Annotated in this window: 97 protein-coding genes, 2 rRNA genes and 1 riboswitch (1 of these 100 running past the window's edge); of the genes, 63 read left to right on the forward strand and 36 right to left on the reverse strand. The window is 60.7% G+C overall.

What is annotated here, in order from left to right; all coding sequences use genetic code 11:
* The 13 genes from ICL81_RS08670 to ICL81_RS08730 form a co-directional block, all read left to right on the forward strand.
* A 23S ribosomal RNA gene (locus ICL81_RS08670) occupies window positions 1-120 on the forward strand; the annotation flags it as partial.
* Between the two features lie 167 nt (window positions 121-287).
* Window positions 288-404 (forward strand): 5S ribosomal RNA (gene rrf, locus ICL81_RS08675).
* Between the two features lie 257 nt (window positions 405-661).
* The gene (locus ICL81_RS08680; RefSeq protein ID WP_188034510.1) at window positions 662-1,009 is read left to right on the forward strand and encodes a hypothetical protein; all 348 of its coding nucleotides are present in this window, start codon (window positions 662-664) and stop codon (window positions 1,007-1,009) included.
* Between the two features lie 176 nt (window positions 1,010-1,185).
* A complete protein-coding gene (gene rplK, locus ICL81_RS08685) occupies window positions 1,186-1,614 on the forward strand; it encodes a 50S ribosomal protein L11 (protein ID WP_188034511.1) in 429 nt (142 codons plus the stop codon).
* 11 nt (window positions 1,615-1,625) lie between these two features.
* Window positions 1,626-2,315 (forward strand): 50S ribosomal protein L1, encoded by a 690-nt coding sequence (gene rplA, locus ICL81_RS08690; protein ID WP_188023172.1) that lies wholly within the window; start codon window positions 1,626-1,628, stop codon window positions 2,313-2,315.
* Between the two features lie 136 nt (window positions 2,316-2,451).
* Complete coding sequence (locus tag ICL81_RS08695; protein ID WP_188034512.1) at window positions 2,452-3,573, forward strand: serine/threonine-protein kinase; 1,122 nt, start codon at window positions 2,452-2,454, stop codon at window positions 3,571-3,573.
* Window positions 3,574-3,576: 3 nt separating this feature from the next.
* Window positions 3,577-9,594 (forward strand): Ig-like domain-containing protein, encoded by a 6,018-nt coding sequence (locus tag ICL81_RS08700; RefSeq protein ID WP_188034513.1) that lies wholly within the window; start codon window positions 3,577-3,579, stop codon window positions 9,592-9,594.
* Between the two features lie 22 nt (window positions 9,595-9,616).
* Window positions 9,617-10,603: a MoxR family ATPase gene (locus ICL81_RS08705; protein WP_188034514.1), complete on the forward strand. Its 987-nt coding sequence runs from the start codon at window positions 9,617-9,619 to the stop codon at window positions 10,601-10,603.
* Complete coding sequence (locus ICL81_RS08710) at window positions 10,600-12,033, forward strand: DUF58 domain-containing protein (RefSeq protein WP_353055473.1); 1,434 nt, start codon at window positions 10,600-10,602, stop codon at window positions 12,031-12,033. The genes ICL81_RS08705 and ICL81_RS08710 overlap by 4 nt, the downstream gene beginning before the upstream one ends.
* Complete coding sequence (locus tag ICL81_RS08715) at window positions 12,030-14,555, forward strand: DUF3488 domain-containing protein (protein WP_188034515.1); 2,526 nt, start codon at window positions 12,030-12,032, stop codon at window positions 14,553-14,555. The genes ICL81_RS08710 and ICL81_RS08715 overlap by 4 nt, the downstream gene beginning before the upstream one ends.
* A complete protein-coding gene (locus ICL81_RS08720; protein ID WP_188034516.1) occupies window positions 14,555-15,403 on the forward strand; it encodes a PP2C family serine/threonine-protein phosphatase in 849 nt (282 codons plus the stop codon). Before ICL81_RS08715 ends, ICL81_RS08720 begins: the two co-directional genes overlap by 1 nt.
* Complete coding sequence (locus tag ICL81_RS08725) at window positions 15,400-15,912, forward strand: hypothetical protein (RefSeq protein ID WP_188034517.1); 513 nt, start codon at window positions 15,400-15,402, stop codon at window positions 15,910-15,912. The genes ICL81_RS08720 and ICL81_RS08725 overlap by 4 nt, the downstream gene beginning before the upstream one ends.
* Window positions 15,913-15,960: 48 nt before the next feature.
* Window positions 15,961-17,589, forward strand: coding sequence for a DUF5684 domain-containing protein (locus tag ICL81_RS08730; RefSeq protein ID WP_188034518.1), 1,629 nt, complete (start codon window positions 15,961-15,963; stop codon window positions 17,587-17,589).
* A 73-nt stretch (window positions 17,590-17,662) separates the two neighbouring features.
* Here the strand turns inward: ICL81_RS08730 and putP are convergent, their stop codons facing one another.
* Entirely contained in the window at window positions 17,663-19,171 is a 1,509-nt protein-coding gene (putP, locus tag ICL81_RS08735; protein ID WP_188034519.1) for a sodium/proline symporter PutP, read from the reverse strand.
* Between the two features lie 271 nt (window positions 19,172-19,442).
* On the opposite strand from putP, the gene ICL81_RS08740 reads away from it, so the two are divergent.
* Window positions 19,443-20,159, forward strand: coding sequence for an endonuclease/exonuclease/phosphatase family protein (locus tag ICL81_RS08740; RefSeq protein WP_188034520.1), 717 nt, complete (start codon window positions 19,443-19,445; stop codon window positions 20,157-20,159).
* A 104-nt stretch (window positions 20,160-20,263) separates the two neighbouring features.
* Here ICL81_RS08740 and ICL81_RS08745 read toward each other — a convergent pair whose 3' ends face one another.
* Both ICL81_RS08745 and ICL81_RS08750 read right to left on the reverse strand, forming a co-directional pair.
* Complete coding sequence (locus tag ICL81_RS08745) at window positions 20,264-20,986, reverse strand: phosphonatase-like hydrolase (RefSeq protein WP_188034521.1); 723 nt, start codon at window positions 20,984-20,986, stop codon at window positions 20,264-20,266.
* A 42-nt stretch (window positions 20,987-21,028) separates the two neighbouring features.
* On the reverse strand, window positions 21,029-21,778 hold the full coding sequence (locus tag ICL81_RS08750; protein ID WP_188034522.1) for a GntR family transcriptional regulator: 750 nt from the start codon (window positions 21,776-21,778) through the stop codon (window positions 21,029-21,031).
* 165 nt (window positions 21,779-21,943) lie between these two features.
* Between ICL81_RS08750 and ICL81_RS08755 the strand changes: the two genes are divergently transcribed.
* The 4 genes from ICL81_RS08755 to phnE all read left to right on the forward strand — a co-directional run bounded on the left by ICL81_RS08755 (window position 21,944) and on the right by phnE (window position 25,864).
* Window positions 21,944-23,089 (forward strand): TIGR03364 family FAD-dependent oxidoreductase, encoded by a 1,146-nt coding sequence (locus tag ICL81_RS08755; RefSeq protein WP_188034523.1) that lies wholly within the window; start codon window positions 21,944-21,946, stop codon window positions 23,087-23,089.
* Between the two features lie 93 nt (window positions 23,090-23,182).
* Window positions 23,183-24,094: a phosphate/phosphite/phosphonate ABC transporter substrate-binding protein gene (locus ICL81_RS08760; RefSeq protein WP_188023158.1), complete on the forward strand. Its 912-nt coding sequence runs from the start codon at window positions 23,183-23,185 to the stop codon at window positions 24,092-24,094.
* Window positions 24,095-24,097: 3 nt separating this feature from the next.
* Entirely contained in the window at window positions 24,098-24,943 is an 846-nt protein-coding gene (locus tag ICL81_RS08765) for an ATP-binding cassette domain-containing protein (protein WP_353055474.1), read from the forward strand.
* 9 nt (window positions 24,944-24,952) lie between these two features.
* A complete protein-coding gene (gene phnE, locus ICL81_RS08770) occupies window positions 24,953-25,864 on the forward strand; it encodes a phosphonate ABC transporter, permease protein PhnE (protein WP_353055475.1) in 912 nt (303 codons plus the stop codon).
* Here phnE and ICL81_RS08775 read toward each other — a convergent pair.
* A complete protein-coding gene (locus tag ICL81_RS08775) occupies window positions 25,803-27,068 on the reverse strand; it encodes a glutamyl-tRNA reductase (protein ID WP_188034524.1) in 1,266 nt (421 codons plus the stop codon). The two genes, phnE and ICL81_RS08775, sit on opposite strands and share 62 nt — an antisense overlap.
* A 108-nt stretch (window positions 27,069-27,176) precedes the next feature.
* Between ICL81_RS08775 and hemE the strand changes: the two genes are divergently transcribed.
* The 7 genes from hemE to ICL81_RS08810 all read left to right on the forward strand — a co-directional run bounded on the left by hemE (window position 27,177) and on the right by ICL81_RS08810 (window position 35,087).
* Window positions 27,177-28,256, forward strand: coding sequence for a uroporphyrinogen decarboxylase (gene hemE, locus ICL81_RS08780; protein WP_188034525.1), 1,080 nt, complete (start codon window positions 27,177-27,179; stop codon window positions 28,254-28,256).
* Window positions 28,240-29,709, forward strand: coding sequence for a protoporphyrinogen oxidase (hemG, locus tag ICL81_RS08785; protein WP_188034526.1), 1,470 nt, complete (start codon window positions 28,240-28,242; stop codon window positions 29,707-29,709). Before hemE ends, hemG begins: the two co-directional genes overlap by 17 nt.
* Before the next feature lie 5 nt (window positions 29,710-29,714).
* Window positions 29,715-30,767, forward strand: coding sequence for a hydroxymethylbilane synthase (gene hemC, locus ICL81_RS08790; RefSeq protein ID WP_188034612.1), 1,053 nt, complete (start codon window positions 29,715-29,717; stop codon window positions 30,765-30,767).
* Entirely contained in the window at window positions 30,764-31,594 is an 831-nt protein-coding gene (locus tag ICL81_RS08795; RefSeq protein WP_188034527.1) for a uroporphyrinogen-III synthase, read from the forward strand. Before hemC ends, ICL81_RS08795 begins: the two co-directional genes overlap by 4 nt.
* The gene (gene hemB, locus ICL81_RS08800) at window positions 31,591-32,577 is read left to right on the forward strand and encodes a porphobilinogen synthase (RefSeq protein ID WP_188034528.1); all 987 of its coding nucleotides are present in this window, start codon (window positions 31,591-31,593) and stop codon (window positions 32,575-32,577) included. Before ICL81_RS08795 ends, hemB begins: the two co-directional genes overlap by 4 nt.
* Window positions 32,574-33,920 (forward strand): glutamate-1-semialdehyde 2,1-aminomutase, encoded by a 1,347-nt coding sequence (locus tag ICL81_RS08805; RefSeq protein WP_188034613.1) that lies wholly within the window; start codon window positions 32,574-32,576, stop codon window positions 33,918-33,920. The genes hemB and ICL81_RS08805 overlap by 4 nt, the downstream gene beginning before the upstream one ends.
* A gap of 90 nt (window positions 33,921-34,010) precedes the next feature.
* Complete coding sequence (locus tag ICL81_RS08810) at window positions 34,011-35,087, forward strand: linear amide C-N hydrolase (RefSeq protein WP_188034529.1); 1,077 nt, start codon at window positions 34,011-34,013, stop codon at window positions 35,085-35,087.
* Between the two features lie 118 nt (window positions 35,088-35,205).
* On the opposite strand, the gene ICL81_RS08815 is transcribed toward ICL81_RS08810, so the two are convergent.
* From ICL81_RS08815 to ICL81_RS08840, 6 genes are all read right to left on the reverse strand, one after another.
* Entirely contained in the window at window positions 35,206-35,700 is a 495-nt protein-coding gene (locus tag ICL81_RS08815) for a MarR family winged helix-turn-helix transcriptional regulator (RefSeq protein ID WP_188034530.1), read from the reverse strand.
* On the reverse strand, window positions 35,697-37,313 hold the full coding sequence (locus ICL81_RS08820) for a DHA2 family efflux MFS transporter permease subunit (RefSeq protein ID WP_188034531.1): 1,617 nt from the start codon (window positions 37,311-37,313) through the stop codon (window positions 35,697-35,699). The genes ICL81_RS08815 and ICL81_RS08820 overlap by 4 nt, the downstream gene beginning before the upstream one ends.
* A gap of 516 nt (window positions 37,314-37,829) precedes the next feature.
* Window positions 37,830-38,639: an ABC transporter permease gene (locus tag ICL81_RS08825; RefSeq protein ID WP_188034532.1), complete on the reverse strand. Its 810-nt coding sequence runs from the start codon at window positions 38,637-38,639 to the stop codon at window positions 37,830-37,832.
* Between the two features lie 26 nt (window positions 38,640-38,665).
* Window positions 38,666-39,550, reverse strand: coding sequence for an ABC transporter permease (locus ICL81_RS08830; RefSeq protein WP_188034533.1), 885 nt, complete (start codon window positions 39,548-39,550; stop codon window positions 38,666-38,668).
* Window positions 39,551-39,701: 151 nt separating this feature from the next.
* A complete protein-coding gene (locus tag ICL81_RS08835; RefSeq protein WP_188034534.1) occupies window positions 39,702-40,892 on the reverse strand; it encodes an extracellular solute-binding protein in 1,191 nt (396 codons plus the stop codon).
* Between the two features lie 84 nt (window positions 40,893-40,976).
* Entirely contained in the window at window positions 40,977-42,065 is a 1,089-nt protein-coding gene (locus ICL81_RS08840; protein WP_188034535.1) for an ABC transporter ATP-binding protein, read from the reverse strand.
* 197 nt (window positions 42,066-42,262) lie between these two features.
* Here ICL81_RS08840 and ICL81_RS08845 point away from each other — a divergent pair, with 197 nt between their 5' ends.
* The 4 genes from ICL81_RS08845 to ICL81_RS08860 all read left to right on the forward strand — a co-directional run bounded on the left by ICL81_RS08845 (window position 42,263) and on the right by ICL81_RS08860 (window position 44,777).
* Window positions 42,263-43,132 carry a GntR family transcriptional regulator gene (locus ICL81_RS08845; protein ID WP_353055477.1) on the forward strand — a complete coding sequence of 290 codons (870 nt, stop codon included), beginning with the start codon at window positions 42,263-42,265 and terminating at the stop codon, window positions 43,130-43,132.
* 4 nt (window positions 43,133-43,136) lie between these two features.
* Window positions 43,137-43,829 carry a hypothetical protein gene (locus ICL81_RS08850; protein WP_353055478.1) on the forward strand — a complete coding sequence of 231 codons (693 nt, stop codon included), beginning with the start codon at window positions 43,137-43,139 and terminating at the stop codon, window positions 43,827-43,829.
* Window positions 43,830-44,159: 330 nt separating this feature from the next.
* Window positions 44,160-44,537 carry a hypothetical protein gene (locus tag ICL81_RS08855; protein ID WP_188034536.1) on the forward strand — a complete coding sequence of 126 codons (378 nt, stop codon included), beginning with the start codon at window positions 44,160-44,162 and terminating at the stop codon, window positions 44,535-44,537.
* Complete coding sequence (locus ICL81_RS08860; RefSeq protein WP_353055479.1) at window positions 44,538-44,777, forward strand: helix-turn-helix transcriptional regulator; 240 nt, start codon at window positions 44,538-44,540, stop codon at window positions 44,775-44,777. It abuts the gene before it with no gap.
* 16 nt (window positions 44,778-44,793) lie between these two features.
* On the opposite strand, the gene ICL81_RS08865 is transcribed toward ICL81_RS08860, so the two are convergent.
* Window positions 44,794-45,930, reverse strand: coding sequence for a mannose-1-phosphate guanylyltransferase (locus ICL81_RS08865; RefSeq protein ID WP_188034537.1), 1,137 nt, complete (start codon window positions 45,928-45,930; stop codon window positions 44,794-44,796).
* Window positions 45,931-46,162: 232 nt separating this feature from the next.
* Between ICL81_RS08865 and sdhC the strand changes: the two genes are divergently transcribed.
* The 6 genes from sdhC to ICL81_RS08895 are packed head-to-tail and all read left to right on the forward strand — an operon-like array spanning window position 46,163 to window position 52,384.
* Window positions 46,163-46,576, forward strand: a complete 414-nt coding sequence (gene sdhC, locus ICL81_RS08870; RefSeq protein ID WP_353055480.1) for a succinate dehydrogenase, cytochrome b556 subunit — start codon at window positions 46,163-46,165, stop codon at window positions 46,574-46,576.
* Between the two features lie 17 nt (window positions 46,577-46,593).
* Window positions 46,594-47,040, forward strand: coding sequence for a succinate dehydrogenase hydrophobic membrane anchor subunit (locus ICL81_RS08875; RefSeq protein ID WP_188034539.1), 447 nt, complete (start codon window positions 46,594-46,596; stop codon window positions 47,038-47,040).
* Between the two features lie 47 nt (window positions 47,041-47,087).
* The gene (gene sdhA / locus ICL81_RS08880) at window positions 47,088-48,899 is read left to right on the forward strand and encodes a succinate dehydrogenase flavoprotein subunit (RefSeq protein ID WP_188034540.1); all 1,812 of its coding nucleotides are present in this window, start codon (window positions 47,088-47,090) and stop codon (window positions 48,897-48,899) included.
* Between the two features lie 3 nt (window positions 48,900-48,902).
* A complete protein-coding gene (locus ICL81_RS08885) occupies window positions 48,903-49,670 on the forward strand; it encodes a succinate dehydrogenase iron-sulfur subunit (protein ID WP_188023139.1) in 768 nt (255 codons plus the stop codon).
* 42 nt (window positions 49,671-49,712) lie between these two features.
* Complete coding sequence (locus ICL81_RS08890; protein WP_188034541.1) at window positions 49,713-51,185, forward strand: YihY/virulence factor BrkB family protein; 1,473 nt, start codon at window positions 49,713-49,715, stop codon at window positions 51,183-51,185.
* 56 nt (window positions 51,186-51,241) lie between these two features.
* Window positions 51,242-52,384 (forward strand): 5-(carboxyamino)imidazole ribonucleotide synthase, encoded by a 1,143-nt coding sequence (locus tag ICL81_RS08895; protein WP_353055481.1) that lies wholly within the window; start codon window positions 51,242-51,244, stop codon window positions 52,382-52,384.
* Window positions 52,385-52,525: 141 nt separating this feature from the next.
* Here the strand turns inward: ICL81_RS08895 and ICL81_RS08900 are convergent, their stop codons facing one another.
* Window positions 52,526-53,824, reverse strand: coding sequence for an alpha/beta hydrolase (locus ICL81_RS08900; protein ID WP_188034542.1), 1,299 nt, complete (start codon window positions 53,822-53,824; stop codon window positions 52,526-52,528).
* 105 nt (window positions 53,825-53,929) lie between these two features.
* Window positions 53,930-54,625 carry an FHA domain-containing protein gene (locus ICL81_RS08905; RefSeq protein ID WP_188034543.1) on the reverse strand — a complete coding sequence of 232 codons (696 nt, stop codon included), beginning with the start codon at window positions 54,623-54,625 and terminating at the stop codon, window positions 53,930-53,932.
* A gap of 368 nt (window positions 54,626-54,993) precedes the next feature.
* On the opposite strand from ICL81_RS08905, the gene purE reads away from it, so the two are divergent.
* Entirely contained in the window at window positions 54,994-55,485 is a 492-nt protein-coding gene (gene purE / locus ICL81_RS08910) for a 5-(carboxyamino)imidazole ribonucleotide mutase (RefSeq protein ID WP_188034618.1), read from the forward strand.
* Window positions 55,486-55,631: 146 nt separating this feature from the next.
* Here purE and ICL81_RS08915 read toward each other — a convergent pair whose 3' ends face one another.
* Complete coding sequence (locus tag ICL81_RS08915) at window positions 55,632-56,819, reverse strand: mannosyltransferase (RefSeq protein ID WP_188034544.1); 1,188 nt, start codon at window positions 56,817-56,819, stop codon at window positions 55,632-55,634.
* Window positions 56,820-57,004: 185 nt separating this feature from the next.
* Here ICL81_RS08915 and galE point away from each other — a divergent pair, with 185 nt between their 5' ends.
* The 5 genes from galE to ICL81_RS08940 all read left to right on the forward strand — a co-directional run bounded on the left by galE (window position 57,005) and on the right by ICL81_RS08940 (window position 63,909).
* Window positions 57,005-58,018: a UDP-glucose 4-epimerase GalE gene (galE, locus tag ICL81_RS08920; RefSeq protein WP_188034545.1), complete on the forward strand. Its 1,014-nt coding sequence runs from the start codon at window positions 57,005-57,007 to the stop codon at window positions 58,016-58,018.
* Window positions 58,015-59,394 (forward strand): LCP family protein, encoded by a 1,380-nt coding sequence (locus tag ICL81_RS08925; RefSeq protein ID WP_188034546.1) that lies wholly within the window; start codon window positions 58,015-58,017, stop codon window positions 59,392-59,394. The genes galE and ICL81_RS08925 overlap by 4 nt, the downstream gene beginning before the upstream one ends.
* 195 nt (window positions 59,395-59,589) lie before the next feature.
* Window positions 59,590-60,609 (forward strand): glycosyltransferase, encoded by a 1,020-nt coding sequence (locus ICL81_RS08930; protein ID WP_188034547.1) that lies wholly within the window; start codon window positions 59,590-59,592, stop codon window positions 60,607-60,609.
* A gap of 9 nt (window positions 60,610-60,618) precedes the next feature.
* The gene (locus tag ICL81_RS08935; RefSeq protein WP_188034548.1) at window positions 60,619-61,482 is read left to right on the forward strand and encodes a glycosyltransferase; all 864 of its coding nucleotides are present in this window, start codon (window positions 60,619-60,621) and stop codon (window positions 61,480-61,482) included.
* A 24-nt stretch (window positions 61,483-61,506) separates the two neighbouring features.
* Window positions 61,507-63,909, forward strand: coding sequence for a CDP-glycerol glycerophosphotransferase family protein (locus ICL81_RS08940; protein WP_188034549.1), 2,403 nt, complete (start codon window positions 61,507-61,509; stop codon window positions 63,907-63,909).
* Window positions 63,910-64,007: 98 nt separating this feature from the next.
* On the opposite strand, the gene ICL81_RS08945 is transcribed toward ICL81_RS08940, so the two are convergent.
* From ICL81_RS08945 to ICL81_RS08975, 7 genes are all read right to left on the reverse strand, one after another.
* Window positions 64,008-65,126 carry an ATP-binding cassette domain-containing protein gene (locus ICL81_RS08945; protein ID WP_251382003.1) on the reverse strand — a complete coding sequence of 373 codons (1,119 nt, stop codon included), beginning with the start codon at window positions 65,124-65,126 and terminating at the stop codon, window positions 64,008-64,010.
* On the reverse strand, window positions 65,110-65,976 hold the full coding sequence (locus tag ICL81_RS08950) for an ABC transporter permease (protein WP_188034550.1): 867 nt from the start codon (window positions 65,974-65,976) through the stop codon (window positions 65,110-65,112). The genes ICL81_RS08945 and ICL81_RS08950 overlap by 17 nt, the downstream gene beginning before the upstream one ends.
* 56 nt (window positions 65,977-66,032) lie before the next feature.
* A complete protein-coding gene (locus ICL81_RS08955) occupies window positions 66,033-66,758 on the reverse strand; it encodes an acyl-ACP--UDP-N- acetylglucosamine O-acyltransferase (protein ID WP_188034551.1) in 726 nt (241 codons plus the stop codon).
* The gene (locus ICL81_RS08960) at window positions 66,755-67,756 is read right to left on the reverse strand and encodes a Gfo/Idh/MocA family protein (protein WP_188034552.1); all 1,002 of its coding nucleotides are present in this window, start codon (window positions 67,754-67,756) and stop codon (window positions 66,755-66,757) included. The genes ICL81_RS08955 and ICL81_RS08960 overlap by 4 nt, the downstream gene beginning before the upstream one ends.
* Before the next feature lie 81 nt (window positions 67,757-67,837).
* Window positions 67,838-69,841 carry a DUF6541 family protein gene (locus tag ICL81_RS08965; RefSeq protein WP_188034553.1) on the reverse strand — a complete coding sequence of 668 codons (2,004 nt, stop codon included), beginning with the start codon at window positions 69,839-69,841 and terminating at the stop codon, window positions 67,838-67,840.
* Window positions 69,841-70,230: a DUF2304 domain-containing protein gene (locus tag ICL81_RS08970; protein ID WP_188034554.1), complete on the reverse strand. Its 390-nt coding sequence runs from the start codon at window positions 70,228-70,230 to the stop codon at window positions 69,841-69,843. Before ICL81_RS08970 ends, ICL81_RS08965 begins: the two co-directional genes overlap by 1 nt.
* Before the next feature lie 9 nt (window positions 70,231-70,239).
* Window positions 70,240-70,938, reverse strand: coding sequence for a glycosyltransferase family 2 protein (locus ICL81_RS08975; RefSeq protein ID WP_188034555.1), 699 nt, complete (start codon window positions 70,936-70,938; stop codon window positions 70,240-70,242).
* A 466-nt stretch (window positions 70,939-71,404) separates the two neighbouring features.
* Here ICL81_RS08975 and ICL81_RS08980 point away from each other — a divergent pair, with 466 nt between their 5' ends.
* From ICL81_RS08980 to ICL81_RS08990, 3 genes are all read left to right on the forward strand, one after another.
* The gene (locus tag ICL81_RS08980; RefSeq protein WP_188034556.1) at window positions 71,405-73,111 is read left to right on the forward strand and encodes an LGFP repeat-containing protein; all 1,707 of its coding nucleotides are present in this window, start codon (window positions 71,405-71,407) and stop codon (window positions 73,109-73,111) included.
* An 83-nt stretch (window positions 73,112-73,194) separates the two neighbouring features.
* Window positions 73,195-74,313: a DegT/DnrJ/EryC1/StrS aminotransferase family protein gene (locus tag ICL81_RS08985; RefSeq protein WP_188034557.1), complete on the forward strand. Its 1,119-nt coding sequence runs from the start codon at window positions 73,195-73,197 to the stop codon at window positions 74,311-74,313.
* A gap of 37 nt (window positions 74,314-74,350) precedes the next feature.
* Window positions 74,351-75,529 carry a glycosyltransferase family 4 protein gene (locus ICL81_RS08990; protein ID WP_188034558.1) on the forward strand — a complete coding sequence of 393 codons (1,179 nt, stop codon included), beginning with the start codon at window positions 74,351-74,353 and terminating at the stop codon, window positions 75,527-75,529.
* 67 nt (window positions 75,530-75,596) lie between these two features.
* Here ICL81_RS08990 and ICL81_RS08995 read toward each other — a convergent pair whose 3' ends face one another.
* Complete coding sequence (locus ICL81_RS08995) at window positions 75,597-77,210, reverse strand: asparagine synthase C-terminal domain-containing protein (RefSeq protein ID WP_188034559.1); 1,614 nt, start codon at window positions 77,208-77,210, stop codon at window positions 75,597-75,599.
* An 84-nt stretch (window positions 77,211-77,294) separates the two neighbouring features.
* Between ICL81_RS08995 and ICL81_RS09000 the strand changes: the two genes are divergently transcribed.
* From ICL81_RS09000 to ICL81_RS09015, 4 genes are all read left to right on the forward strand, one after another.
* Window positions 77,295-78,581, forward strand: a complete 1,287-nt coding sequence (locus tag ICL81_RS09000) for an oligosaccharide flippase family protein (protein WP_188034560.1) — start codon at window positions 77,295-77,297, stop codon at window positions 78,579-78,581.
* A 138-nt stretch (window positions 78,582-78,719) separates the two neighbouring features.
* The gene (locus tag ICL81_RS09005; RefSeq protein ID WP_188034561.1) at window positions 78,720-79,871 is read left to right on the forward strand and encodes a glycosyltransferase; all 1,152 of its coding nucleotides are present in this window, start codon (window positions 78,720-78,722) and stop codon (window positions 79,869-79,871) included.
* Window positions 79,871-80,992 carry a glycosyltransferase gene (locus tag ICL81_RS09010; RefSeq protein ID WP_188034562.1) on the forward strand — a complete coding sequence of 374 codons (1,122 nt, stop codon included), beginning with the start codon at window positions 79,871-79,873 and terminating at the stop codon, window positions 80,990-80,992. Before ICL81_RS09005 ends, ICL81_RS09010 begins: the two co-directional genes overlap by 1 nt.
* Before the next feature lie 86 nt (window positions 80,993-81,078).
* On the forward strand, window positions 81,079-82,368 hold the full coding sequence (locus tag ICL81_RS09015; RefSeq protein ID WP_188034563.1) for a lipopolysaccharide biosynthesis protein: 1,290 nt from the start codon (window positions 81,079-81,081) through the stop codon (window positions 82,366-82,368).
* A gap of 108 nt (window positions 82,369-82,476) precedes the next feature.
* Here the strand turns inward: ICL81_RS09015 and wecB are convergent, their stop codons facing one another.
* Window positions 82,477-83,553, reverse strand: coding sequence for a non-hydrolyzing UDP-N-acetylglucosamine 2-epimerase (gene wecB / locus ICL81_RS09020; RefSeq protein ID WP_188034564.1), 1,077 nt, complete (start codon window positions 83,551-83,553; stop codon window positions 82,477-82,479).
* Window positions 83,554-83,665: 112 nt separating this feature from the next.
* On the opposite strand from wecB, the gene ICL81_RS09025 reads away from it, so the two are divergent.
* Window positions 83,666-84,904, forward strand: a complete 1,239-nt coding sequence (locus ICL81_RS09025) for a hypothetical protein (RefSeq protein WP_188034565.1) — start codon at window positions 83,666-83,668, stop codon at window positions 84,902-84,904.
* A 24-nt stretch (window positions 84,905-84,928) separates the two neighbouring features.
* Window positions 84,929-86,224, forward strand: coding sequence for a nucleotide sugar dehydrogenase (locus ICL81_RS09030; protein WP_188034566.1), 1,296 nt, complete (start codon window positions 84,929-84,931; stop codon window positions 86,222-86,224).
* A gap of 143 nt (window positions 86,225-86,367) precedes the next feature.
* On the opposite strand, the gene ICL81_RS09035 is transcribed toward ICL81_RS09030, so the two are convergent.
* Entirely contained in the window at window positions 86,368-88,149 is a 1,782-nt protein-coding gene (locus ICL81_RS09035; RefSeq protein ID WP_188034567.1) for a class I SAM-dependent methyltransferase, read from the reverse strand.
* Window positions 88,150-88,276: 127 nt separating this feature from the next.
* The gene (locus ICL81_RS09040) at window positions 88,277-90,181 is read right to left on the reverse strand and encodes a glycosyltransferase (RefSeq protein ID WP_188034568.1); all 1,905 of its coding nucleotides are present in this window, start codon (window positions 90,179-90,181) and stop codon (window positions 88,277-88,279) included.
* Between the two features lie 155 nt (window positions 90,182-90,336).
* On the opposite strand from ICL81_RS09040, the gene glf reads away from it, so the two are divergent.
* Both glf and ICL81_RS09050 read left to right on the forward strand, forming a co-directional pair.
* Window positions 90,337-91,494, forward strand: a complete 1,158-nt coding sequence (gene glf, locus ICL81_RS09045; protein ID WP_188034569.1) for a UDP-galactopyranose mutase — start codon at window positions 90,337-90,339, stop codon at window positions 91,492-91,494.
* Window positions 91,495-91,653: 159 nt separating this feature from the next.
* Window positions 91,654-92,040, forward strand: a complete 387-nt coding sequence (locus ICL81_RS09050; protein ID WP_215394781.1) for a hypothetical protein — start codon at window positions 91,654-91,656, stop codon at window positions 92,038-92,040.
* 164 nt (window positions 92,041-92,204) lie between these two features.
* Here the strand turns inward: ICL81_RS09050 and ICL81_RS09055 are convergent, their stop codons facing one another.
* Window positions 92,205-92,600 (reverse strand): hypothetical protein, encoded by a 396-nt coding sequence (locus ICL81_RS09055; protein WP_353055482.1) that lies wholly within the window; start codon window positions 92,598-92,600, stop codon window positions 92,205-92,207.
* Entirely contained in the window at window positions 92,597-94,051 is a 1,455-nt protein-coding gene (locus ICL81_RS09060; protein WP_188034571.1) for an O-antigen ligase, read from the reverse strand. The genes ICL81_RS09055 and ICL81_RS09060 overlap by 4 nt, the downstream gene beginning before the upstream one ends.
* A gap of 97 nt (window positions 94,052-94,148) precedes the next feature.
* Between ICL81_RS09060 and manA the strand changes: the two genes are divergently transcribed.
* The gene (gene manA, locus ICL81_RS09065; RefSeq protein ID WP_188034572.1) at window positions 94,149-95,507 is read left to right on the forward strand and encodes a mannose-6-phosphate isomerase, class I; all 1,359 of its coding nucleotides are present in this window, start codon (window positions 94,149-94,151) and stop codon (window positions 95,505-95,507) included.
* Window positions 95,508-95,646: 139 nt separating this feature from the next.
* Here manA and ICL81_RS09070 read toward each other — a convergent pair whose 3' ends face one another.
* Both ICL81_RS09070 and ICL81_RS09075 read right to left on the reverse strand, forming a co-directional pair.
* Complete coding sequence (locus ICL81_RS09070; protein ID WP_188034573.1) at window positions 95,647-97,080, reverse strand: APC family permease; 1,434 nt, start codon at window positions 97,078-97,080, stop codon at window positions 95,647-95,649.
* A 217-nt stretch (window positions 97,081-97,297) separates the two neighbouring features.
* Window positions 97,298-97,933: a TetR/AcrR family transcriptional regulator gene (locus ICL81_RS09075; RefSeq protein ID WP_188034574.1), complete on the reverse strand. Its 636-nt coding sequence runs from the start codon at window positions 97,931-97,933 to the stop codon at window positions 97,298-97,300.
* Window positions 97,934-98,110: 177 nt separating this feature from the next.
* On the opposite strand from ICL81_RS09075, the gene ICL81_RS09080 reads away from it, so the two are divergent.
* Window positions 98,111-100,198, forward strand: coding sequence for an ABC transporter permease (locus tag ICL81_RS09080; RefSeq protein WP_188034575.1), 2,088 nt, complete (start codon window positions 98,111-98,113; stop codon window positions 100,196-100,198).
* 176 nt (window positions 100,199-100,374) lie between these two features.
* Here the strand turns inward: ICL81_RS09080 and ICL81_RS09085 are convergent, their stop codons facing one another.
* Both ICL81_RS09085 and ICL81_RS09090 read right to left on the reverse strand, forming a co-directional pair.
* Window positions 100,375-101,769: an APC family permease gene (locus ICL81_RS09085; RefSeq protein WP_188034621.1), complete on the reverse strand. Its 1,395-nt coding sequence runs from the start codon at window positions 101,767-101,769 to the stop codon at window positions 100,375-100,377.
* Between the two features lie 164 nt (window positions 101,770-101,933).
* Window positions 101,934-103,556, reverse strand: a complete 1,623-nt coding sequence (locus tag ICL81_RS09090; protein WP_188034576.1) for an amidohydrolase — start codon at window positions 103,554-103,556, stop codon at window positions 101,934-101,936.
* Window positions 103,557-103,687: 131 nt separating this feature from the next.
* On the opposite strand from ICL81_RS09090, the gene ICL81_RS09095 reads away from it, so the two are divergent.
* Window positions 103,688-104,359, forward strand: coding sequence for a TetR/AcrR family transcriptional regulator C-terminal domain-containing protein (locus ICL81_RS09095; RefSeq protein WP_188034577.1), 672 nt, complete (start codon window positions 103,688-103,690; stop codon window positions 104,357-104,359).
* Between the two features lie 97 nt (window positions 104,360-104,456).
* Here ICL81_RS09095 and purU read toward each other — a convergent pair whose 3' ends face one another.
* Complete coding sequence (gene purU, locus ICL81_RS09100; RefSeq protein ID WP_188034578.1) at window positions 104,457-105,341, reverse strand: formyltetrahydrofolate deformylase; 885 nt, start codon at window positions 105,339-105,341, stop codon at window positions 104,457-104,459.
* Window positions 105,342-105,430: 89 nt separating this feature from the next.
* A riboswitch (ZMP/ZTP riboswitch) is annotated at window positions 105,431-105,515 on the forward strand.
* 74 nt (window positions 105,516-105,589) lie between these two features.
* Between purU and glyA the strand changes: the two genes are divergently transcribed.
* The 7 genes from glyA (at window position 105,590) to ICL81_RS09135 (ending at window position 112,250) form a co-directional block, all read left to right on the forward strand.
* The gene (glyA, locus tag ICL81_RS09105; protein WP_188034579.1) at window positions 105,590-106,873 is read left to right on the forward strand and encodes a serine hydroxymethyltransferase; all 1,284 of its coding nucleotides are present in this window, start codon (window positions 105,590-105,592) and stop codon (window positions 106,871-106,873) included.
* Between the two features lie 421 nt (window positions 106,874-107,294).
* Window positions 107,295-108,176, forward strand: a complete 882-nt coding sequence (locus ICL81_RS09110; protein ID WP_188034580.1) for a bifunctional methylenetetrahydrofolate dehydrogenase/methenyltetrahydrofolate cyclohydrolase — start codon at window positions 107,295-107,297, stop codon at window positions 108,174-108,176.
* A gap of 173 nt (window positions 108,177-108,349) precedes the next feature.
* The gene (locus tag ICL81_RS09115) at window positions 108,350-109,060 is read left to right on the forward strand and encodes a DedA family protein (RefSeq protein WP_188034622.1); all 711 of its coding nucleotides are present in this window, start codon (window positions 108,350-108,352) and stop codon (window positions 109,058-109,060) included.
* A 54-nt stretch (window positions 109,061-109,114) separates the two neighbouring features.
* Entirely contained in the window at window positions 109,115-109,528 is a 414-nt protein-coding gene (locus ICL81_RS09120; RefSeq protein WP_188034581.1) for a hypothetical protein, read from the forward strand.
* Window positions 109,529-109,678: 150 nt separating this feature from the next.
* Window positions 109,679-110,521: a c-type cytochrome biogenesis protein CcsB gene (ccsB, locus tag ICL81_RS09125; RefSeq protein ID WP_188034623.1), complete on the forward strand. Its 843-nt coding sequence runs from the start codon at window positions 109,679-109,681 to the stop codon at window positions 110,519-110,521.
* An 18-nt stretch (window positions 110,522-110,539) separates the two neighbouring features.
* Window positions 110,540-111,106, forward strand: a complete 567-nt coding sequence (locus tag ICL81_RS09130; RefSeq protein ID WP_188034582.1) for an HdeD family acid-resistance protein — start codon at window positions 110,540-110,542, stop codon at window positions 111,104-111,106.
* A gap of 1 nt (window position 111,107) precedes the next feature.
* On the forward strand, window positions 111,108-112,250 hold the full coding sequence (locus ICL81_RS09135) for a glycerate kinase (RefSeq protein ID WP_188034583.1): 1,143 nt from the start codon (window positions 111,108-111,110) through the stop codon (window positions 112,248-112,250).
* Here the strand turns inward: ICL81_RS09135 and ppk2 are convergent.
* From ppk2 to ICL81_RS09155, 4 genes are read right to left on the reverse strand one after another with little or no spacing between them, the layout of a single operon-like run.
* Window positions 112,234-113,157: a polyphosphate kinase 2 gene (gene ppk2 / locus ICL81_RS09140; RefSeq protein ID WP_188034584.1), complete on the reverse strand. Its 924-nt coding sequence runs from the start codon at window positions 113,155-113,157 to the stop codon at window positions 112,234-112,236. The genes ICL81_RS09135 and ppk2 overlap by 17 nt on opposite strands.
* Window positions 113,158-113,199: 42 nt before the next feature.
* Entirely contained in the window at window positions 113,200-113,487 is a 288-nt protein-coding gene (locus tag ICL81_RS09145) for a metal-sensitive transcriptional regulator (RefSeq protein ID WP_188023092.1), read from the reverse strand.
* 15 nt (window positions 113,488-113,502) lie between these two features.
* Window positions 113,503-114,429 carry an EamA family transporter RarD gene (rarD, locus tag ICL81_RS09150; RefSeq protein ID WP_188034585.1) on the reverse strand — a complete coding sequence of 309 codons (927 nt, stop codon included), beginning with the start codon at window positions 114,427-114,429 and terminating at the stop codon, window positions 113,503-113,505.
* Window positions 114,419-114,871 (reverse strand): GNAT family N-acetyltransferase, encoded by a 453-nt coding sequence (locus ICL81_RS09155; RefSeq protein ID WP_188034586.1) that lies wholly within the window; start codon window positions 114,869-114,871, stop codon window positions 114,419-114,421. Before ICL81_RS09155 ends, rarD begins: the two co-directional genes overlap by 11 nt.
* Window positions 114,872-115,112: 241 nt before the next feature.
* Between ICL81_RS09155 and ICL81_RS09160 the strand changes: the two genes are divergently transcribed.
* On the forward strand, window positions 115,113-115,343 hold the 5' end (the start) of the coding sequence (locus tag ICL81_RS09160) for an NADP-dependent isocitrate dehydrogenase (protein WP_188034587.1). Its footprint extends 984 nt past the window's final position; only the first 231 of its 1,215 coding nucleotides appear in the window; it begins with the start codon at window positions 115,113-115,115; the stop codon falls past the right edge of the window.

The raw sequence follows: 115,343 nt of genomic DNA on the forward strand, positions 1-115,343 counted from the left end.
GAGATCTCCGTAGACTTCGGTCTGTGAGGCTCCCAGTAGATGACTGGGTTGATAGGCCAGATGTGGAAGCGCGGTAACGTGTGGAGCTGACTGGTACTAATAAGCCGATGACTTGATATTCTCCCTCCCTTGGATGGGTGGGGCATGAGTATGGAAAATCTTAAACGATATTGTTCGCGTTCACTTTGTGGTTCTTGATGTACGAGAAGCCACGCCAGGCAGTATGTCTGATTCGCTCTTGAGTGGGTGGGTTGGGTATTCTGGTGTGGTTGATATGTGTATAGAGTTACGGTGGTTATAGCGTCAGGGAAACGCCCGGTTACATTCCGAACCCGGAAGCTAAGACTGACAGCGCCGATGGTACTGCACTCGGGAGGGTGTGGGAGAGTAGGTCACCGCCGGACACCTTTTGGTGGGTGAGAGGGGATAGCCTTTCAGCAATGATTGCTGGGGTTTTTCCCTTTCGCTATTTTGTAGGGGGGTTCGCTTCCTTTGGTTTCTTTCCTTTTTGGGGGAGGGGCTAGAGGGGCGGGCCCCCTTTTTTTGTACCCAAAACCGGGCACGCGTCCACTGCATTGAGCGCTTGATAGTAATGCTTACCCTCATCGGCAGCGCCATTGAGTGTATGGAGTCAGCATGCACACACGCGTACGCTGTACGTATGATCGACGAGAACGAGAATGAATCCGCAGCGGAGGATCTACAGCTCCTTGCAATGGCACAAGTGCGGGGCATTCGACTGGCCTCTCGCAGCCTGTACGGTGCGATGCACCATGCGTTTGGGGCTCCAGACGGCAGCGTTGAACGCGCAGCGGCCATGTTGTCGCTCGATGAGCAGATTGCTGATTTCCTCTCGCTTCCCGGCAACTCACCGAGCACTGCGATTCTCGCCGTTGGCCGCATCGCGGCAGAGGTTGCCGGCGAGCTTGGCGCGCGGACTGGGCTCAGCCAGGAACGCCTTGGCCGGCAGGTTGACCAGTACCTGCTGGCTACCGGATTCTCAGCATGACCCTGCGCAAGCGTCCACGATTTCTTGAGATCAACGTTCGCGTTCTCTGGAAAATTCGGTTAAACTTCTAGAGTTTGCGTTCGCTGTCATGGGCGATGCAAACGCACCGCCCTCCGGAATGGCTGGAGGGACGGGAGAGCTCGCGCGAAAGCGCGTGTTCGAAGAAAGGAACAATCATGGCAAAGGTAAAGAAGGTTACGGGTCTGATCAAGCTTCAGATCCCCGCCGGCGCTGCCAACCCCGCACCCCCCGTGGGTCCGGCTCTCGGCCAGCACGGCGTGAACATCATGGAATTCTGCAAGGCGTACAACGCTGCAACTGAATCCCAGCGTGGAAACATCGTTCCTGTGGAGATCACTGTCTACGAGGATCGTTCGTTCACGTTCGTTCTCAAGACTCCTCCCGCAGCAGAGCTCCTGAAGAAGGCTGCTGGCGTTCAGAAGGGTTCGGGTACCCCGCACACCGTTAAGGTTGCAAAGGTTACTGCTGAGCAGGTTCGCCAGATCGCCGAGCAGAAGAAGGCTGATCTGAACGCCAACGATCTCGATGCTGCATCGAAGATCATCGCGGGCACCGCTCGCTCCATGGGCATCACGGTCGAGTAAGGGGTATCGCAATGGCTCAGAAGTCGAAGGCGTACCGCGCCGCAGCTGCCAAGATTCAGGCAGACAAGTTCTACGCTCCCAGCGAGGCAGTTGCTCTCGCTAAGGAGACCGGTTCCGCAAAGACCAACTCGACCGTTGAGGTCGCGTTGAAGCTTGGTGTGGACCCCCGCAAGGCTGACCAGATGGTCCGCGGCACGGTCAACCTGCCTCACGGCACGGGTAAGACCGCACGCGTCATCGTGTTCGCAACCGGTGCAGCAGCAGAGGCAGCTATCGCTGCCGGCGCTGACGAGGTTGGCGGCGACGAGCTCATCGAGAAGGTAGCCGGCGGCTACACCTCGTTCGATGCAGCAGTGTCGACCCCCGAGCTCATGGGCAAGGTTGGTCGTCTTGGTAAGGTACTGGGCCCCCGTGGTCTCATGCCGAACCCCAAGACCGGCACCGTGACCCCCAACACCGCTAAGGCTGTTGAGGACATCAAGGGCGGCAAGATCGAGTTCCGCGTTGACAAGCACGCTAATGTTCACTTCATCGTGGGCAAGGCGTCGTTCACCGCTGAGCAGCTCGACGAGAACATCACTTCGGTACTCGAGGAAATCTCGCGTCTGAAGCCCTCGTCGTCGAAGGGCAAGTACGTCATCAAGGGCGCTGTCTCGACCACCTTCGGTCCTGGCATCCCCCTCGACGTTTCGGGTCTCTAAACCGAACGGTTATCAACAGGGCCTTTCCGCGTCATTGATGCGGGGAGGCCCTGTTGGGTATATATAGACTTATATCTGGCGCACACGAGCCAGACTTGGCCGTTTGGCCGATCCGCGAACTGACGATGGGAGCGTGATGGCGAGACCGCAGGCGCACGCCCCGCAGCTCACGGGCTATGCTCTCATCGGCTTGCTCGGTACCGGTGGGTACGCGCAAGTGTTTCAGTATGAGCAGAATCTCCCTCGCCGTTCAGTCGCGGTGAAGGTGCTTGAAGCCTCGCTTGAGGCACAGCATGATCGCTCAATGTTTGAGGCCGAGGCCAACGTCATGGGCCTGCTTTCGAACCACCCGTCAATCGTGACGATCTATTCGGCGAGCGTCGCTGCGGACGGTCGTCCATATATTGCAATGGAGTACTGCCCGGGATCCTTCCGCGCTGCTGCTAAGGGATCACCGATGACCCTTGACCGTGTGCTTGACGCCGGCGTGCGCATCGCGGGCGCACTTGAGTCGGCACACCGCTCAGGCGTTCTCCATCGTGACATTAAACCTGCCAACGTGCTGCTCGGACATGCAGAGCGACCGTTGCTCACAGATTTCGGCATCGCATCCCTCAGAGGAAGTATGCGCGGTGAACGCACCGAACTTGCAATGTCACCGCAGTGGGCAGCGCCTGAGGTATTGAGCCTGCAGACGAGCGGTACGGTTGCGAGTGAGGTTTGGTCACTCGGTGCCACGCTGTACGGCATTGCGGCAGGGCACCCGCCATTCGCGTCTCCTGACCCCGATCAGAACACGAGTACGAAGTTGCGCGAACGTGTGCAGCGTGCGGTGTACGTTCCTGTGCCTGGCGCTCAGGGCTATGAACCCTTTGACCGCGTGATCCAGCGGGCTTTGTCACGAGATCCACGAGAACGGTACGGCTCCATGCTCGAGTTCGGTGAGGCGCTCCGTGGCTTGCAACGTGTGTATGGCTACGATCTCACTGCCATGGACGTCGTCGATTTCGGTGCTGCACCAGAACCAGCTGGGGGAGCGCCTTTGCGACCCTCATCAGTTCGGGCGAAAACCCGTGCAGAGCGGCGCGACGAAATGCGATCCGCGCACACGAAATCATCAACCTCGCGTGAGGCGCTCGAGCGCCGACGCGGTGCGCGTGATTCGAAGCGGGGGCTGTCACCGCTCGCGAGCGCCTGCATTGGCGCCGTGATTGGCGCGGCTGCAGTTTTTGCCGCCAACCTGACAGGAATACTCTAGGTGATGGCTGCTCCGCGCGCGGTCAAACCAACCAAAGGCACTCCTGTGCGCAGACGGCGGTGGCTGAACTGGCTGAGTGCCGGAGTTGTGGTGGCGCTTGGCGTCACCGTTGCGGTGGTCTCGCAAGGTTTTGATGCACGTGAAACATCGCGTGACGAACCCTCGGTGTGGGCGATGCGAGCGAGCGGCCAGTATGCGCGTGTGAACACTGAAACCGCAGAGATTGATACTGTGCGGATCGCGGAGTCTGCGTCTGGAGTACTCCAGTCGGGCGCACGCACGCTCGTGCTGACGAATGGTGGGGGCCGAGCATGGGGAGTGAACCCGGCCGAGCCGCAGGACCTGCGGGAACAAGAAGAAGTTACGTCCAGCGAACAGGACCACACTGCAGCCCCTGAATCGTCTCACGATGGGGAGCGAGAAACGCCAGTACTTGATGGAGAAATCAGAGTACCTGCAGGGAATCGCGAGACCCTTATTGCCGGTGACTTTGTGCTCTTCCGCACGGAAGAAGGTGCGGCCTACCTCGGCACCTTGACCGGAGCCGCGAGTAGCAATGCTGGCACAGACACGGCCGCAAAAACGGCGACCTCGGTCCGCGGTGAGACCTTGCTCGATCCTTTCGCTGCGGAACGCACGGCAGCCCCTGCTGAAGGCAGCGCAGAGGCACCCGCTGATGACGAAGAGGGCAACGCGATTGCTTTCCCTGTGACTGCCGCGGCGCTCAATGACAGTGGTCGGGTCGCGCTGTATTCCGCGCACGCGCGTGAACTACGTTTCTATGAAGCGAGCGAAGGCCGGTTCGAGACCGATGTCGTCAAGCTCTCGGGTGACGTACCCGTTGAAGGTCTCGAGATGGCACTGCTCGGAAAGGACTGGGCACTGTATGCGCCAGACACCGGCACTCTGTGGACGTCCGCTGCGCCTGGTGGAGTGAAGGTGCCAGCGCGCGGCCAGAGTCACCTGCAGCAGACGGCCAGCGACGGCTCTGCCGAAGGCCTGCTCATCGCAGATGAGCAGGGACTGATCCGGGTGACTGATACCGACCGCGTCGCGCGCGTTGACGGGACGGGTACGGGAGTTCCCACACGACCACTCACGATTCGTGACGAGCGATACGCTGCGTGGATCGGCGCTGACTCCGGGACCCTGTGGCAGGAAGGCGCCAAGCTCTCGAAACTTGCTCTCGATGATCAGGTGGCACTGCCTGGCACGGTTACCCCCGTGCTACAGACGAACGGCACACGTGCGCTGCTCTCTGAGACACAGACTGGCATGATGTGGACTGTGCCAGAGGGCAAGCTCATTCCCGTTGAGCAGTGGACACTCACGGAGCCACCCAAACAGGAAGACGGCGCCGTCGTTGTCAACGATGCGACCGACCCAGAGCCCCCAGTGGCCGTGAACGATGTCTTTGGCGTTCGGGCGGGCGAACAAGCGCTGCTACCAGTCATGCTGAACGACTACGATCCGAACCGCAAAGACGTGTTGACGATCGTTCCCGAAAGCGTCGCTGACTCGACGCTCGGAGAATTTGGCAGCATAGAGATGCTTTCCAACTCCCAGATGCTCACGGCCCGGGTTGCCGAAGGTGCGACCGGTTCGGCCACCTTTACGTATCGCATTACTGACGGCGTATACGAATCTGAACCTGCAACGGTGACACTCACCGTCAAGGGAGATGAAGTCGAGAATCCGCCGGCATGGTGCCCGGTGGAAGGCTGTCAGCATGAGTGGCCATCTCCCGAGGTCTCGCCAGGTGGCACCCTCATATTGCCAATTCTCGAAGGGTACGTTGACCCCGAAGGTGACCCGATGCTGCTGCAAGCAGCGGAACTCATCGACCCGGCCTCTGCAGCTCGCGTACTCGTTTCGGCAGACGGACGACTCGCCTTTCGACATGACGACCCCAACGCCGCCGACGAAGACATCTCGGTCAAGGTGACGGTTTCCGATTCACGCGGTGCGTTGAACGTTCGTGAAATGCGGATCCGCGTGCGAGGCGATGCACAACCCAGCATGACGGCAATGGCCTTGACCGTGGCCGCGGGCGAGCCGGCGACCATTCGGCCCCTTGGCCGGGTAACGGGTGGCTCGGGCGCGTATGCGCTGCTCGATGCCTCTGTGACCAGCGGTGAGGCCACGGCAACGACGAATGCTGGTACCGGAGCGATCGAAGTCACCTCCTCGACACTTGGCGATTCGATATTGAGCGTGACGATCAGGGACACCATCTCCGGTGGCGAAACCGCCGGTGTGATCCGCGTCACGACCGTGGCGTCCCGGCCCAAACTCGCGGTGCCGCCTTTGCGTGCGTTCGTGCGACCACTTTCGGACGCGACGATCGAGGTGCTTGATGCGATCCCAGGCGCCAACCATCGAGGCCTTGTCGTTAGCGACGTTGAGGTGCGTGACGGACAGCTTACGGCCGATGTGCTCGAGCACGCCCGTGTTCGCGTTTCTGGCAGCACGGCAGACGGTGCAGCGGGGCGGATCGGGTCTGCCCGGGTCTACGTTTCTGAAGGTGGAACAACTGCATCAGGAGAACTCACGGTTTTCCAAGTGCCAGACGGGACGAATTCAAGTGCGATTGCCGTTGCAGACACGGCGACGGTGCGCGCGGGCAGCGTTGTCGACATCGCTGTTCTCGATAATGACCTTGCGCCTGCGGGTGAACGTCTCGTGCTGCATCCGCAGATTGCTGGCAGCGGCACCAAGGGAGAACTTGCATTCGCTTCGGGGAATACGCTTCGCTATCTTGCCCCGAGTGCGCCGGGTGACTACACGCTGTCGTACACGACGTATGGCTCGAGTACGCCGGAAAGCAGCGATACTGGCACCGTGCGCGTGACAGTGAAGGCTGCTGAGGGCAATCGCGATCCACAACCCTCTGCGCTGACCGTTCGGTTGTCAGCTGGCGAAAAGAACACGGTTCGCGTGCCTCTCTCGGGAGTTGATCCCGATGGCGACCGAGTGCGTCTGGTTGGCGTGCAGAGCACTGACGCTCAGATCACCGCCTCGGTTACGCCGCGTGCTGCCTCGATCGATGTTCAGGCGTCGAAACAGACCACTCCAGGCACGTACGAGCTCCAGTACGCCGTGCGCGACGGGAAGGGCGGCGAAGCCCTGGGCTTGCTGCGCGTGGTGGTGACCGCGGCCGAAGTAGCGAGCATCCCGATTGCATACACCGACCACGTGCGCGTTCAGCGCGACAGCTCTGAGCCGCTCGTCGTGCAGCCGCTCGACAACGATGTTGATCCCGCTGGCGGCACGCTCAGCATCATCGAGGTTGTGCCGAACGTGCCCGGGGGCAAAGAATCAGCAGAGTACGAAAAGCTCATGCAGCGGCTCGACCTTTCTGCGATGAAGAAGGGTCGTATTTCGGTAAGCGCTGGCGAACTCGGCACCGTTTCCTTCCGGTACCGCGTACGGTCATCTGAGACACAGAGCACCGCAGACGGCTTGATCGTTGTGCAGACTTCGGAGCGCATCGGGCAGCTGGCTCCGACGATTCGTGACACCCTGCTCACGACACGCGATCGCGTTGATCTTGCGCACGGCGGCGTTGACGTTGTGACGGATCGTGTCTTCTGGGCAGGCGGTGATGTCGACAACCTCCAGCTGTCGGTATGGGGGAAGTCTGCATCCCGGTTCAAGGCATCTGGCAAGCGGATCACGGGCGAGTACCGCGCTTCGGGTGACCTCGTGCCATTCAAGCTGAGCGGTAAGGACGCGAATGGGGCGGACATTGAGGCGTTTGGTTTCCTCGTGATTCCGCCGCTCGATGACCTGCGGCTGACGCTTCAGCCCGGCCTCACACCCCTGTCCGTGAAGGAAGGAAAGAACGTCTCCGCCACGCTGACGAGCCTGGTTGATATTGGTCGTGGAGATTCGGTCGAGATGGCTACCGGCAGTATGCCCGTCCAACGCTCGCAGGCAACTTGCACAAGCGATGGTTCATCGATCGTGTACCAAGCCGGGAAAAACGAACCCTGGTCAGACAGCTGCGTGATCCGCGTCAAACTGTCCGAGCAGACTCAGTGGACTGAGCTTGCAGTGCCCATCGCGATCGTGCCGAATGAGCCCGTTGTCACGCTCGAACCGCTGAGCCGAACGCTGAGCCCCGGAGAAACTGAAACGATCAATCTCGCTGACATGGTGCGGTGGGAAGGCAATCGAGCGGGTAAGTTCTCGAACCTCCGTTTCACGTTAAACGGTGGCGATGGCTCGTTCGAGATTACCCAGAATGGGAGCAAGCTGTCCGTGCTGGCTCCCGCAGACGCTGTCGTAGGAACCGAACGAGCGGTAAATGTATCGGTCAGCGGTGCTGGAGATAGCCAGTCAGTGCTCAACCTGCGCGTCGGTGTCGCGCCGAAGGATGCGCCAGTGGGCGGATCCGCACCTTTGACGTGCGTAGTCGGTTCCAGCTGTGCTGTCGCTGTCACAGCGCTGCCAGGCAGTTACGATCCGTTCCAAGACAAAAAGGGCGGCGGGCTTGAACTCATCTCGGTCGCTGACGGTGCCTGCGCTGTAGCCTCGTTTGCTGTCGATGGGGACCGGGTCGTGGTGAACTGGCCCAATGGCGCGGAAGGTTCGGGTGGCAAGTGCACCGCAACGTTTACCGTGCGTGATGCGCAAAAGCGCGTCGGAACTGGCGCGGTGGAGCTGGACGCACGAGGCGTTCCGCGAGCACCAGTGTCGATCGTGCCAAAGTCGGCCGACAGAAACAGCGTGTCGCTTACGGTGTCGCTGAGTCAGCAGGCCGCTCACCCGGCTGTCACTGGGGTGGAGCTCTTCGCCGACGGATCACGCGTTGGCGACTGCACCCTCAACGATGGCAGCGTTGCTGTTTGCTCGAACTCGGGTCTGACTCCCGGTGTGAAACATACGTACACTGCACGGGCGGTGAACGCCGTCGGCTCATCACAGGCGACCGCAAACGGTGTTGAGACATGGGCGTACGAAGCACCAAACGCCCCCACGGTGGCAGCTGCAGCGGTGAGCTGGCCTGAGAATGAGAGTTCGACACGTGGTCGTCTGCGGATCACCATCGGTGAGGCTGGCAATGCCGAACGCAGGCTCTGGATCGGTGGTGTTGAGACTCCGCTCAGCGCGAGCGGCATTTACGAAACTGCCGCGGGCACACAGAGCATTGCGGTCATGGCTGTAGACCCTGACTCGGCGCTGCCCCCTGCCTACGCGGGCGGCAGCGAGAGCCAGCAAAACCGCATCGATGCTGAAGCGTTCGGTGCTCCAACGCTGACGGCAAAGCTCGCGAACAAAGGTGACACCGGGTACATCTTCACGACGACCGCAGCTGGCAAGGGTGACATCACGCTGACCTATGGCCTGACACCAGGCAGGGGCGATGCCAAGTGCACTGGCGCGTCTGAGAGTGGGTCTGGGCTTACTGCGTTCACCTATTACGCGGGCGCCTCCTGCGCGTCATCGCAATACGGCAAGACGAGAGCGCAGGCTGGCTGGATCTTCACGAGTGGAGACGTACCCGCACTGACCGGTGGTCAATACCGGGTGAGTTCAAACCCAACTGTCAGACCAGGCGGCCTCGATATTGACGGTGTCGTTGCATACGGCGCGACAACTCCAGAGCTCGGCGGGAAGCTTGACGGCGCCCTCCTTGAATGGTCAACACCGATCTCTGAGCTGAACTCCCATAACACCGAAACGACCGTCACCCAGTGCGTGCGCAAGGAAGATGTGAACCGGTGTTCTGATCCGCTAACCGTGCGCCCTGTCGATCGTGTGACGCCGTTTGAAGTCTCCTACCTTGGGAACTGTGCGGCCAATGCGAGTGAACTCACGATCGGTGGTGTCTTCGGACTTTCGGGAACACCGGGTGTCACGCCCGTGTTCACAGAGATTCCGAATACACAGAACGTAGAGATGTCGTGGCCAGGTGGCGCCTACGGCAGTGCAACCTTCACGAACGTGATGTGCTCGCCGCCGACGGGGCAGACCGAACCGCCCGCCAACACGAGCCCCACCACGAACACCAACTAGTAAGTCGAGAGAACGAGTAGCAATGAGCGCATCGGATCTGAAGAACGTCGGACCCCTCACTGAAGAGCGTGCACTCTGGGCGCGCGACGCGGTCAGCACGGTGGCCTCTGCGATGGAGCAGGCGATTCACGGTAAGCGACGCATCATCGAGCTTGTCCTCACGACGATGATCGCCGAGGGACACGTGCTTCTGGAGGACGTTCCGGGTACTGGCAAGACGGCGCTCGCTCGATCGCTGGCGAAGGCAGTGCAGGGACAATCTGCACGTATCCAGTTCACGCCAGATCTCTTGCCCTCGGACGTGACTGGCACCACGGTGTACCACGAGCGTGAGCACCTGTTTGAGTTTCACAAGGGGCCGGTGTTCACCAATGTGCTCCTCGCAGATGAGATCAACCGTGCAAGCCCAAAGACGCAGTCGGCACTGCTCGAGGTGATGGAAGAACGCCAGGTAACCGCTGACGGGAAGACCCACGAGGTACCCGCGCCGTTCATCGTGATCGCGACACAGAACCCGGTAGAGCAAGCAGGCACGTACCGCCTGCCCGAGGCACAGCTTGACCGGTTCATGCTGAAGACATCAATCGGCTACCCAGACGAGGTGGCAATGCGCCGCATTCTCGAGCGCATTGAGGTCTCTGAAGTCCCCGAGGTGTTGAGCCTCGGCTCGCTGGTGCAGCTGCAGCAGTTCGCGAAGCTTGTGCGAGTGAGCCCGCTCCTCACCGAGTACATCACCCGCATTGTCGAGGCGACCCGTCGCTCACCAGAGGTTCGTCTTGGCGCAAGCGTCCGTGGTGCGCTCGCCCTCGTCCGCCTCGCAAGCGCGTGGGCCCTTCGCGATGGCCGAAACTACGTGGTTGCAGAAGATATTCGCGAGCTCGCTGTCGGAGTCCTCGCTCACCGTCTCGTGCTCGAGCCAGAGGCGGAGTTCGAGGGTGTCACAGCTGAGGCCGTGGTCGGTCAGGTCATCCTCGATACGCCGATCCCGCAGGAGAACGGCACCGCGTGACCCCCGACGATACCCTTCCTGGCGCGCGCGAGAGCAGGAGCGAGCCCGATTCGCGCCTGCGCAAGCCTGCGCAACGACGGGATGAAACCCGAACTGGCACGCGCACCAGGACGCGGACGCGCACCCGTACGCGCACCCGTACGGTGACAAGCATCGGTTCAACGCCTGTGGCGTTGACACGTCGTACTCGCGCGAAGCGCTGGGCACGTGGTGCACGTGAGGCAGCCGCTCAGTGGGGCGGATCCGCGCTCCGCGCAGTCACACCGCTTGGTTGGTTTGTCATTGTTTTGACCCTAGTCGGAATCATTCTCGGAGCGGCATATGGCTGGATCGAGGCGTGGTACCTCGCGTGTGCCGGCCTGGTGTTGTTGCTCATTGCGAGTCCGTTTCTCATCGGCAGTCGCGCGTATGAGGTGAGCATTCACCTCGATAAAGATCACGTTGTGGCTGGTGGCGTGATTGAGATCGGCGTGCGGGTGCACAACGATGGCGCTCGGCCAGCACTACCGACACTGGCTGAACTGCCTGTAGGCCCAGCTCTACGAGAGCTTCCAATTCCCTTCATGGCTCCGCACCACGAGATGGTGCTGCCGACCTCGGTACCCACCGTGTCACGCGGCGTTATCCCAGTCGGCCCGCTTACCATCGCGCGTCGTGATCCGCTGTCTTTGCTGCGTCGTGAGGTGACGTGGGACGATCGCCGGCTCGTGCACGTGCACCCGCGCACGGTGCAGCTGCCAGCGAATTCGTCTGGTCTCGTACGCGACATTGAGGGCATCGCAAGTCGCCGCATTGTAGATTCTGATCTCTCGTTCTATGCGGTCCGCGAGTATGTGCCGGGTGACTCGATCCGCCATATTCACTGGAAATCTACCGCGCGCACCGGCACAACAATGGTGCGCCAGTATGAGGAATCGCAAACGGCGCGGGTAGCGGTGCTCTTTGATGCGATTCGTGAGGAGTATGCGAGCGAAGAAGAGTTCGAACTCGGCGTAAGTCTCGCGGCATCGCTCTCGGTTCAGGCCGTGCGCGAGGGACGCGATCGTTTTGTTGCGAGTGGCTGGGTGCCTGCGGGGCGCAGAGCGCGGATCGATGGCCTCGAAGAACTCCCGTCGCGCGAGCCATTGCAACTGATGAACGCGTGGTCAGCGCTTGGCGCGATGCCGGAGGCACAGCCCATAGAGGTGCTGGCAAATACCCTCTCGCACTCGCTTCGTGACTTGTCAGTTGTCATGCTCATCACCGGCTCGAAGGTGAGCTTCGCACGTTTGCGTCGCGCAGCGGCGACATTCCCTGGGGATGTTCATGTGCTCGCGATCCGCGCCGAGATGTATGCCGATCCGCGCATGCAGCGCGTAGACGCAGTCTCACTGTTCACCGCGGGGGCGTTGGAAGATCTTCCGCAGCTCCTCGTGAGGAGCCTGCGATGAACCGCGACACTTCACGCATTGCTTGGCGCCGACTTCCTGGGGCACTCGCGGCTGCCGCGATCGCACTCGTGCTTGGTGGCTTGGGAGCATGGCAGATCTACGAGACACCGTGGCTGTTTGCAGTTGCTGGCGCCTCGTTTGTGCTCGCGACCCTGATCTCGACGATGCAGGCCCGTTTCCGCTGGAGCTGGCCGGTGTATATCGCCGTCGCCGCACTCACCTTTGTCGTGACGCTCGTGCCTGTTGCTCGACCGCAGTCGTTCAGCCAGGGACTGCTGCCCGGGTTCCTTGATAGCGTGAGCGCGATCGTGCTCGGCTGGAAGCAGCTCCTCACGCTGACACTTCCCGTCGGCTGGTACCAGTCGGTGCTCGTCCCCGCATACCTCGTCTTCTTTGTGAGCACGCTCGCGATTGTGCGGATCGGCCTGCGCAGCTCGAACATCGCCGGGTTCGCCGTCGTCCCAATGCTCGCCCCATTGGCGTTCGCTACGGTCTTTGGAAGTTCAGCGGTGAGCGCACCGCTCCGATTCTGCGCGATCACCATTGTTGCGCCGCGTGAGATTGCGCTCTGGCTGCTCGGCGCGATTGCAGCTGCACTGTGGATTGTGTGGGTTACGGGCGCGGATCGTCGAGCCGCTCTGCGCCTTGGCCGGCAACAGGTGGGGGTATCAGCCCCACGCGACGTGGCCGCTGATACTGGGGCCTCGCTTCGCTCAATTCGCGGCGGTCGCGGCGGTCGCGGCATGAGATTCGTCACGGGTGCGGTCACGTTGTTGGTCGCGTTCGGCCTCGCTGCGGTCGCCGTGCACGCGGTTGACGCTGGCAGCCGCTCGGTCGCGCGCGATGAGGTGGCGCCGGTGGTCGTGATTCGCGAGCAGGCGAGCGCATTGGCCACCTATCGGGCATCAAAGAGCGACACTGGAATAGATGCGCCACTCTTCTCGGTCGAGGCTGTTGACAAGGGAGCTGTGCTGCCCGATCGGCTCCGCATTGCTGTGCTCGATGACTATAACGGTGTGGATTTTCACGTTGGTGAAGGTGAAGCCGGACGATTCTCCCGCTTCCCAAGTGGCCGCGCGGGCGCTGACGACCCAGTCGTTCAGGTGCGGATCGCCGAAGCCTACGATGGCATCTGGCTGCCAACGGCCGGCTTCACCGAGCCGCCCTGGTTCATTGGCTCGCGCGGTGCCGAGCTTGCTGATTCGCTGTACGTTAACCGCGATACCGGCGCGGCCATCGCGGTACCCAACGCTTCGGGCGTGCAGCCTGGCGATGGGTTCACTGCGCCGATGCGGCGCACAACCGACACCAAGATTTCTGACCTTCCCGCGCAGCGCACTCCACTTGTTGATCTTGAAACGATGCCAGAGCTTGCAACCTGGATCGAACGGCAACAGCAGAGTGTGAGCGCAGAAGGCCTGACCGAACTCATCGACAGGCTGCGAGCTCGCGGCTATCTGAGCCATGCGCTTGCGCCAGGCGAAAGTGGCACCTCTGGCGAGCACTCCAAATGGTTGACGCGACTCGCTGAGGAGTACGGCACGACGTTTAAGCCCAGTCTTGGCGGACACTCAGCGAGTCGTATCGAGTCGCTGTTCGCCGAGCTGAACGCACAAGAACTCGCGGCGGGTGAGAACCCCGATCCTGCCGCGCTCGTTGCCGGCGTTGGCGACGATGAGCAGTTCGCTGCCGCCGGAGCGCTGATTGCGCGCGCACTCGGCTACGAATCGCGTGTTGTTGTCGGAGTCCACCTGACCGAGCCAGATTTCCCTGGCATCCCGGCGTGTGACACCATTTGCACCGGCGAAAATATTGCGGCCTGGATTGAAGTGCGCGGATCAGACGGGAAATGGGCTGCTGTCGACGTGACCCCGCAGCTCTCCCTGCTGCCACAACTTATCGAACAGGGTGAGCAGCTGCCGGAGTTCCCCACTATTGCAGAGCAGCGTGATGCGCAGGAGGTCGATCCGCCGATCGGCACGACCGATCAGCATGAGTCAGGGGATCCTCGTGTCGACGATACGACGGTCTCCTGGCTGATTCCGCTGGCCAAGGGGGTCGGGCTTGCGGTTGGCGGTCTCGCCTGCATCGCACTGCCGCTCGTCTTCCTGCCGCTCGCGAAGCGCCGACGGGCAAGTAGACGCAAGCGTGAGCCGAATCCTGAGCTGCGCGCGCTTGGCGCCTGGGCTGAACTACTCGATCGCGAGCGGGACGCCGGATACGAGATCGATGAATCACGCACCCGCCCCCGAATCGCGGCTGAGATCGGCCATCCAGCGGTGGTGTGGGCCGCGATGCAGGTGGATCGTGCGGTCTTCTCGCCCGAAGGAATTGACGGGGATACGGCCGACTGGGTGTGGAATGCCGTTGAGACCCACGCCGCAGATAGACGCCAAAATCTGACAAAGCGTGAAAAGCTCAGAGAAGCGTTTGCAATGCGTTCGCTTTGGCCGCTCGGCGGCCGCGGTACCGCACAGTGGCGAATCAAGACACAACGCTCATCACAGAGAAAGGCAGGTTGATGGCTGCAACGATTCGGTTGGAGCACGGCTCGCAGACCCATCCGGGCATGCGACGCACCGTCAACGAAGATGCCTTTCTCGCTGCTGACCCGGTGTTTGTCGTTGCAGACGGCATGGGAGGCCATGAGGCTGGTGATCGGGCGAGCGCTGCGGCTGTGCAGGCGTTCGCGTCGATCGTCGGTCGGAACGACCTCACCTATCTCGATATCGATGAGACGCTGAACAAAGCTCGCCAGGCGGTGCTCGAAGTCGCGGCGACGACCTTGCGCGGAGGCGGCTGCACGCTGACCGGCGTCGTACGTATCGTTCATGGTGGCGCTCCGCAGTGGCACGTGCTCAACGTTGGCGACTCACGCGTCTACGAGTACATTGATGGCGAGCTTCGCCAGATCACACGAGATCACTCACTCCACCTTGAGTTGCTTGCCCAGGGCAGCCCGCGCGCGAGCATCACGCCGCGCAATGTGATTACTCGGGCGCTCGGGTCCGAAGATAGCAGGCACGATGCCTGGCTTATTCCGCTCCAGGTTGGTTCGCGGCTGCTCATCTGCTCGGATGGCCTCACAACCGAGGTCGAAGACATTGAGCTCGCCGAGGCACTCGCAAGCGGGCAAGACCCAGATACCCTTGTCGCCCAGCTCATCGACCTGGCCTGTGATCGTGGCGGTCGCGACAACATCACGGCGATCGTCGTCGATACCCTCGCGCTCGAGATGACCCCCGTGGCGCCGGCCGAGAGCACTGAGTTTGCTGACCTTGGAGACGACACCGAAGACACCACGGCCGAACAAGATCACACGGTTCGGGTGGCACGCGCAGATCGGTTCCGTACTGAGGATCAGCGATGAGCCCGACACGTAAGGTCACGGATCCACGCGGCACCCACGACACAGACGATCTCACCGTCGTGCAGCCGCGCCGCGCAGGTGCTCGTGCCGACACGCACTCGCAGTCGCGTTCGAGGCACGGCGACATCACGGTGTCTGCAACTCGCAAGCCGTGGGAGCCGTCACCGTCGGTCCTTGCCGAGGAGACCGTCATGCTGCCGACGTCTGATTCTGGCCTGTTCCAGGCAGAGGTCATGCCTGTGGTCTATGGCGTTCGTACGGGCGATGTCGAGACCTCGGCAGGGCTGACTGGGCATCTCACCCCGCGTCGCGTACCGCCCGCGCCGGGTGCTTTCACCGATTCGGGCGCGGATCCCAGCAACTCAGCAGAACTCCCAGACCGAAGCGGCCTCGCCTCCATTGAGCGACGCACGCTGCGCGGACGAATGGCAACAGTACTCGTCTTTGCGATGGTTATTGTCGCAAGTGTGAGTGGGATCATCGCCATTGCCCGTGTCGTAATGGGATAATCGACAAAACTTGGAACATCCAGTGGATAAGAGGCGTGAGGTTCGAGCATGAACGTACCGATGTTGCTGCCAACTGAGATTGGCCAGCCAGATCCGGCCGTGACTGTCTCAACGGCGTTTGTCATGATTGCAGTGATCTGGTCGCTCGTTGGGCTTGCGTTCTTCGTTTGGTACCTGTGGTCGCTGAGCCGGTTGTTCCCGCTCATTGGCCTGCCTGCAGGCCAGGGCTGGATTCCGATCTGGAACCAGGTGCTCCTGGTCAGTCGCGGCGGATTCCCCGGTTGGCTCATGTTCCTCGTGATCATCCCTGGCGTGAGTATTGTGCCCTTTGTGCTGCTCATGATGTCGATTCATCGCCTCCACAAAGAGTTCAATGCGAACGTCGCGTACATTTGGTTCGCGATTTTCCTGCCCCCGGTTTGGGCAATGGTGTTTGCGTCTCACCTCGAGCAGTCGCAGATCACGGTAGGCGGATCAGGACAGGCCGGCATGCAGGGACAGCTCCCTGTGAAGGCAACCGCCGCACCAGTCGCGCGCCCGAGTTCTCCCGCGCCCGTTGCAGCTCGTGCTGCACAGGTGGCACCTGCCGCACCGGCTGCTCCGGCGCAGGCACGCCCAGTTGTGCAGCCAGCGCCTGCCGTGCCCCGCCAGGCTGCGCCGGTTCAGCCGTCCGCTCAGCCAGCGCCTGCGCCCGCTCCTTTGGTGGAGCCGGCTGCCCAGCCTCAGCCTCAGTCTCCTGCTGTTCCTGCACCCGTCACACCGGCAGTTGCGCAGGAACCTTGGGAGGTTCCCGCGGCTGAGCAGGATCCACAGCATGAGGGATGGGGCTTTAGCCGTACGACTGAAGACGCGTTCCACCAGCTTGCCGAAGAGGGCGCTCAGCCTGGCACTGCGACACCGCTTGAACCGACTGCCCCGCCGCGTCCGTTCATGTGGCCTGAGCCCGACTTCGCGAAGCCTGTGAAGCCGACACCGGTTGTGCAGCCAGCTGCAGCAGCTCCTGCTCCTGCTCCTGCCACCCCTGCGCCGCAGCCCGTTCCGGCTCCGGCCCCTGCGCCGATTCCCGAAGCAGTCCAGCCTACGGCTCAGCCTACGCCCGAGCTGCAGGCCCCAGCGCCTGTAGCGCCAGCCCAGGTCGTTCCTGAGCCGGTTGTCCCGGCCCAGGTTCCCCCGGCACCCGTTCAGGAAGACGCCCCGACACCGGCCCAGGCCCCGGCAGCGCAGGCGCCAGCACAGTCGCCAGCGGTTTGGCCGATCTTGCCAGAGGCAGTTGTCCCGCCCGTCGCGCCAGCAGCCAATCGGCTCTTCGCCACTGATGATGATGACGACGATAATACGATCGCCGTCGTGCGCAGCCCCCGTTGGGGTCTCGTACTCGGCTCCAACGAGGTACTGGTCATTCCCGGTGACGACGTCATCGTTGGCCGAAAGCCGTCCGCAACGGCAGAGTCGGTCACGCTCATCGTGGAAGACCCCACACGTACACTCTCAAAGTCGCACGTGCGCATGATCCGCACCGGCGGAGAGTGGCAGATCGTCGACCTCAACTCGACCAACGGTGTCGCGACCCAGGCCGCCAGCGGGGAGTGGGCAGAGGTAGCGCCCGGTACCCGCACGATCGCGAGCGAGCGCATGATGTTCGGCACCCTTGAGGTGCGTCTCATCCCGCTCGACTAACGGGCTAGCAAGCTCGTATCGTGCGGGGTAACCAGCACGCAAGCAGGGCGCGGATGAGCGGAGCCGAAATAGCTTACGCCTGATCCGCGCTCTTCTGCTCTGAACGCCAGAACGCCTGAGCAGCGTTGAACTCTGACTCGATCTCGGGGTCGCGCTTGCGCGTAGCCAAGCTCACAACGATGGCGGTGAGCATGGCGAGAACGAATGCTGGCAGCAACTCGTATAGGCCTGTGTTCAGCGCCTTCCAAATGAAGACGGTCGCAGTACCAACGATCATGGCTGCGAGTGCACCCCAAGTCGTGAGTTTGCGCCAGTACAGGCTGAGTAGCATGACGGGGCCGAAGGCAGCTCCGAAGCCGGCCCACGCGAACCCAACGAGCGCGAGAATTGAGTCGCTCGGTGAGAATGCCAGTGCGCCAGCGATGACCGCGATGAGGAGCACTCCGAGGCGACCAAAGTTCAGCAGCACCTTTTCACTCGGTGCAGGCTTACTGATGAGACGGTAGATGTCTTCGACGATGGCCGATGAGCACACGAGGAGCTGACTCGACAGCGTGCTCATGATTGCAGCAAGTACGGCAGCAAGGACGAGACCCGCGACGAGGGGATGGAGCAGCGTCTGCGCGAGCAACAGCACGATCGTCTCAGGGTTGGTGGGAGCTCCACCAAAGACATCGAAGTATGCGATCGCGACCAGTCCGGCCGAAAGCGCACCAGCGAGCGAGAGGAACTGCCAGCTCGTGCCGATGAGGCGTGCGCTCTTCGCCTCGGCGGGGGAGCGGAGCGCCATGAAGCGAATGACAATGTGGGGCTGACCGAAGTAGCCGAGGCCCCATGCGAGACCGGAGAGAATGACAAGAACGACCGCGGTGGTGGTCATGTCTGATCCGCCGAAAATTGAGAGATTGCCGGGGCTGACAGCGTGCACGAGCGAGGCGGTCTCGCCGAGGCCACCGATGTTGATGATGGCGATGACCGGGACAACGATGAGGGCAGTCACCATCATGAGACCCTGCACCACGTCAGTGAGTGAAGCACCGAGGAAGCCGCCGAAGAGCGTGTACACCAGGGTAACGGCCGTGATGAGCAGAACGCCGGTGACATAGTTGCCGCCGAACGCGCTCTCAAAGAAGACACCTCCGGCAACAATGCCAGACGACGCGTAGAGCGTGAAGAACACCAGAATGATTGCGCTCGAGACGAGGCGCAGTAGGTGCGATTTGTCACGCAGACGGTTCTCGAAATAGCTCGGGATGGTGATCGAGTTTTTTGCCACCTCGCTGTACGCGCGCAGTCGCGGGGCAACCAGGCGCCAGTTGAGGTACGAACCGATGAGCAAGCCAACCGCGATCCAGCCTTCGATGAGGCCGGTCGCATAGATCGCGCCGGGGAGACCCATAATGAGCCAACCCGACATATCTGAGGCGCCGGCGCTCAGTGCGGCGACCCACGACGGCAGCCCGCGACCGGCGAGCATGTACCCCTCATGACTGTTGGTGCGGCGAAACGCGATGAACCCAATAAAGAGCAACACCGCGAAGTACGCACCAAGCGCAATGTAGAGGAACAGCTGATCCGACAAGCCGGATTCCTTTCGTTGACCACCAAGAAACAGGCGAAACCTATCTATAACTCTATTCCCCCTGTAAATTCGGGCCATTCTCTTGTGACTCTGCACAGTTCTCAGGTAATCCACTGTTTTACGGCGCACACTGAATTCACCCGTGCAGGGCTCAACAGGGCGCTCGCAGTTGAAGACACGCCCGCTTCTCGAGCCGTGCGTCACTCTTTGGCAGCAGGCGTAATGTGAGAACTGCAACGAAGCCACCCGGAATCTCGAGGAGAGTGACCGTATGAAGACGATCAGCTACAACCTGCGTAAGAACCGTGCCGCGTGCGAACTGCACGATCTGGTCGACGCACATGACGCTGACGTACTTTGCCTGCAAGAAGCTGACGCGATGACGCTTCCAGAGCGTCTCGGCAAGCTCAAGCTCGTGCATGCCACCGAAAAGAACCGCCTTGGCCTTGCGATGTACGTTGATAGCGAGCGATTCCACGTTCGTGAGTCACGCACCTTCCAGCTGAAGAAGTCGATGCATGATCGCGTGCTCGCGCCGGCTCACGAGCGTCTGCTTGGCGTGCACATGCACGACTTTGAGCGCGACTCCGATGTCGTCGCCGCGTCTTTCCACGCCGCTCCGCTCACCGCGCTGAATTCGCTGCGTCGCAGCCAGATTCATGCGGCACTCGCGCAGCTGCGCACCTTCGGTCACGGCCTTCCCGTGCTCATGGTGGGCGACTACAACTACCCGGTATTCAAGAAGCGCCTCGACACCGAAATGCGCGACACCGGGTACAACCTCAATCTCAGTGACAAGCGTACGTACACGCGATACGGCATGTTCCGTGGGCACTTCGACTTCGCGACCTCGTCTGGCTTTGACGTTGCAAGCGTGCAGACCCTTGGCCGCGGCACCTCAGACCACCTACCGATCATGGTGACCTCGCTCATCAACGAGCCCATCGTGTTCGCTGATCGTCCTGAGCGCAAGCTTCAGCTCGTCTAGCCGACGACACACACAAACACCTCGGGTGACTGATCCTCCGCATAGCGGCGCGGATCAGTCACCCGAGGTGTTTCTCTGTGGTGCGGGAGTGACCCGCCAGCTGTCTACAGTCCGAGGCGTGCGGGAATCTCGGCGACAGACTCGATAACTTCGGCAGTACGCGGAGCCGAATCACACAAATCTGCGAAGTCCGTACGCTGCAGTTCGCCCGTCAACACACCAAACGTCAGCGATGCGCCCGAGTTGATGCCAGCCTGCACGTCGACGAGAGTGTCGCCTGCTGCGAGTACCGTGGAGACGTCGTGCACGTTGGTGGCCTCCATCGCGCGGTGGATCATGTAGGGCGCGGGGCGCCCCTCGGCGACCTCGTCACCGCAGATGAGCGCATCGATCACGACAGCGCTCGCCGCAGCACCCTCAGCATCAGCACCAACAACCCAACCGATCTCGTTGAGAATCCCGGTCGCGATGTCGCGCGAGAAACCGGTCGTCAGGGCAACCTGCAGCCCTGCGCTGCGCAGCTGCGTGATGGCCTCGGGAACGCCCGGAAGGGGGGTGGGCGGCTGCGCCGCATACTTCTCAGCCAGGATCGCACGGAATCGGTCGTATGCCTGGGGCACCCGATCCGCCGGCGTGAAGGGATCGCCGCCACCGAGCTCGATGAGTGCGGTGATCGCCGCGCGCTTTTCGGTGCCCATCCAGGTCTGCAGATCGGCCGGCGAGACGGTGACGCCGGTCTCCTCGACGGCCTCGCGGAGCGCGTCGTAGACCGCGCCGCCGTCGTTGATGGTGGTTCCTGCCATGTCGAATACGGCGAGGGTAATCATTCGGGAGTGCTCCTTAAACGGTGAACGATTGAGATGATGAAGTCAGATGGCGCTCTGCCTGGTGAAGGCGGTGCGGTGCTCGGCGCTGTTCTCGATGACGAACGTCGCCATCGCAGGGAGGTAGCGGTCGTCTGCGGTTTCGATGATCCGCCCAGTGCTGTCGTACGCAATGCGGCGCACGCGCAAGAGCGGAGAGCCAGGATCGATGGAGAGTCGCTCACACTCGAGCGGCGGTGCAGCAATTGCGTCGATCGTGTGCCTGGCGCGGATCGGCACAACGCCCAAGCTCAGCAGGTGCTGGTAGATGGATCCGGCGTTGAGGTCGGCCGTGAGTAAGCTCTGGCCGATTTCGTATGGGTAGATGGAACGCTCGAGCATGGCTGGGCGGCCGTTGAGCAACCGCACGCGAATGATCTCGACGATGGTGTCGCCCGGCTCGATCTGTAGCTCGCGTGCGATTTCGTCTGGGGCGGGACGCGCCTCCTGGGTGACGACCTGCTGTCCGGGGGTGAGCCCGAGCTCGCGTGCCCACTCGGTAAACGACAAGAACGTATCGAACGATTGGGTGGGCGCCGTGCGCTGAACCCGGGGTGGAGCGCCACGGCGGCCGATGATCATGCCCTCCGACCGGAGCGCCGCGAGTGCCTGCCGCACCGGGCCGCGCGAGGTGCCGAATTCGGCGACGAGTGCTTTCTCGCTCGGCACGCGATCGCCAGGCTGCCAGAGGCCGGTGCGGATGCGCCGTGCCATCTCGTCATACAGCTGCGCATGCAGGGGGGAATGGTCAGTCATGGCAGCCAGCATACGAGTTGTATGTACTGCTTTTCGGGTCGTAACGGTGACGTGAAGGTGAACGAAAAGTGACGGAATTTCAGCCGAATATGGCCACAATGAACGCCTCGCAAACAGTGTTCCAAAAAGTTGTCATGACTACTTTTCGGGGCGCATGATCGAACCATGATCACCACGAACCAGCCGGAACACGTCGTCATTGTCGGCGCCGGCATCATCGGCCTCGGCCACGCAGTTGCTGCGCTTGATGCGGGCTACCGCGTCACCGTCCTTGAGCAGGATCACGCTGCGGTACTTGCGAGCGTGCGCAACTTCGGCCACGTCTGCGCTTCGGTGCAGGCGGGAGAGCTCGGCGAGCTCGCCCAGGAGAGCCTGCCGATTTGGCTCAGCCTCGCTGAGCGGGCTGGCGTTGAAGCACGCCGCTCGGGAACGCTCGCTGTTGCGCGCACCGAAGCCGAAGAAGCTGTGCTGCAGGAACTCATCACTGAGCGTGCACCAGCTGGGGCTCGCCTGCTCACGGGTGCAGAGGTCAGTGATCAACTTCACCTCGATCGTTCGGTGTTCAAGCCCGTGCACGTTGCTGGCGCGCTGTTGCCGAGTGACGTGACCGCTGATCCGCGCACTGCCGTCGCTCGCATTGCCGCGTGGGTGGCTGCTCACGAGCGCGGTGAGGTGCTGTTCGGTACGACGGTATTCGGTGCGGATCAGTCAGGAGCGCACGTCACGGTCGCCACGAATCGCGGTGACATCGTCGCGGATCGCGTGGTCATCGCAGCGGGCCACCTTGTGGGGCGCCTGTTCCCCGAACTTGCAGAGCAGCACGCGGTGCGCGAGTGCGTGCTCCAGATGACCCGCGTGCGCGCCCCGCACAGCATGGGGCTCGGCCCGGCAGTGCTCACCGGCACCTCGATGCTGCGGTACGGAGCTTTCGCGGGGCCAGCTGCAGATGCGCTGCGCGCTGAGATGCAGGCGAACCGCCGCGACCTCATTGAGATCGACGCGAACGCGATGTTCACGCAGCAGGCAGATGGCACGCTCCTCGTCGGTGATTCGCACGAGAGCTTCGCTTCTGCACCGCCGTTCCTGCGCGAGGCCTGGACCGAGCTGCTGCTCGCAGAGGCCGCGCACGTGCTCGGCGCTGAGCGCCTCGAAGTAGTCGAGCGCTGGCAGGGTATCTACGCGACGAGCGCGAAGCAAGACATCTTGCGCGCGACTCCCGCGCCCGGCATCGACGTTGTCTCGCTCACGACTGGCGTTGGCATGACCGTCGGCCTCGGCCTTGGCGCACGCACGATCGCGAGCTGGCAGTAGCCGGCCGCGCTCGCCTGCAGCGGCCAACACCCCACCCACAGACTTTCTGACTTTCCGTTTTTACTCACATTTCAATTACTCCCAAGGAGAATCGTGAAGAAATTTACCCTCGCTGCAACCGCGGCGATCACCCTGCTCGGTCTCGGCCTGACCGGCTGCTCGTCGGCTTCCGAAGACACCGCAAGCGCTGAGTCGGTGACCTGCCCCGGCGGCCAGATCCGCTTCGGCGTGCTGCCCTACGAGGATCCCGAAGCGCTCGAGCCCGCGTACCGTCTGCTCGCAGACGCGCTCTCGGAGAAGCTCGATTGCCCGGTCGAGGTGCAGATCACCGAGGACTACGCGGCAGAGGTTCTCGCAATGGAAAATGATCAGCTCGAGATTGCACAGTTCGGCCCCCTCGGCTTCGTCTTCGCAAACGAGCGTGCCGGCGCAACCGCACTCGCATCGTTCGGTGACGCAGAGGGCCAGCCCACCACCTACACCGGTGGCATCTGGGTTCCTAAGGATTCGCCGGTCAAGACCATCGAAGATCTCAAGGGCAAGACCCTCGCGCTCGGCAGCCCCGGTTCGACCTCGGGCGACGCACTGCCGATGTCGGCGCTCGTCGACGCGGGTATCGACGCTGACGTGCAGTGGGACTACGCTGGCGGCCACCCCGAGGCACTCCTTGCGCTCGTGAATGGCACCGTCGACGCGGCGCAGATCAACTCGCAGACCCTCGCCACCGCAACCGAGGCAGGCACCTTCGATCCCGCAGGCTACCGCCAGGTGTGGGAGTCGGAAGAGATCCCGAACGACCCGGTCACCGTGCGCAGCAACCTGCCGCAGGAATTCCAGGACGCCGTAAAGGACGCACTGCTCGGCCTCGACTCGGCAGATGTTGCCAAGGTGAGCAAGTTCCTCGGTGTTGATCCCGCTGGCCCCATGATCGAGGTCACTAACGACACCTACAAGCCCCTCTTCGATCTCGCTGAGACGATGAACCTCACTGAGAAGGACGTATAACCCGTGAGTCTCGCCGCACCCCACGCGACCGGTATCGCCGCACTGCCCGACACCGCATCGCACACGACCGCAGAAGCTGCAGGCGCACTGAGCGCAGGCGCACACGGCGCAGCCGAGGTGCTCCTCGACGTGCAGGCCATCTCGAAGAGCTTCGGTGACCGCGTCGTGCTCAAGGACATGAGCATGCGTGTGCACGCCGGTGAAGTGGTGGCCTTCCTCGGAGCCAACGGCTCTGGCAAGTCCACCACCCTCCGCGCGGTCAATGGCCTCATCGAGGCCGATTCCGGCGATATCGAAATCGCTGGGGTGCGGCTCAACGAGGCGAGCGCGCAGCGTCGTGCTGAAGCGCGTCGTACGGCCGCCACGGTCTTCCAGAAGATCCACCTCGTGCAGCGCCGAACGGTGCTGCAGAACGTCTGCGCTGGCGGCCTCTCGCGCATTCCGCAGTGGCGGTCCGTGCCAGCGCTGTTCCCAGAAGATCTCAAGCAAGAAGCCATGGTCTGCCTGGAGCGTGTGGGATTGGCGGATCGCGCCCACGACCGCGCAGGCAGCCTCTCCGGCGGCCAACAGCAGCGCGTGGCCATCGCCCGCGCCCTCTGCCAGCGTCCCCGCATGATTCTTGCTGATGAGCCGGTATCGGCGCTCGACCCCAAGGCGGCAGACGACGTCATGTCGCTCCTGCACGAACTCGCTGTCGAAGAGGGGCTCGGCGTTGCAGCGGTGCTGCACCAGCCGCAGCTGGCCCGCAAGTACGCGCACCGTGTTATCGGATTGCGCGACGGTGCCCTCGTCTTCGACAAGCCCACCGACACCATCGACGATGCCGAACTCGCATCGCTCTACATCTAAGGAGTCCCCGTGCTGACTACTGCACCTGAGCAGCCCGTACCCGCAGCCGCAATTGCTGGGGCTCCCGTCGCCGGTGCGCCCACAGGCACCACCGGTGGCAAGAACGGCGGCAACCGCGCTCGCCGCATGGATGTGCCTCGCGATCCGCGCGCCACCGGCCGCGCCACCTCGTGGGTGACGCTCGCGGTCGTGCTGCTCGCGCTGCACTGGTTTGCCTTCCAGGCAACCGACTTCCGTGTCGATGCGCTGGTCACCGGCGCAAACGGTATGGCCCGGTTTATCAGCGAGGCGTTCCCGCCTGACTTGTCCTCTGAAACGCTCGTCAAGGGCATCGAAGGTGCGCTCACGACGCTCTGGATCGGTCTGCTCGGCACGACACTGTCGGTTCCGTTCGCGCTGCTACTCGCGGTCTTCGCCGCCCGCACCACGACCCCCAACGCCTTCATGTACCAGGCTGCACGCGGTATTCTCTCGTTCTTCCGCGCAGTGCCCGACATCGTCTTCGCCCTCATCTTCGTGACCGCGGTGGGCCTTGGCCCCTTCGCAGGTGTTCTCGCGCTGATTTGCCACAACACCGGTGTCATGGGCAAGCTTTGGGCAGAAGCGATGGAAGACATTGATCCCGGCCCTGAGCAGGCGCTCCGTACCGCGGGTGCATCGCGTTGGCAGGTCGTGTCGAACGCGACCATCCCCAGCGTGCTACCGCAGCTCACCGGACTGCTGCTCTACCGCTTCGATGTGAACGTACGTTCGTCGCTCGTGCTCGGTCTCGTTGGCGCCGGCGGTATCGGCCTCCTCATTAACAAGGCGATCAAGACCTTCCAGTTCGACGAGATGCTCACCTACCTCATCATCATCCTTATTGTGATTGTGGCGGTTGACTTGCTCTCGGGGTGGATCCGAAAGCGTCTCCAGCAGTAGCCTGCTGGACATCGATTCCGAACAGAGTCGCGAGGGCCTGCGCCGCATCGTCGCCGCGGCCCTCGCGGCCGAGTGTGCGGATCCGCGTCATCGGCTCATGGAGCAGCTTCCCGGTGAAGCGCCGGAGCGCGGTGGCGACTTGATCTGATTCGCACAGCTCCTCTTCGAGAATCGCCGCGACGTGAGTGCGCAACGCTCGCAGGCTCGGGACGGCGTCTCGCTCGGCTTCAAGCGCGTGAAACTCTGCAGCTGCGGCGCGCACGATTTCGTGGGCCTCGGCCTCAGCGCTCAGTTCGGCGACGGGCGCGTGCTTCGCGATGGTTTCGAGGTCGAGGAGCGACACTCCAGGCACCTCGGCAACGGTTGGATCGATGTTGCGCGGGAGACCCAAATCAATCAGGAGGAGCCCTTGCTCGCTGACCTGGCTGAGAAGGTCGGGGGTGAGTAGAGGCTCCTCTGCGCGTGTGCAGGCAATGACGAGGTCTGCTGTCGCGAGTGCCTCGCCGAGCTGGTCACCAGCAACCGGCATGAGGTTGTGCTGAGCCGCGTAGTCGGCGGCTCGGCCGGACGGTGAGAAGACCTGAATGCTGGTGGCGCCGCGCGCTCTGAGTGCGGCGACTGACGCACCGGCATAGGCGCCGGTGCCGATGAGGAGCACCCTGGCCGAGGACCAGTCGGGGATGCGAGCTTCTGCGATCCGCAGCCCAAGTCGAACGAGGGATTTGCCACTTGACCTGATGTTGGTGCGGTGCCCAACCTCGCGGGAGGTGCGGGTTGCCGTTCGAAATAGGTGCTCCAGTTGATGTGTCAATGTGCCCTGTTCGCGGGCGGCATCGTGTGCTCTGCGAACCTGTCCGGCGATTTCTGTTTCGCCGATGACAGCGGAGCGGAGGCCGGAGGTGACTTCGCACAGGTGTACGACCGCCGCGTGCCCGGTCGCGGTGGTGGCGACAGTGTCGAGTTCGGTCTCGGGGAGGTTGGCCGCCATTGCGATGTTCGTGAGGAGTGACCCCGGTACCCAATCGTCTGGCTCTGCGTCGAAATCGGCGTACACCTCAAAGCGGTTGCACGTCGCAAGCACGACTGAGCCGCGGGTGAGTGGGGTTCTGGTGAGCGCCGTGGCAATCGCCTCTTGGTGGAGCGAAAGCCGCTCGAGCAGCCCAAACGGGGCGCGGTCGAGGGGGAATGACAAAGAAATAAGCATGTAAAGCAGGTTTTCAGGCTCGTGGTCAAGGATCAGAGATAAGCAAATCATCCATTTCTGAGTACATCAGATGTGATACATCAGATGTGGGTATTAGTATCTGGTGCGATGAATGCTTTACCTGCAACCCACCCGCTCATTTCGGGGCGCACGAGCGGTTCGCCGTTGATCCGCGCGCTCCGCGGCGATCGTCCTGACCGTGTCCCCGTATGGTTCATGCGACAGGCTGGCCGTTCCCTCCCGGAGTACCGTGCGCTGCGTGCTGAACACCGCATGCTCGATGCCTGCCTTGATCCGCAGCTTGCCTCAGAGATCACCCTGCAGCCTGTGCGCAGGCACGGCGTTGACGCCGCGGTGTTCTTCAGTGACATCGTGGTCCCGCTGCTACTTGCCGGAGTCGACGTCGATCTTGTCGCCGGGACCGGGCCGGTTTTTGCGCAGCCCGTGCGCACTGCTGCTGATGTGGCGCGCTGTCGTGCCGAGCATTCGCCTGAACGTCTCCGGGCCGCGCTCGACCCGATACGCGAGGCGGTCGCTTTGACAGTTGCTGAGCTCGGTGACGTGCCACTCATCGGCTTCGCCGGCGCGCCCTTCACGCTCGCCGCCTACCTCGTCGAGGGGCGGCCGTCGCGTGAACACCTCAAGGCGCGTGCACTCATGCACTCCGACCCCGGCGTGTGGGCTGCACTGCTGGACTGGGCTGCAGACCTCAGCGCGGTCTTCCTGGAAGCGCAGGTCGAAGCTGGCGCGAGTGCGGTGCAGTTGTTCGACTCATGGGCTGGCTCGCTGAGCGTCGCCGACTATCGCGCGGCCGTAGCGCCAGCGTCCCGGCGTGCACTGTCGCTTGTGCGCGAGACCGGCGTGCCGATCATTCACTTCGCGGTCGGATCGGGCCACCTGCTCGAAGCGCTTGCGGACGTGGAGCCGCACGCGCTCGGTGTGGACTGGCGGATCCCCCTTGATGAGGCGAGCGCCCGCCTCGGCGACGCGTTTCCGCTCCAGGGAAACCTCGACCCCGCGCTGCTGTTTGCGGGGCCGGTGGCACTCGAAGAACACCTCGCCGACGTGCTCACCCGCGGCGAGCGCGCCCCTGGCCACGTGCTGAACCTGGGGCACGGTGTGCCGCCTGAGACTGACCCTGAGGTACTCACCCGGATCGTGGAGTTTGCACATGCCTGGCGTGGCTAGCGCTGACTCGGCAGGGCCAGCTGGCTCTGCGGGCTCTGTTGGCTCTGCCTGCTCTGATCGCTCTGATCGTGCGACAGCCGCGGTCGTTGGCGGCGGTGTCGCGGGCATGGTGGCTGCGTGGGAGCTGGCGCGCGCTGGTGCGCAGGTGACGCTGTTCGAACGCGAGACCTCCCTCGGAGGTCGAATCGCGAGCACCATGCTTGCCGGGCATCGCGTCGACCTCGGGGCTGAGGCCTTTGCGACGCGAAACGGTGGTGTGCAGGCGTTGCTCGTCGATCTCGGGATTGCAGACGAGATCGTCTCACCTGCTGCGCTCGGTTCGTGGGTGTTTGCGGATGGTCAGGCCCTGCCGTTGCCTGCCGGTGGTGCGGTGGGGATTCCGGCGCGGCCGCTGTCACGGGCGTCGCGCAGTGTGCTCGGCTGGGGCGGGGCATTGCGTGCTTCAGCTGGTCAGGTGTGGCCGATCCGCGCCCGGGTCACGCGAGACACCTCGCTCGCCGAGCTCGTGCGCACGCGATTGGGGCAGCGGGTACTTGAGCGGCTCGTGCGACCGGTGTGCTTAGGGGTGTATTCGCGGGAGCCCGAGCTCATGTCGGTGGGTGCTATTCCTGGACTGTACGACGCCTACGTGCGAACTGGAGGGTTGGTGCGTGCGGCGCGTGAATTGCGTGCGTCTGCGCTGTCGGCTGGTGGTGCGGTGGCTGCGCTTCCCGGTGGGATGTTCCGACTCATCGACGTGCTGGAACATGAGCTGGAACGCCTCGGCGTACAGATCCGCACCGGCGTCACGATTGTCGCGATCGGGGGCGCGGATCGCGACCGCATCATCCTCCGAAACGAAACTGGCGCGTGTGTGGCTGAGGCTGATGGTCTCGTCGTCGCCACTCAGCAGTCTGCGGCGAGCGCATTGTTCGGGTGGGGTGAGGGTTCCTTGCCTGCAACTGAGCTGAGTGACGTGGTGGAGGTGGTGGCTCTCGCGCTGACTGACGCGCGATTGGACGCCGCGCCGCGTGGCACTGGCATGCTTGTCGCGCCGGCTGGTGAGCAAACGGTGCGAGCGAAGGCACTCACGCACGTCACAGCGAAGTGGCCTGACCGTGCGGCGCAGCGCGGGCCGAGCGAGCACGTACTGCGGCTGTCGTATGGTCGCGCGGGAACGGTACCCGAGACCGTCGGCTTGTCCGATGCTGTAGTGCGTGCACTCGCACTACAGGACGCATCGGAACTGCTGGGTGTGGAATTGGCTGACGCGTCAATCCAGGCGTGTGTGCGGCAGCAGTGGCATGCCGGCGGGCAACGCTGCGAGGTCGTGGCGACCCCGTCACGTATCGCGGTCGCTGGTGACTGGGTGCACGGCACGGGGCTCGCTTCGGTCATCCCTGGTGCGCGCACGGCAGCCCGCGACCTCATCAGCAATCTTCGTCAAGCATCAACAGAAAGTGTCACGTCGTGAACTTCATTCCTGTCACCCGCGCTGACGGCCCAGTCGCCGCAGCTCCGAACCGCATCAGGATCGGCACCCGCGGCAGTGCGCTCGCCGTCACTCAGACCACGACCGTGGCCGAGGCAATCGCGCGCGCGACCGGCTGCGAAGTGGTGCTCGTCATCATTCGTACCCACGGTGACATCTCTCGGGCACCGCTCGCGCAGCTCGGTGGCACCGGGGTGTTTGTGAGCGCCCTGCGTGATGCGCTGCTTGCGGGAGAATGTGACGTCGCGGTGCACTCGCTCAAGGACCTGCCGACCGGACCCTGCGAGGGGATCACACTCGGGGCGGTGCCTGAGCGTGCTGATCCGCGTGATGCGCTCTGTGCGAGAGACGGGCTCACCTTCGCAACGTTGCCCACAGGTGCGCTGATCGGTACCGGTTCTCCGCGCCGCACTGCTCAGCTACTCGCGCGCCGCCCGGATCTGCGCGTCACTGATCTGCGCGGCAACGTCGATACTCGGCTTGCACGCATCACCGCGGATCTTGACGCCGTCATCCTCGCCTGCGCCGGGCTCGACCGCCTGGGCCGCGCCGACGCAATCTCGGAGCGGTTCCCACTGACAGTCGCCCCCGCGGCTCCCGGCCAGGGCGCACTCGCGATTGAGGTGCGCGCGAGTGATGCGTCCGAGCCAGTGTTGCTCACAGCCCTCACCGCGCTCAATGACCCGGTGACTCGGGCCGAATCGCTCGCCGAACGCGCGCTGCTCGGCACACTCGAGGCAGGGTGTGCTGCGCCCGTTGGCGCCTCCGCGCACATCGTGGACGGCCGCATCGAGCTGACGGCGGCGGTATATACGGAGGACGGCAGCGGCCAGGTCACGGTCACCGCGAGTGATGAGTGGCAGGGATGGGGCGCGGATCGATCCGCCGCCTACCACCGCAGCCTGACTGATGCGGTGCCCGCAGAGCTCGGTGCCCGAGTCGCGCGGGAACTCATTGCGCGCGGTGCGCTCGACGTTGCACCCGCAGGGACGCTCGGGGTGACCGGACCGTATGACCCTGCGCTGCAGGTGGTCGCGTGAGTGAGCCGGTGCTGCCCGGGGCAGGGCCAGGAGCCGGGGCCCGGCCGCTCACTGGGATTCGCGTGCTCGTGCCGCGCGGACCAGAGGATGGCGCAACGATCGCGGCACACGTGCGGTCACTCGGTGGTGATCCCGTGCTTGTACCGTTGCTCACAACCGAGCCACTAGAAAAGGATCTGGCCGCTTCCTTCACTGCCGCGGTCGCGCGGTGGAATGCCGGCGCCTACGACTGGTGTGCTGTCACGAGCGCGCGGGGAGCCGAGGCGTTTGTTGCCGCCGGGGCGATGCCTGAGCGCGGTGGGCGGATCGCGGCCGTCGGCCCAGCCACCGCCGAGGTGTTGACTGCCGCGGGGTTCACGGTGGCGGTCATGCCCACCGAATACACGGGGGAGGCGCTCGGTGAAGCGCTCGTGCGTGCGCTTGATCGTCAGATTGGCGCCCGCGTGCTGCTGCCGCTTTCACACATCGCGGCACCCACGCTCGAGCAAGCGCTGCTCACAGCCGGTCACCTGCCAGACCGCGTGACCGCCTATGTGACGGTGGTTGTCCCCGCAGACCCAGCGCGAGATGCAGAGATCGCCACCGCGGTTGACGCTGCGCTGGTGCTCAGTGGATCCTGCGCGCGCGCACTCCACTCCCGATTCCCTGAACTCTTCGCGCACGTGCCCCTCGCAGCCATCGGCTCGCCGACCGCGGCTGAGATCTCGCGGCTGGGACGATCCGCGCCCATCATCGCCACTATCCACAGCGCGCGAGGCGCCGTTGACGCGCTCGCTGCCACCTACTTGACTCACTCTTCACACCCATCGCAAGGAGCACCCGAATGACACACTTCACCGTCCCCACTCAGCGCCCACAGCGCCTGCGGGCGAACCCTGCCATGCGGCAGCTTGCTGCTGAGACGCGGGTGGATCCGCGTGACCTGGTGCTGCCGGTCTTCGTGCGCGAGGGGATTACCGAGCCGCGACCGATCTCGTCGATGCCCGGGGTCGTGCAACACACGATGGACTCACTGCGTGCAGCCGTCTCAGAAGCCGCCGCTGCCGGTGTCGGGGGAGTGATGCTCTTCGGCATCCCCGAGCATCGCGATGCCATCGGAAGCGCTGCGACCGATCCTGCCGGTGTGCTCAACGAGGCGACCAGGGCGGTCGCTGCCGAGGTGGGTGATGCGCTCGTAGTGCAGACCGACCTCTGCCTCGACGAGTTCACCGACCACGGGCACTGCGGAGTACTTTCCCCAGGGGGTCAGAACGTCGACAACGATGCGACGCTTGCGCGGTATTGCGACATGGCACTTCGGCAAGCTGAAGCTGGATCACAGCTGCTTGGCCTCTCCGGCATGATGGACGGCCAGGTTGCCGCGGTGCGAGTGGAACTCGATCGTGAGGGGTTCATTAACACTGCGATCCTGGCCTACTCGGCGAAGTACGCATCTGCGTTCTACGGTCCGTTCCGTGAGGCCGTTGATTCGCAGCTGACCGGTGACCGTCGTACCTACCAGATGGATCCCGCGAACCGGCGTGAAGGGCTACGCGAAGCTACCCTTGACGCGGCAGAGGGCGCTGACATCGTGATGGTGAAGCCGGCGATGAGCTACCTCGACGTGCTCGCCGACGTTTCTGCCGTGAGCCAGGTGCCCGTGTGGGCGTACCAGGTGTCAGGCGAAGCCGCGATGATCGAGGCTGCTGCAGCCAACGGCTGGATCGACCGCCGAGCCGCGATCACCGAGTCTCTGGTTGGCATCCGTCGTGCCGGAGCTGATGCCATCCTCACCTACTTCGCTACCGAGGCTGCGGGGTGGCTGCGATGAACGGCGCGGATCAGACCCACCACGAGAGCAACGCTGTGAGCAACGCTGACCTCGCCGCGCGCGCTGCTCGCGCGATTCCAGGTGGGGTGAACTCGCCCGTACGCGGCTTCGGCTCCGTCGGTGGCACCCCACGATTCATGGTGAGCGGCCAAGGCTGGCGAGTTACTGACGCGGAGGGGACGGAATACGTCGACCTCATCGGTGCGTGGGGTCCCGCGCTGCTCGGCCACGCACTCCCTGAGGTCGTTGAAGCGGTACAGCGAACTGCAGCCCACGGTCTTGGCTTCGGTACGTCCGTTCCTGCCGAGGCAGACCTCGCCGAAGAGATCATGCGGCGCATGCCCGACGTCGAGCGCGTGCGTCTTGTCTCCACCGGCACCGAGGCGACGATGACGGCCATCCGCATTGCACGCGCGGCGACCAACCGACCGCTCATCATCAAGTTCGCTGGCCACTATCACGGTCACTCCGACGGGCTCCTCGCCGCGGCAGGCTCGGGCCTCGCCACCTTCGGGCTGCCAGGCTCAGCGGGCGTGACCGCTGAGAACGCAGCCCAGACGTTGGTGTTGCCGTACAACGATCTCACCGCACTCGAGACCGCGTTCGCTGCGCATCCCGGTGAGATCGCTGCGATCATCACCGAATCGGCCGCAGCCAACATGGGCATCGTGCCACCAGCGCCCGGGTTTACCGCCGGTCTCTTGCGCATCGCCCACGCGAACGGTGCGCTCGTCATCACCGATGAGGTACTCACCGGGTTCCGTGCGAGCGCATCGGGCTACTGGGGCATTGAGCGGCCAGACATTGTGCCAGGGCAGCGCCCAGACCTCTTCACCTTCGGCAAAGTCATCGGCGGTGGCCTCCCGCTCGCCGCACTCGGCGGTCGTGCCGAACTCATGGACCTCCTCGCGCCTCTCGGTCCCGTCTACCAGGGTGGCACCCTGTCAGGAAACCCGGTCGCCGTAGCTGCGGGCCTCGCCACGATGCGTGCAGCAGACTCGAGCGCGTACTCCCAGATCGAGTGGTTCGCAGACGCCCTCGCAGACGAAACCTCGACCGCGCTCGCCGCAGCTGGAGTTTCGCATCGCGTGCAGCGAGCCGGCACGCTGCTGAGCGTGCTGTTTGGTGATTTCCCCGCGGCACCGCACACCTACGACGAGGTGTTGCAGCAAGATACCGCTCAGTACCGCGCCTTCTTCCACGCGATGCTCGATGGCGGTGTGCACCTGCCGCCGAGTCCGTTCGAAACCTGGTTCGTCAGTGCCGCTCATGACGCCGTCGCGCTCGAACGAATTGCCGCTGTGCTGCCTGCAGCGGCACGTGCCGCTGCAGCCGCAGCGTAATTTCTTGAATCTCTGCGACGGTCTAAGCCCAGCCAATGAGAATCCCGCTACGATGCAGTTAACAGCCAGGAGAAAGGCACCACAAAGCTAATGTGCACACGAGTAGTTTGGCCCGACGCGAACGGCGCAGTTGTAGTCGGCCGAAACATGGATTTCAACATTGATCTCCTGACGAACCTGTGGAAGCTCCCTCGGGGCATCGAGCGCAACGACGGCGTGAACGGCAAGATTACGTGGACCGCCAAGTACGGCAGCATCATCGCCACCGCGTTCGACATGGTCGCGTGCGACGGCATGAACGAAGAAGGTCTCGCGGGCCACATCCTGTGGCTTGCAGAGTCGGACTACGGCACCCCTGCTGAGGGCGACCTGCAGCTCAGCCAGGCAGTGTGGCTGCAGTACTACCTCGACAATTTCAAGACCGTGGCTGAAGCAGTCGCGTGGACCGAAGAGTCGCAGGTACAGATCGCTGAGCTCATGGACCCGGTACGCCGTACTCCGCCGAGCCTGCACCTCGCGCTCAACGACGCAACCGGTGACTCGGCAATCATTGAGTACACCGATGGCAAGCCCAAGGTGTACCACAGCCGCGAGTACAAGGTCATGACGAACTCGCCGACCTACGATCAGCAGCTCGAGCTTGTGAAGCAGTACGAGGGTCTCGGCGGTGACAAGCCAATCGGCGGCACCACGCTTGCAACCGACCGTTTCGCACGTGCGTCGTACTACGTCGAACGTCAGAAGCAGCCGAAGACCCAGCTGGAGTCGATGGCAGCAATGTTCAGCATTATGCGTAACGTTGCGCAGCCCTTCCGCATCCCGGATCCCGGCAAGCCCGACGCGTCGCAGACCATCTGGCAGACTGTGCTCGACCTGACGAACAAGCGTTACTCGTTCGAATCGACTACCCGTCCGAACATTGTTTGGGTCGACTTCAAGTCGCTCGACTTCTCGGAGGGGCTCCCCGAAATGAAGCTCGACCTCGTCGGCAAGATGGCGCTCGAGGGTGGCATCGCCGGCGATGTGAGCGGTCTCTTCAAAGAGGTCAGCCCGCTGACTGACAAGGGGCTCAAGCTGGGTCTGCGCTTCCTCCAGGTCGCATCGCAGAAGCAGGACGAGTTCGCTGCAGTTATCAAGGAGCTTCAGGGGCTCATGAAGGCCTCCTAAGGACGAGCGAGCTGATCCGCCCCTGCACACTCAGGCGCAGATCAGCTCGGCCTTCCAGACAGCGCAAAAGCGCCAGTACTCATCATTGTGAATACTGGCGCTTTTGCGTGGTGCGGAGCTATTGCTTATCTGAAGCATCCGATGCTGGCCCGCGGCTGCACTCGTACTCGTTCGCCTCGTTGAACTTGTGCAGGAGCGTCCGAAGAGCTGTCAGTTCCTCTGGTGTCCAATCGGTGAGACGGTCGATGTAGTTCGCAGCCTGAATAGCGCGAAATTCCTCAATGAGTGCCTCAGCCTGCTCGGTGCGCGTGAGGAGCATGACGCGACGATCGTGCGGCGACTCAGACTCCGTAATGAGTTCTTGCTTGCGCAAAAACGCTACCTGACGGCTGACGGCGGCCTTGTCGATCCCCATTCGGGTCGAAATTTCTTTCGCACTGATGGGGCCAGAACGCAGGATGATCTGTAGCGTGATGAGACCAAGGCCACTCAAGCCAGGGCACATACCCTCAGAGACGTGTGCCCACCGTCGCCGAGTGAGCGCGACCGTCTGGCCGAGCTCCGAGAGGAGACCGGTGACAAGTGATGTTCGCTCGTCACCGTCAGAGATCATGCCTGGTCCTTCTGCTCTTCAGTTGCCGAAGCAGCCTCAGCTGCTCGAAGCTCTGCGATCCGCTCTGCATTGCTCTTGGTCTTGAGCGGCAGGTTCGGGAGGAACAGGATCGCAACGATCGCAACGATTGCAACCGGGCTTGCGTACAGGAAGATATTACCAATTGCGTGACCGTACGCCGATTCGACCACCTCGCGGATCGGAGCCGTAAGGTCAGCGATCTTCGGCAGCTGACCGCCAGCGAGCGCCTCTGCGCCCTTCATGTCTGCGGGCGACAGATGGGCGATGCCCTCGCCAACGAAGGTCGTGACCTTCTGCGCCAGGATCGCGCCCATTACCGAGATGCCAGCGGTGCCGCCGATGGTGCGGAAGAAGGTGACTGCCGAGCTCGATGCACCGAGCTGATGCGGATCAACAGTGTTCTGCACGACCAGGACGAGGTTCTGCATGGTCATGCCGACACCAGCGCCGAGGATCGCCATCGAGATGCCGACGTACCAGTAGTTCGTGTCGTAACGCAGCTGGCCCATGAGGAGGAGGCCCGCGAGCAGCAAGAACCCACCGGTGACGACGTAGCCCTTCCACTTACCGGTCTTGGTGATGAGCTGACCGACGATGGTCGACGAGATGAGCACGCCAGCCATCATCGGGAGCGTCAGCAGGCTCGACTCGATGACCGTGCGGCCACGCGCCAACTGCATGTACTGGCCGAGGAACACCGCGGTGCCCATCATTGCAAGGCCGACAGCGACTGAAGCGATCGAGGCCATCGTGAAGGTGCGGTTCTTGAACAGGTCAAGCGGAATGAGCGGCTCTTCAACCTTGAGCTCGACGAACACGGCGATGACCAAAAGGACGATGCCGCCGATGACCATGAGGGCCGACTGCCATGAGACCCAGTCGAAGTTTGAGCCAGCGAGGGTGATCCAGATGAGGAGGCTTGAGAAGCCGGTTGAAATAAGGGCTGCACCCCAGTAGTCGATTTTGATCTTCTGCTTGATGACCGGAAGATGCAGCGTCTTCTGCAGCATGATGATCGCGACGATTGCGATGGGGGCTGCAACGTAGAAGTTCCAGCGCCAGCCGACCGTGTCGGTCAGCAGGCCACCGAGGAGCGGGCCACCGACGGTCGCAACCGCCATGATTGCGCCGAGAATACCCATGTACTTGCCGCGCTCGAGCGGGCTGACGATCTCTGCGAGAACGATCTGGCCGAGGGCGCCGAGGCCGCCGACGCCGATGCCCTGCAGTACGCGGAACGTGATGAGCCACGTGGAATCATGCGCGAAGCCGGCCAATGCCGACGCGATGATGAAGACGATGAGCGCAACCTGCAGCAGTACCTTCTTGCTGGTGAGGTCAGCGAGCTTGCCCCAGATCGGGGTCGAAATTGCGCTCGCGAGCATGGTCGCAGTGACGACCCAGGTGAACGCTGCCTGGGTGCCGCCGATGTCAGCAATGATGATCGGCATCGAGGTGCCGACGACGTTCATTGCGAGCATGGAAACGAAGTTTGCGAGGAAGAGGCCTGCGAGGGCCATGTTCTTTGCGCGTCCAGTGAGGACGCCTTCGAGGTGTGTCTTCACCGACCCGGTTGTTAGGGTGCTACTCATTCGCGGATGAGATCCTCTCGATTAGTTGATAGTCGTCAACTATATATGAATTGGTTGCTATTTATCAACTAACTGTCTGAGAGTGGGCTGGGGTGTGATTTCGGTGCGATTGCGCCCGGTAGCGAAAGCTGCCTAAATGAGTGCAGTTTTGGGCAATTCCGCACGACCGAACTCGCTTTCTCTGACCGAGGCTCAGTGAAGATGGCGGATCCGCCAGCTCGCGCTCCGAGGCCCCATGCCCCTGAGCTGTTCGGCCCGCCCAGCCGGTCTGGCCCGTCCGCCCGACAGACCCGCCAAACACCTCATTTGCCGTAGATAGGTAATCGGCCGTCAATATGCTGTTTGGGCTGTTTTTCTGCAGATTTTTGGCCGATTACATATCTACGGAAACAGGCGGGCGCGGATCCGCCCACCACCGCCCCCAGAAACACAAGAGCGGTGCGGCGCAGAAAGAATCTGCACCACACCGCTCAAGCATGACCGGGTGAGACCGCCCCGGGCCAAGCGAAGCCGGTCTTACGTGGCATCTGCCTCGCGCTGTGCCCGCTGCGAGAAGTACACGGGGATGAGCGACAGCAGGATCATAAGCGTCGCAATGACGTTCACCTGGTTGACCTCGTTCGGGCGGCCCATCTGGTTGAGGATCCAGAGCGGCAGCGTCTCGACGCCAGGCGGTGCCGTGAAGATCGTGACGACGATCTCATCGAACGACAGCGCGAAGGCGAGCAGACCACCAGCGATGAACGAGCTACGGAACTGCGGGAACGTCACGAGCTTGAACGTCTGCATGATGCCGGCGCCGAGGTCCATCGAGGCCTCCTCGAGGTTCGGGTTCATGCGGCGCAAGCGTGCGATCACGTTGTTGAACACCATGACCACACAGAAGGTGGCGTGTGCGATGATCATGCCCCAGTAGCCGACGTGGATGCCCATGGGCTTGAGTACCTGGTGGAAGGTATTCGACAGCGCGACACCGGTGACAATACCGGGGAGTGTGATCGGCAAGATGATGAGCAGGTTCACGGTATTCTGGCCGAAGAACTTGAAGCGCTGCAGGGCAAACGCGGCAAGCGTACCCAGCAGGAGCGCGATCGCGGTTGCGATGACGGCCACGATGACCGAGTTGAGAATTGCAGCGTGCGCGGCCGGGTTAACGAGCGCCTTGTGCCACCATTCGAGCGAGAAGCCTGGGATAGGCCAACCCGAAACCCGGCCTGCGTTGAACGAGTTCATGATGATCACGAACATCGGGATGTACATGAAGCCCAGCACGATAGCGGTGATCGCGCCGAGGATGATCTTGGTAGTGCGGCTCAAGCGAAGCATGATGTTTCCTCCGACTTACAGGGGGCTTAGAGGTTGTTCAGCGCGCCGGTGCGACGAACTGCCCAAAGGTAAATGACGACGAGGACGATCGGGACGATCGCGAAAGCTGCCGCGAGCGGCGGGTTGAGGTTGATGTTCTGCGCGATGACGGTGCCGATCATTTGCGTGCTGCCGCCGACGTATTGCGCCGCGATGTAGTCGCCAAGGCTGAGCGAGAACGTGAAAATCGAGCCGGCGATGAGTGAGGGCATGAGCAGGGGAGTGACGACGGTGCGGATCGTCCGACCGCCGCGGGCGCCAAGGTCGGACGACGCGTCGAACAGGTTGGGCTGAATCTGCGAGACCGCGGTGAAGACCGGGATCGCCATGTACGGGAACCAGAGATAGACGAGCGTGAGCGTCACCGTGATGATGCCGAAGCCGGGACCCGAAATACCGAGCGGTTCGAGTGCCCAGTTGAAGAAGCCCTGCTCGGTCCAGACGAGGCGCATGCCGATGACCTTGACGAGGTAGCCGGCCCAGAGCGGGAGCGTGACGAGCACTGCGAGCACCGCGCGCAGCTTCGGGCCTGCAACCTGCGCCATGAAGACGGCGAGGGGAACCGCGAAGAGCGCACAGATGAGGGTCACCGCGAGAGCAATGCCGAGCGTGCGGCCTGCGGTCGCGAGGTACGCGGGGATCGTGAAGAGATCCTGGAAATTTTCAAGCGTGAAGCCCGGCTTGACGCGGGAAGTGAATGGATCCGTCGTCCAGAACGCTGTGATGAGCAGCATCGCGAGCGACAGGATGTAGACGCCCACAAGCCAGACCATAGGAAGTGTGAGCAGCGCTGCGAGGCGCGACTTGGGGCGCCGGTAGAGCGCGGTCGAGAGCGGCTTCGGGCGGCGTTCGAGAAGAGATGGAGTACTCACGGGGTGTCCTCGTTGACTGGCTGCGTGCGGGGGAGCGCGCGGTATTGCGTGCGGGGTGTGGCGCTGGCTCAGGAGAAGTCGCGCGCGATGAGAGGGGTGCCGTGGGGCGGATCACCAAAGCGGTCCGATCCGCCCCACGAATGAAGGGTGGTTAACCCTTCACGGTCTGCCAGGCCTTGGTCCAGTCCTGGTAGTTGGTGCACTGGACGTCGGTGCGGCCGTCGATGCACTGGTCGATCGGGGTGGTCCAGAACCACACCTGGTCGTAGTAGTTCTCGTCGGTTGCGTTGAACGCCTCGCAGTGTGCCTTTGCTTCATCGCTCGTGTCGCAGAACGCGGCGTTTGCGGGGGCCATGCCGAAGTTCATTGCGATTGCGCCGTTCACCTCGGGTGCCGAGGTGTAGTTCATCCACTCGTATGCACAGTTGGGGCTCTTTGCGTCAGCTGCGAGCATCCATGCGTCTGACCAGCCGGTCGCTCCCTCTTCAGGAAGAACGCTTGCGAACTTTGCGTCATCGCCGGTTGCCTTGCGGAGCACTTCCCACGAGGTGCCAACGACCGAGTTGCCGCCGGTGAACGAAGTGACGTTCGTTGCGGGGCTCCAGTACTCCGACACCATCGGGTTCTGCTGCTTGAGGAGCTCGGTTGCTGCTGCGAGCTGGTCTGCATCGAGCGCGTAGGGGTTCGTGATGCCCAGGTCAGGCTGGTGCTTCATGAGGTAGATCGCGGCGTCAGCGATGTAGATGGGGCTGTCGTATGCAGCGATCTTGCCTGCGTACGGGCTGTCCTTCTCCCAGACGACGTCCCAGCTCGTGGGAGCTTCCTTGACGACCTCAGTATTGTACTGGAGGATGTTTGCGCCGCGACCGATGGGTACGCCGTAAGCATTGCCGTTGAGGGTGTCATAGAGCTGGCCCTGCATGCCGGCAACGATGTCATCACCGAAGTTCGGAATGAGATCGGTGTTGATCGGCTGCACGTTGCCGTCGACGATGAGGCGGAGGCTCGCGTCGCCCGATGCCGACACGAGGTCGTACTCGCCGGTGCGCATGAGGGTCACCATTTCATCACTGGTTGCGGCAACCTTGCGGTTGACGACACAACCGGTGTCTGCGGTGAACTGATCCGACCATGCGGGCTCAACGAAGCCCGACCATGCGACGATGTTGACTTCCTTTTCGAGGTCGCCGAGTTCCGTCATCATGGGGATCTCGGGGACATCGATCTGCAGGCCGCCGGCTTCGCCGGATCCGCCAGCATCGCTGCTGGAGCAACCGGTCAGTACGAGACCCAGTGCGGCCGCGATTGCGAGCGGCGCAATGAGTGCCTTTTTCTTGTTCATCAGAACTCCTTTGTTGATGTGTCTTACGGGTGAGAAAGTTGGGGAGCGAGGTGCGCGGGGCCGCGATGCGGGGCGCGGATCGCCTTAGGCCGCAGCGGCCTGCGCGCCGGCGGTGCCGGGGATCGCAGTGGCGAACTCGCGGGGGAAATGCAGGCGGACGTTGTCGCCGCGGCGGATCGCGATGCTCGTGGTCGGGAGGTGTGCGTTCTGCGCTTCCGAGATATATCGCTCGCCATCTGCGCCGTCGATGAGGTAGCGAGTGTGCGCTCCTGCGTAGACGGTTTCGGCGATGGTGCCAGCAATCTCGACGGTGCCCTCGCCCGCAGTGGGAGCGCTCGCGTCGACGAGCGAGACGCGCTCGGGGCGGAGGCTGTGGAGATCTGCGTTGCCGAAGTAACGCTGCGACAGCTCCGAGGAAATGATGTTGGTGACACCAAGGAAGCGAGCAACGAACTCGGTCTCGGGGAATTCGTAGACCTCGCGCGGTGAGGCAACCTGCTCAATCTTGCCGTTGTTGAATACAGCGACGCGGTCGGAGAGGGTGAGCGCCTCCTCCTGGTCGTGTGTGACGAAGATGAAGGTGATGCCAACCTCACGCTGGATCTGCTTGAGCTCAACCTGCATCTGCTCGCGCAGCTGCTTGTCGAGCGCGCCGAGCGGCTCATCGAGCAGGAGCACCTTCGGGCGCAGGATGAGTGCTCGTGCGAGCGCGATGCGCTGACGCTGGCCACCCGAGAGCTGCGATGGCTTGCGGCCTGCGACCTGGCTCAGGCGAACCTGCTCGAGCGCTTCGCCGACGAGCTTCGTGCGCTCTGCCTTGGCAACGCCGCGCACCTTCAGGCCGTAGCCAACGTTCTCTGCGATCGAGAGGTGGGGGAACAGTGCGTAGTCCTGGAACACCGTGTTGACCTCGCGGTCAAAGGGTGCGGATCGCGTCACATCGGTGCCGTGCAGCAGAATCTGGCCCGCGGTCGGCTCCTCGAAGCCCGCAATCATGCGGAGAACCGTCGTCTTGCCGGAGCCCGAAGGGCCGAGCATCGAGAAGAATTCGCCGTTGCGAATCTCCATGTCGAGGTCCTTCACCGCGGTGAAATCACCGAACTGCTTCAGGATCCCGCGAAGGGAAACCGCGCTCTCATTGGAATTGAGCGTGGGGGCGGAGTTATTGGCCATGTCGCGGGCTCCTCAACAACGGTGTCGAAAACTTGAATGATATGAAAACTAACATATGGGATTAAATGTTTTAAACCGAAAAGGGAGATTTTCGATCACGGTTCGGTTACGTTGTCACTCAGGATGGTTCGGGCGTTGTGTGCCAGACTCGTCCTCGGAAGCAAAGAACAGCACCCCATAGGAGCCCGGAGGAACATGTGACCGAGACCACCGATCCGCCGACACTGCTGCGTGAGAATTGCGACAGCACGGCCCCCGGTACCTCTCGTCTGCGCACTGCGGCGTTCGCGCCTATCGGGGAAGAAGGGCGTGCTGAGCTGGTCATTTCGCGGATCGTGCAGGCGATTACCGTCGGTGCCTTTGTGGAGGGGGAGCGGCTCCCAAGCGAGACCGAGCTTTCGCACCTCTTTGGTGTTGCGGTCGTGACAGTGCGTGAGGCCCTCGGAGTGCTGCGCACTCGCGACCTCATCGAAACAAAGCGCGGCCGTAACGGTGGCAGCTTCGTTCGTACGAGCCACGGTGCGGTCGAAGAAGTGAACGCGCGGTCGCTCGTTGAATTGCCCAGACTCGCGCTTGCCGATCTTGGTGTGCACTACGAAACCATCGTGACTGCGTGCGCGGAATACGCGTGCATGCGCGCCACCGAAGGTGAGCTTGACGTAGTTCGCGAGATGCTTGACGGCGCGCGCGAGCTGCCAGCGGATCTTTGGCGGCGACGTATCACCGAGGTGCAGCTTGAACTCGCTGCCCTAAGTCAATCAGTGCGGCTGACGACAGAGCACGTCAGGGTACAGACAGAATTTACTCCGTTGCTCGCGTTGCAAGACGGGGATGAGGTGGCGCGCGCGCTCACTCACTCATTCTTGGATGCGCAGATTTCCGCGACAAATGGGGGTGATGTAGAGCAGGTACGCGCCATTGTGCGTGAGAGTGTGCGAGGATCGGTTCGCTGGCTTGTAGGATTCCGAGCAGAGTTGCTCGCCGGTAAAACAATCAGCGAAGTTCGCGCAGCTGCAGATCAGAGGCGCGTGGATCAACAGTCAATGGAGCAGGTGGATCTTGGGTGAAAGCGTGTCGGTAGACCACGCTGAGCGTGACGCAATTGCACGCGCAGCGATGGCACGCGTCGATAGCTTCTTCGATGGTGTGTTTGCGCCGCTTGATGCGTGGATACCAACCCTTATCGATGAGCTCCGGCTCCATGCCAAGACTGGCCTGACGGGTGCTCAGCTTGCGGCACTCGTGGAGCCCGCGGCGCATAAGATTCTCGACTTTGTCGACCGGCCGATTTACGGTGCCGGATTCTGCGCGAGCGATGCGCTCGTGACTGAAGGTAACCCGCTCGCGTGGTGGCAGGGGCCCGAAAAATCACTGCTCGCATCGTCGACCTTTGGTCCCGGTAAGGCGGCAATCGATCTCGAACGTCTTGAGTGGTACCGGGTGCCGCGCGAGACCGGTGAGCGTCACAGTGCCGGCCCGTTTGTTGACTACCTGTGCTCGAACGAGGTGACCATTACCTCGACTGTCCCGGTGAGCGTTGATGGCAACTTCTGGGGCGTGGTGTGCGCTGACGTGCTCGTTGGCGACATCGAGGAGCAACTGCTTGAGCGAGGGCTCGGGTTGACCGATGCCACGCTCGTGAATCTCAGCGGTCGCGTCGTTGTCTCGTCGTCGGATGAGTATGAAACTGGTGATCGGTATCGCGGGGCGCAGGCGCACGCGGTGCGGTCTGAGCGCTATCCGTTCGTGCTGTACAGCGACTAGACGCCTCGTTCTTGGCGTGGAAGGGATGTTCGGCGCACTCTCAGCTTTTATGTTTATCGTTATGGCATGCGTAACGATAAACATAATGATTCGCCAATTGTTCGGCGCTCACTTTCCACAATGACCATTGGCCGGGTAGGGATGATCTTTGCTTGCGGGGCCGCGGTATTCGCAGTCAGTGGTCTTGCCAGTACGCTGCAGCAGTTGGCGGGTGGTCGCGTCCACGCAAGTATTCCGCTTCCGTTTGATGAGATCGAACGGATGGGTGCCGGGTGGGGAAACCAAGTGGACTACTTGGCAAACGGGTATGCAGATGTGGGGGTGACGAACGTGTCAGCAGACTTGGTTGGGCTATTCCGCACCGCGGCGCTGCTCGAGAATTTGCTCACGATTCTGCTCGCGCTGCTCGCGATCGTCGCGATCATTCTCTTGTTCGTGGGCAAGCTGCGATGGAAGACGCTAGCGGGTCTCACCATCACGGCAGGCATGCTCTATGCCGCAGGTTCGTTGTTGGCAGGAAAGGCTCAGAAGTTCGCATCTGAATCGCTGTCGATTGATCTGTATGCGCGATCTGGTGACTGGCTGGAGCCAGGATTCCTGTCAGGCCTGAATGCTGTACCAGTGTTCGTCGGTATCGGCATCGCTGTGATTGGATGGTCGATGCGAACGAGCGGTCGATTCGCACGTGAAGCTGATGGGGTGGTCTAGGTGCCAGAGACACGCATTATTGTTTCCCTGGATGCACGCCTAGCCGAGCGCGGAATGACGCTGACAGAACTCTCGAAGCGAGTTGGGGTGTCTGTGGTGAATCTCTCGCTGCTGAAGAATAACCACGCCAAAGCAATACGGTTCTCGACGCTCGAAGCTATTTGCGAAGCTCTCGAGTGCCAACCCGGTGACCTCTTGTCCTTTCACCGCGAGGTGAGTGGTCACAGCGTAGGCGAATGATCGTGCGAGTACACGCCTACAGCAGGTGACCGCCGCCGGTGACGCGCATGCGTTCGACGAGCTTCTTCACGTCTTGCGCGCGTGCTTTCGTGGTGACGAGCAGTACGTCTTGCGTGTCGACGACCACGGCATCTTCGACGCCCACGAGAGCGACCAGGCGGTCGCTCTCTGAGACGACAATGCCACTCGATGCGTCAGACAGTACCTGGGCGCCATCGCCGAGCACGGCGAGATCGCTCCCACTGCCGCGGCCGCGGGTGAGAAGGTTTGCGACGGATGCGAAATCGCCGACGTCGTCCCAGTCGAAGTGTGCGGCGACGCAGACCATTTTGCCTGCAGCTGCTGCCGGCTCAGCGACTGTGTAGTCGATTGCGATCTTCTCAAGCGTCGGCCAGAGGCACTCGCGTACAGCGGCGCCCTTTTTCGTGTCCCATGACGCTGCCATCTCGCGAAGCGCTGCAACGAGTTCAGGGCGTGACTCTGCCATCTGGTCAAGCAGCACGGTTGCGCGGGCGATGAACATGCCTGCGTTCCAGAGGTAGTTACCGCGCTCGAGGTACTGTTCTGCACGGGCCTGGTCGGGTTTCTCAACGAACTCGGTCACGCTGTAGACGTCGAATGGCGCGATGTCGCTCCGAGCGGGGCCGCACGCGATGTACCCGAAGCCCGTCGAGGGGTGGCTTGGATGAATGCCGATGGTAACGATTGAGCCTTGATCTGCAGCGTGGGCCGCCGTCGCAACCGCGCGGCGGAAGAGCACGTCGCCGCGAATGACATGGTCGGCCGCAAACGAGCCGATGATCGCATCTGGATCACGCAGCTCAAGAATTGCAGCTGCGAGCCCGACGGCGGCAGAAGAGTCTTTGGGCTCTGACTCCGTAATGAGATTGGAAGAAAGGAGATCGGGAAGCTGCACCTGAACTGATTCACGGTGAGCATTTCCCGTTACGACCATGATGCGCTCCGCGGGTGCGATAGGGGTCAGTCTGTCCCATGTAGCGCGTAGGAGAGAATCGCCAGAACCAGTGAGATCAAGCAGAAACTTCGGTGCATTTGCGCGGGAGAGCGGCCACAGCCGAGAACCGACACCTCCCGCGGGAATCACGCACGTCAGGCGATCAAGAGCGGGGCTGGTGACAGTCGAATCGGTCATGGTTCATAAGCTTACGGGGAACGGTTTCAGGGCGCTGTAGGGAAAACCAGAAGTCTCTGCGACGCGGGCGACGCAAACATGGTGTCATAATGGAAGGTAGCGGAACTCTACTTCGATGCCCGCGACCCGTTCGTGTGCCCTGTTGGCGGCGAGCGGATTTCTTGCGTCGAAGCACCGTTCTCATCTTCAAACGCCGGCGACGTCGGCGCATGCGGAGCTAAGGAGGAAGCTCGTGACAGCCCAAACTGCACAGGCCGCGGCGGCGAAGCCGAAGACGAAAGTCGGCGGCACGCTCTATCGCGGTAACGAAGGAATGTGGTCGTGGGTGTTGCACCGTATCACCGGTGTTGCGATCTTCTTCTTCCTTCTCGTACACGTGCTTGACACTGCACTCATTCGTGTGAGCCCCGAGGGCTACAACGCGGTGATGAGCGTCTACAAGACCCCGATCATGGGACTTGGCGAGGCAGCTCTCGTTGCAGCGATCGTGTTCCACGCATACAACGGCATCCGAGTGATCCTCGTCGATTCCTGGAGCAAGGGTCCCAAGTACCAGAAGACTATGTTCTGGATCGTTATCGCCCTGTGGGCAGTGACGATGGCAGGCTTCCTGCCCCGTCACCTCATGAACGTGTTCGGTCACTAAGGCGAGGAGAAAACACCATGGCTATGACTATTGAAGCTCCCCGCTCGCAGAAGCCTGCGAAGAAGAACACGAACTGGGAGAAGTGGGGCTGGATCTACATGCGCGTTTCGGGCGTTCTGCTCGTCGTGCTCGTGTTCGGTCACCTCGCATCGAACCTCCTCCTCACTGAGGGCGGCGTTCACGCAATCAACTTCGGCTTTGTCGCTGGCAAGCTTGCAAGCCCGTTCTGGCAGGTCTGGGACACCCTCCTGCTGTGGCTCGCACTCATTCACGGTGGCAACGGCATGCGCACCATTGTGAACGATTACGTCACGCGCCCCGGTGTCGCAAAGATCCTCAAGGTTCTGCTCTTCATCTCGGTAGCTGTGCTGGTCCTTCTCGGCACGCTCGTGATCTACACGCTGAACCCCTGCCCGGCCGGCACCCCCGCCGACCTGCTTCCGTCGTTCTGCCCGGCTGTTTAAGCCTGACTCACGACACACAGACGTACTGAAACGAAGTTAGGACTAACGTGACCACCGATACCCACGTGGGCGAGGAAGTTACCGTCAAGGACGGCATCACTTATCACCAGTTCGACGTTGTCATCGTCGGCGCTGGTGGCGCAGGTATGCGCGCAGCAATCGAGGCTGGCCCCAAGGCTAAGACCGCGGTTATCACCAAGCTTTACCCGACCCGTTCGCACACCGGTGCGGCACAGGGCGGCATGGCAGCAGCTCTCGCAAACGTTGAGGACGACAACTGGGAGTGGCACACCTTTGACACGGTCAAGGGTGGCGACTACCTCGTCGACCAGGACGCGGCGGAGATCCTCGCCAAGGAAGCCATCGACGCGGTCATCGACCTCGAGAACATGGGCCTTCCCTTCAACCGTACGGCTGACGGCAAGATCGATCAGCGCCGTTTCGGTGGCCACACCCGTGATCACGGCAAGGCAGCAGTTCGTCGTGCATGCTACGCAGCAGACCGCACCGGCCACATGATCCTGCAGACGCTGTTCCAGAACTGCGTCAAGCTCGGCGTGAACTTCTTCAACGAGTTCTACGTTCTCGACCTGGTCATGACCGGTGAAGGCAAGGACCGCAAGCCCGCTGGCGTCGTGGCATACGAGCTCTCGACTGGTGCGATTCACGTCTTCCAGGCGAAGTCGATCGTCTTTGCGACCGGCGGTTTCGGCAAGATCTTCAAGACCACCTCGAACGCTCACACCCTCACCGGTGACGGCGTTGGCATCGTGTGGCGTAAGGGCCTGCCCCTTGAAGACATGGAGTTCTACCAGTTCCACCCGACCGGCCTCGCAGGCCTTGGCATCCTCCTCACGGAGGGTGCACGTGGTGAGGGCGCGATCCTCCGTAACGCGAGTGGTGAGCGCTTCATGGAGCGTTACGCACCGACCATTAAGGACCTCGCACCCCGTGACATCGTCGCTCGTTCGATGGTGCAGGAAGTCCTCGACGGCCGTGGCGCTGGCCCCCACGCTGACTACGTGTACCTCGACTGCACCCACCTCGGTGCAGAGGTTCTCGAGACCAAGCTCCCTGACATCACCGAGTTCGCTCGTACCTACCTGGGCGTTGACCCGGTAGTCGAGCCGGTTCCCGTGTTCCCGACCGCACACTACGCAATGGGTGGCATCCCCACCAACGTTGACGCAGAGGTGCTCATGGACAACGACACCGTTGTTCCTGGTCTCTTCGCGGCCGGCGAGTGCGCGTGCGTTTCGGTGCACGGTGCCAACCGTCTCGGCACCAACTCGCTCCTCGACATCAACGTCTTCGGCAAGCGTTCGGGTAACCGCGCAGCTGATTACGCAAACGAGGCAGAGTTCGTTGCGCTTCCTGAAGATCCGGCAAAGGAGGTGCGCGAGCTCGTCGAGAGCTTCCGCACCGGCACCGGCACCGAGCGCGTAGCGGATCTCCGCCGCGAGCTGCAGGAAGCAATGGACCGCGGCGCTCAGGTGTTCCGCACCGAGGAATCGCTGACCGAGGTTCTTGGAGTGATCCACGACCTGCGTCTGCGCTACAAGAACGTTGGCGTTCAGGACCGTGGCTACCGCTACAACACTGATCTCCTCGAAGCAATCGAGCTGGGCTTCCTGCTCGACCTTGCAGAGGTGCTCACGTACACCGCTCGTAACCGTAAGGAGAGCCGTGGCGGTCACATGCGCGACGACTACCCGAAGCGTGATGACGAGAACTACATGCAGCACACCATGGCGTACCTCTCGGGCGATCCGCACTCGGCTGATCCCGATGACCACATCCGCCTTGACTGGAAGCCAGTCACCTTCACTCGTTATGAGCCCATGGAGAGGAAGTACTAGGTCATGAGCACCGCTACCGCAGAGGCCGCAACGACGGCCGCTCCCGACGCGCCTAAGCCTTTCACCGTCACGCTCCTCATCCGCCGCTACCTTCCGGAGCAGCAGGAAGAGGCGTACTGGGAAGACTTCGATGTCGAGATGTACCCGACTGACCGTATCCTCGATGCGCTCCACAAGATCAAGTGGGACGTTGACGGCACGCTCAGCTACCGTCGCTCGTGTGCACACGGCATTTGTGGCTCGGACGCTATGCGTATCAACGGCCGCAACCGCCTCGCATGCAAGACCCTGATCAAGGATCTTGACATTACGAAGCCCATCTACGTTGAGGCAATCAAGGGTCTTCCCCTTGAGAAGGACCTCATCGTTGATATGGAGCCCTTCTTCGCTTCGTACCGTGAGGTGCAGCCGTTCCTCGTCGCGAACACGACCCCTCCCGAGGGCTCAGAGCGCATCCAGGACATCGCTTCGCGTGAGCGTTTCGACGACACCACCAAGTGCATCCTCTGCGCTGCGTGCACCTCGTCGTGCCCCGTCTTCTGGACCGATGGTCAGTACTTCGGCCCCGCAGCGATCGTGAACGCACACCGCTTCATCTTCGACTCGCGTGATGACAACGCTCAGGTTCGTCTTGACATCCTCAACGACAAGGAAGGCGTGTGGCGCTGCCGCACGACCTTCAACTGCTCGGAGGCATGCCCCCGTGGTATCCAGGTCACCAAGGCAATTGCTGAAGTGAAGTCTGCGATCCTCAGCGGCAAGACCAACTAATTCAGATAGGTTCGGGCTACGCGCACGAACTCTGAGTTCACTATGACGACAGACCCCACCAACCTCCGCCCAGTATTGGCCGAGATTGGTGGGGTCTCGTCGTCCCGTCAGGAGCGTGTGCAGGGCGTGCAAGCGCTGTGGGCCTGGGTGCAGCATACGCGTCCGTTCAGAGCCTGGTCGCACTTTGTCGACATCGGCGGCGTGGTCATGTCTTCCGGTATGAGTTACCAGGCGCTATTCGCGGTGTTCTCGGCACTTTGGGTGGGCTTTGGTATCTTCGGTATCTTCCTGCGTGGCCAGACCGAACTCATCGACACCATTGTCGACCAGATCAATACGTTCATTCCAGGCCTGGTGGGCGAGGATAACGCGGCGGTTTCACTCAAGAGCTTGACGACCACCCGCATCATCGACTGGACGAGCCTCGCGGCAGGCGCCTCGCTCCTCTGGATCTCGATCAATTGGTTCACCGGAACCAGACGCTCGGTCCGCATTATTTTTGGCCTCGAAGTGAAGCGCTACCGCAACGCTGCAATTCTCAAGCTTCGCGACTTCGGCCTCGCGTTCCTGCTTCTCCTCGCGGTGGTGCTTTCGGCGGCTCTCACGGTTCTGAGCAGCAACGTTATGCACTGGCTACTCGGCCTTTTCAGCGAACCACACTTTACCTGGTTGTTGACCTGGCTCGGTACGGTGATCCGCTACGCATTGCTGTTCCTGGTGGATGTACTCGTGCTTGTTGCCATTCACCGTATGTTGGCTGAGATTCGCGTGCCATGGCGACCGCTGTTGTTTGGCTGCGGACTTGGTGGCGCGGCATTGTTGGCGCTCAAGATCCTTGGCGGCTTGCTTCTCGGCGGTGCAACGAGCAATCCGCTGTTGGCATCGTTTGCGGTGTTCATCGGTTTGCTCCTGTGGTTCAACCTGATTTGTCGCGTGATTTTGCTCACGTCCTCCTGGATCGCCACAGGCATCCACCCGAGCTATGGCTTGCCGATGCAGTGGGTGCACACACCTACTGAGGAGCCATCGCGCATCACACATGTGAGCCCGGCAAGTCAGGTGCTTGCGGCCGAGAACCGGAACGCCGGCGGTTACCGGTTTGGTCAGGCTGCGGCGCTCGCCTTTGCAGCAGTGTCGGGTGATTCTGTCATCGACGACACGCTAGAGCCGACTGAGCACACACTCGAGATTCGCGCAGGGATCACCGGTCGTGTGAACGAATGGGCTGTGCCAGACCGGGCCTTTATCGGCTCAGGGGACTTGCTCGTCACGGTGTCAGGAAAAGCCAGTGAGCGGATCCCAGGTCTCGTCGACGAAGCAGCTCAAGATCCGTACGCCGGGTACGTCGCAGAGGAAGCGATCCGCGCATCTGGCACCGGGTATGTCAGCTTCGTGACCCGCGCTGGTGCGAAGGTTGAAGACGGCGATCTGCTCGCGCGGATCGAGCCCAAACGCCCCCAGCGCACCCTAAAACAGCGGCTTCGGCAAACCGAGCACAAGAGTACGGCAGAATAGTAGCTGTTGGCGCTTTGGGCGCCGCGTGCGACGTACCTAACCACTGAGAGGCAAATGTGGCGAACGACAGCATTAAGATTGGCGTGATTGGTGGGGGCCAGCTGGCTCGCATGATGGTTCCGCCCGCAATTCACCTCGGCCTACGTATCAGCGTCCTCGCTGAAGCTGAAGGCATGAGCGCGGCTCGCGCAGCAGACGCTGTCGGCGATTACCGTGACCCCGAGACGGTCTACGCGTTTGCGGAGACCGTAGACGTGATCACATTTGATCATGAGCATGTCCCGGGTGAGATCCTCCGTGAACTCGAGGCCCGCGGCAAGCAGGTACACCCGCGCCCTGACGCGCTGCAGTTTGCACAGGACAAGATTCTGATGCGCGAGAAGCTCGAAGAGCTTGGCGTCCCGGTTCCCTCGTGGGCAAAGGTCGCTGATGAGGCTGCACTGCAGGCCTTCATCGACGCGCACGGTGGTCGCGCGGTCGTGAAGACCGCTCGCGGCGGCTATGACGGCAAGGGTGTCCGCGTGGTGAGCGAGGCCGTCGAGGTCCGTGACTGGTTCACTGCGCTTGCAGAGGACGCTCGTGGCGGCTTCCTACTCGTTGAAGAGCTCGTAGATTTCGTACGCGAGCTGTCGCAGCTCGTGGCACGCCGCCCGAGCGGCGAGATCCGCACCTGGCCCGTCGTTGAGACGATCCAGCGTGACGGCGTATGTGCAGAGGTGCTTGCACCCGCGCCCGTGCAGCACGCCTCGACGCTCGAGGAAGCCGCTGAGATTGGCCTCAAGGTCGCAGCTGGCACCGGCGTGACTGGAGTGCTTGCGGTCGAGATGTTTGAGACTCGCGACGGCCGCGTGTTGGTGAACGAGCTCGCGATGCGCCCGCACAACTCAGGCCACTTCTCGATCGAGGGTTCGGTCACGAGCCAGTTCGAGAACCACATTCGTGCGGTTGCCGACCTGCCCCTCGGTGACACTTCGATGTCGCTGCCAGCTGCCGTGATGGTCAACTTACTCGGTGGGCCCGCTGAGGGCACCATGCTCGCGCGTTACCCGCAGGCGCTCGCAGAACATCCCGCGGCAAAGATCCACAGTTATGACAAGCAGTCGCGCCCGGGCCGTAAGGTCGGCCACGTGACGGTCACTGGCGCGGATCTCGAGACGGTTCGCGCTGCGGCTCTCGCTGCTGCCGACGTCTTCGCGTAGGCGACTCGGCTCCCCGCGAACGCTTCACACTAGCCAACCCCACGAGACAAGGGTTCTCTGCGAGATCAGGCCTTTCATGCGCAAGCAGCGCGGCCGTTCGCGGGAAACTCATTGTTTCGTGGGGTTGTGTGCTGACTGGGGCTACTTCATGGGGGTGCCAGCCACCAAGAACTGCACCGCTTCCTCAGCTTTGTCGCTGTAGGCGAGCGAGCCGTGCTGGTCATTCTGCACCACAGTAAAGCTGCCACCGAGTAGCTCGTGCGCGCGCTCACCCCAGACCGGTGGTGTGACCGTCTCGCCCGAGTGCACCACGATCTGCAAATTGTCGAACTTCTTACCGCTCAGCTGCAACGGCTGTGCCGCAAACGGCCAGCCAGCGCACGCAGAAGTGCCTGGCAGCTCTCCGCTGACGGGATGTGCCGTACGATCTTGCAGATCGGCGCCAAGGCGTTCTGTGCGCGCACCGTGGTCGTCCCACACCGCTTTCGCGTCGGTGGGTCCGTATGCGTTGCAGGTTATGGCAGTGCGGGTATCGAAGCTGCCAGGGGCAAAGGTTTCAGCTGCAGCGAGCGTATCGCCCGGTTCGGTGCCCTCAGCGCCCTCAGCGCCCTCTGTATCGTCTTCGGTGCCGGGCTCCGGGTCAGGTGCGGCGGCAACCGCCGCTGCGATATCGTCGAGGCTCTTCGTAATGTCTTGACGCACGTCCATCACGCTGTCGAGCAGCATGCGATCAACGCGGTCCGGGAACGCGTTGAGATACTCCATGCCGAGTTCAGTGCCCCAGGAGACACCAAAATAGCTCACCTTTTCGGCACCAAGCGCCTCACGCACCCGGTCAAGATCACGTGCGATGTTTTGCGTGGTGAGTTGCTCAACGTACTCGGGGTCGAGATCGACGCAGCCCTGATTGCGCTGTGCGGTGTGCTCTGCGTGTGCGAGGGCGAGCTGTTCAGTGACTGCGGCTTCGGGGTCGACATCGCTCTCTTCACCCTGGCAAGACACAGTTGTCGAGCCGCCAGTACCGCGGGAATCAATACCGATGAGCGTGAGATCTTCCGTGACCGCCCGCATGGGCGATGCAGCGAGCATGACCGGGAACGTGCGACCCTCGAGGCCGGGGCCGCCCGGGTTGGTCAGCACATACCCTGTGCTCTCGTTTTCTGGCGCGAGTTTCGTCACTGCAATGGTGAGCTGACGCCCCTTCGGATCGTCGTAGTTGAGAGGAACCGACACCTCACCGCACTGGAGCCGGTCTTCATATCCGTCAGTTGGTGATGGCATCTCCATCAGTTTGTAGAAGTCTGTGACTTGCGCGGTGAACGAGTCACACGATGCCCACTTGATCGATGCTTCTGGCTGGGTGGTGGTCACCTCAGCACAGCTCGTGAGGGTGAGTGCGAGTGCCGACGCCCCGGCTAGGGATCCAATGATGTAACGCATATCTCTATGAAACAGGAGCATCAAGACATTGTCATCAGACAAAAGTGCCAGTTCAGGCTGCCTGAATGGCACCCTCGGTGGAGAGCCGTAGACCCGTTTGGGGGACTACTGATCCGCACGACGCAGCGTGCACCTTGCGCCACCAAAATCGATTGCGAGGACCTCATCGAGCATGTACCGCACGTTGGGTTCGCAGTACGCGGTGCCCTGCGCGGTAATGAGCGCGGTGCCGTTCGTGGACCCGAGATCTGTCAGACAGATGCCGTCTTCGTTGTAGTCGATGACGGCGTGGACGCGCGAGAGGAGCTTGTCGGGATCCGCCAAACGAAGCAACGCAGCCCGCGGGTAGGCCGAGCGCGGGTTCGGCTTCCGACCAACGAGTGTGAGCGGCGCGAGGACGTAGGTTTCGTCGGTGTCGGTCGTGAGGAGCCACGGAATGAGCGGAGCCGGACGGTTCATGACCACCGTGGTCTCGTCAGCGTCATCGCAGTCGGTCGCTGTGATGAACGGCGAAGCTGGCGGCGGGCCGACAACCGAGCTGGTCACCGCCGGGGGAGTCTGAATCGCGGCGGGAACGGGTGCGGATCCTGTCCTGGTGCGATCCGCTGCGTGTGTCGGGTGCACCTGCGGGGCATCGGGCAGACGTGAGAGCTTCGCAAACCCAGGAACGATCTTCTCCGGGGGGAGGCCCGGCCCGACCGGGGTGGTCGGCGACTCGACTACGGCCGCACCAAAGGAAGTCTTTGGGGCAACGGGTACGAGGATCGAGTCCTGCGGGGGTGCACTCTCGCGCTCTGTCATCTGCTTCGTCTCCGGGTTACGCTCCGGTGCTGCGCGGGGATGAGTGCCATTCTCAGTCAGCGCTTCCGGGCAGTCAAGGTAAGCAATAAGCTTACTCGTTTTCTGAGAAATAGTGCACGCATGCTGAGCTTGGAACCGTCACCGGCCGAACTCGCATGAATCTCGCCCGCGAGGCCGCGAGGTTTGGCGTTTTTGACAATTTCATCAGACGTCACGGGTACTCTGGATACATGGCAGACAGCGCGGCAAAAAACAGCAATAAGAACAGTGAAAAATCGGGTCCACAGAACGAGCAGCACCGTCGACGTGCACGCCGTGAGCACAAGAGCTCAGCGGCACAGCAGGTTGCACCGCTCGTAGGCATCATCATGGGTTCAGACTCTGACTACAACGTCATGTCTGAGGCCGTTCAGGTGCTTCGCGACTTCGAGGTTCCCTTTGAGGTCGAGGTTGTTTCGGCTCACCGTACCCCCGAGAAGATGGGCACGTACGCACGCGAGGCTGTTGGCCGCGGCCTGAAGGTAATTGTTGCGGGCGCCGGTGGCGCGGCTCACCTCCCCGGCATGGTCGCCTCCATGACCACGCTCCCGGTCATTGGTGTGCCCGTTCCGCTCGCGCGCCTCGATGGCATGGATTCGCTCCTCTCGATCGTGCAGATGCCCGGTGGCATCCCTGTGGCAACCGTCTCAATCGGCGGTGCGAAGAACGCTGGCCTGCTCGCAGTTCGTATCCTCGGTGCAAGCGATCCTGAGCTTTCGGCAACGCTCGACGAGTACGCTCGCGGGCTGAGCGAAATGGTTGAAGAAAAGAACCTTGCGCTCCAGGAGCGCGTGGCATCTGAGGTCACCGAAAAGAAGTAACTGTCGCTGCGCCGCGTCAGCAGACAACAATGGGCCGGACTCCTCACTGAGGGGTCCGGCCCATTGCGTTGTTGAAAGACGCGTACGGTGATCCGCGCAGCAGCTACCTGTGCACTGTGCGCACGCGTACGGCGTGCGCAGGCGACTTAGATATCGGCGTGCGTCTGCCAGAGGTGCCAGGCCGTGTTCTGCCATGAGAACGTGCGACCGCGGTCGCTTGCGAGCACAGTGAGGTGCTCGAGCGCATCGTTCGTATTGGTGCAGAGACGAGCGAACTCGGCCGTGAATTCCTCTGCGGTGGGGGCCGCGGATCCGGCCTCGAGTACGAGCTCTTCCGTCGCCTCGTGTCCTGAATGAAGCACGGGAACGCCAGCGGTGAGCGCGGCGAGTACGGTGTAGCCGGAACCGAGGAAGGACTGCGGCTGCAGGAAGAGTGATGCGCCGCCGATAATTGCGCCGACGTAGGTAAGTTCGTCGTCGGTATCGACAGAGACGACGGTCACGCGGTGTGCGATGTCTTCGGGAATCGCGACGCTGCCCGGCCGTGGAGCTTCGGGCGTTGCCGCTGCGTCATCGCCCGCTGTCTTGGGCGCACGCGGCTTTTCGCCGGCAGACGACTTCGTGTACACCGCGGGGTCAAGGCCTTCGATGACGACCAGGTGTTCCGCCTCGGGGTGCGCACGGAGTGCGTCGAACGCCCAGGAGAGTCGGCCGCGCTCGTCGGCGCGTGCCGTGGTCACTGCGTACCGCTCGGGCAGGTTGAGCTGCGCGCGGAGCGTCGCAGCGTCAGCACCGGGTACGAACTCGCGGGGCGCTGCGAACGGAACGACCTGCACGTTGAGGTCCGATCCGCACACCTCTGCGAGGGTGTTCGCGGTGGCGTAGGTCGTCGTGAGGATCACATCGGCAAACTTGGCTGCGCGACGAACAAAGGCGCGCAGCAGGCGTGCCTGGTTCGGGCTCATGAGCTCGGGCGCCTCCCACTGCAGCAAGTGGGGGATCGTGATTGTCGACTGTGTGCCGAAGTCTTCCGCGCGCGCGCGCAGCGGCACCATCGGAGTCAGTGCGTGGAAGAGCTCGCCATCGAGTGGGCGAGCGGTCGCGCGCGACTGCCAGAGCATTGGGAGTAGGTTCTTGCGCAGGGGCAGCTGTTCGCTTGCGATGCGCGCAGACGGGAACTCAGGGAGCGGGCTATCGCTCGCAGACAGATAGCGAACGCTGCATGAACGCGGCGCGTGAGCCGAGAGGGCGATCGTGAGATCGCGGGCAGCAAGGCGCTGCACGGGAGCTTCCCAATCGGGGAACGGTTCTGCAACAACCGTAAGCCTCGCCATTTCGCCCCCTAATTGCTGAGTGTTCCTCTGGAATGCGCATGTTCAGCCTGAAGAACACGCGTATGCACATCCTATCTTTGAGCGAGGCGTAACTTGTGGTTTTCCAACAGCGAGTGCGGGAGTTCTCTGGAAATTTTGAGTGATCCGCATCGGGAAACCAGGGTTCCCGAAGTACGCTGGTCACCATGCGTGTGTTATTGACCGGAGGGGCGGGCTACATCGGCTCGCACACTGCCCTGGTATTGCTCGAGCGTGGCCATGAGGTTGTCGTCCTAGATGACTTCTCAAATAGCAGCCCTGAGGCTGTGCGTCGCGTCGAGGAATTGACCGGGAAGACCATCCCGGTGATCGAGGCCGATTTGGCGGATCGCGAGACCGCCACTGCAGCCCTTGCCGACGTGCAGTTTGACTCGGTCGTGCATTTCGCAGGTTTGAAAGCGGTCGGCGAGTCTGTTGCCCAGCCGACACGGTACTACCGCGTCAACCTCGACTCGACCCTCGTGCTGCTTGACCTCATGCGGGAGCGCGGCGTCGACAAGCTCGTCTTCAGCTCATCGGCGACCGTGTATGGCGACCCCGAGTATGTACCTCAGGATGAGGCGCACCCTGTGGGAGTCGGTCTCACCAATCCGTACGGCTGGTCGAAGTTCATGAACGAACAGATCATCCGCGATACTCAGGTCGCATGGCCTGAACTGGGTGCGGTGCTGCTGCGCTACTTCAATCCGGTTGGTGCACACCCCTCAGGGCGCATTGGCGAGGATCCGGCCGGCATCCCGAACAACCTCATGCCGTTTATCGCCCAGGTTGCCGTGGGCAAGCGTGAGCACCTCAGCGTCTTTGGTGACACCTACAACACCCCTGACGGCACCGGCGTCCGTGACTACATTCACGTGATGGACCTCGCTGAGGGCCACGCTGCGGCACTCGAACGGATCACCGCTGGCGTCGCAACCTACAACCTTGGTTCTGGCACCGGCTCGAGCGTGCTTGAGGTCGTGCGCGCATTCGGCGAAGCCGCAGGCCGCGAGATTCCCTATGTCATTGCACCGGCCCGCGAGGGTGACGTCGCGGAAACAGTCGCGAACCCGACTGCGGCGAACACTGAGCTCGAGTGGCAGACCACTCGCTCACTCGCTGAGGCATGCCGTGACTCGTGGGCGTGGCAGTCTGCCAACCCACAGGGATACTCCGCATGAGCGCAACTCAAGTAGATCTCGAGCGCCCGCTGCGCTATCCCGACACGTCATCAGCTCCCCTCATGACGAAGCGGGCATTCTGGCTCATCGTTCTCGGGTTCCTGCTTCCCGGCAGCGCGCAAATGCTTGCTGGCAACAAAAAGCTTGGCCGCTTCGGCATCACGGTGACGATCATCATGTGGCTCGCGGCTATTGGCGCTCTTGTCGGTGCACTGAATGCACGCGTCGCGACCCTGTCACTGTTCACCAACAGTTTCTTCCTGCTCGGTCTGCAGGTCGTCGTCGTTTTCGTGGCGATCATGTGGATCATCATTGGTTTTGACACGCTCCGCATGGTGAAGCTCGTGAAAGTGAAGCCCACCTGGCGAATCCCCATCGTTCTGCTCTCAGTCATCCTCACCATCGTGCCTTCGGTCGGCGCTGCCTGGGCGGCGAGCACCATTAACGCGGGGCGCGAAGCCATTTCTTCGCTGTTCCGATCCGCGCCCCCGATCGATCCGATCGACGGTCGCTACAACATCATGTTGCTCGGTACCGATGCGGGCGCGGATCGCGAAGGTCTGCGACCAGACAGCATCTCGCTTGTCAGCGTCGATGCGAAGACTGGCCAGTCGGTGATCGTGGGTATTCCGCGCGATATGTACAACGTGCCATTCCCCGAAACCTCACCGCTGTACCAGGACTTCCCCAACGGCTTTGGCGTCGACTGGGGCTGCGATGTTGGCGACTGCAAGATCAATGCCGTGTACGCAGAAGCTGAGTACTTCTACGATGAGTCGCCGTACCCCGACGCAGAAGCGAACGGCTCGACTCCCGGCATCGAAGCGACGCGCGACGCTGTTGAAGGTGTGACCGGTCTGAAGCCCCAGTTCTACGTGCTGCTCAACATGGATGCCTTCGAACACATGATTGATGCGCTCGGCGGCGTGACCATCAACGTTGAGGAAGACTTGCCCATCGGCGGCGACGCAGATGGCAATGGCATCACTGGTTGGGTTCAGGCAGGCGAGCGCAAGCTGAGTGGCTACGAAGCGCAGTGGTATGCGCGCTCGCGCTACGGCTCTGAGCGTGGCGACTGGGACCGCATGGACCGTCAGCGCAAGCTGCAGGCCGCGATCCTCGCCCAGATGAAGCCGCAAAACGTGTTGACTCGCTTCCAGGAAATCGCGGCGGCTGGCACCGAGCTTGTCGAGACCGACATTCCCGATTCGATGCTTGGCCCGTTCGTTGATCTCGCGGCGAAGGCGAGTGGCTTCCCGCCGGTCAACGTCGAACTCACACCCCCGGCAGTCGATCCTGAATACCCCGACTTCGACGAGATTCACGAACTTGTTCGACAGGGAGTCGCCGCGGCGACACCTGTCGAAGAAGAGTAAAACTCGGCGCGGCAATGACGCAGACCGGGCAGGAACTGACATCGTGCTATTCCTGCCCGGTTTTGCGTTTCCTCGCAATCTTCAGCATGAAGCGACGAGATTAGCGTATGCTGGGTTGGTTTGCCCACGCCGCTGAGAGCTGTGGGACCGTGGGCGGAAAGTTCGCGCACGAGAACAGACAGGAAGGACGCGCACGTGAAAGTAGCAGCCGTGCTGGTCGCCTACAATCGCCGCGATCTGCTGCGTGAGGCCCTCGAAGGCCTAGCCGCACAGGAACGCCCAGTTGATCGACTCATTGTTGTCGATAATGCATCCGACGACGGTTCACCCGACGTCGCAGAAGCCATGCTTGAAAGCTGGGGCGAACGCGCCCGGCTGATCCGCCTCGACGCGAATACCGGCGGCGCCGGTGGGTTCGCTGTCGGTATCGCAGCGGCAGTGCTCGATGCCGAGGTGGACTGGGTATGGGTCATGGACGATGACACCGTCCCCGGCCCGCAGGCGCTCTCTGGTGCGCTCCGCGCCCACGAGCGGTACCGCGCAACTGGCTCAGACAACCTCGCGGTTATGGGATCGCGCGTTGTCTGGACCGATGGCAACGACCACCCCATGAATACTCCGAAAGCCAAGATTGGCGCTGACCGCGAGGAGCGCCAACGTGCTGCAGCGGCTGGCGGCATGGAGATCCGCTCGATCTCCTTCGTGTCGGCCTTCCTGCGCGCGGAACGCGTGCGCGAACTCGGCCTGCCGATCGCCGACTACTTCCTGTGGAATGACGACTTCGAGTTCTCGGCACGGCTGCTGCGCGATGCGCGCGGCCTGTACGTTCCTGACTCCGTCGTCACGCACAAGACCGTCAAGCGCGGCTCGAGCGATCAAGATCCCGGCCCTCGCTTCTTCTTCGAGGTGCGAAACAAGCTCTGGGTATTCCGTTGCAGCCGTGCGCTCACCCCGTGGGAAAACCTCATGTACACGGCGGCGTCTGCGCGCCGCTGGTACCGCACCTTCAAGGCATCAGACGATCGCGCCCAGCTGCGCGATTGCCTGAAACGTGGCTGGAAGGACGGCTGGGGCACCAACCCCCGCGCCACCCGCCTCGTTCTACGCGATGTTGGCGTTCCCGTCGACGTGCAGATCGAAGTCGACCGCCTCTCGAAGGTGGAACGTCGCCGCGGTCTTTCCAGGCTCGGCCTCTTCAAGCGCGCGGATCGGTAGGCTAAACGGGTGACTGAAACCACCCCCACCGCCCCGTTCTCGCTGCTGCTGCCGGTGTACGTCGGTGACAACGCTGAGTTCTTGCGACTCGCATACGAGAGCTCCGTCGACGATCAGACCCTACGTCCGGCCGAGGCGGTCATCGTGCAGGACGGCCCCGTCGGCGCCGAGCTAGCAGGTGAGTTGGTGCGGATCGAGCGCGACAGCGTCATCCCCGTACGTATCGTGCGCCTCGCGACGAACCAGGGGCTCACCGCCGGCCTCAACGCGGGCCTCGCGGCGTGCGCGCACCCGATCGTCGCCCGTATGGACGCCGACGACGTGTCAGCACCCGAACGCTTCGCTCAGCAGTGGCAGTTGATGACGCAGGGCTTCGACCTTGTTGGTACAGGCATGATCGAGTTTGAAAACGACCCAAGTGTGGTGGCGGCCGTGCGAGTGCCACCGGTTGGGGCAGAGCGGATCCGCGCTCACGCAAAAACGCACAACCCGTTCAACCACCCGACCATGATGTACCGCCGAGAGGCACTTGCGGCGGTTGGCGACTATCAGCCGTTCGGGAAGATGGAAGACTACTGGCTTGGCGTGCGCCTGCTGCAAAACGGTGCGCGCTGCGAGAACATTGCAGAGCCGCTCCTGCGCTACCGCGTCGGTGCCGGCGCTTTCGCGCGCCGTGGCGGCTGGGCCGAAGCCCGCACCGAATGGGCGCTCCAGCGCGAGCTTCTTCGCATGGACTTCATCAGCCGCGGCGAATACGCGCGAAACGTCGTTGTGAAGGGTGTGTATCGCCTCATGCCGGCTTGGATGAAGCGCGTGCTTTTCCGACGCTTCGTTGGCAGCGGGCTGCCGGGTGATAGGGCCTCAGACAACTAGATTTACTCGCGGTAGGATTGCGAGATGAAGTTGTTGACTGTCGTTATCCCGGCGTACAACGCGGAACGTTATCTTGATGACTGCCTTGCATCGGTACTTGACCAAGGTATCCCAGAGGCTGACCTCGAAATCATTGTTATTAATGATGGGTCTACCGATAGTACGCTTATCACTGCCCAACGCTGGGCAGACGCGCATCCTTCGATTCATGTGCATGACCAGCCATCGCACGGGATCGCGTACAACCGAAACCTCGCATTGGAACTTGCCACAAGTGAGTACTTCGCCTTCCTTGATGCTGATGATATCGTGGCGCGTGGATCGTACCGAAGACTCGTTGATGCGCTGATCGAATCTGGGTCCGACTTCATTACAAGCCCGGTTTATCGTTTCACCGACTGGCAGAAACAAGCCTGGATCTTCACCCGTAACGCAGATCTCTTCGATGCACCTGCGACAGGACTGCGGTTTGCTGATGAGCCACAGTATGTTCGTGATTTCATGGTCTGGAATAAGGTCTTTCGTAAGAGCTTCCTAGATCAGTCAGAAGTTCGGTTCCCTGAAGGCATGATCTACGAGGACGTGGCTGTCATGCCTCGACTCTTCCTCGCGGCAGAACGGTTTGACGTATATAGCGATCCCGTTGTTTTCTGGCGTATCACTGATGGCAGCATCACCCAGACGCTTCGACCAGCCAAGGCGCTTGATCGGCTACAAGTGCTTGCGGAACTGCGTGAATTTTTCCTCTCAAATGATGCTGACGAAGCGCTCATTGATGAATTCGACTTTGCGGTTCTCGACTACAATCTTCGTTGGCTGTACCAAGAGTTCTGCCGATATGACGACGCGACGCAGCTCGAGATCTTGAGCCAGTCGGGTGAACTCGTCAAGCCGATTCGTGAAACGGTGGTGCAACGCGTTCCGGAGCCGCTTCGTACCTGGGTACACCTTTCCCGAGAGGGGCATAATCGGGAGCTCACTAAGATCCTAGAAAACGCGCCGAAGCTTGTGAATTTGCGTGTCGACGCCACTCCCGATGATGTTCGGAACGGTGAGGCCGATGAGCGGCGGAAAGCCCTAATGGTTCGCCGTGCAGAGATACGTCACAAGTGGCTTCGCCGCGTACGAAATGTCTGTATTTATCTGGTGTTTCGACCTATCGTTCTGCTCATTCCGATTGACCAACGTCGCGTATTCGTAGCGAACTACTGGGGAAACAAATTCTCTTTATCTGACGGGCCAGCAGCCCTTGCGGTTCGTATCGCGCAAGAACGCCCAGATATGAAAATCACAGTGCTCAGCACGAAGCATAATAAGCGTCAAATCCATAGTTCAGTGCAAGCACTGATGGGATCCGCCGCCCGAGTGAGTGTAGTCAAGAACCACTCATTCCGATACTTCTACCACCTGTGGCGTGCAAAATACTTGTTCAACGATGTGAACTTTTCGATTGGCTTCAACGTAGACCGATTCGTTGAAAAGCGCCCTGGGCAGATCGAGATTCAGACAACTCACGGCACTCCACTCAAGAAGATGGGTGTTGACTCTGAAGCTGCGATCAGTGTTGAAGAGATGCCAAAGTTCCTCGCGAAGAGCAAGAGGTATGACTACCTTGTAGCGCCCAGTCCGATGGTAGGAAAGATCTTCGCTGATTCGCATGCCGTATCACCGAAGCTGTTGCAAACTGGACTACCCCAGAACGATCGTTTGTTCGAGCCGATTACCAGTGATGAGGTCGCGGCGATTAAAGCGAAGTATGACATCGATCCGACTCGGAAACTGCTGGTCTACGCTCCGACGTACCGTTATCGGGGAGGTACGGCCTTTCCCTATGCAATTGACTTTGCACGTCTCAAGGCTGAATTCGGCGATGAATACCAGATCGTCATCAAGACGCATCCTTTTACGCATACTCGACTCGATGGGCTCTACTTCAGGGAGCTCACCGATCATGCCCTAACAATTAGCGGCAAGCCATTTATCAAACTCTTTGGCGAACTACGCGAAGAAAAGCCGCGCGTACCTGTGTACTTCAATTCAGACAAGCTCGACATCACGATGCTGAAGCACGAAACTCCAGCTGATATCAACGAACTCATGCGTGCAGCGGATGTGCTGGTCACCGACTACTCGTCAATTCTCTTCAATTTCCCGCATCTCGATAAGCCACTCATCGCATTTGCCCCAGACGCGGAACTGTACGAGTCAAGCCGTGGCATGTATTTCAGCCTCAAAGACATCGTTCCTGGAGCGTTCACTCAAACCACAGAAGAACTGATTGCTGCTGTGCAGAAGGCGGGATCCCCAGACGAATGGGATGCTGCCTATGGTGAGCGTGTGAGTGAGTTCACCAGACAATTCCACCACTGGGAAACTGGTGATGCGTCGGGAAAGATCCTGCGTGAGCTCGGAATTCTGTCTCGCTAACTGGTGATACAACTTAGGGCAGGGTCTCGGCCGTTATGAATGGCGCCGAGGCCCTGCCCTAAGTTGTATACGTCTGAGACGAATATGAGGAGCTAAGACTAGTTTGACGGAATGAATGCAATACCGCTTTTCACGGTGAACTCAACTTCACCGTGCTGGAACGGCATGCGGCGTACACCCTCATCCTGGAACGACCCCCGTGGTCCACTCACAATGAAACCCCAAGGGCCAGACGGTCCACCAGCCTGCCGGTAACCTTCGGAGAACAAACCAGTTCCGATGCCAGCGGTACCGACGGTATCGGAACTGGTGATTAGACCACGCTCGAAGTGCTGTACCCAACCGCCGCCATTCTTGGTGACCCGTTCCGCGGGCCCGCGCGGAATGCCCCACTGACCAGGGTTTTCCATATAGTAATCGTAGATGGCACCCTCAATAGGGTAGGGGCTCTTTAAATCATCGAGTGATTCCGCTCGTACATACTCAACGGCCTCGTCGATAGGGCCGTCAAACATCATCTGCCCATGATTTAATACAATGCCACGTTCGCAGAGTTCTTTAACCTGGCTAGCATTGTGGCTCACAACAAACATGGTCTTCCCATTTGCCTGAAACTCTTTCATTTTCGCGGTGCACTTCTTACGGAACTGTGCATCGCCGACAGAGAGAATCTCGTCGACCAACAGAACGTCCAGTTCTGTGTGTACGGCGACGGAGAAGCCGAGACGAGAATACATGCCAGAGGAATAGCGTTTCACTTCAGCATCAATGAACTCCCCGATCTCGGAAAACTCAAGAATTGACTCAAACCTTGCATCAGTTTCTTCCTTGGACATGCCAAGAATTGCTGCGTTCAGATAGACGTTTTCTCGCCCGGTGAGGTCAGGATGGAAACCGGCCCCGACCTCCAGCAAGCCAGCTACACGGCCACGTGTACGGATCCATCCCGAGTCAGGACGCATGACACCTGAGAGTAGTTTCAAGGTCGTGGATTTACCTGATCCGTTGCGCCCAAGAAGCGCAACCGACTGGCCCTCTGGCACCTCGAATGAGACATCGTCTACGGCGTTAAACGACGTCTTCAAATTCTTCCGCTGCATTGCAGCAATCACAGTCTCTTTGAACGAACTTGTGTGATTGATTTGGAAGGTCTTCATAACCTTGTTGAAAATGATCGCAGGCTTGGCCTGCGTTTGGTCGTTAGAGAGTTTGGGCAAACTTGCCCTCCAATCGGCGGAAGACCAGCTGCCCGACAAGCAGCGTGATTACAGAGAGAGCAAGCCCGATACCAATGTTGAGCAACATGTGGTCCGGCCGCGGGGTATTGCCAGCCATTGGCAGCCAGAACGCATCGTGGAAGAGCTCGACTGCGGTAGTCATCGGGTTTGCCATGTAGATGTTGTAGAGCCACTCTGGAGCGCGGTCGTGAACCATCGTCCAGGAGTAAAGTACGGGCGAGGTCCAGGTGGCAAACATCAAAATGAGATCCACGAAGTTGCGGGAGTCACGGTAGGCAACGTTCAGCGCGCCGAAGAAGAGGCCGAGTCCGAGGGCGAAGAGCAAGATGATGAAGACACCTAGTAGGAATGCTCCGATTGCAGCAAAACTAATAGCCCATCCCAGGAAAAGGGCTACAACGAGAAGCACGACAGCTTGCGGAAGGAAATGTACGAGCGCGACTCCGACCGCAGCAACCGGGAAAAGCTCGCGCGGCATGAAGATTTTCTTCACGAGTGCCTTGTTGTCGACAATCGCACTGGTGGTGTTGCGCAATGCTTCACTGAACAGGTTTACAGCGACGATTCCAGCGACAAGATACACGGGGAAAAGAGGCACACCCTTGTTTGCGTCTAGCACTACACCAAACACTAGGTAATACATCAAAAACTGCGCGAGCGGGCGAATGTATGACCAAATCCAGCCGAGCGCCGAACCGTAATAGCGAGTTGAAATACCCTTTTTCAGGAGCAGCTGCAAGAGATACCGGTGCTTAAACACATCGACAAGCCCTCGGCTAGCGCCAGGGGTAGAGAAATCTGGGTCGCTGATCGCCGCATTCTCAGTCATATGGATGATCCTATCGTGGGAAGTGCAGGTGAAAAGGGGGCGAGTCAGCCCTGAGATTAACGAGGCGTGACGGGCAGGGCATTCTCAATCGAACGCCAACTGAGAACCGCTGCTGTAAGTGAGTCGAGGCAATCAGGTAGGGCCCGTTCAGAAAGCAACAAGTCACCTTCGGCATAGCGTCGGGTGAGTTCAGCAATCGAACTTGCGCTATGGCCTGCGCGCTCGGCGCCAACAGCATTCACTCCCATAAGCCGAGGAGGCGTGCCATACACCTTGCCATAAGGAGGTATGTCACGAGTGACGGGAGTTCCCATACCGATCATCGCGCCTTCAGCGATAACGCGTCGCTGGTGCACAACAGCGTTCATGCCGATGTTTACACGATCGCCTATCTCGCAGTGGCCGCCAATTGAAACGCCCGCGGAGACAGTAACTCGCTCGCCTACAATTACATCGTGAGCAAGATACGCGCGATTCAGAATCCAGCTATCCGCTCCTACGGTGGTTTCACGGTAGCTACCTTGGTGGATTACGGCCTGCTCGCGAATGACCGCACCACGGCCGATGCGAACACCCGCATGCTGGAGGTCACCCGTCCAAGCTGGGTTCTGTGCCAGGTTTGACATTTCGGGAGGCGCACCAATTTGTGCACCTGGTCCGATCCACACCTCGTCTTCAATGACACATGGGCCGAGTATCACAGCACCCGGTCCGACGCATACGCCGGACCCGATCGTGACTCCTTCGCCGATGAAAGCTGCGGGGCTAATCAGAGTATTCATGCAATGCCGTACCCAGAAAGTCGCTCTGTTTGACCAGTTTTGCCTGACCTTATTGAAGCCTCGATGACGCGCAACGTTTCAAGACCCTCGCGCAACGTGACTGCGTCGTGTCGCACGCCAAGGATGGCATCACGGAACGCTTCGTGTTCGCTCTTGAGCGGCTCGCGCTTCTCGAGCGCAAAACGGGTGACGGTGCCTTCACTTACGCCCCGGAATGCGGAAACTGCATCCCATGACGTGCCAATGGTGCCGTTCTCGTAGTAGGTGAGGTCAGCAGTGAGAGTGTCTGCAACCATCGCACCACGCTCTCCCGTAACGATGGTGAGACGTTCTTTGAAAGGTGTGAGCCAGTTCACGACATGATTCACAATGATGCCGTTGGCGAGCATTCCTGAGACGAGAATCATGTCCTCGTGCTCGCGCCCACTCTGGTATGCGGTTTCTGCGGATACGCGCTCATACGATGATTGCGCTAGCCATGCTGTGAGGTCAACGTCATGACTGCCAAGGTCCTTCGCGACACCAACGTCAGCGATACGTGCTGGGAACGGCCCCTGCCGACGAGTCTGAATCTGGTAAACCTGTCCGAGGTCGCCGTTGGCGATACGCTCTCGCAGACTCAAGAGCGCCGGGTTAAATCGCTCAACATGGCCCACTGCAGCAATTAGGTCTTTTGCTTCGAAAGCTGTAACTAGGCGGTTTGCTGCAGCCAGGTCGTGCGCTACCGGCTTTTCAACGAGGGTGTGTACGCCTGCCGCTGCTAGCTTCAGGCCGACTTCTTCGTGAAACTTTGTTGGAACCGCAACGATGGCTGCATCGATTCCAGCACTGATGAGCCCCTCGACTGAGTCAAACATTGGGGTATCGCCCGCGACTCCGTGAGGGTCACCCATCGCATCAGCGACGGCGACCAGCTCGATGCCGTCGGTTTCGCGGATTACTCTTGCGTGATGACGCCCCATCATGCCGAGTCCGATGAGGCCGTAGCGAATACTCAAGGTGTTGCTCCTTACCAAATTGGTGTGTTTCCAGCGGCCCTGAGGTCGAGGTATGTGGGAAATTTTACCCAAAAACGCGTGTTACTGGCTGATATCGCAACCAGTAACCTCATAGACAACTGCGTCACCCTCACGGTCGATCTCCGTGAACATGTCTGATTCTCCTACATCTGTGATTCCAAGGAAGGGCTCTGCGCGCTTAGTGCCAGGGAAAACATACTTGGTTCCGAAATCAAGAATGTAGCGGGCACCTAGTTGCTCTACCAGCTCGCATGATCGCGGAGTGCCATATTTTAGTTCTGAGGTGAGCTCAGCAATTCTAGGATCGTAGTTTCCCCCGGTGTGGGGCGTAAGCACTGGAATGCCACTAATCGCATATGCTAGTGCGCCACCGTTCCAGGGATTGTCTATGATGACTGCATTCTCTGGCAGTGTTTCGGAAAGACGCTCAAGCACTGCACGCTCATCGACGTCAAGTAGGACAGCATTTGGCCCGGACTTCTCGTACTTCGAACTCACATATTGAATTCCGGCATGTGCGCCAGCGCCCTGAGTGGCAGCAAGCAAGAAAAGTACTGCGAGCGCGGACCCGCCAATACGAGCAAACTTTGGACGCTGTACGAGACGTGCCCATCGGACAAGCCCTCCGCGCAGTGCGCTCCAACCGAGGCTGGCGCCCAGGACGATGAATGGGAAGACCCCCATCCATACGAGGGCTGACAATCGCCAGGGGGTGTTGTACCACGGAGTGAGGAAGAAAGTTCGCCACTCCGAGGGTGGGAAGCCGTCAGAGATAATGTACAACGCTAGGAACAGCACACCTGGGACGAAGAGCCAACGCATCCGTGTCAGACGAATCACAACAACGAATCCAACAAGCATGAGCAGGCTGACCGGCCATACATGTCCCTCGAGATGGGGGCTCATGCCAATGGCGTCAAGAAGTGCGCCCTTGGGCCCCTTATCGCCTCCCCAAGGAGCATCGGATGTACGACCAACGTACCAAGCGACGATGATGAGAGCGAAAAGTCCTAAACAACCGAGTGCGGCCAGACTGATACGCGGACCTTTGGAGAGCAGTGCTGCTCCAAGCTCGCCGGTGCGCTGCGGCACATTTGCGCCGCGAATTGCTCGAATAAGCAGATACAAGCTCGGGCCGATAAGCCAGACGAGGATTGCATGCATGCCGTTGGGGTGTGCAAGCACCACAGCGCCAAAGCTGCCAAACAGCAGCAAGAGCGCTGAGCCCATGGAATTCATGTCACTTCTACGAGCCTTGGCAATACCGAAGAGCTGCATGAACGCGATGAGGAAATACGGAATCAACGCAAAGGCGAGCAGATTCGGATACAAAATACCGTAGCCGGTGAGGGAGAGGGGGAAGCTAGGAATGGCAACTGAGAGCACGCCAGAAATGAAGCTGACTCGAGCACTCGGACCAGCAATTGCGCGCCCGAAACCGACCATTCCGACAGTCCAAATGATGGCGATTGTGGCGAAGAGTGCCGCATTTGTTGCAAGCGGAATTGAAACGCTACTGAGCTGAACGATCAGGGCTACCAGACCGTGCCAGAGCGTCGGGTAGAAGACCTTCGCGCCCGGCGCTGAAAGGTCCATATCGTATGGGGCGGCACTGCCTTCGTCGAGAATCTTCTGCACCGCGTTGAGGTGGAAGTTCACATCGTAGGTCTGTGAAATTGCGTCGGGAGATTTGATTGCCAACACAACAGATGCTGTGATTGTGAGACCGCCGATTGCTGCGGCAACGGTTGGAATCCAGAAGCGCTTTGCACCCGAACTGTGTGCACTTGATCCCTTGCGTTGAATCGCCATGAACGGACGGAGGGCGAACAATACGACCGTCAATACCACAGTCAGCCCAATGGCCGGCAATACTGTCCAAAAGATACCTAAGAACGGTGCGATGAAGGAGCTTAACGCTAGAACCGCGAAGGCCGCAGGGATTGAGATGAGTAGGACAGAAAACCCACGTGCGCGCAATGCAAACGCGATAGGTAACCCGAGGACCGCGATGAGACCAAGCATGGTGACCACCGGGAGCACCAGCGCAAGCCATTGGAGCATTACTTATTGTCCCCGTCTGCCTGCGTTGCTGATTTTTGATCGCATGTGGTCAATTGCTCAGTGAGGCGTGCCTCCATGAGAGCGACCGCACGCGCAAGATCGGTGACGCGTGCATCTGAACGGGCTTTTGCCCTCACGGTCGCGACAGCAAACACCAGAACCATGACGATGAAGACATAGAGGAGTAAATCGGTGCCGCGTCCGATACCGAAGAAGTGAGCTACAGAGGTGAGCATCCCCGGGAAGATAATTGCAAATACTGCCGCGAGCACAAAGAGGAGCGCGAAGATTCGCTTCAGCGCAAGTGAACGTTCTCCTGGCAGTACTTTCACGGCATATGCGGCCGCTCCAATGATGCCTGCGATGAGCAGGAACTGAAAAATAGACATGTCGCCCTGCTATCGGATGATGAGGTCAATAAGAATGTTGACTGAATTGAGAAGCGATTGCCCCTTCGCTCGAGAGTAATCGGTGTAGATCACTTCGACTGGCTGCTCGGCATAGGGCAATCCGGTCTTACCTAGCTGCACGACAATCTCAGTGCCGTGGGCCATGCGATCCTGGCGGAGTTTAATCTGTCGAAGCGCATCCGCGCGAATCACACGAAGACCATTGTGCGCATCGGTCAAGCGTGTTCTGGTCGACCAATTTGTAACCGCGACAGCAGTTTTGAGTACGATCTTTTTCAGAATGCCGGGTTTTGTTCGGTCATCGAGGAATCGTGAACCGAAGACAATCGCTAAGTCTTCATCCCGCGCTCGATTAAGCATTGCCTGCGCGTCGACAACGCGATGCTGACCGTCCGCATCAAATGTGACGACAAACTGTGCGCCCTGCTCGAGCGCGTATTCAAAGCCTGTTTGCAGAGCAGCGCCCTGGCCAAGATTTATGGGATGAGTGACGACGTGCGCGCCAGCGATGTGGGCAATCTCTGCGCAACCATCTCGAGAGCCGTCGTCGATGCACACCACATTAGAAAAGGCGGGCATGAGTTCTCGAACGACGTCGCCGATCACCTGAGCTTCGTTGTACAGGGGAATAACAACCCAAGTATCCGCTTCACGGTGTGCGCGAGCGTGCGTCTCTCCAATGGCCATAAATACCATTCTGACAGATCAGACCCCAGAAACTGGTCAACGACGAAATAGCCTCGCGCTTGTTGAGCGGTCAGGCAGTAGCTATCGTGGCTTAGTAAGAGTCTCAACTACAGGTAGAAGGTTGGCTGGAATGCTTCAAAGCAGAAACTCTCGCGAGGCGATGTCTGTGCGAAAACCTTGGCATGTATGGCTCCTGGTGATTGCGCTGTTGGTCGCAGGAATTACACCTGCGCTTCAGGCCGCTCCTGCGGAAGCTGCGAGTATCAGCGATGGCTTCCAGCCAGGACGCATTATCAGTGATGAGCTGTTCTACCAAGGTTCTGCGATGACGACCGCTGAGGTTCAAGCGTTCCTAAACAAGCAGGTTTCCAACTGTAGAATTGGTGACCCCGGGTATAAACCTGGGGATTTGTCTCCAAGCGGGTCGGGCAATCGTATTGCCAGCGCGTGTTTGAAGAACTTTAAGATGACGACGCAGAGTCGGCCTGCGGATGCGTACTGCAAAGCCTATGCCGGGGCTGCTAATGAATCGGCTGCGCAGATCATCACAAAGGTCGGGCAAGCGTGTGGAATCAGCCAGCGCGTCATCCTGATCATGCTCGAGAAAGAGCAGAGCCTCGTGACCGATAGCTGGCCCGTGACTCGTCAGTACAGTTACGCCATGGGCATGGACTGCCCAGATAGTGGACCAGGTAATTCGGCAAACTGCGATGAATCGGGTGCGGGTTTCTTTCAGCAGGTGATCCGGGGCACTCGTCAGCTCCAGGTGTACCGCCTAAACCCATCTTCGTTCCGGTACAAGCCATTCCAGACAAATACGATTCAGTGGCATCCGAACACAGGCTGCGGCACGTCCCAGGTGTATATCGAGAATCGTGCGACGGCATCGCTCTACATCTATACCCCTTATCGCCCGAATCAGGCAGCTCTGAACGCTGGTTGGGGCACTGGCGACGGCTGTTCAACTTACGGTAATCGAAACTTTTACAACTTCTATAAGAGCTGGTTTGGCTCGCCGAGCGGTATTCCGGTGACTGGAAAGATTCAGACATTCTGGGAAAAGTATGGTGCGAGTGGTGGGGTCTACGGCACGCCAAAGGCTGCTGCCCAGAGCATCTCAGCGAATGGTGGCGGACTGGTCCAGGAGTTCACAGGTGGCGTGATCTTCATGGAGAACAAGACTGGCACTGTCACCGGCATGCAGAACGGTGTCTTCTTGACGAACTACCGAGGTGCGGGATTCGTTCAGGGTAGCTGGGGTTGGCCAGTTGAAATAGCAAAGTGTGGGCTTGCGAGTGGTGGCTGCACGATGAAGATGCAGAACGGTACGGTCGCGTATTCGAATACCTATGGCTCGCAGCTCATTGCCAAGCAACTCGAAGCCGAATGGGCTCGCGCTGGAGGTGCTGGGGGTGCATATGGATATCCTCGCTCGGCTGCAGAGTTCGCGCCGAAGAAATACAGTCTCGTGCAGCACTTTGCAAATGGGCATCTGGCTTGGAGCGAGCAGGGTGGGGCTCGTGTCTTCCATGCCCAGTTTGTCGAGCCTTGGAAAGCAATCGGTGGCATCAATGGTGCGCTAGGCGTTCCCGCTGCACCTGTGGATTCTGTCGTAGAGAACGGTGGCGGCAAGATTCAAGAATTCACGAACGGCACGATGTTCGGTTCTTCTCGCGGTTCGTTTGCGATGGAGAATGGTGCGTTCCGGTCGGGGTATTTGAATGCTGGTGGTCCTGCGGGTTCGTGGGGTTGGCCTGCTGGTAAGGCGTCGTGTGGGTTGCCTGGTGGTGGCTGTCAGATGCCGTTCCAGAACGGTATTGGGATGTGGTCTTCGGGTACCGGCATGGTGCTGGTGTCGCAGGATTCGTTCGATATGTGGAACATGGTGAAGGGTTCTATCGGGTATCCGTCGAAGGTGCCGTCGAAGCTCACTGTGAATGGCGGTGGTGAGGTGCAGGAGTTCACGAATGGGACTGTGTGGACGTCGCCGCTTGGTTCGTTTGCGATGGAGAATGGTGCGTTCCGGTCGGGGTATTTGAATGCTGGTGGTCCTGCGGGTTCGTGGGGTTGGCCTGCTGGTAAGGCGTCGTGTGGGTTGCCTGGTGGTGGCTGTCAGATGCCGTTCCAGAACGGCGAGGTGCGCTACGAGAACGGTGTCTTTAGCCTTCGGTAAGATAATCAGCGTGAAACGTCTCACCCCGGGGTGAGGTGTGCAATCAAAACCCGTGGATCGAATACACGGTGAAGGGTATCCAAATGTCATCTCTCGAAGCATTCATTCCTCCGGCAAAGCCGATCGTTGGCGATCTGGAACGTGAATATGTGGACCGTGTGCTCCGATCAGGAATGATTGCGCAGGGGCCCGAGGTTAAGACCTTCGAGGAAGAGTTCGCCGCGCACTTCGTGCAGGGCCGTGAGACCGTTGCCGTGAACTCAGGCACGTCCGGTCAGCATCTAGGGCTGCTCGCTGCGGGTGTTGGCCCCGGTGATGAGGTCATCGTTCCGTCGTTCACCTTCGCAGCGACAGGCAACTCGGTTGCTCTTACCGGCGCAACGCCCGTGTTTGCCGATATCGAGCTCGATACCTTCTCACTTGATCCCGAGTCTGTGCGAGCTGCAATCACCCCGCGCACGAAGGCAATCATGCCAGTGCACCTCTACGGTCACCCGTTCATGGTCGATGAGATCGAGGCAATTGCCAAGGAGCACGGCCTTGAGATTTATGAGGACGCAGCTCAGGCACACGGTGCTTCCTGGAACGGCCGTCCGGTTGGCACCATCGGCAAGTTCGCGATGTTCAGCCTGTACCCGACGAAGAACATGACCGCTGGCGAGGGTGGCATGGTCACTTGCGCTGACGCGGATACCGCGCGAAACGTTCGGTTGCTCCGCAACCAGGGCATGGAGACGCAGTACGCGAACGAGGTCGTCGGCTTCAACGCCCGCATGACTGACGTGCACGCTGCCATCGGCCGTGCTCAGCTGACGAAGGTTGATGGCTGGACCACACAGCGTCAGCAGAACGCTGCGTTCCTTGACGCCGGACTTGCTGCGATCGACGGCGTAACGACCCCGGTCGTTCGTGACGGTGCTGTCCACGTCTACCACCAGTACACCATCCGCGTGGATGCGGGTGAGCGTGACCGCATTCGGGAGGCTTTGCAGACCGAACACAACATCGGCACGGGTGTCTACTACCCGATCCCGAACCACCGCCTGCCCTCGCTCACGAAGTTCGCAGAAGGACTCGACCTGCCAGTAACTGAGACGGCTGCCCGTGAGGTGCTGTCACTTCCGGTGCACCCGTCACTGACCGCTGGTGATCTCGAGCGCATTGTCTCTGGCGTAACCGCGGTTGTTTCAGCGGGCGCGTAAGCCTTTCACCGGCACTGACTGAGGAGCATACGAACGAGTGCACATCGCAATCGCAAGCAGAATTTTCGAGCCCGAGCCGAGCGCCGCGTCATTCAGGCTCGATGCTCTCGCAACCGGTTTTACTGAGCAGGGTGATCGGGTTCGTGTACTCACGGTTCGCCCTGCACCAGCGAATGTGCGCTCCGGTGATGATCCATACAGGGACGCGGATCGGGCCTACACCGTCACCCGTTTCCCCGTGTTCCGTGATAACAGTGGCTACGTGCGCGGGTACTTCCAGTACTTGAGCTTTGATATTCCACTCTTTTTCCGGATCCTGTTTGGGGCAAAGCAGGACGCAATCGTTGTCGAGCCACCGCCCACGACTGTGTTTTTTGCCTCGATAGCGGCGAAGATCCGCCGTATTCCTGTTTTTGCATATGCGGCTGACGTGTGGTCTGACGCGAGCGAGAGCACGGGTGCGCCAGGCGCTGTCGTCAAGGTCGTTCGGTGGTTGGAGAAGTTCGCCTGGAATAACGCTCGCGGCGTATTCTCGGTGAACGATGGCGTGACCGATCGGGTGCGTGAGATTGCGCCAAAGGCAGCCGTGCGCACTGTCGGCAACGGCATTAATACCGAGGTGTTTATCGCTTCAGGGGAGATCCCGGCAGCAGCTCAAGAGCTCCGATCTGCGGCTCCGTATGTGATTTATACCGGGACGGCATCTGAGTGGCAGGGAGCAGAGGTTTTCGTTCAGGCGATCGCTGAACTGCACAAGCGCGGCGTAGATTTGCGCCTCGTGTTCCTGGGCCAGGGCACCGCCCTTCCTGAGCTGAAGAACACCGCGGCTGAACTGCAGGTTCCTGTCGAGTTTTATGACCCGGTACCGCCAGAGCAAGCTGCGGCATGGCTGCGCGGATCCGCCCTGAGCATTGCGAGCATTCGTCCCGGTGCAGGCTACGATTTCGCGTACCCCACCAAGATCTTTGCAGCGTGGGCCTGTGGCACGCCCGTCGTGTATGCCGGCCCGGGGCCCGCGCGCGAGGTGCTTTCTGAGAACCCTGTGCTGGGTCGCGGCGTTGATCACGAGGTCACCGCAGTCGCGGATGCGCTCCAAGCGATCATTAGCGAGAAGGCCGAGAGTGCGAGCGCTATCGAAGCCTGGGCTCAAGAGAACGTGTCGCTGAGCGGCGTTGCTCGTCGCGCAGTAGAGTTCGCCCACACGCGACTTTCGTAGAGCAAACGAGTGTGGGCCTGTTCTCTCCTTTGGAGAACAGGCCCACACTCGTTTCTAGGGTTCTGCGCTACTTCGTGAACAGGTTGGTGTGTGGGTTCCAGGTGTCTGCCAAGAGCTGCTCGGCATACATGCCCAAGGGTTGACCGCCCCTCATGATGTAGCGGTTGAGGTCTTTTGCCGATGCCGCGCCGAGGAACTCGTTTAGCGCCATCGGGTGGTGAGCGACTGCCTGCGCGCGAATCTTGCGTTCCACGAACTCAAGCGCGCCGACGGCGCGGAGTGCACCTTTGATCTTGTCTCGCTTCGACTGCGCGATATTTGCGGCTGCGAACCCCTCGAAGGTGTTGATCTCGGTGCGCGTGGTCGCGGCGTAGCGGCGGTTCACGTAGCGGCGGTACCAGTCGCGATCCTGTGTGTACTCGGCGCTCAGCGCGAACCATGCGGCGAGCAGCTCTTTGTCATACATGGGAAGCGCCCAGTCATACCCAAAGTGCTCGTAGGCGCGCATCGAATTGTTAATGTACTTGGTCTGACGCTCGATGGCGTTCCAGTATTCGAGTGCGAACAGCCGGTCGCCTGGGGTCCCGTCGTACCCAATTCGGGTGTAGAACGAGTCGAGCTTTGCCATGAACCGGTGGTTCTTGCGCAGCGCCTGGCCGTTCGGACGAATCGTGCCGTGGTGGTGCAAAATAAGCTCGGTCAGCTGCTCTGAGGAGACGTGGCCAGGAATATCCATGACCTCCTCATCGTGCATTGCGCCCACGACTGTGTGCCCGGGAAGGAAAATCGCATCATCGTCGACGAGGTTGAGGCGCTTCATCTCGCGAAGCGCGTACCAATCCTGAACGTGGGGGAGCGCGGATCCCTCGTAGGCATCTCGAATGAACGCACCGGCTTCGGGCGTTGCCCATGCCTCGCGGATCTCGGCCGGGGTGAACTGAATGAACTCCCAGCGGTAGCCAACGGCCTTAGCGACCTCGCGGCTGATGCGTACCTCGGCGGTCTCGGCCACGCCGTAAGTGAAAGCAACGACGTTTTCGTACCCGCGGTCTTTGAGTGCCACCGCGAGCAGGCGCGAGTCGAGCCCACCGCTGAGCGGAAGTACAATCTGCCGCTCGCCCAGGGCCGCGAACATGCGGTCAAGCACGATCTCGAAATCCTGTGAGAAGCGTGCGTCAGCTGCCTCGTCGGTGTTGATGCCGGGAACATCGTGCCGCACGAGCGGAATCATGTCGCCGCGCTGTTCACCGGTCTCGGAGAGCCAGCGCCACTCAAACGCTTGCAGTTGGGTAATTCCCTCAAAGAGCGTGTCTGCGCCGGTGACGTACCCCAGATGCAGGAATTCGTCTACAGAATCGGAGGAGAGGCCGCCGGGTGTTGCAGCGCGAGCGGTTTCAATGCTCTCGGTCACGACGAGCCGATCCTTACCAGTGTCAGCGATGAAGATGGGCCAGCTGCGCAGCACATCCTGCGCGATTGCGATGCCTGTTGAAGTCTCGAGAATTGCGCTCCAGTGCCCCGTGACATCGCGGAACGCAGGATCTTCGCCTCCCTCAGCGACGGTGACGAGTGCTGCAACGAGTGCATCTACTGAGGTGGGAAACCCGCGGTAGAACAGCCGTCCGTGAGGGGTGTCCTGCTGCTGCCAGTGTTCTGAATTCACCTGAACGTCGATTTGCATACTGACCATTCTGCCTGACCTAAGGAGATTAAACTTGATTGAGTGTGCCCGTGAATCGCTGCGTAAGCACCGTTAAGGAGTGAAATGCTAAGGCCGAAAGGGCGCCTGCTGACCTATCTGCAGGGCAACGAGTTCTTGAAGAATATCTTGGCGCTCATGTCAGGTACGGCGCTCGCGCAGGTCGTGGTGCTTGCAATGATGCCGTTTATTGCGCGGCTGTATACGCCTGAGCAATTCGGCATTCTTGCCTCGTTTGCTTCGGTCGTTGCGATCATTGCAGCGATCGCAACGCTCAAATATGACATGGCGATTATGCTGCCTGCTCAGGACGATTCCGCGGTTATTCTGGCGCGCACCGCCCGGTGGGTATCGTTTGGGATGTGCCTGGTCTCGACCGTGATTATTGTGATCATTTCTCCCTGGCTTGCAGACCTGATCAACTCACCCGAGGTTGCGCCGTGGCTTGCACTTACCGGCATCGCCGCATTTACGCTCACTGAGATCGCGATCCTTGGGTTCTGGCTCAACAGGAAGAGTCGGTACAAAGCGATCGCTGCGAACCGTGTGCTACAGAGCGGTACAACAGCCGGCGCGCAGCTGCTGCTTGGCTTTGTGAAGCCGCTCGGAGCGGGCGGCCTCATCATTGGCACGCTTGTGGGACAGGTCGTGTCTATCTTTGCGCTCCGACGTAAGACTCCCGAGCTGCGGGAGGGACCGAAGCCCACGTTGCAGCAGCGGAAGCGATTGCTGCGCCGCTACCGCAGCATGGCGATTTTTAACGCGCCAACAGCCCTCATAGATGCAGTGCGGATGAACGGTATTAACCTGCTTATCGCAGCGGTTTCGGTGAGCGCGCTCGGCCAGTTCTCGATGGCGTGGCGCATGGTTGAGGTTCCAGCGGCGCTGATCAGCGCGGCGCTCGCGCAGGTATTTTTCCAGCGTTTTTCCGTGGTGCAACGCGGCGACATGCTGTCTTCGGTGCTGTCGAGCATTAAGAAATCTGCGCTCTTCGGGATCGTGCCGTTTGCCCTTGTCTGGGTTCTCTCACCGTGGTTGTTCCCGTTTGTGTTCGGGCCGGAATGGGCTGATTCTGGGCGATACGCACAGGCGCTTGTCCCGTGGCTGTTTATGAATCTGATTACCTCACCGATTTCTACGATCTTTGTGGTGACCGAGCGACAGCACATCTCGTTGATTTTCTCGATCGTGTTTACTGCGGTTCCCTTCGCGGTAATCCTGCTGTTGAAGGACACGATCATGATGGCAATTTTCAGCATGGGCATCGCGATGGCGGTGATGCTCGCACTTTACGTTTTCTTAGCGATAGCAGTTGCGAAGCGTTTCGATCATGATGGACCAGGTCAATCGTAAGTGTTGGAGTAGCCAGATTTTTTAGACAAACTTCCGCTGTTTTGGGTTGTGCCGTCCTACGCCTTTAACGCTGATCTGGAACAGGAACCGGGTACACTGGTAAGGCTTACTGAATATACGTATTAGGGGTTGAAAGCCGTGCACGTTCTTATGATTCCTTCGTGGTATCCGGAGAAAGCGGATGGTTTTTCTGGGAGCTTCTTCCGAGAGCAGGCTGAAGCTTTTATTTCCGAGGGCCATGCCGTTGGTGTGCTGGTAGTACGTGGGATCCCGATTTATCAGTACGGGGACTATAAACAACGTGCTCAACGCGGTACTTACCAATCCGAGGGTGACGTTAATGTGTTTCGGGCGGATGCGCTGATGCCAGTCCCCAAACTGCACCCTATCAACCTCGCCTCTCTCGAGAAGCGATGGCTGCAGCTCTTCAAAACTTATGTTTCACGCTTTGGGCGTCCAGATGTGCTGAACGCCCATGCGATGTTTCCGGCGGGAATTGTTGCCTCGCGTATCTCGCGCAAAACTGGCATTCCTTTTGTGATTACGGAGCATCGACCAAGTTCGATTGACCTTCTGCGTTCTCCAGGTTATCGCGGCCCTGCATTGCGGGCGGCGAAAGAAGCCAAGGGGCTTGTTGCTGTGGCCAAAGGCTTCGCTCCTGAGCTGAATGAGGCTTACCGTACGGATAAGTGGGAATACCTTCCGGGGCTTCTATCACCTCAGTTTGAGGACCTGCCGGTACGCACGCCGCCAACAGGTCCGTTTGTCTTCGGGCATGTCTCACACCTTGATCCAGGTAAACGAGTTGACTTGCTCATTGATGCTTTTGGCGATGCGTTTGGCTCAGACAATACGGTGCGTCTTCGTATCGCAGGGGACTCTGCACATCGGGTTGGTCTTGAAAAACTCGTAAAAGAACGGGGGCTTTCAAATGTGGATTTTGTGGGAGCAGTCTCTCGTGAACATATTGCAAAAGAATTCTCTCGCTACCACTCTTTTGTGTTGACAAGTGAAAAGGAAGCATTTGGCACGGTGCTTTGGGAAGCTATGGCCTGCGGTTTACCCATCGTGTCGACAGACACTTGGGCGGGAAAAAATGCGGTGAGCCGGATCACTGGTCTGATGACGCCGATCGATGACCGGAAGGCTTTGGCCGCCACGCTGCAAGAGATGCAAACAAAATTCAGTGAATTTGATCCGTTGGCGATTCGTTATTTCTGCGTTGATCATTGCGGAAGAAAGTCCTTTGTTAACCATTACATGGGTCTCTACAACCGAGGAACAATCTAATGATGAAAGAGGGCGGCAAGACAGTGCCAGCTAGTAAGCAGTCCATGATCTTTCACGTGCCCTATAAGTTGAATCCAGGCGCCACATCGGGTAGCGCCATTAGGCCGGTGCGTATGCGACAGGCATTCGAAGACGCCGGATATGTGGTCGAAGAAATAGCCGGCGATGCGCTCACTCGCAAGCGGAAGATCCGTGCATTGAAAGCTAGGATCCGCAGAGGCGAGCGTTTCGAGTTTGTGTATTCTGAGGCATCGACGATGCCAACTGCACTCACTGAGGACCACCATTTGCCTCTGCGCCCGTTCTTTGACATCTCATTTCTTAAATTCTGTACGACTCATGGAATACCGGCAGGTGTCTTTTATAGGGACATATATTGGCAATATCCGGAGTACCTTAACAGCGTAAATCGAATCGTCGCTATGGGCACGAGAGCGCTCTATCGATGGGATTTGATTCGATATCAAAGTGCGGTTAGTAAGATTTTTGTTCCGTCAATGTTGATGGCAGAAAAGATGCCGCATACAAACATTTTGCAGTGTACGGCGCTGCCTCCTGGTGCGAGCTATGACGGGGACGTATCTGCGGTTGCAGATACGTCCGCACTACTGTTCGTCGGTGGAACTGGCCCTTACTATCGTATGGAAGAGTGTGTGCGGGCTGTAGAAGAGACTCCGGGGGCATCGCTTGTATTGTGTACTCCTGAGAACCTTTGGGTACAGGAGCGAGCGCGGTACAGCGATCTGATCGGTACGAGTACTGAGGTGATTCATGCTAGCGGAAACGGGCTTGACCAGTACTTTGCCCGAACAGCGATTGGAAGCCTATTTCTAGAGCCCATTGAATACCGAGCGTTTGCTGCTCCGCTCAAACTCTACGAGTACTTGAGCCGTGGAAAACCCGTAGTAGCAGTGCAAGGTTCACTTGCTGCCGAGTTTGTTGAAAAACACGGTGTTGGTTGGGCTATTCCGTATTCAGCAGCGGATCTCGCTGCTTTGCTGGAGCGTCTCAAAGCAGATCCTGCCGAATACGCGGCGGTTCATGCTCAGGTGCTTCGGGTTCGTGAGCAACATACATGGAAAGCTCGTGCTGAGCAGGCTGCGCACGCGTTGATTGGTTGAGTAGGCGTATCGGCCAAGGGCCGATACGCCTAGACTGGCCGAAACGTGCGCGGAATGTGTTCCGCGCTTCCCGGGGGAGGCCCAACATGTCACGAGAGAAAGGACGCTTGCGGGCCTATCTGCGGGGCAACGCGTTCTTACGAAACGTCCTGACGCTCATGTCAGGCACCGCGCTCGCACAATTACTCGTTCTAGCCGTGACGCCCGTCCTCACCCGCTTTTACACGAAGACAGAGTGGGGACTACTGGGCACTTTTGCTTCCGTGGTAGCAATCATCGTCGCGATTGCGACGTTGAAGTACGACATGGCAGTAATGCTGCCTGAGAGCGATGATGCCGCCAAGTCGTTGACCAGGGTTGCACGCTGGGTGTCTTTCACGCTTTGCGTGGTTGCCACGGTTGTGATCATCTTGATTGCGCCTTGGGTTGCGGATCTGATCAATGCGCCAGCGATTGCTCCGTGGCTGGCCTTGGCTGGAATCTCAGCCTTCACGCTGACAGAGATTGCCATCCTGGGTTATTGGCTCAACCGGAAGAGCAAGTACAAAGTGATCGCCACGAACCGAGTGCTTCAGAGCGGTACTACCGCGGCCTCGCAGCTCGCGCTCGGTTTCGTGAAGCCGCTCGGTGTTGGCGGCCTCATCGTCGGAACAATTCTGGGCCAGGTGGTCTCAGTATTTGCGCTGCGCAAAAAGACCCCCGAACTGCGCGAGGGGCCTAAACCGCCGCTCAGCGATCACATGCGACTGATGCGCCGATACCGGAACATGCCGCTATTCAACGCTCCTACTGCGCTCATTGACGCTGTGCGGATGAACGGTATCAACCTTTTGATCGCAGCGGTTTCCGTGTCCACATTTGGTCAGTTCTCGGTTGCCTGGAGGCTCGTAGAGGTCCCGGCTGCGCTGATCAGTGCAGCACTGGCGCAGGTGTTCTTCCAACACTTCTCTGTTGTGGAACGCGGGCACATGTTGAAATCGGTGGTCTCAAGCATTAAGAAGTCGGCGCTGGTCGGTGTCGTTCCGTTCGCGCTCGTCTGGGTGCTGTCCCCGTGGCTATTCCCTATTGTGCTTGGCCCTGGTTGGGACGACGCCGGGTACTTCGCGCAGGCACTCGTGCCGTGGCTCTTCATGAATCTCATCACTTCGCCGATTTCGACAATCTTTGTCGTTACTGAGCGCCAGCAAATCTCACTGATCTTCTCGATTCTCTACACGGCAGTGCCGTTCGCAATCATCCTGCTGCTGCGTGATTCGATTATGACCGCGGTGTTTGTCATGGGCGGTGCAATGGCCCTCATGCTGTGTGTTTACATTGTGGTCGCTATTGTTGTTGCTCGCCGTTTTGATCGGCAGCCCACCCCAGACGGAGCCTAGGGCATGGATTTTCACCCGCACGTGTTGATCGGTTGACGGGTGTACGCGGAACGGGTGGCCCTGCGGATCGCAATAATCCGCAGGGCCACCCGTTCCGTGTTGAGAGCCTTAGGCGCGCGCGCCGATCCGCTCGACGATCGCGGCTACGGCTGCGGTCGCAGCGTGACCATTACCGTAGGGAGCCGCGTCGGTTGCGGCAGGAGTCGGGCGGGTGACTGCCGCGGCGATCTCTTCTGGAGTGTTTGCGAGCACGTTCCAACCGAGTGCAACAGTTTCCACCCACTCCGTTTCGTGACGCACCGTGGTGCAGGGAACGCGCAGCAGGAACGCTTCCTTCTGGAGTCCGCCCGAGTCAGTGATGACGCCAGCGCTTGAGAGCACTGCGGCGATCAGCTCGGGGTATGCGAGGGGGTCGCGGGTCGTGAGAGAACCGCTTTCCAGGGAAATGCCGTGCTCTTCAGCCTTGGCGCGCACGCGCGGGTGAGCGAGCAGCACGACGGGCTTGTCTGCCTGCGAGAGCGCGCTGACGACCTCGCGCAGACGCTCGGGCTCGTTCGTGTTTTCTGCGCGGTGGATCGTCGCCACGTAGAACTCGCCCTTCGCGAATTCATCGGTGACAGCGTTTGGCTTCTGCTCTGCGAGTACCGCATCGCGCACCTGGTAAAGCACATCGGTCATGACGTCGCCAACCAGCACTGCGCGGTCAGTGACGCCCTCGTTCGCGAGGTGCTGCATCGCAACCTCGGTCGGGGCGAGGCACAGATCTGCTGCGTGGTCGGTGAGCACGCGGTTGTGCTCTTCTGGCATTGCGCGGTTGAACGAGCGGAGGCCGGCCTCGAGGTGAGCGACCGGGAAGTGGAGTTTCACGGCGCTGACCGCGGCGGCGAGGGTCGAATTGGTGTCGCCGTACACGAGCACGCAGTCGGGCTGGAAGCGCTCAAGCACCTCGTCCATCTGCGCGAGCATGCTGCCGGTCTGCACGCCGTGCGAGCCGGAGCCGACGCCCAGGTGCGCATCGGGCTCGGGGATGCCGAGATCACGGAAGAACACATCCGAGAGCATCGGGTCATAGTGCTGCCCGGTGTGCACGATGACATGCTCGTGACCCGCCGCCGTGATCGCGTGTGCGATGGGGGCGAGCTTGACAAACTGGGGCCTTGCGCCCACTACGCTCATGATTTTCACGGTTCCATCCTAATTCCCTAAGCTTGCAGGAGTGAGGCTTCGCTCCCAAGATTGGGAAACCGGATGTCTGAAAGATTGACTGCGAGCCTGCAGCATGAGGTAGGAGTAGACCATGGCTGGATTCATTGGCAAGCTGATTCAACGTAAGGACCGCATGCCAGCATTCTTGCGTAATACCATCTCTTACTTGGTCAGCAACCAGGATGGTGTTCTGTTTCGAACAGTGTTGCGACTGACCGGGCAGAACCGCAGGCCGATTCCTGTTCCAACGGAAGTTCCAGAGGCTAAGACACGGGTGCTGATCGGCCCAGCAAATTATGCGGGGCAAGGGCGTCAGTGGGCACGTTCCTTGGAGCTCTTTCATGGGGTTGGTGCGAAAAACCTTATGGTTTCTGTGCCCGGTGGGATCTTGTTTTCGGCGGATACGGTGGTTCCTTTTGGCGTGTATCACTTGTCGAAAGAATGGCAGCGCGCTGAACTGCAGTCGGTGGCTCAATTTACTCATGTGCTGGTTGAGGCGGAGAAGCCGCTCTTGGGTGGACTTTTCAAGAATGATTTATCGCGTGAATCAGAAGCGCTTCGGCAACGGGGTGTGCGGCTCGCCTATATTACACACGGTTCAGACACCCGGAACCCCGCGCAACATAGCAAGCTGACGCCGTGGTCGCCATTTATTGATCGCACTCCTGAAGTTGAAGCATTGCAACGCCTCTCAGATAAAAATCGCGCTCTCTTGCGCACCCTACCTGGGCCAAAGTTCGTACCAACCCCTGAGCTGCTCTCAGACCTCCCGGGTGCTGAGTGGTGCCCGATCGTAGTTGAGCAAGAACGGTGGCAGCGCGCGAGTAAGCCGTTGTTTAGACATGAGCTTCCACGGGTTGTGCATATCCCCAGTAAGGGGTGGATTAAGGGTACTGATCTTGTTGAACCGATCATGGATGAGCTTCATGACAAGGGTCTTGTTGAATATTCTCAGGTGACGGGGATCCCTCACTCGCAAATGCCGAATGAGATTGGGAACGCAGATATTGTTCTCGAACAATTCCGATTGGGCATCTATGCGACTACGGCAATCGAAGCAATGGCCGCCGGCCGTGTGGTGATCGGACATGTAATGTCCTCCGTGCGGGAACATGTCCGCAAGGTCTCAGGCATGGAACTCCCCATCGTGGAGGCGACGCCTGACACGCTGCGGGGCGTCATTATCGAGTTGATTGCGGATCCGCAAAAATGCCGCGAGATTGGCGAAGCCGGGGCGAGGTTTGCCGAGCTCGTGCACGACGGAAGGCTGAGCGCCGAGGTGCTCACAAAGCATTGGATTAATCTGCCAGATTCAGCCGACCGCGCGTGAAGCCTGGGGGGATAGACTAGGCCTGTGAAGATCGCTGTAATCGCCACCGGAAAGATCGGCCTCCCCCTTGCTACGCAGTTCGCGAGCATGGACCACGAGGTCGTTGGAATCGACGTCAACAAGGCACTTGTTGACTGCATCAACCGTGCTGAGGAGCCATTCCCCGGCGAGTTCGGTCTTGCAGAAAAGCTCGCTGAGCAGGTGCCAGCAGGCAAGCTGCGCGCGACGACGGACTACGCAGACGGTATTCCCGGCGCCGACGCAGTTGTGATCGTGGTGCCGCTCCTCGTTGACGAGGAAACCTGGCAGCCCGACTTCAAATGGATGGACGCGGCAACGCGTTCACTCGCTGAACACCTCACCCCGGGCACCCTGATCTCGTATGAGACCACGCTGCCCGTAGGCACGACGCGTAACCGCTGGAAGCCGCTCATCGAAGAGGTCTCTGGCCTCACCGAGGGCGAGGATTTCCACCTGGTGTTCTCACCTGAGCGTGTGCTCACCGGCCGCGTCTACGAAGACCTCAAGAAGTACCCGAAGCTCGTCGGTGGTCTCAACGAGGCAGGCACCAAGAAGGCGATCGAGTTCTACGAGCAGGTGCTCACGTTTAACGAGCGTGACGACCTGCCCCGCCCGAACGGCGTCTGGGACATGGGCACCGCTGAGGCTGCCGAGATGGCAAAGCTCGCAGAAACCACCTACCGTGATGTGAACATCGGTCTCGCGAACCAGTTCGCGCGCTACGCAGACACCATTGGCGTTGACGTGTACAAGGTCATTGAAGCGTGCAACTCGCAGCCCTTTAGCCACATCCACCGTCCCGGTATTGCTGTCGGCGGCCACTGCATCCCGGTGTACCCCCGTCTGTACCTTTCGACGGACCCCGCGGCAGACATCGTCCGCACCGCACGCAACTACAACGCGACCATGCCGACTTACGTCGTTGATCGCGTTGAGCAGACCATTGGCGACCTTTCGGGTCAGCGCGTCGTCGTGCTCGGCGCTTCGTACCGTGGTGGCGTGAAGGAGACCGCGGTCTCTGGCGTTTTCCCGACCGTTGAAGAACTCACCGCTCGTGGCGCAATCGTCACGGTGCACGACCCCGTCTTCTCAGACGAAGAGCTCGCAGGTTTCGGTTTCGTCGCGCACAAGATTGGTGACGCTGTCGACGTCGCGATCTTGCAGGCGGATCACGCGGAGTACCGCGAGATGGGCCCAGCTGAGTTCCCCGGCATCAAGCTTTTTGCTGATGGTCGTAACTACACCGACCCTGCGGCTTGGAAGGGCGTTCCCCGCATCGTTATCGGCGCTGGGAACTAAGCCCTGCGGGATGCTTCGGCATCTCGCGCGCGTGCTCCCTGAGCATACGAAAGCGGCCTGTAGCAAGGAATCAGAAGTGATTCAGCCTGCTACAGGCCGCTTTTGTGCGTGAGGCAAAGACTCCACTCGCCGCCTATCGGAGCCTACGCAGAGGGGCCGTTGTGTGAGTCGTTGTCAGAGGCTGGTCGATCCGCCCGGAAGCTCTGCTCAGCCAGATCCATGAGCTCGGCAACACGAAGGCTATTGCGGCGATACTCATCGAGCTCATCCTCTAGCTCCGTGATGCGGTTGGTGAGCGCGTCGAGCTGCGCGCGAGTTCCCGCGGGACGGGTGCGCATGAATAGACGCTTCAGACGCTGTCGCATGGAGACCTCCTGGGTCGGGAAAGGATGATCGGAAAGTACGAATCGCACGCCGTATGGACGACGATCCATCGTCGGGATCTGTGTTGCCGGAGTGAAATACTCAAACGACAGGCCAAATTTGTGGGCCGCATTGGCAAGCTCGAACTGGTTGAGGTGCCAGGTTGTTGGATCTGCAAACGTCACGTCCTCCGCTGGGGACGCATAAAGCGTTGCGCAGGCTGATCCGCCCGACCGCAGTGCCATACGAATCAGCCGGAGCAGATTCTCGCGCGCGAGGTGTCCGAGCTGTTCGAACACATGGTTTGCGACGACGTCGAATCGTCCGGTGATTCCCTGTTGCTTCGGCGCCGCAAGGGACAGTGTGCGGTACAGATTCACATGCGCGGTTTCGAACGGCGTTGCTGCGGCGGCGGATCGCTCCTGTGCAAGCTGCAGCGCAGCGTAAGAGTAATCGGTGGCGATCACCCGGCGGCCAGTATCAACTAGGGCGAGACGCTCGCTCAGCGCGCCGTTGCCTGCGCCAAACTCGAGGAGCACGGGGGACGTGAGCTCAGCTGACTGTTCGAGGATCCAGTCTGCTCCGTCTGCCCAGATGAGGTCGGCCTCGGCACCACGGTTGAGGAACCACGCGTTCCAGAAGTCGCGCCCGAAATGGAAGGAACCAAACCATGCATTGAATCGGCGCGAAGTCGACTCAGGAGTCTGGAGCCGATACCCGGGAATGGGGGTGCGCCAGTTCTCGTCATAGTTGATGACAAGCCAGGCCTCAGGATCCGCCGGCGCGGGAAACTCACGGCCAGCGATCGTGACGGTACCGAACGGCAGGATCTGGTCTTCGCGCAGATCGCCGCGCACGTGGAACGGCTGGTTCATCTTGCCATCGTCCGTGAAAAAGGCAGTGAAGACGTCAACATAGTGGTCGACAAGACCAGAGTCGGTGCGGAAGTACAACTGCATGTGTGTTGCACTGTGCCGCACCAGCTCGTACCCCAGATCAATGAGCGCGTGACCGACTTGGAAGCCTTCGCGAGCGACATCTGCGGGATTGGTGAACTCCGAAAGATAGGCAACGTCAGCGTCGTCGTCGTGGGGGAGGAGCTCGCCCTCGCGCACGCCACCGAGCAGGGTGCCGCCGACGACGAAAGGCCGGAGGCCCATGTCGCGCAGGTGACCGATGATCTCTGCGCTGCGGTCAAGGATGCGCTCCTGCACACCAGGATTGCCAGCCTCAAGCGTCTTCCCGAGCATGCCCCACTTGTTCACCGCGAGGGGGATATTGTCGGCATCACGCACCTGGGCGCGGATCGCGTCAGCAGTGAATTCCACCTCGCCCGCGGCGAGGGCTTCCCCCGTTGCGCTGTGCAAAACGGTGAGGTGCGTGCTGCCGCGGAGATATGGGCGGAGGGAAATTGGCCACGGGAACGAGTGCTCATCAGAACGCTCGTTTTCGACAAGGTCAATTGACCACACACGATCGCCATCGAAACAGACATCGACAGAACGCACTGCATCGGAGATCGGAGGCAGCGTGAGATCAAAAGAGTTTACAGAAAGTGCCATAAAGTATGCAGTTCTGGGCCAATTTGGCTTCCAGAACTACCTACCTACCTTAGCCGCTTTCGCCTGTGTGCAAACTTCAACGGGCGCCTCGGCAAGATGCCGAGGCGCCCGTTGAGCGTGTTGCTGGTTAGCGGCCTTCGAAGGTCGTCTGCCACTCTTCAGGAGTGGTCAGGCGCGGCATTGCGGTGCGGTACTCGGCCGCGAGGCGGTCCCAGTCCTTCACAATCTTGCGGTTGAGCTGGGTCGCTTCGCGCAGTAGGCGGCGGAACTTGGCCTGGTCATGGCGGTACCACATCTTGCCTGCGCCATCAGCGGAACCGACGATGACGCTTTCGTGCTGCGGGATGGTCCACCAGAACGCATCGCGTTTGGCGTACTCGAGCTCGGGCTCGCGTGCATCGGTCTCTGCCGACTTACGCAGCCATGCTTTGGGGAGGTTCTTTGCGGTGAACACGGCGAGCTTTGCGCCGCCGAAAGCCTCAGGACGTTCACTGACGTGGGGAAGTGCGCGGCCGTTGCGGGACGCAGGTGCATCTGCATCGCTCGTGCGATAGACGCGAGTCTCGGGGTAGTCTTTCGCCGCTGCTCGAGCTGCAGGCATGTCTTGCGCCATCGTGGCGTGGAGCTGATCAGGGCCTGCGAGGACGGAGCGCATGCCGTCAACAGCGAGCTGCACCGCGTAGTACTGCATGTTCAGCAGCTGCTTTACGTTGATGCGGTTCAGGTTCTTCAGCATGCCGCGACCGCACTGCGGGGTCGCGTGCAGCAGGCCTGCAACGATGCGGTTGCGGGTGTGGAAGAACGACTGCCAGTCTTGCGTGTCGTCCTTATCAAGCCAAGAGACATGCCAAAGCGCGACGCCCGGAAGAGAAACCGTGCGGTAGCCCGCAGCTTTTGCGCGCAGCCCGTATTCTGCGTCGTCCCACTTAATGAAAACAGGAATTGAGAGACCGATGTCTGCGATGACCTTCTTCGGAATCATGCACATCCACCAACCGTTGTAGTCGGCGTCAAGTCGCGAGTGCATCCAAGGAGTTTGGCGCAGGTTCTGCTTGCGGAAGTCATGGCGATGCTGCTCAGGGAACGACGGACCCCAGACGAAAGCGTCATCGCGCACAACCTCTGCCCACGCGTGCATGACGGGCTTGTCGAGGAGATCGAACATGTGACCGCCAACGATGACCGGATTACGGCTAAAACGGCCGAACTGAAGCGCGCGCAGCGCGCTCTCGGTCTCGAACTCGATGTCGTCATCGAGCAAGAGGAGGAAGTCGGTGTCTTCTCGCTTCAGCGTCTCAGCCATCGAGCGCGAGAAGCCACCTGAGCCGCCGATGTTCGGCTGCACGATGAGCTGCAGCTTGTCGCCGAGCTCAGCTGCAATTTCATCGAACCCAGGTTCGTCTGCGACCTGCTTCGAACCCTGATCGACAAGGAAGATACGGTCGAGGTTCTCGAGCAGCGTCGGGTTTGCTGCAATGTTGCGCAGCGTCACGACGCAGTAGTCGGCCTTGTTAAAGGTCGTCATACCGAGGCTGAGCTTCCCCTCGGTCGTGGGAGTCGCCTCCGTGGTCCAGCTGCCCTTCACGAGCTTGATGTCTGCATCGCCTGCGACAAGATCGAACCAGAGCCAACCACCGTCACCGAACATGGTGAGGGGAAGCATGAATTCGGTCTCGGCTTTGCCAGTCACCAGCGCGGAGTTGACTCGCTGCTGTGCACCGCTCGCGTTCGAACGGTACACAATGATCGTGCCGGTGCCCTCGGTCTGCAGGCGCAGGGTGACCTCAGTCACGGTTGTCCAGCGCTGCCAGTAGGAAGCGGGGAACGCGTTGAAGTACGAAGCGTATGAAACGCGCTCGCCAGAGCGGACGCGGGTGCTTTCACGTGACAGCACACTGTCAATGCTCGCAACCTCGCTCAGACGAACGGGGGTTTCGTCAACCTCGGTCCAAGTCTCAGGGTCTGCATACAGCGGCAGCACGTCTGGGTCTTTGGCCTGCGGGAACACAACATGCTGGAGCGTAGTGGTCATAACAGATGATTCTACCGAGGGGTGCTGGTGGAGCGCAGTGAATGTGCGGAACTTGCGGTCGATTTACCTAAAGTTCAACAAGATATTTCGGAAACCTGCTGTGAAGTGACCCACAGAGCGCTGCAACGCCGGTAGCCCCGCATAGACTGGTGGGCATGGATCTTCTTGTAGTTGGATCAGGTTTCTTTGGTCTCACCATCGCTGAGCGCGCGGCAAACGCGGGCAAGAAAGTGGTCGTGATCGATCGTCGTTCGCACATTGGCGGCAACGCCTACTCTGAGGCGGAGCCCGAGACGGGTATCGAGGTGCACCGCTACGGCGCACACCTTTTCCACACCTCGAATGAGCGTGTGTGGGAGTACGTGAATCGTTTCACGAGTTTCACGAACTACGAGCACAAGGTGTACTCGAACTTCAAGGGCGAAATCTACCCGCTGCCGATCAACCTCGGTACGATCAACCAGTTCTTCCGCGCGGCATACGGCCCTGAAGAGGCGCGTGCGCTCATCGCAGAGCAGGCAGGCGAGTACGACACTAAGACCGCGCAGAACCTTGAAGAAAAGGGCATTTCGCTGATCGGTCGTCCCCTGTACGAGGCGTTCATTCGTGATTACACCTCGAAGCAGTGGCAGACTCCGCTCACCGAGCTCCCCGCAGAGGTCATCTCGCGTCTCCCGGTGCGTTACAACTACGACAACCGTTACTTCAGCGACAAGTACGAGGGTCTGCCGGTAGACGGTTACACCGCGTGGCTTGAGAAGATGGCGGATCACCCCAACATCGAGGTGCGTCTCGACACCGATTTCTTCGACGAGTCGCAGCCGCTCAACAAGCGTGACGTCGTTGGCAAGGTTCCTGTTGTCTACACCGGTCCCGTTGACCGTTACTTCGATTACGCCGAGGGTGAGCTCAGCTGGCGCACGCTCGACTTCGAAGAAGAGGTCGTCGAGGTTGGCGATTACCAGGGCACCAGCGTGATGAACTACGCGGGTAGCGAGGTTCCCTACACCCGCATTCACGAGTTCCGTCACTTCCACCCCGAGCGTGACTACCCGACCGACAAGACCGTCATCATGCGCGAGTTCTCACGCTTCGCGACCCGCGAAGACGAGCCGTACTACCCGGTCAACACCCCTGAGGACCGCGAGCGCCTGCTCAAGTACCGCGAGCTCTCTGACGTTGAGCCTCAGGTGCTCTTTGGTGGTCGCCTTGGTACCTACCAGTACCTCGATATGCACATGGCTATCGGTTCGGCACTCTCGATGTTCGACAACAAGCTTGCAGAGGCACTCGGGGTCGAAGCGAGTAACTAAGCACCGCGGTCGGTCGCACACCGACCACTACCGACCACTGCGGATAACTAAGCACCGCGGCCGGTTGCACACCGACCATTGCGGGTAACTCCGCAACACACATCTCCCGCAGGCGAAAGGCCCAGTATGAACAAGCGAATTCTTAGCACTGTTTCCGCATTGGCTCTCGCAAGCATTCTGGGCCTTTCCGGCTGCTCGATGGTCAATGACGTGAAGGCAAGCGGCTGCAACGCGCTGTACGACCAGATCGACGGCGCGCTTGGGCAGCTCGATACCGGCGGCGTGCAGGTCTCGAGCGCAGACGTGCAGCAGTTCTTCACCGACCTCGAAGCGCAGGCACCTGACGCATACGCTGCGCTTCGCGACGGCACATTCAGTGACTACGTCTCGAGCCAGAACGTTGACCTGCAGGCGCTCACCGGTGCTGCATCGGATGTCAACGTTGGTGACTTCATTTCACCGGACAACCTTGCGCAGCTTGACCAGGTCATGCCCGCGGTTATCGGCACGATGGAGCGACTCGGCTCGGTCTGCGATCCGAAGTAGCGGCTAACCCGTCGAGAAAGGCCCGTTCTTCCGAGAGCGGGCCTTTCTTGCGTATGAAAGGCCCAATCTCGAGAGAAACGCCCTGTTTCGAGGGGTTGGCGCAGAGCGAAGGGGTGGCGCAGAGCGAGGGGTTGGCGCAGAGCGCGTGCGCTGAGCGGCGAAGCCTAAGAGACCGCAGTCTCAGAATCGGGGCCGTTGTATCGAATACCGACGCGATCTGCGACTCGCCAAACAGCGAGGATCAGCTCGGGGATCTCGTCTGCGATCTGCTGCAGAAGTTCGAACTCTACGCGATCCGCGTTGGCCTTGTGCTCGGCAGCCTCAGCGCCGTCACCGCGCCCTGCGACGCGAGCGAGGGCGAACTCGGCGAGCTGGCCGCGATCTTCAAGCATCTCGGTGACCAACTCGCGAACGACGAGGTCGTCCTCATCTGGCACGTCAATGACCGCCTCGGCTGGGTCCCAGCCCTCACGCATGCGGTTTTCGAGCATGGTCATTCGCTCAATGCGCGCGAACGTGCGCAACCGCTGCAGGCGGTCGGTGGTCATTCCAATGGTCACGACTGTACCTGCGAATCTGGGTCGACGACCGGGGGAGTGGCAGCTTTCGCTGCTGCAGCCTGGGCGGCCGAGATCGTGGGAATCGTGCCGGTCGCGGCATCGCGGGTGATCGGGACGTGGCGCCACGGCACCTTCACCGGCTCAGAATCGGGCGATGGCAGCTGGAAATCGAAGCGCGACTTCACCGCGAGTAGCACGAGCAGCACCCAGCCGCCCTCGATGATGAGGCGGCTCTCGGTGAGCGACTGTACGAGCAGGGCAGCGAGGATGAGCAGCGGCCACAGCGCACTCGTCGCATATGGCAGCGGGGCGCCATAGCCGCGGCGAGGCTGATCCACGGCACGGAACCAGACTCGCCACAGCGTAAGTGCGACGAGCGGGATGAACGCAAGCAAACCAATGATGCCGACCTGGAACCACACATCGAGCCATGCATTGTGTGCGTGGGGGACGGGAAGGCCGACTTTGGTATCGAGGCTCTTGAATGGCTCAACCCAGGTCGGCCAATAGCTGACCCAGCCCCAACCGAGCCACGGGCGCTGCTCTGCGAGCTCGATCACGCGCTCCCAGATCTCGGTACGACCGGTGAGCGTTGCCGACTTGCCGAGCAAGCCGAAGACCTGTTCGCGCCAGAAGAGGGAGACGGCGATCGAGCCAAATAGCAACAAGCTGCCGATCGCGTAGAGCGGAGTGCGCTTGCCGGGCTGCACGCGGCGTGCCCAGAGGGCAAATGCGAGCGTGATGGCGATAACGATGACGGCGACCATAACCGTTGCTGCCCGTGTCATGGCGATGGTGAGGACCGACATGGCGATCCAGAACCAGCCATTGAAGCGCCCGATGAGACCGGCACGCAACTGCACGCTGAAAATCACGAGACCGAGCACACCGAGGAAGCAGAACAGCGCTGAGTTGCCGAGGAGGCCCTGGATCGGACCACCCTCGAAGAGTAGGTTGCGGCTCCACCAGAGCAGCTTCGAGGGAGTTTCGCCCGCGGGAACCTCGACCCACCAGGCCACGATGTAGTGGCCGACAAAGAGGGACACCCAGAGCTCGAACAGGAACGAGAGCCCGATGAGGTAGCGCAGTGAGGTCGCGAGCGTCCGCAGTACCTCATGCCAGGTGAGTGTGTAGGCGAGCACGATGGCGACGATGGTCGTTGCGAACTGGGCGACGACGCCAAGCACCGACTCAAATCGGTACTGCGACCAGATGATCGATAGCAGCGCAATCGTCATAAACCAATACAGCGGCGCGGGCAATCGGTACCAGCGGAAGCGCGCGGGCTTCACCTTGATGAACAGCACAATGCCGATCACGGTGATGATGCCTGCGAGCGCAAAATAGATGGGCACACCGGTGATCCACCGCACCGCGTTGCCGCCGAGCGTGAAAATGAACACGCTGATTGCATACGCGCTTACGCCGAGTCTCGTTTTGCCGGAAGCCATAGTAGGTATTGTAGAGCGTGGTCCCTCGCAGAGCCTTATGCGAGGTGCGTTGGGTGCGGCAGAATGCCCGCCTCGACCAGGAAGCCCAAGGAGCCGTGTGCTGATCTTCATCGAGAACACTCCGCGCGCATATGCGTGGGGTTCCTCTGAAGCGCTCGCTGAAATGCTGGGGCGCGCGCCGAGCGGTGCGCCAGAGGCCGAGCTGTGGCTTGGCGACCATCCGGGCAGCCCGGCAAACGTTGCGAAAGCAGCTGGCACGTCACTGACCCTCATTGATCTCATTGCGAGCGACCCCGAACGCTACGGCGTACGCGGTGGCCCGCTGCCGTTTCTCACGAAGTTGCTTGCGATCGGGGCTCCGCTCTCACTGCAGGTACATCCGAACCGCGAGCAGGCTGAGGCCGGATTCGCCGCCGAGGAAGCCGCTGGCATTCCGCGCGATGCGGCCAACCGCAATTACCGCGACCCGAATCACAAGCCAGAACTTCTCGTGGCTCTGACAGAGGTGCGCGCGCTCAGTGGCTTCCGCCCGCTCACCGCAGTGGGCGCGGATCTTTCCACGCTCATCACCATTGCTACAGATCACGCCGCGCAACTGACCGCATCAGCCGCTTCCAGTACTTCGGCCGCCTCGGCAACGGAAACCGAATTGCGGGAGGGGATCGCGCTGCTCGAAGTGTTCCATGAGCACCTCACGCGCACAACTCGCTCAGACGCAGACTTCCGGGCAAAGCTGCTTGAAGATATGCAGCATGATCCGCGCGTCACGCTCGCGATTGCCGCGGTACGAGCGGCAACCGAGGCAGACGATGGAAACGCGCTCGAAGGAGCGCTCGAACCTGGCCGCGCACAGGTGCTCAGAGAACTGCTGCAGGCCTACCCGACTGATCCGGGCGTGCTCGTGTCGCTACTCTTGCATCTGCTCGTGCTTGAGCCTGGCCAGGCGATCTTCTTGCGCGCTGGTCAGCTCCACGCGTATCTGAGCGGTGTCGGCGTTGAAGTGATGGCGGCCTCGGACAACGTCTTGCGTGCGGGGCTCACTGCAAAGCACGTCGACATTGCGGAGCTGTGTCGGATTGTCGATACTGACGACCTCGCGGATCCGCACCTCCCCGGCATCGCCCTTGCTCCTGGCGTGACCGTGTGGCGGCCGGAAGTGGATGACTTCCAGCTGTTCCGCGCACGATTGTGCCCAGTCCCCGAAGCCTGGGATGACCCGCCGGCTGAGCCTGCGCCGCACGCAATTGAATGCCCGGCATCGGAGATTGAGATTTCGGCAGAGTATCCACTGGTGCTCGTCGTGACTGATGGTCGCGTACGTGTGGATCGGCCAGACGGTGAAATCTCTGAGGTTGCCAATGTGCGCCGGGGGCAGTCGCTGTATGTATCTGCAGGGGAACCTATACGGTTGACCGGTTCTGGCGAGGCGTTCCTCGCGACCGTGGGTGGGGCCTAGCAAGACTTCTGCGCGGTCGCGTCACCGCGCCGCGCCACAACGCCGAAACGGGGCCGTTCTCCCGAAACAAGCCCTTTCTTGCGTAAGAAAGTGGTCATCTCGGGGGAACAGCCCCGTTTCGCGGGGGTGGCCCAACTACTTATCGGCGGTTACCCTCAAGTGGGTATTCCTCGCCGAGTACGTCGATCTGCTCGGTTGTGGGGTCGCCCTCCGAGAAGTCCATCATTGGGACGGGCTTCTTGAAACCGCGAGTGACGAGCGCGATGATAACAACGCCGACTATGATCCAGATACCGCCGACGAGCCAGGTGAGTGCCTCGAGCGAGGTCCACAGCCAGATCGTGAGTGCGAAGCCGATGAGCGGGCAGACGATCTTCGTGATGATCGTGCCGAAGCTGAGCGGTTCGCGGCGGCCGTTCTTGGGGAAGATGTAGGTGCGGATCACCGACAGGTTCACCATCGCGAACGCTGCGAGTGCGCCGAACGAGATCATGAACGCCACGGTGTCGAGCGACAGGAAGAGTGCCGAGAGCGCGAAGACCGAAACGACGCACGCCGCGATGATCGGGGTGCCGAAGCGGTTGTGCAGCTTCGCGAGCGGCTTGGGAAGCATGCCATCGCGACCCATTGCGTAGAGGATGCGCGACACGGAAACTTGGCCAGTCATGCCCGAGCCGAACGCGCCGACGACGTAGATTGCGACGAAGAAGGCCGTGAACGCTTCACCACCGATGTTGTTCATGACGGTCACGCCAGCTGCATCGACCTCAGCAGCCGAGAGTGAAGCCCAGTCAGGCTGGTACGCAAGCGCACCTGCCCACGACACGAGGATGAAGAAAAGGCCGCCGAGCAGCGTCGAGAAGATGATTGCGCGGGGGATATCGCGGCGCGGGTTCTTTGCTTCCTCAGACAGGGTCGAAACGGCGTCGAAGCCGAGGAATGACAGTGCAAGGATTGCTGCGCCCGAGGCGATCGGGCCGATGCCGCCCTCACCGAAAGTGAACGGCTCAATGAGGCTGACCGACATGTCGCCGCCGAATGCGCTCTTGAACGCGAGCACCATGAAGATCACAACGAGCACAACCGAGAGGGCAATGATGACAAAGTTGACCTTGTTTACCAGGTTGATCCCGAGGATATTGAAGAGCAGCACGAGCAATAGCGCGACAAGAGTGAAGACCCAGACGGGAACTGCGGGGAATTGCGTGTTCAAGTAGATGCCGATGAGCATGAAGTTGATCATCGGGATGAACAGGTAGTCGAGCAGCATGACCCAGCCAGTCAAGAAGCCGGCGGCGCCGCCGAATGACTGCTGAGTGTAGGTGTACGCCGAACCCGCAACGGGGTAGCGCTTCACCATCGCTGCATAGCTGCCTGCGGTGAAGAGCATTGCGACCACAGCAATGACATACGAAGCGGGCAAGTGGCCATCGGTCACCTGGTTCACGATGCCGTAGGTGGTGAAGACCGTGATGACGGTCATGTAGGTCACGCCGAAGAGGGTGAGTCCAACTACGCCGAGTGAGCGGTGCAGTTTCGGGGCAGCCTGTGAGCCGGTGGATGTAGTAGCCACGAGTTCTCCTTTGAACGGTAGGTCGTCCCATACATTAGTGGAATTTTTCAGTGAAATTTGACACTTGTTTTGAAACTAAGTGAACACCGTACGTTTTCCACAGAATCGTTTCAAAATTTTGTGGGTCTGCGCAGTTTAGGGTCCCTGAAACGGTGGAAATGCCCCCTGGACGCCCGCAGAATTTTTGTGGACAGACCGTGTCGTATTCGGTGGGTCGCTACTCGAAATTGCCGGGCTGGGTGACCTCAGCCGCGAGCATTCCGACCGCTGCATCGGTGAGGAAGTGGCCAAACGAATGCCAAGTCCCTTCGGAGGTGCCCGCTGCAAGGCGGGCCTCGTGTTCAGCGGCGAGCCCAAGAATGAGCTGGGCGAGGATCCGCGAACGGGCCTCGATGATCGGCCGCGGAATGGCTGCCAGCTCAGGGATGTCGTTCCGGAGTAATCCGACAAAGTCATGGGCATCAAGGACGTAGTCGCGAATGATCTCGCCGAGCACCGGTGACGTTGACGCCTGCGCGAGAAAGCGTGCGCGCCAGCTCGGCACCGGCAGGCTGTCGAGATAGTCCACCCACGGCAGAATGCCGATGGTAATGATGGCCCGCAGATTGGGCTCCGGGCCGAGCTCGGCTTGGAGTGCCGCTCGCCGCTCGCTCACGTTTTCGCGCCCACGCGCGGTGATCGCGCGGAGGAGTTCCTCGCGGCCACCGAAGTGATACTTCACTGCCGAGTGATTTGCGTTGCCAGCGTGTTCCGCGATGCGTCTGTTCGACACGGCGTCGATGCCCTCCGAAGCAAAAAGTTCTTCGGCGGCGTCGAGCAGGTGCTCCCGCGCGCGTTCGCTGTGTTGGCCCATCACTCCTCCTGCGGATACATCCTGTTGCCGGCCGAGTGCCGGCCCTCTGCGAACAACGGTAGCTGGTGCTCTGCGAGAGAATCCTCAATTCGGTCAGTAAATTTTAAGACAAGCGGCGTAATTTAATCCAGTCGACTCAAATTCGAGACTCGGCAGTACCACAGGAGCAATACACAAGTGACAGAAACCACTGCAGAGAAGGCGGAGGTCACTCCCGCCGAGCTCGAGGCGCAACGCCACAAGAAAGAGATAATCGGGCGATACGTCGCCATGTTCCTGATGCCTATCCTCATGATCGGCATCATGATCACCGGTTACCTTTTCGCGATGCACAACCCAACGTCTCGAGACATGCCAATTGCTGTCACCGGTAGTTCCTCCCAGGAATTCATCTCGGGTCTCGAGCAGATCGACGCAGACGAAAACGGAAAGAAGCGCGCCGTCGATCTCATCAAGGTTGACAGTGCCACCGAGGCGCGAGAGCTCGTCATGAACCGTGAGGTCTCTGGCGCACTCGTGATCGAGGGCACTGATGCGACGCTCTACACAGCGACCGCAGCAGGCGCTTCGCAGGTGGCTGTTGTGCAGCAGCTCGTTGCGCCGCAGATTGCTGCGCAGAACTTGCATCTTGAAAACACAGATCTGCGCCCACTTCCCGAATCTGACCCGGCAGGCCTTGGCGCAATGTTCCTCGCCACCGCCCTCGTAATGGCGGGCTACTTGCCGCTGAGTATCACCCTGTCGAACGCACCGCAGCTTATGCGCTTCCGCCGCTTCGTTCCCCTCCTCGCAGGCTGGTCAGTCTTCTCGGCCCTGCTGGCTTGGGTCGTGACCGGTCCGATCCTCGGTATTGTCGACGGGAGTGACGCGTGGGCGGTGATGGGCGTCGCAGCGCTCGGCGTCTTTGCGATCGGGTCGGTGCAGCTATTCCTTACCCGCATCCTCGGCCCGATGGCCGTGCTCGCGGCAATGCTCCTCCTCATGGCGCTTGGTGTCCCCGCGTCAAACATGAGCATCTCGATCTATACAGCCCCGAAGTTCTACCTGTTCTTACACGACATCTTGCCGACCTCTGCGATCGGTGAGGCGCTGCGCTCAGTGCTGTACTTCGATGGTCGCGGCGCCTGGCCGTACCTGCTCGTGCTGATCATCGGTGCGGCTGCAGGTCTTGTCCTGACCCTCATCCTTGACTCCGTGAAGCGCGCAAAGGGCAAGATCCCTGAGCAGGTCATGGTGAACCTGCCCTCACTGCACGGTGGCCCCCGACCCAAGAGCAAGTTCTGGCAGTACTTCCAGCTCGCAGTGTTCCCCATCGCGATGGTCGGCCTCATGCTCACCGCAATGCTCGGCGCAATGCACTCACCGACGCCAAAGGACATGCCCGTCGTAGTCGTTGCTTCGAGTGAGGAGCAAGGCCGGCAGATGGCAGACGCGCTCGACGAGCAAATGGATGGCATGTTCGACTTCACGGTGATGACTTCAGCAGACCGTGCGCGCAGCCAGGTCGAGCATCGCGACGTCGTTGGTGCGTTCGTGCTGCCGAGCGCGGAACTCCCCGAAGCGACGGTCATTGTGAATCAGTCAGCCGGTAGCGCAGGAGCGCAGCTCGTCGAACGCGTCTTCACGGGCGTCGCTCAGGCGCAGCAGTTGCCCGTCGCGACTGATGATGTAGCCCCGCTACCCGAACGCGACAGTATGGGCACCGTCACCATGTACGTCGCGATGGGCTGGATGATGGCCGGTTTTATGATCATCGTCGTGGGCGCCAATGCAGCTCCCACAAGCCGACCACTGAACAAGCTGCTGCCGATCGTTGCAATGTACTCTGTCGCGATGTCAGCGTTCGTCTATCTCATCGCTGGTCCCATTACGGGCGCGGTCGAGGGCCATTTCTGGCAGCTCTTTGGTGCGGGTGCCGTGGCGATCATGGCCGTCGCGATGTTCGCCACGGTGTTCGAGCGACTCATGGGTCTGCTCGCGATCATTCCGATTGTTGGCGTGCTGATGTTCCTCGGCGTTCCCGCGTCGGGTGGCGCAATGTCGATCTTCATGGAGCCGGAGTTCTTCCGCGGACTCCACGAATGGCTGCCGATGTCTGCCGCGGTCGAGGGCGTGCGCTCGATTCTGTACTTCGGTTCTGACGTGCTCGGGGTCAATCTGCTCAAGCTCATCGGCTGGGGTGCGGGGTCATTGATTCTCGTGAGCATCATCGACAAGTTCAAACCGGTACGAACCAAGGGTGAGCAGATCATGGTGGACATGTAGGGTTCCCGCGGGGTCAACCCCGTGAGAGCGAGTTCTCGCGTGTCAACCCCGCGAGAATGACCTTTCTCAACGAAAAGGCCCGTTCCATGCCTATGAAACGGGCCTTTTCGAGAGAAACGCCTTGTTTCGAAGGGTCGAAGACTCGACCGGTAGAGGTAGTTGCTACGCCCCGCTGCCTACGAGCGAGCGCCCTCGAGGGGGTATTCGTCGCCGAGCGCGTCGATCTGCTCGGTGGTGGGGTCACCCTCTGAGAAGTCCATCATTGGGACGGGCTTCTTGAAGCCCTTGGTGACGAACGCAATGATGATGACGCCGATGACGAACCAGACGCCACCAACAAGCCAGGTGAGCGGCTGAAGCGAGGTCCACAGCCAGATGGTGAGGGCAAAGCCGATGGTCGGCACGACAAGCTTGGTAATGACGAGACCAGCAGTGAGCGGCTCGCGGCGACCGCCCTTGGGGAAGATGTAGGTGCGGATCACCGACAGGTTCACCATCGAGAACGCTGCAAGCGCACCGAACGAGATCATGAACGCTACGGTGTCGAGTGACAGGAAGAGCGATGCAAGCGCAAAGACCGAGACGACGCACGCTGCAACGATCGGGGTGCCGAAGCGGTTGTGCAGTGTTGCGAGCGGCTTGGGAAGCATGCCGTCGCGTCCCATTGCGTAGAGAATTCGCGAGACCGAGACCTGGCTGGTCATACCCGAACCGAAACAACCGATCACATAGATTGCGACGAAGAATGCGGTGAGGGCTGATCCGCCGATTGATTCCATCACGGTCACGCCTGCGGCATCGAGTTCGCCAGTCGACATGGCATTCCAGTCAGGCTGGTACGCAAGGGAGCCAGCCCACGCCACGAGGATGAAGAAGAGTCCGCCGAGCAGCGTCGAGAAAATGATCGCACGGGGGATGTCGCGGCGCGGGTTCTTTGCTTCCTCAGAGAGTGTCGAGACCGCGTCAAAACCGAGGAACGAAAGCGCGAGAATTGCTGCGCCAGCGGCCACGGGGCCGAGGCCACCGTCGCCGAAGGTGAAGGGCTCAAGCAGGCCGACGCTCATGTCGCCGCCAAGGGCGTGCTTGAACGAGAGCGCAACAAAGATGATGACGAGCACCGTCGAGAGAGCAACAATGACAAAGTTGACCTTGTTCACCAGGTTGATGCCGATGATGTTGAACGCGAGCACCAGCAGGAGCGCTGCGAGGGTGAACGCCCAGATCGGAATCGCGGGGAACTGGGTGTTCATGTAGATGCCGATGAGCATGAAGTTGATCATCGGGAGGAACAGGTAGTCGAGCAGCATGAGCCAGCCCGTCAAGAAGCCAGCCGCGCCGCCGAAGGACTGCTGCGTGTAGGTGTATGCCGAACCCGCGACCGGGTATCGCTTCACCATCGCGCCGTAGCTCGCGGCGGTGAAGAGCATCGTGATGACGGCGATCACGTACGACGCCGGCAGGTGACCGTCAGTGAGCTTGTTGACGATGCCGTAGGTCGTGAAGACGGTCACGACCGTCATGTAAGTCACTCCGAAGAGTGTGAGTCCAACAACGCCGAGCGAGCGACGCATATGCGGGCCCTCTGCGGTCTGTGCGCGGTTTGACAAGGCAGTTCTCCTATGAACGGGATGCGGATCGGGCAGAGCCAGACCAGCGGTTGATGGTGTGGGCGTGCGAACATTGCACGCCCACACCGGGTAGAGCGGGCCGGCCGTAAGGCCGGGGAAACACGGGGTTAGAAGGTGCGGTCGCCTGCGAGCCAGGTGCCCTGCACGCTGATCTCGGGGATCGCTTCGGGCTCGACTGCGAGCGGATCCGCGCTCAGCCATGCCGCATCCGCGACCTGGCCGACCGCGAGCGTGCCGCGGTCGGCAGCGAGTGCCTGTCGCGCGATGCCCGAGGTGTAGGCAGCGAGTGCCTCGGCAGCCGAGACGCGCTCCTCGGGGATCCACGAGTCACCCTGCAGGTCAGCCTTGCGGGTGACCGCGGTGGCGAACGCCGGGCGCCAGTCAACCGTGGTCACGGGCCAGTCGCTGCCGAAGGTGACGGTCGCGCCACTGCGCTGCAGCGAGCCGATGCTGTACTGCCAGCCTGCGCGGTCGTGGCCGATGTGGGGGATCGTGAGGTCGCGCATGATCGCGTCACACTGTGCCCAGTAAGGCTCGAAGTTGGCGACGACGCCCGCTGCTGCGAAGCGCGGGGTGTCTTCGGGGTTGAGGAGTGAGACGTGCGCGATGACGTGTGCGCGCTCGCGCTCAGGGTTCGTCGCGTTCACGTTCTCAAGGGCGGTGAGGGCGAGTCGGTTCGACTCGTCACCGATCGCGTGAATGTGCAGCTGGAAGTTCGCAGCGTCGAAGGCAACGGTCGCTGCTTCGAGCTCTGCGTAGGTCCAGTTGGGGAGTCCACGATCGTCGGGACGATCTGCGTACGGTTCCGAGAGCGCAGCGGTGTGGCTCTCAATGACGCCATCCATGAAGAACTTGATGGTGTTTGCCGACAGGCGATCCGCCCCCTCGTTCTGCACGCGCTCACGCAGCGCGATCACGATATCGAGCTGCTCACGCCAGTTGCTCGGCTCTGCGCGGAACGCGATGTTCACGCGGGTGTGGAGGCGGCCGGCGCGTACCGCAGCGAGGTAGATCTCAACGTCAGGGCAACCTGCAGCGCTTGCTTCGACCCAGGCATCCTGGATCCAGGTCATGCCCTGCTCCGCATAGTTGCGGGTAGCCGATTCGATCGCGCCAAGCTTCTGCTCGGTGGTGAATGCGGGAACGACGTCAGCGAGGAAGTTGTTTGCTGCGGCTTCCTGCAGAGTGCCGAGCGGGGCGCCGTCCTCGCGGCGCACGATGCGACCGAGATGCGGATCGGCAGACTCGGCAGTGATGCCGCCAGCGCGCAGTGCAGCGCTGTTTACCCACGCTGTGTGGTAGTCGAAGGAGCGAAGAATGGTGGGGGTGTCGCCGGTGACTTCGTCGAGGCGCTTGGCGTCGAAGAGTCCGCCGGGCTCAAGGGTGGCGTCGTAGCTGCCACCGACGATCCACTCAGCCTCGGGGTGTGCAGCCTTCCACTCGCCAACCGACGCGAGGATGCCGTCAACGCTGTCGTGATTGCGGATCTCGGGTCCAAGCTCCTCCAGGCCACCGAGCAGCGGGTGGCAGTGGCCATCGCCAAGCGCAGGAACGACGGTGCCGCCAGCGAGATCAATGACCTCGGTGCCTGCCTGGTCGATGAGCGCGATTGCCTCGTCACCGTGGGCAACAACGGTGCCGTCCGAGAATGCGATTGCAGAGGTTGTGGTTTCGTTCTCTGCCGAAATGATCACGGTGCCACCGTGGAACACGGTCGTGGGTGAAGTCATTGTGAGCTCCTTTGCTCGAATCGCGGTTGATTTTGGGAGTTCCTCGGAAGGACTCGCAGTGAAATTAAATGAACGTTGTTCGTTTAGGGATACTAGCCTAAGAGTTGTTCGATGACGAAACGGGGAACACTATGGCGGCTGCAAGGTCAACATCGCGACGTGTGGGGCGCCCGAAAACACCTGTTTTGTCGCGCGAGCTCATCTGTGAAACCGCACTGCACCTCCTTGATGCCCTGGGTGAAAACGGCGCCAGTATGCGAGATATCGCCACTGAACTCGGCGTGCGACCCTCGGCGCTCTATAACCACGTGCGCGGACGAGACGACATCTTTGACGGCGTCCGCGAGCTCGTGGTCGCGCGCATAGACGTTTCTTGCTTTGCTGATAGGCCATGGGAAGAAGCCCTGGTGATTTGGGCAGATTCGTACCGTGGTGCCTTTGTGGCGCATCCGCCAACCGTCACGCTATTTGCAACCAGGCCAATTGCGCCTGACGCTCAGACGAGTCACATGTATGAGGTCGTCGTGGGGGCGCTTGTTGACGCTGGATGGCCGCGTGAGCGCGTCCTATCGATCATCGTCGCGATTGAAAACTTCCTGATCGGATCGACACTCGACGCGCTGGCCGCGCCAGACATGATGGATCCGGGCGAGCGCGAAGACGTTCCGAAATTTAGTGCAGCGTATTCTGCGCGAGATGTGATGCTCGATGACATGCCGGGCGTGTCGCCCGCGGATGATGCCTACCGCCTTGGGCTCGATGCGCTCATCGCTGGGCTGCGACTCGAGTTCGACCGGATGTAGGGCCGCGCCCGCGACAGCCACGCCCGCGAAGCGAACGACAGAGGCGCGGAGGCGCGATCCGCACCCCCGCGCCTCTGCGCGTACAGCTTGCTCGAATTTACTCGAAGATGATCGTGCGATCTCCGTCGAGCAGAATGCGGTTCTCGGCGTACCAGTTCACGGCACGGCGCAGCACGCGGGACTCGACGTCCTGCCCCTGCTGCATGAGCTCCTGCGGGTTGAACGAGTGGTTCGCGCGCAGGACGTCCTGCTCAATGATCGGACCCTCATCGAGATCGGTCGTGACGAAGTGCGCCGTCGCGCCGATGAGCTTCACGCCACGCGAGTGCGCCTGCTTGTAAGGGTTCGCACCCTTGAAGCCGGGCAAGAACGAGTGGTGGATGTTGATCGCACGACCCTCGAGCGCAGCGCAGAGCTCGGGGGAGAGGATCTGCATGTAACGCGCCAGTACGACGAGCTCGATGTTCTTTTCTTCTACAACCTCGAGTACGCGCGCCTCAAAGGCTGCCTTCTCTTCGGGGCTCTTTACGGGCTTGTACTCGAAGGGCACGCTGTTGAACTCGGCAATGTCGCGCACGGTCTCGTGATTCGACAGTACGAGCGGTACGTCGATTGCGAGCTGGCCAGCGCGCTTGCGGTAGAGGAGGTCATTTACGCAGTGCGTTGCGGTCGACGCGAGGATGAGGGTGCGCACCGGGCGGCCGGCGCGATCGAGGCGCCAGGTCATGTGGTAGCGCTCGGTGACGGGCGCGAGAGCGTTCTCGAAGCGCGAGTCAAAGGTTTCGGGCTGGGCAACAGCCTCAACCTGCAGGCGCATGAAGAAGCGACCGGTATCGGTGCTCGCGAACTGCTGGCTTTCGAGGATGTTTCCTCCGGCTGCCACGATCGCTCCAGAAATCGAATGCACGATGCCGGGGCCGTCGATGCAGGAAAGAGTTAGCACCCACTGGGTGTCTTCAGGAGTCGTAGCAATGGTATTCACATGCCTCAGGGTAGTAGATCACGCGCGCGAACGCACTTGCTGAAGAACAGGTGTAACAAGTGGGCGGATCGACTCCGCAGTTGGTAGACTCAATTCGTCGTAACTGGCGTAGGTGGATTAACCATCGGGAAGCGACACATTAACCTCACAAGGCCGCTCGCCTGGGCTGCACGAGACACGGGTTCTCCCGCATCTCGTGAAACGACGCTGAGGCGTCGAATTCCATTTCGATTGATATTGGAGAGCACATGTCAACCCAGTCAGAATTCTTCAACGAGCCGCTCGCGGTAGTTGACCCTGAGATCGCAAAGGTTCTCGAGCAGGAGCTCGGTCGCCAGCGTTCAACCCTCGAGATGATCGCGAGTGAGAACTTTGTTCCTCGCGCAGTGCTCGAGTCGCAGGGCTCGGTTCTCACTAACAAGTACGCAGAGGGTTACCCCGGTCGCCGTTACTACGGTGGCTGCGAGTACGTCGACGTTGCAGAAGAGCTCGCACGCGAGCGCGCAAAGTCGCTCTTCGGCGCACAGTACGCGAACGTTCAGCCGCACTCGGGTGCTTCGGCAAACGCAGCAGTGCTCTCGGCTATCGCTGAGCCCGGCGACACCATCCTCGGCCTCGAGCTCTCGCATGGTGGTCACCTCACCCACGGCATGAAGCTCAACTTCTCGGGCAAGCTCTACAACGTTGTTCACTACGGTGTTGATCCCGAGACCATGCTTATCGACATGGACGTCGTCCGCGCGAAGGCACTCGAGCACAAGCCCAAGGTCATCATCGCTGGCTGGTCGGCGTACCCCCGTACCCTTGACTTCGCAGCATTCCGCGCGATCGCTGACGAGGTTGGCGCAACCCTCTGGGTTGACATGGCGCACTTCGCTGGTCTCGTGGCAGCTGGCCTGTACCCCAGCCCGGTTCCTCACGCGCACGTCGTTTCGTCGACCGTGCACAAGACCATCGGTGGCCCCCGCTCGGGCTTCATCCTCACGAACGATCTCGATCTCTTCAAGAAGATCAACTCGAACGTGTTCCCCGGTCACCAGGGCGGCCCGCTCATGCACGTGATCGCTGCAAAGGCGACCGCGTTCAAGCTCGCAGCAACCGACGAGTTCAAGGACCGCCAGGTTCGTACGCTCTCGGGTGCAAAGCTTCTCGCTGAGGCGCTCACCACCGACGCATCGAAGGCTGCAGGCGTTGACGTGCTCACCGGCGGCACCGACGTGCACCTCGTGCTCGCAGACCTCCGCAACTCGCCGCTCGATGGCCAGCAGGCAGAGGACGCACTGCACAACGTGGGCATCACCGTGAACCGTAACTCGGTTCCGTTTGACCCCCGCCCGCCGATGGTCACCTCGGGCCTGCGTATCGGTACCCCCGCGCTCGCAACCCGTGGCTTCGGCGACGCAGAGTTCGCAGAGGTTTCGGACATCATCGCCCTCACTCTCCAGCAGGCGGGCGACCTCGAGGCGCTCAAGGCACGCGTGACCGCGCTTGCTGAGGCGTTCCCGCTGTACCCCGGCCTCGAGCAGTGGTAATCAGTCCTCTTCGTAGGTAGTACGTCAATGTGAGACGAGTCGCAGCGCCGCACCCCGTGTGTGGCCTGCGGCTCGTTCGCGTTTCGCACTCGCGCCCTTACTTCGCCTCGGTCAGAAATCGAGCTTCGGTAAGACTGATTCGGGCTAAATCGCCTTACGGAAGCCACTTTTTCTTACCGAGGGTGAAGAACGCGGCGGCCGACGCCGCGGCGAGGGTGTGGGCTTGGAACGATCCGCGCCCTTGCCATCAATATGCGATCGGCCGTAAATATGTAATTTGCGGGCGAAAATGGCATATTGAAGGCCGATTACATATCTCTGGCAAATTGGCGGATCGCAACAGCACCGAACAGGCGCACCCCGAGCCCAGAAACACCGCGCAGGCACAGCCAGCGCAACACAGACTTTTGGAGAACACACCATGACCGCACAGAAGCTGGACGGCACCGCAGCAGCGGCAGCCATCAAGGCAGAACTCACCGAACGCGTAGCGAAGCTCGCAGAGCGTGGCATCGTGCCCGGTCTCGCGACCGTCCTCGTTGGCGCCGACCCCGGATCGCAGTGGTACGTCGCAGGCAAGCACCGCGACTGTGCAGAGGTCGGCATCTCGTCGATCAAGCGCGAGCTGCCAGAGACCGTCACCCAGGAAGAGCTCGAAGCCGTCCTCGACGAGCTCAACGCGAACGATGATTGCACCGGCTACATCGTGCAGCTCCCGCTGCCGAAGCACATCGACACCGATCGCATCCTCGAGAAGATCGACCCCTCGAAGGACGCAGACGGTCTGCACCCGACCAACCTCGGCAAGCTCGTCCTCAACGCAAACACCGAGATCACCTCGCCGCTGCCCTGCACCCCGCGCGGTGTCATCGAGCTCGTTGAGCGCAATGGCCAGTCCTGGGCTGGCAAGAATGTCGTCGTCATTGGTCGTGGCGTCACGGTCGGTCGCCCGATCGGCCCGCTGCTCACCCGCCGCGAGTACAACGCGACCGTCACCCTCACTCACACCGGCACGGCTGACCTGTCAGCTGAGCTGCGCCGCGCAGACGTCATCGTTGCTGCTGCAGGCGTCGAGGGCATCGTAAAGGCTGAGGATGTCAAGCCCGGCGCGATCGTTCTCGACGTAGGCGTTTCACGTAAAACCGATCCCGAGACCGGCAAGAGCCGCGTCGTGGGTGACGTTGATCCCGCAGTTGCTGAGGTTGCAGCGTGGATGTCGCCGAACCCCGGCGGCGTTGGCCCGATGACCCGCGCCCTGCTCCTGAAGAACGTCGTCGAGATGGCGGAGCGCGCACACGCGTAACCTCCGATCGCGCGAGCGTTCAGTTGGGCGCGGATCACCTCCGCCCACCCACCGAAAGCCCCGTTGTGCACTGCACCGCGGGGCTTTCGCGTCGGAAGGCCTCGCCGCATGCTGGCTGCGAGTTTCCCGCAGCGCAGGTTCTCGCCAGCCGCCGCTGATATTCTCAATCCGTGATGATCACTGAAGCAATGACCGCGCTGACCCAGGTCCCCGCGCTGCTTGGTATTAGCTGGCTTGATCCGGAGACCCTGCTTGAGGCAGGCGGCTGGATCGCTCTCGTGCTCGCGTGCGCGTTTGTATTCCTTGAGACAGGCGTGCTCGTCCTAGCGTTCCTGCCAGGAGATTCTCTGCTCTTCACGGTGGGCCTCTTCAGTGCCACCGGCATCATCGATGTTCCGATTTGGGTGACGTGCACCCTGCTCTTCGTCTTTGCCTTTGCAGGCGACCAGATGGGCTTCATGATCGGACGCAAACTCGGTCCCGCGGTCTTCAAGAAGGAGAAGAGCAAGCTCTTCAACCCCGAGAACGTCGAGCGAACGCACGAGTTCTTTGAAAAGCACGGCCCGAAGGCGATCATCATCGCGCGCTTCCTGCCGATCATTCGCGCGTTCGTGCCTGCTGCTGCGGGTGTTGGCAACATGCGTTACCGCCAGTTCATCATCTACAACGCGGTTGGCGCGCTGCTGTGGGGCGTTGGCGTCACGCTCATCGGCTACTTCCTTGGCCAGATTCCGTTTGTGCAGGAGTACAGCGAGATCTTCATCATCGTGCTGGTGCTGATCCCTGGCATTCCCATTCTCATTGAGGCGATCAAGGCTTTCTCGCAGTGGCGCAAGAACCGTCGCGCACGTCTCGACACTGCGACGCAGCTGGACGCTGAGTAACAGTCTGCGAACGCACACTGGTCTTCTGGCGGCGAAAGTGCTTACGATCACACCATGAACGGTAAGAGCACTACGCGAGTTGTTGCGGCTGCGGCCCTTGTTTTCACGGCAATGTTGGGCGCGACGGGCTGTTCGACGTCCCCGAGCGATCCCGACTCGAACACGGGAACGGAGATCACTGACCCCGTGATTTCGCCTGAGATCATTGCGATCCACGATCTCGAGGGACAGAACGTGCAACTGACTGTGGGGCAGACGCTCGTGGGGCTCCTCCCAGAGGACGACCTCGGCGGCTACCTCGCAGAGATGACCGACCCGTCCATTGTCGATTTCCAGGCTGACACGAAGTCGGGATCCGCCTCATTTAACCCGGGATTCACGGCGCTGCAGCCCGGTGTGACCGATGTGAAGCTCATCGCCGCGAATGACTTCGTGATCTCTTTCAAGATCACCGTCAAAGCGAAGTAGGTGCGGCGCGCGACCATAGTTCCAGTATTGGCTGTGAGCGCAAGTCTTGGTACCGCAAACTTTCAGGAATGCATTGAGCTGGACAGGGTAATGTGAACCACTGTGCTGAGCGATCTTGAGACTTATTCGACCCTCGCCTTGTATTCATCGATGATGGTGTACGCAATTGCGTTCGTCTTCTACGTCGTTGACCTGGCAAACCGGAGTGGTGACGCTTCTGTCGTTGGCACCAAGCGCTCGCGCTCGGTGCGAATTGGTTTCTCGCTTACCGTGCTCGGTTTTGTGTTGCACGCGGCCGCAACGGTCATGCGTGGCATTGGGGCGGGTCGAGTCCCATGGGCAAACATGTATGAGTTCGCCTTGACGGCGACCCTCGCGATTGTCGCGATCTACCTCATCACGCAATTCTTCGTTGACCTGCGCTTCCTCGGTGTACTCATTACGGGTATGTCCGTGCTCTTCCTGGGCATCTCCAAGGTGAACTACTACGTAGCGATTGTGCCGCTGCCGCCGGCACTTGATTCGTACTGGCTCGTGATCCACATTCTGGTTGCGGTGCTTTCGGTCGGCTTCTTCACGATGGCCTTTGGCCTTGCGATTATGCAGCTGCTGCAGACCCGTCGTGAGAACCAGATCAAGAACGATGTTGAGCCCAGCATGAAGTTCCTTGCGAGCTTCCCGACTGCTGTGCGCCTTGAGGACGTCGCGTACCGCCTCGCGATCATCGGTTTCGCATTCTGGACGTTCACGCTCATCGCTGGCTCAATTTGGGCTGAGGCCGCATGGAGTCGTTACTGGGGCTGGGACGTCAAGGAAGTCTGGACCTTCGTTATCTGGGTGCTTTACGCTGGCTTCATTCACGCCCGTGCGACGCGCGGTTGGCGCGGTACTCGTTCGGCTTGGCTGAACATCATCGCGTATGCTGCGGTCATCTTTAACTTCACGATCGTGAATGTTTTCTTCAAGGGCCTGCACGCTTATTCGGGTCTGTAATCCGAAAGGTCCCGCGCGATGACATGGGAAGTAGTTCCTGGCTCTGGTGAGTCTGCAAGTGCGAAGAGTCGCGGTCCCTGGTGGGGCCTGCTCATCGTTGGCGGCATCGCGGTCGTTGCTGGCCTTGGCCTGATGACCTGGCCTTGGGTCACTGCGAAGTGGCTGTTGTCGATCTTGCTCGGCGCAGCGTTGATCGCAAACGGTCTCGCGATGGTCCTGCGCCGCGGCACGCGTTCGTCTGGCGCGACCAACGCGATTGGCGTTCTATTGATGATCGCCGGCGTGGTTATGATCGTGTTTGCTGAAACGGCCGTTGCGCTCCTGGTCTCGTTCATGGGCGTGGCTTTCACTATGCTGGGCGTGCTGTGGCTGGCGATTGTGTGGGGATCTGCGATGCGCGAACGAGTTGCACTGTGGATTCCACCGATTCTCATCATCCTTGCTGGTCTCGCTGCCTGGATCTGGCCGCAGACTGCAACAAGTTTCCTCGCGGTGCTCATCGGGTTCTTCACGGTCGTACTCGGTGGCATTTTGGTCTGGTCAGCGTTCGCGCTGAAGAAGTTCGTAGCGTCAACGGGCGTCTAACATGCCGTTCGTCGAGCGGGCACGGGTGGTGATCGCCCCCGATTCCTTCAAGGGTTCATTGGGCGCGGATCGCGTTGCCACCGCAATCGCCCGCGGCTGGGCCGCTGTCAGACCCGAAGATGACCTCGTGCTCCGCCCGATGGCTGACGGCGGTGAGGGCACCCTCGCGGTTGTGCAGTCTGGGATTCCAGACGCAGAGTTGGTGCCGTTTACCGCGACCGGCCCGGTGCATGCCTCCGTGGCTGCGCACTGGCTGCGACTCCCAGACGGCTCGGCAGCGGTCGAGCTCGCTGAGACGAGCGGCATGCTGAGGCTTCCACGCGACGCGGCTGGTCAGCTCATCCTGCATCCCCTCGACGCCCACACACGTGGCGTCGGGGAGGCGATCCGCGCTGCCCTCGATGCTGGCGCGACGCACGTGCATGTCGCCCTCGGTGGCAGTTGTTCGACCGATGCTGGCGCCGGAATTCTTGTCGGACTCGGCGCTCGGCTGCTCGACAGCGCCGGTCACGAAGTGCCGCTCGGGAACCGTGGGCTCGCGCGCATCGCCACGATCGACACGAGCGTGATGCGCACGGTTCCGGCAGGCACGCTCACAGTGTGGAGCGATGTTGCTGCGCCCCTGCTCGGCCCCCGCGGAGCGGCCGCTCAGTTCGGCCAGCAGAAGGGCATCACCGAGGCGCTCCGGCCGGCTGCAGAAGCTGGCCTCGCGCACGTTGCTGAGTTCCTTGGCCTCGACCCCATGACGCCCGGATTCGGCGCAGCAGGCGGGACCACGTGCGTGCTCGCTTGGCTCGGCGCTGAGATCGTGCAGGGAGCGAGCGCGGTCGCTAACCTCATTGGACTTTCCGCTGCCATTGCCGCCGCTGATCTTGTGGTGACTGGCGAGGGCGCCTTCGACGCTCAGAGCGCCGAAGGCAAGGCCCCCGCGCGTGTGACAGAGCTCGCAGTTCGCTCCGGTGTACCCGTCGCCCTCATTGCGGGGCGGATCGAGCAAGACGCCACCGTGGCGCAGTTCGTGAAGGCGCAATCGCTTGTTGAGCTTGCTACCACAACTGAGCAGCACCTCGACTCCATGTTGGATGCCGAGGTGCTGCTCGAACGCGCGGGTGCGTTGCTTGCTGTCGCTAGTCGCGAGGAATGACCGGCATCGTGCCGGTCGGCGTCTCGCCGTCGTCGTAGACATCTGCGGGAGAGCCGATGATCTTCGAATCGGGAACGCCAACGACCTCGAAGTCTTTCGAGGGGTAATCGAACTGTGCGAGTACCCAGCGCATCGCCTCAAGGCGGGCGCGCTTCTTGTCGTTCGACTTCACGACCGTCCATGGTGCGTGCGGAGTATCGGTGTAGAAGAACATCGCGTCTTTCGCCGCAGTGTAGTCGTCCCATTTGTCGAGGCTCGCAAGGTCAGTTGGCGAGAGTTTCCACTGCTTCACGAGATCTTGTGAGCGTGACTGGAAACGGGCGCGCTGCTCTGCCTTGCCGACAGAGAACCAGAACTTGACGAGATGGATGCCAGATTGGGAGAGCAAACGCTCGAAGTCGGGCGCCGAGCGAGTGAACTCGAGGTACTGCTGCGGTGTGCAGTAGCCCATGACGCGTTCTACGCCTGCACGGTTGTACCAGGAGCGGTCGTATATGACGATCTCGCCAGCCGCTGGCAAATGTGAAATGTAGCGTTGGAAATACCAGGAGGTACGCTCACGCTCAGTGGGAACCTCGAGCGCGACAACGCGAGCGCCACGCGGGTTCAGATGCTCGGTAAACCGCTTGATCGCGCCACCCTTGCCTGCCGCATCGCGACCCTCAAAGATGATGACGATCTTTTCGCCGGACTCTTTCACCCACGCCTGAAGCTTCAGTAACTCAATCTGCAGCTTTCGCTTCTCTTTTTCGTACGCTTTGCGAGTGATTTTCTCGCTGTACGGATAGCCCTGGCGCCAGGGCGCATCGGGCCCGTCATCTACCGAAGATTCGCTTGCCAGGAGCTCGGCAAGTTCGTCAATCTCGGGTGAGAGGTCGATCTGGGGGTTCTTCGAGTCCGTGTTCATACGTGGTCCTTTTCCACTCTGGACGGGCTCTTATTATCTCAGTTAACCGACGAATCGTGCGATGGCTTGTGAGGCTTCGCGCAGCTTTTCGGCCGCAACCTCGCCACCTTCTGTAGCTGCTGTTGCAACGCAGTGGCTGAGGTGGTCTTCGAGGAGCGCGAGCGCGACCTTTTCGAGTGCCTTCGTCGCTGCAGAAACCTGAGTGAGGACGTCGATGCAATAGACGTCTTCCTCGATCATGCGATGGACACCGCGCACCTGGCCCTCGGCGCGACGGAGACGCTTGAGCAGATCACTCTTGTGATCGGAGTAGCCGTGATGTTCTTCCATGCCTGAATAGTAGCGTCAGAGCTTGATTGTTGGGGCGGATCCGCCATTCCGTCTGTGGCGAACAGCGAGCGCGAGTCCGCCGCCGATCAGCACAAACACGGCCACCCAAATCGCGATGTAGAGGGGGAACTCTGCGGCTGCGATCCGCTCACCAATCAGGATCGACGCCACCACGAGCAGTGCGGGCTCCAGGTAACTCAGCAGGCCGAAGAGGCTGATGGTGAGGAGGCGAGACGCGAGGATGTAACACATGAGCGCGATGCCGGTCCATACCGAGAAGAGCGGGGCTGCCCACAGGAGCGCCGGGTTCGCGTCAATCGCGCTGCCGTCAGCAACCGCGAGCGCAACAAAGGTCAGGGCGAACGGCGACATGGCGACGAACTCCCAGAACATGCCCCCGAGATCGTCAAGGCCGAGCGCGCGCCGGAGCACGAAGTAACAGGGGTAGCCAAGGCAGACGAGCAAGGTCTCCCACGAGATCGAGCCAACGCGCACAATCTCGAATATGACGCCAACCGCTGCAATGGCAGCTGCAAGCCACTGCCACCAGAGGAGCTTGTCTTTGTACAGGAACTTGCCAACGAGCACGAGCACGAGTGGCAACAGGAAGTAGCCAAGGGCGACCTGTAGCCCGCGGCCGTGCAACGGGGCCCAGGTGAAGATCCAGAGCTGCATCGCGACGAGCATGCCGCACACGATGATGCCGAGAATGAGGAGCGGCTTCTTGAGAATGCGCTGCCAGATTTCGGCAATTCGGTGACGCTGGCCGATGACCAGGAGACCGAGCGCAATGATCGGAATCGTGACGAGGTTACGGATGCCCCACAGCGACTCTGCAGACGCGGGGGACAACATGGGGGTGACGAAGTAGACGCCACCGAAGCAGACTGATGAGGCGACCGAGGCGATAATGCCGCGCTTCGCCTCGAGGTTAGAGCTCAATTGCTCCGATGACCTCGTCGTATGGAGTCTCGCCGACGGGCTTGAAGCCCATGTGGAGGAAGAACTCTTCTGGGCCGTCTTCGCCGCGCTCCCAGAGCACGGTCAGGCGGCCGACGCCGCGGCGTCGAGCCTCTTCGATGAGTGCCTGCACCGCGAAGGTGCCGACACCAGCTCCCTGCGCGTCAGCGTCAACATTGATGCGCCAGAGTGCAGCACGGAATTCTTCATGCGTGGAATTGGGGTCAAAGTTGCCGTGAATGAACGCAACAACGCGACCATCTTGCAAAATGACGCGCTGCCAGGCGCTGTCGGGTGGCGTGACCGCGGCAGCTGCGGCATAGGACACAGGTGTGATGAACTGCTCCTGGCCAGGCTTCAGACCGAGCCGGTTGACGGCGACGATCGTGGCTGCAGAGAGCTCTTCGATAGTGAGGTTGCTCATACTCACAGGGTATCGCTGTCTGAGGTGTTCGGGGTAGTAGACGAATGTCCATTTCGATAACGGTCTCGGAAAGTCCGTGGATTCTGCGGCGCATGCCTGGAATCTGTGAACCACCCCTGGAATCTTCGGCGCACTCACCCGAAATTTCTCTCGATGTCGAGATAACTCTCTGACTCCGATAGACTCAGGGTTATGGGCCACAAGCCCCGTTTTATTGCACAATCAACAGGCTGGAGCACCGTTGGAAAAGATCAAGGTTGCAGGTAAGGTCGTCGAGCTCGACGGCGACGAGATGACGCGAATCATCTGGCAGTTCATCAAGGACCGTCTGATTCACCCGTACATCGACGTTGACCTCGAGTACTACGACCTCGGCATCCAGCACCGCGATGAGACCAACGACCAGGTCACCATCGACGCAGCGCACGCTATCCAGAAGCACGGCGTTGGCGTGAAGTGTGCAACGATCACC

The sequence above is a fragment of the Leucobacter sp. cx-328 genome (assembly GCF_014530035.1).
Lineage (GTDB): Bacteria > Actinomycetota > Actinomycetes > Actinomycetales > Microbacteriaceae > Leucobacter.

What these genes read in the sequence shown, in the direction of transcription:
- ICL81_RS08680 (WP_188034510.1), top strand. Translation starts at nt 662, where the DNA reads ATGATCGACGAGAACGAGAATGAATCCGCAGCGGAGGATCTACAGCTC.
- rplK (WP_188034511.1), top strand. Translation starts at nt 1,186, where the DNA reads ATGGCAAAGGTAAAGAAGGTTACGGGTCTGATCAAGCTTCAGATCCCC.
- rplA (WP_188023172.1), top strand. Translation starts at nt 1,626, where the DNA reads ATGGCTCAGAAGTCGAAGGCGTACCGCGCCGCAGCTGCCAAGATTCAG.
- ICL81_RS08695 (WP_188034512.1), top strand. Translation starts at nt 2,452, where the DNA reads ATGGCGAGACCGCAGGCGCACGCCCCGCAGCTCACGGGCTATGCTCTC.
- ICL81_RS08700 (WP_188034513.1), top strand. Translation starts at nt 3,577, where the DNA reads ATGGCTGCTCCGCGCGCGGTCAAACCAACCAAAGGCACTCCTGTGCGC.
- ICL81_RS08705 (WP_188034514.1), top strand. Translation starts at nt 9,617, where the DNA reads ATGAGCGCATCGGATCTGAAGAACGTCGGACCCCTCACTGAAGAGCGT.
- ICL81_RS08715 (WP_188034515.1), top strand. Translation starts at nt 12,030, where the DNA reads ATGAACCGCGACACTTCACGCATTGCTTGGCGCCGACTTCCTGGGGCA.
- ICL81_RS08720 (WP_188034516.1), top strand. Translation starts at nt 14,555, where the DNA reads ATGGCTGCAACGATTCGGTTGGAGCACGGCTCGCAGACCCATCCGGGC.
- ICL81_RS08725 (WP_188034517.1), top strand. Translation starts at nt 15,400, where the DNA reads ATGAGCCCGACACGTAAGGTCACGGATCCACGCGGCACCCACGACACA.
- ICL81_RS08730 (WP_188034518.1), top strand. Translation starts at nt 15,961, where the DNA reads ATGAACGTACCGATGTTGCTGCCAACTGAGATTGGCCAGCCAGATCCG.
- ICL81_RS08740 (WP_188034520.1), top strand. Translation starts at nt 19,443, where the DNA reads ATGAAGACGATCAGCTACAACCTGCGTAAGAACCGTGCCGCGTGCGAA.
- ICL81_RS08745 (WP_188034521.1), bottom strand. Translation starts at nt 20,986, where the DNA reads ATGATTACCCTCGCCGTATTCGACATGGCAGGAACCACCATCAACGAC.
- ICL81_RS08750 (WP_188034522.1), bottom strand. Translation starts at nt 21,778, where the DNA reads ATGACTGACCATTCCCCCCTGCATGCGCAGCTGTATGACGAGATGGCA.
- ICL81_RS08755 (WP_188034523.1), top strand. Translation starts at nt 21,944, where the DNA reads ATGATCACCACGAACCAGCCGGAACACGTCGTCATTGTCGGCGCCGGC.
- ICL81_RS08775 (WP_188034524.1), bottom strand. Translation starts at nt 27,068, where the DNA reads ATGCTTATTTCTTTGTCATTCCCCCTCGACCGCGCCCCGTTTGGGCTG.
- hemE (WP_188034525.1), top strand. Translation starts at nt 27,177, where the DNA reads ATGAATGCTTTACCTGCAACCCACCCGCTCATTTCGGGGCGCACGAGC.
- hemG (WP_188034526.1), top strand. Translation starts at nt 28,240, where the DNA reads ATGCCTGGCGTGGCTAGCGCTGACTCGGCAGGGCCAGCTGGCTCTGCG.
- hemB (WP_188034528.1), top strand. Translation starts at nt 31,591, where the DNA reads ATGACACACTTCACCGTCCCCACTCAGCGCCCACAGCGCCTGCGGGCG.
- ICL81_RS08805 (WP_188034613.1), top strand. Translation starts at nt 32,574, where the DNA reads ATGAACGGCGCGGATCAGACCCACCACGAGAGCAACGCTGTGAGCAAC.
- ICL81_RS08810 (WP_188034529.1), top strand. Translation starts at nt 34,011, where the DNA reads ATGTGCACACGAGTAGTTTGGCCCGACGCGAACGGCGCAGTTGTAGTC.
- ICL81_RS08815 (WP_188034530.1), bottom strand. Translation starts at nt 35,700, where the DNA reads ATGATCTCTGACGGTGACGAGCGAACATCACTTGTCACCGGTCTCCTC.
- ICL81_RS08820 (WP_188034531.1), bottom strand. Translation starts at nt 37,313, where the DNA reads ATGAGTAGCACCCTAACAACCGGGTCGGTGAAGACACACCTCGAAGGC.
- ICL81_RS08825 (WP_188034532.1), bottom strand. Translation starts at nt 38,639, where the DNA reads ATGCTTCGCTTGAGCCGCACTACCAAGATCATCCTCGGCGCGATCACC.
- ICL81_RS08835 (WP_188034534.1), bottom strand. Translation starts at nt 40,892, where the DNA reads ATGAACAAGAAAAAGGCACTCATTGCGCCGCTCGCAATCGCGGCCGCA.
- ICL81_RS08840 (WP_188034535.1), bottom strand. Translation starts at nt 42,065, where the DNA reads ATGGCCAATAACTCCGCCCCCACGCTCAATTCCAATGAGAGCGCGGTT.
- ICL81_RS08865 (WP_188034537.1), bottom strand. Translation starts at nt 45,930, where the DNA reads ATGACCGATTCGACTGTCACCAGCCCCGCTCTTGATCGCCTGACGTGC.
- ICL81_RS08875 (WP_188034539.1), top strand. Translation starts at nt 46,594, where the DNA reads ATGGCTATGACTATTGAAGCTCCCCGCTCGCAGAAGCCTGCGAAGAAG.
- ICL81_RS08885 (WP_188023139.1), top strand. Translation starts at nt 48,903, where the DNA reads ATGAGCACCGCTACCGCAGAGGCCGCAACGACGGCCGCTCCCGACGCG.
- ICL81_RS08890 (WP_188034541.1), top strand. Translation starts at nt 49,713, where the DNA reads ATGACGACAGACCCCACCAACCTCCGCCCAGTATTGGCCGAGATTGGT.
- ICL81_RS08900 (WP_188034542.1), bottom strand. Translation starts at nt 53,824, where the DNA reads ATGCGTTACATCATTGGATCCCTAGCCGGGGCGTCGGCACTCGCACTC.
- ICL81_RS08905 (WP_188034543.1), bottom strand. Translation starts at nt 54,625, where the DNA reads ATGACAGAGCGCGAGAGTGCACCCCCGCAGGACTCGATCCTCGTACCC.
- purE (WP_188034618.1), top strand. Translation starts at nt 54,994, where the DNA reads ATGGGTTCAGACTCTGACTACAACGTCATGTCTGAGGCCGTTCAGGTG.
- ICL81_RS08915 (WP_188034544.1), bottom strand. Translation starts at nt 56,819, where the DNA reads ATGGCGAGGCTTACGGTTGTTGCAGAACCGTTCCCCGATTGGGAAGCT.
- galE (WP_188034545.1), top strand. Translation starts at nt 57,005, where the DNA reads ATGCGTGTGTTATTGACCGGAGGGGCGGGCTACATCGGCTCGCACACT.
- ICL81_RS08925 (WP_188034546.1), top strand. Translation starts at nt 58,015, where the DNA reads ATGAGCGCAACTCAAGTAGATCTCGAGCGCCCGCTGCGCTATCCCGAC.
- ICL81_RS08940 (WP_188034549.1), top strand. Translation starts at nt 61,507, where the DNA reads ATGAAGTTGTTGACTGTCGTTATCCCGGCGTACAACGCGGAACGTTAT.
- ICL81_RS08950 (WP_188034550.1), bottom strand. Translation starts at nt 65,976, where the DNA reads ATGACTGAGAATGCGGCGATCAGCGACCCAGATTTCTCTACCCCTGGC.
- ICL81_RS08955 (WP_188034551.1), bottom strand. Translation starts at nt 66,758, where the DNA reads ATGAATACTCTGATTAGCCCCGCAGCTTTCATCGGCGAAGGAGTCACG.
- ICL81_RS08965 (WP_188034553.1), bottom strand. Translation starts at nt 69,841, where the DNA reads ATGCTCCAATGGCTTGCGCTGGTGCTCCCGGTGGTCACCATGCTTGGT.
- ICL81_RS08970 (WP_188034554.1), bottom strand. Translation starts at nt 70,230, where the DNA reads ATGTCTATTTTTCAGTTCCTGCTCATCGCAGGCATCATTGGAGCGGCC.
- ICL81_RS08975 (WP_188034555.1), bottom strand. Translation starts at nt 70,938, where the DNA reads ATGGCCATTGGAGAGACGCACGCTCGCGCACACCGTGAAGCGGATACT.
- ICL81_RS08980 (WP_188034556.1), top strand. Translation starts at nt 71,405, where the DNA reads ATGACGACGCAGAGTCGGCCTGCGGATGCGTACTGCAAAGCCTATGCC.
- ICL81_RS08985 (WP_188034557.1), top strand. Translation starts at nt 73,195, where the DNA reads ATGTCATCTCTCGAAGCATTCATTCCTCCGGCAAAGCCGATCGTTGGC.
- ICL81_RS08995 (WP_188034559.1), bottom strand. Translation starts at nt 77,210, where the DNA reads ATGCAAATCGACGTTCAGGTGAATTCAGAACACTGGCAGCAGCAGGAC.
- ICL81_RS09000 (WP_188034560.1), top strand. Translation starts at nt 77,295, where the DNA reads ATGCTAAGGCCGAAAGGGCGCCTGCTGACCTATCTGCAGGGCAACGAG.
- ICL81_RS09010 (WP_188034562.1), top strand. Translation starts at nt 79,871, where the DNA reads ATGATGAAAGAGGGCGGCAAGACAGTGCCAGCTAGTAAGCAGTCCATG.
- ICL81_RS09015 (WP_188034563.1), top strand. Translation starts at nt 81,079, where the DNA reads ATGTCACGAGAGAAAGGACGCTTGCGGGCCTATCTGCGGGGCAACGCG.
- ICL81_RS09025 (WP_188034565.1), top strand. Translation starts at nt 83,666, where the DNA reads ATGGCTGGATTCATTGGCAAGCTGATTCAACGTAAGGACCGCATGCCA.
- ICL81_RS09035 (WP_188034567.1), bottom strand. Translation starts at nt 88,149, where the DNA reads ATGGCACTTTCTGTAAACTCTTTTGATCTCACGCTGCCTCCGATCTCC.
- ICL81_RS09040 (WP_188034568.1), bottom strand. Translation starts at nt 90,181, where the DNA reads ATGACCACTACGCTCCAGCATGTTGTGTTCCCGCAGGCCAAAGACCCA.
- glf (WP_188034569.1), top strand. Translation starts at nt 90,337, where the DNA reads ATGGATCTTCTTGTAGTTGGATCAGGTTTCTTTGGTCTCACCATCGCT.
- ICL81_RS09060 (WP_188034571.1), bottom strand. Translation starts at nt 94,051, where the DNA reads ATGGCTTCCGGCAAAACGAGACTCGGCGTAAGCGCGTATGCAATCAGC.
- ICL81_RS09075 (WP_188034574.1), bottom strand. Translation starts at nt 97,933, where the DNA reads ATGGGCCAACACAGCGAACGCGCGCGGGAGCACCTGCTCGACGCCGCC.
- ICL81_RS09085 (WP_188034621.1), bottom strand. Translation starts at nt 101,769, where the DNA reads ATGCGTCGCTCGCTCGGCGTTGTTGGACTCACACTCTTCGGAGTGACT.
- ICL81_RS09090 (WP_188034576.1), bottom strand. Translation starts at nt 103,556, where the DNA reads ATGACTTCACCCACGACCGTGTTCCACGGTGGCACCGTGATCATTTCG.
- ICL81_RS09095 (WP_188034577.1), top strand. Translation starts at nt 103,688, where the DNA reads ATGGCGGCTGCAAGGTCAACATCGCGACGTGTGGGGCGCCCGAAAACA.
- glyA (WP_188034579.1), top strand. Translation starts at nt 105,590, where the DNA reads ATGTCAACCCAGTCAGAATTCTTCAACGAGCCGCTCGCGGTAGTTGAC.
- ICL81_RS09110 (WP_188034580.1), top strand. Translation starts at nt 107,295, where the DNA reads ATGACCGCACAGAAGCTGGACGGCACCGCAGCAGCGGCAGCCATCAAG.
- ICL81_RS09115 (WP_188034622.1), top strand. Translation starts at nt 108,350, where the DNA reads ATGATCACTGAAGCAATGACCGCGCTGACCCAGGTCCCCGCGCTGCTT.
- ICL81_RS09120 (WP_188034581.1), top strand. Translation starts at nt 109,115, where the DNA reads ATGAACGGTAAGAGCACTACGCGAGTTGTTGCGGCTGCGGCCCTTGTT.
- ccsB (WP_188034623.1), top strand. Translation starts at nt 109,679, where the DNA reads ATGATGGTGTACGCAATTGCGTTCGTCTTCTACGTCGTTGACCTGGCA.
- ICL81_RS09130 (WP_188034582.1), top strand. Translation starts at nt 110,540, where the DNA reads ATGACATGGGAAGTAGTTCCTGGCTCTGGTGAGTCTGCAAGTGCGAAG.
- ICL81_RS09135 (WP_188034583.1), top strand. Translation starts at nt 111,108, where the DNA reads ATGCCGTTCGTCGAGCGGGCACGGGTGGTGATCGCCCCCGATTCCTTC.
- ppk2 (WP_188034584.1), bottom strand. Translation starts at nt 113,157, where the DNA reads ATGAACACGGACTCGAAGAACCCCCAGATCGACCTCTCACCCGAGATT.
- ICL81_RS09145 (WP_188023092.1), bottom strand. Translation starts at nt 113,487, where the DNA reads ATGGAAGAACATCACGGCTACTCCGATCACAAGAGTGATCTGCTCAAG.
- ICL81_RS09155 (WP_188034586.1), bottom strand. Translation starts at nt 114,871, where the DNA reads ATGAGCAACCTCACTATCGAAGAGCTCTCTGCAGCCACGATCGTCGCC.